General features: G+C 64.6%; 130 protein-coding genes and 1 tRNA gene (2 of these 131 only partly in view). 37 read left to right on the forward strand and 94 right to left on the reverse strand.

Annotated features, from left to right (window positions below; all coding sequences use genetic code 11):
- Together Q0743_RS08210 and Q0743_RS08215 are read right to left on the reverse strand one after the other, a co-directional pair.
- Positions 1-353: the start of an MBL fold metallo-hydrolase gene (locus Q0743_RS08210; protein ID WP_298241059.1), read on the reverse strand. The gene continues 619 nt to the left of window position 1, outside the view; 353 of the gene's 972 nt are visible here — the first part of the coding sequence; its start codon is at positions 351-353; the stop codon falls past the left edge of the window.
- Between the two features lie 44 nt (positions 354-397).
- Positions 398-1381, reverse strand: coding sequence for a VOC family protein (locus Q0743_RS08215; RefSeq protein WP_298241060.1), 984 nt, complete (start codon positions 1379-1381; stop codon positions 398-400).
- A gap of 144 nt (positions 1382-1525) precedes the next feature.
- Here Q0743_RS08215 and Q0743_RS08220 point away from each other — a divergent pair, with 144 nt between their 5' ends.
- The 7 genes from Q0743_RS08220 to Q0743_RS08250 all read left to right on the forward strand — a co-directional run bounded on the left by Q0743_RS08220 (position 1526) and on the right by Q0743_RS08250 (position 8790).
- Positions 1526-2317 (forward strand): DNA-binding transcriptional regulator, encoded by a 792-nt coding sequence (locus Q0743_RS08220; RefSeq protein WP_298241061.1) that lies wholly within the window; start codon positions 1526-1528, stop codon positions 2315-2317.
- 73 nt (positions 2318-2390) lie between these two features.
- Positions 2391-3899, forward strand: a complete 1509-nt coding sequence (locus tag Q0743_RS08225; protein WP_298241062.1) for a bifunctional 3-(3-hydroxy-phenyl)propionate/3-hydroxycinnamic acid hydroxylase — start codon at positions 2391-2393, stop codon at positions 3897-3899.
- Positions 3900-3923: 24 nt separating this feature from the next.
- Positions 3924-4775 carry a fumarylacetoacetate hydrolase family protein gene (locus Q0743_RS08230; RefSeq protein ID WP_298241063.1) on the forward strand — a complete coding sequence of 284 codons (852 nt, stop codon included), beginning with the start codon at positions 3924-3926 and terminating at the stop codon, positions 4773-4775.
- 41 nt (positions 4776-4816) lie between these two features.
- Positions 4817-6028 (forward strand): ABC transporter substrate-binding protein, encoded by a 1212-nt coding sequence (locus Q0743_RS08235; RefSeq protein WP_298241064.1) that lies wholly within the window; start codon positions 4817-4819, stop codon positions 6026-6028.
- A gap of 757 nt (positions 6029-6785) precedes the next feature.
- Positions 6786-7331 carry an MBL fold metallo-hydrolase gene (locus Q0743_RS08240; RefSeq protein ID WP_298241065.1) on the forward strand — a complete coding sequence of 182 codons (546 nt, stop codon included), beginning with the start codon at positions 6786-6788 and terminating at the stop codon, positions 7329-7331.
- Entirely contained in the window at positions 7321-7752 is a 432-nt protein-coding gene (locus Q0743_RS08245; RefSeq protein ID WP_298241066.1) for a hypothetical protein, read from the forward strand. Before Q0743_RS08240 ends, Q0743_RS08245 begins: the two co-directional genes overlap by 11 nt.
- Before the next feature lie 54 nt (positions 7753-7806).
- Positions 7807-8790, forward strand: coding sequence for a DUF1254 domain-containing protein (locus Q0743_RS08250; RefSeq protein ID WP_298241067.1), 984 nt, complete (start codon positions 7807-7809; stop codon positions 8788-8790).
- A gap of 114 nt (positions 8791-8904) precedes the next feature.
- Here Q0743_RS08250 and Q0743_RS08255 read toward each other — a convergent pair whose 3' ends face one another.
- Positions 8905-9120 (reverse strand): hypothetical protein, encoded by a 216-nt coding sequence (locus Q0743_RS08255; protein ID WP_298241068.1) that lies wholly within the window; start codon positions 9118-9120, stop codon positions 8905-8907.
- 101 nt (positions 9121-9221) lie between these two features.
- Positions 9222-10064 carry a hypothetical protein gene (locus tag Q0743_RS08260; RefSeq protein WP_298241069.1) on the reverse strand — a complete coding sequence of 281 codons (843 nt, stop codon included), beginning with the start codon at positions 10062-10064 and terminating at the stop codon, positions 9222-9224.
- 211 nt (positions 10065-10275) lie between these two features.
- Between Q0743_RS08260 and Q0743_RS08265 the strand changes: the two genes are divergently transcribed.
- The 4 genes from Q0743_RS08265 to Q0743_RS08280 are packed head-to-tail and all read left to right on the forward strand — an operon-like array spanning position 10276 to position 14622.
- Positions 10276-11154: an IclR family transcriptional regulator gene (locus tag Q0743_RS08265; RefSeq protein ID WP_298241070.1), complete on the forward strand. Its 879-nt coding sequence runs from the start codon at positions 10276-10278 to the stop codon at positions 11152-11154.
- 1 nt (position 11155) lies between these two features.
- Positions 11156-12352, forward strand: coding sequence for a CoA transferase (locus Q0743_RS08270; RefSeq protein ID WP_298241071.1), 1197 nt, complete (start codon positions 11156-11158; stop codon positions 12350-12352).
- A 42-nt stretch (positions 12353-12394) separates the two neighbouring features.
- Positions 12395-13381 carry a tripartite tricarboxylate transporter substrate binding protein gene (locus tag Q0743_RS08275; protein ID WP_298241072.1) on the forward strand — a complete coding sequence of 329 codons (987 nt, stop codon included), beginning with the start codon at positions 12395-12397 and terminating at the stop codon, positions 13379-13381.
- 23 nt (positions 13382-13404) lie between these two features.
- Positions 13405-14622, forward strand: coding sequence for an ABC transporter substrate-binding protein (locus Q0743_RS08280; RefSeq protein WP_298241073.1), 1218 nt, complete (start codon positions 13405-13407; stop codon positions 14620-14622).
- Positions 14623-14714: 92 nt separating this feature from the next.
- Here Q0743_RS08280 and Q0743_RS08285 read toward each other — a convergent pair whose 3' ends face one another.
- The 4 genes from Q0743_RS08285 to Q0743_RS08300 form a co-directional block, all read right to left on the reverse strand.
- Positions 14715-15206 (reverse strand): SRPBCC family protein, encoded by a 492-nt coding sequence (locus tag Q0743_RS08285; RefSeq protein WP_298241074.1) that lies wholly within the window; start codon positions 15204-15206, stop codon positions 14715-14717.
- A 2-nt stretch (positions 15207-15208) separates the two neighbouring features.
- Positions 15209-15595: a metalloregulator ArsR/SmtB family transcription factor gene (locus Q0743_RS08290; RefSeq protein WP_298241164.1), complete on the reverse strand. Its 387-nt coding sequence runs from the start codon at positions 15593-15595 to the stop codon at positions 15209-15211.
- Positions 15596-15872: 277 nt separating this feature from the next.
- Positions 15873-16706 carry an outer membrane protein gene (locus Q0743_RS08295; protein ID WP_298241075.1) on the reverse strand — a complete coding sequence of 278 codons (834 nt, stop codon included), beginning with the start codon at positions 16704-16706 and terminating at the stop codon, positions 15873-15875.
- Between the two features lie 268 nt (positions 16707-16974).
- On the reverse strand, positions 16975-17679 hold the full coding sequence (locus tag Q0743_RS08300) for an SDR family oxidoreductase (protein WP_298241076.1): 705 nt from the start codon (positions 17677-17679) through the stop codon (positions 16975-16977).
- A 101-nt stretch (positions 17680-17780) separates the two neighbouring features.
- Here Q0743_RS08300 and Q0743_RS08305 point away from each other — a divergent pair, with 101 nt between their 5' ends.
- Positions 17781-18623 carry a GNAT family N-acetyltransferase gene (locus Q0743_RS08305; protein WP_298241077.1) on the forward strand — a complete coding sequence of 281 codons (843 nt, stop codon included), beginning with the start codon at positions 17781-17783 and terminating at the stop codon, positions 18621-18623.
- Here Q0743_RS08305 and Q0743_RS08310 read toward each other — a convergent pair.
- Positions 18620-19066 (reverse strand): hypothetical protein, encoded by a 447-nt coding sequence (locus tag Q0743_RS08310; protein WP_298241078.1) that lies wholly within the window; start codon positions 19064-19066, stop codon positions 18620-18622. The genes Q0743_RS08305 and Q0743_RS08310 overlap by 4 nt on opposite strands.
- 283 nt (positions 19067-19349) lie before the next feature.
- On the opposite strand from Q0743_RS08310, the gene Q0743_RS08315 reads away from it, so the two are divergent.
- Entirely contained in the window at positions 19350-19631 is a 282-nt protein-coding gene (locus Q0743_RS08315) for a hypothetical protein (RefSeq protein WP_298241079.1), read from the forward strand.
- Between the two features lie 50 nt (positions 19632-19681).
- Here Q0743_RS08315 and Q0743_RS08320 read toward each other — a convergent pair whose 3' ends face one another.
- The 7 genes from Q0743_RS08320 to Q0743_RS08350 form a co-directional block, all read right to left on the reverse strand.
- Positions 19682-19963 (reverse strand): hypothetical protein, encoded by a 282-nt coding sequence (locus Q0743_RS08320; protein ID WP_298241080.1) that lies wholly within the window; start codon positions 19961-19963, stop codon positions 19682-19684.
- Positions 19964-19975: 12 nt separating this feature from the next.
- Complete coding sequence (locus Q0743_RS08325; protein ID WP_298241081.1) at positions 19976-20416, reverse strand: curlin; 441 nt, start codon at positions 20414-20416, stop codon at positions 19976-19978.
- 66 nt (positions 20417-20482) lie between these two features.
- Positions 20483-20743 (reverse strand): curlin, encoded by a 261-nt coding sequence (locus Q0743_RS08330; RefSeq protein ID WP_298241082.1) that lies wholly within the window; start codon positions 20741-20743, stop codon positions 20483-20485.
- A gap of 20 nt (positions 20744-20763) precedes the next feature.
- A complete protein-coding gene (locus Q0743_RS08335) occupies positions 20764-20886 on the reverse strand; it encodes a hypothetical protein (RefSeq protein ID WP_298241083.1) in 123 nt (40 codons plus the stop codon).
- Between the two features lie 26 nt (positions 20887-20912).
- The gene (locus Q0743_RS08340; protein ID WP_298241084.1) at positions 20913-21305 is read right to left on the reverse strand and encodes a curlin; all 393 of its coding nucleotides are present in this window, start codon (positions 21303-21305) and stop codon (positions 20913-20915) included.
- 120 nt (positions 21306-21425) lie between these two features.
- The gene (locus Q0743_RS08345; protein WP_298241085.1) at positions 21426-21827 is read right to left on the reverse strand and encodes a curlin subunit CsgB; all 402 of its coding nucleotides are present in this window, start codon (positions 21825-21827) and stop codon (positions 21426-21428) included.
- Between the two features lie 178 nt (positions 21828-22005).
- Complete coding sequence (locus Q0743_RS08350) at positions 22006-22650, reverse strand: response regulator (protein WP_298241086.1); 645 nt, start codon at positions 22648-22650, stop codon at positions 22006-22008.
- Between the two features lie 591 nt (positions 22651-23241).
- On the opposite strand from Q0743_RS08350, the gene Q0743_RS08355 reads away from it, so the two are divergent.
- From Q0743_RS08355 to Q0743_RS08375, 5 genes are all read left to right on the forward strand, one after another.
- The gene (locus Q0743_RS08355) at positions 23242-24669 is read left to right on the forward strand and encodes an efflux RND transporter periplasmic adaptor subunit (protein ID WP_298241087.1); all 1428 of its coding nucleotides are present in this window, start codon (positions 23242-23244) and stop codon (positions 24667-24669) included.
- Positions 24666-25391, forward strand: a complete 726-nt coding sequence (locus Q0743_RS08360; protein WP_298241088.1) for an ABC transporter ATP-binding protein — start codon at positions 24666-24668, stop codon at positions 25389-25391. Before Q0743_RS08355 ends, Q0743_RS08360 begins: the two co-directional genes overlap by 4 nt.
- 2 nt (positions 25392-25393) lie before the next feature.
- Positions 25394-26611: an ABC transporter permease gene (locus Q0743_RS08365; RefSeq protein ID WP_298241165.1), complete on the forward strand. Its 1218-nt coding sequence runs from the start codon at positions 25394-25396 to the stop codon at positions 26609-26611.
- A gap of 51 nt (positions 26612-26662) precedes the next feature.
- On the forward strand, positions 26663-26995 hold the full coding sequence (locus Q0743_RS08370) for a LuxR C-terminal-related transcriptional regulator (RefSeq protein ID WP_298241089.1): 333 nt from the start codon (positions 26663-26665) through the stop codon (positions 26993-26995).
- A 480-nt stretch (positions 26996-27475) separates the two neighbouring features.
- Positions 27476-29329, forward strand: coding sequence for a nucleotide pyrophosphatase/phosphodiesterase family protein (locus tag Q0743_RS08375; protein WP_298241090.1), 1854 nt, complete (start codon positions 27476-27478; stop codon positions 29327-29329).
- Positions 29330-29369: 40 nt separating this feature from the next.
- Here the strand turns inward: Q0743_RS08375 and Q0743_RS08380 are convergent, their stop codons facing one another.
- A complete protein-coding gene (locus Q0743_RS08380) occupies positions 29370-29942 on the reverse strand; it encodes a hypothetical protein (protein WP_298241091.1) in 573 nt (190 codons plus the stop codon).
- Between the two features lie 393 nt (positions 29943-30335).
- Here Q0743_RS08380 and Q0743_RS08385 point away from each other — a divergent pair, with 393 nt between their 5' ends.
- On the forward strand, positions 30336-30995 hold the full coding sequence (locus Q0743_RS08385; protein WP_298241092.1) for a peroxiredoxin: 660 nt from the start codon (positions 30336-30338) through the stop codon (positions 30993-30995).
- A 69-nt stretch (positions 30996-31064) separates the two neighbouring features.
- Here the strand turns inward: Q0743_RS08385 and Q0743_RS08390 are convergent, their stop codons facing one another.
- A complete protein-coding gene (locus Q0743_RS08390) occupies positions 31065-32795 on the reverse strand; it encodes a Cache 3/Cache 2 fusion domain-containing protein (protein ID WP_298241093.1) in 1731 nt (576 codons plus the stop codon).
- Between the two features lie 169 nt (positions 32796-32964).
- On the opposite strand from Q0743_RS08390, the gene Q0743_RS08395 reads away from it, so the two are divergent.
- Both Q0743_RS08395 and Q0743_RS08400 read left to right on the forward strand, forming a co-directional pair.
- Positions 32965-34356 (forward strand): deoxyribodipyrimidine photo-lyase, encoded by a 1392-nt coding sequence (locus Q0743_RS08395; RefSeq protein ID WP_298241166.1) that lies wholly within the window; start codon positions 32965-32967, stop codon positions 34354-34356.
- 65 nt (positions 34357-34421) lie between these two features.
- Entirely contained in the window at positions 34422-34733 is a 312-nt protein-coding gene (locus Q0743_RS08400) for a histone (protein WP_298241094.1), read from the forward strand.
- Between the two features lie 82 nt (positions 34734-34815).
- On the opposite strand, the gene Q0743_RS08405 is transcribed toward Q0743_RS08400, so the two are convergent.
- Positions 34816-35688, reverse strand: coding sequence for a DMT family transporter (locus Q0743_RS08405; protein ID WP_298241095.1), 873 nt, complete (start codon positions 35686-35688; stop codon positions 34816-34818).
- Between the two features lie 98 nt (positions 35689-35786).
- The gene (locus tag Q0743_RS08410) at positions 35787-36233 is read right to left on the reverse strand and encodes a hypothetical protein (protein ID WP_298241096.1); all 447 of its coding nucleotides are present in this window, start codon (positions 36231-36233) and stop codon (positions 35787-35789) included.
- A gap of 294 nt (positions 36234-36527) precedes the next feature.
- Here Q0743_RS08410 and Q0743_RS08415 point away from each other — a divergent pair, with 294 nt between their 5' ends.
- Positions 36528-36791: a hypothetical protein gene (locus Q0743_RS08415; RefSeq protein WP_298241097.1), complete on the forward strand. Its 264-nt coding sequence runs from the start codon at positions 36528-36530 to the stop codon at positions 36789-36791.
- A gap of 30 nt (positions 36792-36821) precedes the next feature.
- On the opposite strand, the gene Q0743_RS08420 is transcribed toward Q0743_RS08415, so the two are convergent.
- Together Q0743_RS08420 and Q0743_RS08425 are read right to left on the reverse strand one after the other, a co-directional pair.
- Complete coding sequence (locus Q0743_RS08420; protein ID WP_298241098.1) at positions 36822-37283, reverse strand: host attachment protein; 462 nt, start codon at positions 37281-37283, stop codon at positions 36822-36824.
- Between the two features lie 39 nt (positions 37284-37322).
- Positions 37323-37733, reverse strand: coding sequence for a DUF3775 domain-containing protein (locus Q0743_RS08425; protein ID WP_097658981.1), 411 nt, complete (start codon positions 37731-37733; stop codon positions 37323-37325).
- Between the two features lie 239 nt (positions 37734-37972).
- On the opposite strand from Q0743_RS08425, the gene Q0743_RS08430 reads away from it, so the two are divergent.
- A complete protein-coding gene (locus Q0743_RS08430) occupies positions 37973-38260 on the forward strand; it encodes a hypothetical protein (protein WP_298241099.1) in 288 nt (95 codons plus the stop codon).
- A gap of 458 nt (positions 38261-38718) precedes the next feature.
- Entirely contained in the window at positions 38719-39684 is a 966-nt protein-coding gene (locus Q0743_RS08435; protein WP_298241100.1) for a helix-turn-helix domain-containing protein, read from the forward strand.
- A 70-nt stretch (positions 39685-39754) separates the two neighbouring features.
- On the opposite strand, the gene Q0743_RS08440 is transcribed toward Q0743_RS08435, so the two are convergent.
- From Q0743_RS08440 to Q0743_RS08450, 3 genes are all read right to left on the reverse strand, one after another.
- A tRNA-Arg gene (locus tag Q0743_RS08440) sits at positions 39755-39831 on the reverse strand.
- A 153-nt stretch (positions 39832-39984) separates the two neighbouring features.
- On the reverse strand, positions 39985-40527 hold the full coding sequence (locus Q0743_RS08445; RefSeq protein ID WP_298241101.1) for a hypothetical protein: 543 nt from the start codon (positions 40525-40527) through the stop codon (positions 39985-39987).
- Positions 40528-40686: 159 nt separating this feature from the next.
- Positions 40687-41256: a hypothetical protein gene (locus tag Q0743_RS08450; protein ID WP_298241102.1), complete on the reverse strand. Its 570-nt coding sequence runs from the start codon at positions 41254-41256 to the stop codon at positions 40687-40689.
- Between the two features lie 176 nt (positions 41257-41432).
- On the opposite strand from Q0743_RS08450, the gene Q0743_RS08455 reads away from it, so the two are divergent.
- Positions 41433-41819 carry a VOC family protein gene (locus tag Q0743_RS08455; protein ID WP_298241103.1) on the forward strand — a complete coding sequence of 129 codons (387 nt, stop codon included), beginning with the start codon at positions 41433-41435 and terminating at the stop codon, positions 41817-41819.
- Positions 41820-41857: 38 nt separating this feature from the next.
- On the opposite strand, the gene Q0743_RS08460 is transcribed toward Q0743_RS08455, so the two are convergent.
- Positions 41858-42355 carry a hypothetical protein gene (locus tag Q0743_RS08460; RefSeq protein ID WP_298241104.1) on the reverse strand — a complete coding sequence of 166 codons (498 nt, stop codon included), beginning with the start codon at positions 42353-42355 and terminating at the stop codon, positions 41858-41860.
- 257 nt (positions 42356-42612) lie between these two features.
- Between Q0743_RS08460 and Q0743_RS08465 the strand changes: the two genes are divergently transcribed.
- On the forward strand, positions 42613-42966 hold the full coding sequence (locus Q0743_RS08465; RefSeq protein ID WP_298241105.1) for a GrlR family regulatory protein: 354 nt from the start codon (positions 42613-42615) through the stop codon (positions 42964-42966).
- On the opposite strand, the gene Q0743_RS08470 is transcribed toward Q0743_RS08465, so the two are convergent.
- The 11 genes from Q0743_RS08470 to Q0743_RS08520 all read right to left on the reverse strand — a co-directional run bounded on the left by Q0743_RS08470 (position 42967) and on the right by Q0743_RS08520 (position 57912).
- Positions 42967-45654 carry a PAS domain S-box protein gene (locus tag Q0743_RS08470; protein ID WP_298241106.1) on the reverse strand — a complete coding sequence of 896 codons (2688 nt, stop codon included), beginning with the start codon at positions 45652-45654 and terminating at the stop codon, positions 42967-42969.
- A 120-nt stretch (positions 45655-45774) separates the two neighbouring features.
- On the reverse strand, positions 45775-46689 hold the full coding sequence (locus Q0743_RS08475) for a DMT family transporter (RefSeq protein WP_298241107.1): 915 nt from the start codon (positions 46687-46689) through the stop codon (positions 45775-45777).
- A gap of 77 nt (positions 46690-46766) precedes the next feature.
- A complete protein-coding gene (locus tag Q0743_RS08480; protein ID WP_298241108.1) occupies positions 46767-47582 on the reverse strand; it encodes an NUDIX hydrolase in 816 nt (271 codons plus the stop codon).
- 4 nt (positions 47583-47586) lie between these two features.
- Complete coding sequence (locus Q0743_RS08485; protein WP_298241109.1) at positions 47587-48540, reverse strand: dihydrodipicolinate synthase family protein; 954 nt, start codon at positions 48538-48540, stop codon at positions 47587-47589.
- Between the two features lie 131 nt (positions 48541-48671).
- On the reverse strand, positions 48672-49550 hold the full coding sequence (locus Q0743_RS08490; protein WP_298241110.1) for an SDR family oxidoreductase: 879 nt from the start codon (positions 49548-49550) through the stop codon (positions 48672-48674).
- A gap of 168 nt (positions 49551-49718) precedes the next feature.
- On the reverse strand, positions 49719-50579 hold the full coding sequence (locus Q0743_RS08495) for a MaoC family dehydratase (protein ID WP_298241111.1): 861 nt from the start codon (positions 50577-50579) through the stop codon (positions 49719-49721).
- Positions 50580-50820: 241 nt separating this feature from the next.
- Positions 50821-51210 (reverse strand): OB-fold domain-containing protein, encoded by a 390-nt coding sequence (locus tag Q0743_RS08500; RefSeq protein ID WP_298241112.1) that lies wholly within the window; start codon positions 51208-51210, stop codon positions 50821-50823.
- Positions 51210-52367, reverse strand: a complete 1158-nt coding sequence (locus tag Q0743_RS08505; protein WP_166815487.1) for a thiolase domain-containing protein — start codon at positions 52365-52367, stop codon at positions 51210-51212. The genes Q0743_RS08500 and Q0743_RS08505 overlap by 1 nt, the downstream gene beginning before the upstream one ends.
- A gap of 858 nt (positions 52368-53225) precedes the next feature.
- On the reverse strand, positions 53226-53696 hold the full coding sequence (locus Q0743_RS08510; protein WP_298241113.1) for an immunity 26/phosphotriesterase HocA family protein: 471 nt from the start codon (positions 53694-53696) through the stop codon (positions 53226-53228).
- Between the two features lie 24 nt (positions 53697-53720).
- Positions 53721-54350 carry a DUF4262 domain-containing protein gene (locus tag Q0743_RS08515; protein ID WP_298241114.1) on the reverse strand — a complete coding sequence of 210 codons (630 nt, stop codon included), beginning with the start codon at positions 54348-54350 and terminating at the stop codon, positions 53721-53723.
- Between the two features lie 70 nt (positions 54351-54420).
- Positions 54421-57912, reverse strand: a complete 3492-nt coding sequence (locus Q0743_RS08520) for an indolepyruvate ferredoxin oxidoreductase family protein (RefSeq protein ID WP_298241115.1) — start codon at positions 57910-57912, stop codon at positions 54421-54423.
- A 283-nt stretch (positions 57913-58195) separates the two neighbouring features.
- Here Q0743_RS08520 and Q0743_RS08525 point away from each other — a divergent pair, with 283 nt between their 5' ends.
- A complete protein-coding gene (locus tag Q0743_RS08525; RefSeq protein ID WP_298241116.1) occupies positions 58196-59410 on the forward strand; it encodes a c-type cytochrome in 1215 nt (404 codons plus the stop codon).
- Positions 59411-59516: 106 nt separating this feature from the next.
- Here the strand turns inward: Q0743_RS08525 and Q0743_RS08530 are convergent, their stop codons facing one another.
- Positions 59517-60164 carry a trimeric intracellular cation channel family protein gene (locus tag Q0743_RS08530; RefSeq protein WP_298241117.1) on the reverse strand — a complete coding sequence of 216 codons (648 nt, stop codon included), beginning with the start codon at positions 60162-60164 and terminating at the stop codon, positions 59517-59519.
- A gap of 178 nt (positions 60165-60342) precedes the next feature.
- Here Q0743_RS08530 and Q0743_RS08535 point away from each other — a divergent pair, with 178 nt between their 5' ends.
- The gene (locus Q0743_RS08535) at positions 60343-60765 is read left to right on the forward strand and encodes a hypothetical protein (RefSeq protein ID WP_298241118.1); all 423 of its coding nucleotides are present in this window, start codon (positions 60343-60345) and stop codon (positions 60763-60765) included.
- Positions 60766-60838: 73 nt separating this feature from the next.
- On the opposite strand, the gene Q0743_RS08540 is transcribed toward Q0743_RS08535, so the two are convergent.
- The 3 genes from Q0743_RS08540 to Q0743_RS08550 are packed head-to-tail and all read right to left on the reverse strand — an operon-like array spanning position 60839 to position 62404.
- Positions 60839-61648 carry an oxaloacetate decarboxylase gene (locus tag Q0743_RS08540; RefSeq protein ID WP_298241119.1) on the reverse strand — a complete coding sequence of 270 codons (810 nt, stop codon included), beginning with the start codon at positions 61646-61648 and terminating at the stop codon, positions 60839-60841.
- A 60-nt stretch (positions 61649-61708) separates the two neighbouring features.
- Positions 61709-62059 carry an antibiotic biosynthesis monooxygenase gene (locus Q0743_RS08545; RefSeq protein ID WP_298241120.1) on the reverse strand — a complete coding sequence of 117 codons (351 nt, stop codon included), beginning with the start codon at positions 62057-62059 and terminating at the stop codon, positions 61709-61711.
- Between the two features lie 36 nt (positions 62060-62095).
- Positions 62096-62404 (reverse strand): NIPSNAP family protein, encoded by a 309-nt coding sequence (locus Q0743_RS08550; protein WP_298241121.1) that lies wholly within the window; start codon positions 62402-62404, stop codon positions 62096-62098.
- A gap of 146 nt (positions 62405-62550) precedes the next feature.
- Between Q0743_RS08550 and Q0743_RS08555 the strand changes: the two genes are divergently transcribed.
- A complete protein-coding gene (locus Q0743_RS08555) occupies positions 62551-63249 on the forward strand; it encodes a winged helix-turn-helix domain-containing protein (protein WP_298241122.1) in 699 nt (232 codons plus the stop codon).
- Positions 63250-63600: 351 nt separating this feature from the next.
- Positions 63601-63849, forward strand: a complete 249-nt coding sequence (locus tag Q0743_RS08560) for a hypothetical protein (protein WP_097658768.1) — start codon at positions 63601-63603, stop codon at positions 63847-63849.
- A gap of 160 nt (positions 63850-64009) precedes the next feature.
- Here the strand turns inward: Q0743_RS08560 and Q0743_RS08565 are convergent, their stop codons facing one another.
- Together Q0743_RS08565 and Q0743_RS08570 are read right to left on the reverse strand one after the other, a co-directional pair.
- Entirely contained in the window at positions 64010-64294 is a 285-nt protein-coding gene (locus Q0743_RS08565; protein ID WP_298241123.1) for a twin-arginine translocation signal domain-containing protein, read from the reverse strand.
- Positions 64295-64409: 115 nt separating this feature from the next.
- Positions 64410-64724: a hypothetical protein gene (locus tag Q0743_RS08570; protein WP_298241124.1), complete on the reverse strand. Its 315-nt coding sequence runs from the start codon at positions 64722-64724 to the stop codon at positions 64410-64412.
- Between the two features lie 132 nt (positions 64725-64856).
- Here Q0743_RS08570 and Q0743_RS08575 point away from each other — a divergent pair, with 132 nt between their 5' ends.
- Together Q0743_RS08575 and Q0743_RS08580 are read left to right on the forward strand one after the other, a co-directional pair.
- The gene (locus Q0743_RS08575) at positions 64857-65510 is read left to right on the forward strand and encodes a glutathione S-transferase family protein (RefSeq protein ID WP_298241125.1); all 654 of its coding nucleotides are present in this window, start codon (positions 64857-64859) and stop codon (positions 65508-65510) included.
- 74 nt (positions 65511-65584) lie between these two features.
- Positions 65585-65737, forward strand: a complete 153-nt coding sequence (locus Q0743_RS08580) for a hypothetical protein (protein WP_194402766.1) — start codon at positions 65585-65587, stop codon at positions 65735-65737.
- 117 nt (positions 65738-65854) lie between these two features.
- On the opposite strand, the gene Q0743_RS08585 is transcribed toward Q0743_RS08580, so the two are convergent.
- The 4 genes from Q0743_RS08585 to Q0743_RS08600 form a co-directional block, all read right to left on the reverse strand.
- Positions 65855-66202, reverse strand: a complete 348-nt coding sequence (locus Q0743_RS08585; RefSeq protein ID WP_298241126.1) for a hypothetical protein — start codon at positions 66200-66202, stop codon at positions 65855-65857.
- Between the two features lie 24 nt (positions 66203-66226).
- A complete protein-coding gene (locus Q0743_RS08590; protein ID WP_298241127.1) occupies positions 66227-66898 on the reverse strand; it encodes a Fic family protein in 672 nt (223 codons plus the stop codon).
- Positions 66895-67071 carry a hypothetical protein gene (locus Q0743_RS08595; protein ID WP_298241128.1) on the reverse strand — a complete coding sequence of 59 codons (177 nt, stop codon included), beginning with the start codon at positions 67069-67071 and terminating at the stop codon, positions 66895-66897. Before Q0743_RS08595 ends, Q0743_RS08590 begins: the two co-directional genes overlap by 4 nt.
- Before the next feature lie 68 nt (positions 67072-67139).
- Complete coding sequence (locus tag Q0743_RS08600; protein ID WP_298241129.1) at positions 67140-68672, reverse strand: acyl-CoA carboxylase subunit beta; 1533 nt, start codon at positions 68670-68672, stop codon at positions 67140-67142.
- Positions 68673-69048: 376 nt separating this feature from the next.
- Between Q0743_RS08600 and Q0743_RS08605 the strand changes: the two genes are divergently transcribed.
- Together Q0743_RS08605 and Q0743_RS08610 are read left to right on the forward strand one after the other, a co-directional pair.
- Complete coding sequence (locus Q0743_RS08605; protein WP_298241130.1) at positions 69049-69642, forward strand: hypothetical protein; 594 nt, start codon at positions 69049-69051, stop codon at positions 69640-69642.
- 78 nt (positions 69643-69720) lie between these two features.
- The gene (locus Q0743_RS08610; RefSeq protein WP_298241131.1) at positions 69721-70713 is read left to right on the forward strand and encodes a dienelactone hydrolase family protein; all 993 of its coding nucleotides are present in this window, start codon (positions 69721-69723) and stop codon (positions 70711-70713) included.
- 142 nt (positions 70714-70855) lie between these two features.
- Here Q0743_RS08610 and blaOXA read toward each other — a convergent pair whose 3' ends face one another.
- The 4 genes from blaOXA to Q0743_RS08630 all read right to left on the reverse strand — a co-directional run bounded on the left by blaOXA (position 70856) and on the right by Q0743_RS08630 (position 74469).
- Positions 70856-71674, reverse strand: a complete 819-nt coding sequence (blaOXA, locus tag Q0743_RS08615; protein WP_298241132.1) for a class D beta-lactamase — start codon at positions 71672-71674, stop codon at positions 70856-70858.
- 76 nt (positions 71675-71750) lie between these two features.
- Positions 71751-72014, reverse strand: a complete 264-nt coding sequence (locus Q0743_RS08620; RefSeq protein ID WP_298241133.1) for an EscU/YscU/HrcU family type III secretion system export apparatus switch protein — start codon at positions 72012-72014, stop codon at positions 71751-71753.
- Positions 72011-73621: a flagellar hook-length control protein FliK gene (locus Q0743_RS08625; RefSeq protein ID WP_298241134.1), complete on the reverse strand. Its 1611-nt coding sequence runs from the start codon at positions 73619-73621 to the stop codon at positions 72011-72013. Before Q0743_RS08625 ends, Q0743_RS08620 begins: the two co-directional genes overlap by 4 nt.
- Before the next feature lie 53 nt (positions 73622-73674).
- Positions 73675-74469 carry an ATP12 family chaperone protein gene (locus Q0743_RS08630; RefSeq protein WP_298241135.1) on the reverse strand — a complete coding sequence of 265 codons (795 nt, stop codon included), beginning with the start codon at positions 74467-74469 and terminating at the stop codon, positions 73675-73677.
- Positions 74470-74544: 75 nt separating this feature from the next.
- Between Q0743_RS08630 and Q0743_RS08635 the strand changes: the two genes are divergently transcribed.
- Entirely contained in the window at positions 74545-74991 is a 447-nt protein-coding gene (locus Q0743_RS08635; RefSeq protein WP_298241136.1) for a hypothetical protein, read from the forward strand.
- 1 nt (position 74992) lies between these two features.
- On the opposite strand, the gene Q0743_RS08640 is transcribed toward Q0743_RS08635, so the two are convergent.
- The 10 genes from Q0743_RS08640 to Q0743_RS08685 form a co-directional block, all read right to left on the reverse strand.
- Positions 74993-76411, reverse strand: a complete 1419-nt coding sequence (locus tag Q0743_RS08640; RefSeq protein ID WP_298241137.1) for a hypothetical protein — start codon at positions 76409-76411, stop codon at positions 74993-74995.
- A gap of 9 nt (positions 76412-76420) precedes the next feature.
- Positions 76421-77677 carry a CHAT domain-containing protein gene (locus Q0743_RS08645; protein WP_298241138.1) on the reverse strand — a complete coding sequence of 419 codons (1257 nt, stop codon included), beginning with the start codon at positions 77675-77677 and terminating at the stop codon, positions 76421-76423.
- Entirely contained in the window at positions 77674-79194 is a 1521-nt protein-coding gene (locus Q0743_RS08650) for a hypothetical protein (protein ID WP_298241139.1), read from the reverse strand. Before Q0743_RS08650 ends, Q0743_RS08645 begins: the two co-directional genes overlap by 4 nt.
- Positions 79195-79277: 83 nt before the next feature.
- A complete protein-coding gene (locus Q0743_RS08655) occupies positions 79278-80324 on the reverse strand; it encodes a C1 family peptidase (RefSeq protein ID WP_298241140.1) in 1047 nt (348 codons plus the stop codon).
- Positions 80325-80370: 46 nt separating this feature from the next.
- Positions 80371-80682, reverse strand: coding sequence for a hypothetical protein (locus Q0743_RS08660; RefSeq protein WP_298241141.1), 312 nt, complete (start codon positions 80680-80682; stop codon positions 80371-80373).
- Between the two features lie 199 nt (positions 80683-80881).
- Positions 80882-82144, reverse strand: a complete 1263-nt coding sequence (locus Q0743_RS08665; RefSeq protein ID WP_298241142.1) for an RluA family pseudouridine synthase — start codon at positions 82142-82144, stop codon at positions 80882-80884.
- A gap of 25 nt (positions 82145-82169) precedes the next feature.
- The gene (locus Q0743_RS08670; protein WP_298241143.1) at positions 82170-82460 is read right to left on the reverse strand and encodes a helix-turn-helix domain-containing protein; all 291 of its coding nucleotides are present in this window, start codon (positions 82458-82460) and stop codon (positions 82170-82172) included.
- Positions 82460-82807: a type II toxin-antitoxin system RelE/ParE family toxin gene (locus tag Q0743_RS08675; protein ID WP_298241144.1), complete on the reverse strand. Its 348-nt coding sequence runs from the start codon at positions 82805-82807 to the stop codon at positions 82460-82462. The genes Q0743_RS08670 and Q0743_RS08675 overlap by 1 nt, the downstream gene beginning before the upstream one ends.
- 63 nt (positions 82808-82870) lie before the next feature.
- Entirely contained in the window at positions 82871-84205 is a 1335-nt protein-coding gene (locus tag Q0743_RS08680) for a replication-associated recombination protein A (RefSeq protein ID WP_298241145.1), read from the reverse strand.
- On the reverse strand, positions 84202-85608 hold the full coding sequence (locus Q0743_RS08685) for a DegQ family serine endoprotease (RefSeq protein WP_298241146.1): 1407 nt from the start codon (positions 85606-85608) through the stop codon (positions 84202-84204). Before Q0743_RS08685 ends, Q0743_RS08680 begins: the two co-directional genes overlap by 4 nt.
- A gap of 314 nt (positions 85609-85922) precedes the next feature.
- On the opposite strand from Q0743_RS08685, the gene Q0743_RS08690 reads away from it, so the two are divergent.
- A complete protein-coding gene (locus Q0743_RS08690) occupies positions 85923-87536 on the forward strand; it encodes an OprO/OprP family phosphate-selective porin (protein ID WP_298241147.1) in 1614 nt (537 codons plus the stop codon).
- Between the two features lie 40 nt (positions 87537-87576).
- Here the strand turns inward: Q0743_RS08690 and Q0743_RS08695 are convergent, their stop codons facing one another.
- Entirely contained in the window at positions 87577-87951 is a 375-nt protein-coding gene (locus Q0743_RS08695; protein ID WP_298241148.1) for a helix-turn-helix domain-containing protein, read from the reverse strand.
- Positions 87952-88072: 121 nt separating this feature from the next.
- Here Q0743_RS08695 and Q0743_RS08700 point away from each other — a divergent pair, with 121 nt between their 5' ends.
- Entirely contained in the window at positions 88073-89086 is a 1014-nt protein-coding gene (locus Q0743_RS08700) for a zinc-binding alcohol dehydrogenase family protein (RefSeq protein ID WP_298241149.1), read from the forward strand.
- A 3-nt stretch (positions 89087-89089) separates the two neighbouring features.
- On the opposite strand, the gene Q0743_RS08705 is transcribed toward Q0743_RS08700, so the two are convergent.
- The 32 genes from Q0743_RS08705 to tuf form a co-directional block, all read right to left on the reverse strand.
- A complete protein-coding gene (locus Q0743_RS08705; protein WP_298241150.1) occupies positions 89090-90412 on the reverse strand; it encodes a chloride channel protein in 1323 nt (440 codons plus the stop codon).
- A gap of 55 nt (positions 90413-90467) precedes the next feature.
- The gene (locus Q0743_RS08710) at positions 90468-90764 is read right to left on the reverse strand and encodes a DUF1330 domain-containing protein (RefSeq protein WP_298241151.1); all 297 of its coding nucleotides are present in this window, start codon (positions 90762-90764) and stop codon (positions 90468-90470) included.
- A gap of 10 nt (positions 90765-90774) precedes the next feature.
- Positions 90775-91563, reverse strand: coding sequence for an SDR family NAD(P)-dependent oxidoreductase (locus Q0743_RS08715; RefSeq protein ID WP_298241152.1), 789 nt, complete (start codon positions 91561-91563; stop codon positions 90775-90777).
- Between the two features lie 80 nt (positions 91564-91643).
- Entirely contained in the window at positions 91644-92483 is an 840-nt protein-coding gene (locus Q0743_RS08720; protein ID WP_298241153.1) for a cytochrome c, read from the reverse strand.
- A gap of 118 nt (positions 92484-92601) precedes the next feature.
- Positions 92602-93018, reverse strand: a complete 417-nt coding sequence (gene rplQ / locus Q0743_RS08725) for a 50S ribosomal protein L17 (protein WP_014494513.1) — start codon at positions 93016-93018, stop codon at positions 92602-92604.
- A gap of 145 nt (positions 93019-93163) precedes the next feature.
- Positions 93164-94195: a DNA-directed RNA polymerase subunit alpha gene (locus Q0743_RS08730; RefSeq protein ID WP_063682762.1), complete on the reverse strand. Its 1032-nt coding sequence runs from the start codon at positions 94193-94195 to the stop codon at positions 93164-93166.
- 112 nt (positions 94196-94307) lie between these two features.
- Positions 94308-94697, reverse strand: coding sequence for a 30S ribosomal protein S11 (gene rpsK / locus Q0743_RS08735; RefSeq protein WP_007603045.1), 390 nt, complete (start codon positions 94695-94697; stop codon positions 94308-94310).
- A 131-nt stretch (positions 94698-94828) separates the two neighbouring features.
- Entirely contained in the window at positions 94829-95197 is a 369-nt protein-coding gene (gene rpsM / locus Q0743_RS08740) for a 30S ribosomal protein S13 (protein WP_008549231.1), read from the reverse strand.
- Positions 95198-95382: 185 nt separating this feature from the next.
- A complete protein-coding gene (locus Q0743_RS08745) occupies positions 95383-96273 on the reverse strand; it encodes an adenylate kinase (protein WP_298241154.1) in 891 nt (296 codons plus the stop codon).
- A 295-nt stretch (positions 96274-96568) separates the two neighbouring features.
- Positions 96569-97900: a preprotein translocase subunit SecY gene (gene secY, locus Q0743_RS08750; protein ID WP_100176995.1), complete on the reverse strand. Its 1332-nt coding sequence runs from the start codon at positions 97898-97900 to the stop codon at positions 96569-96571.
- A gap of 150 nt (positions 97901-98050) precedes the next feature.
- The gene (rplO, locus tag Q0743_RS08755; RefSeq protein ID WP_014494508.1) at positions 98051-98536 is read right to left on the reverse strand and encodes a 50S ribosomal protein L15; all 486 of its coding nucleotides are present in this window, start codon (positions 98534-98536) and stop codon (positions 98051-98053) included.
- A 75-nt stretch (positions 98537-98611) separates the two neighbouring features.
- Positions 98612-98806: a 50S ribosomal protein L30 gene (gene rpmD / locus Q0743_RS08760; protein ID WP_097658745.1), complete on the reverse strand. Its 195-nt coding sequence runs from the start codon at positions 98804-98806 to the stop codon at positions 98612-98614.
- 24 nt (positions 98807-98830) lie between these two features.
- On the reverse strand, positions 98831-99427 hold the full coding sequence (gene rpsE / locus Q0743_RS08765; RefSeq protein WP_018322271.1) for a 30S ribosomal protein S5: 597 nt from the start codon (positions 99425-99427) through the stop codon (positions 98831-98833).
- Between the two features lie 44 nt (positions 99428-99471).
- Positions 99472-99834 carry a 50S ribosomal protein L18 gene (gene rplR / locus Q0743_RS08770; RefSeq protein WP_007603036.1) on the reverse strand — a complete coding sequence of 121 codons (363 nt, stop codon included), beginning with the start codon at positions 99832-99834 and terminating at the stop codon, positions 99472-99474.
- Positions 99835-99845: 11 nt separating this feature from the next.
- Entirely contained in the window at positions 99846-100379 is a 534-nt protein-coding gene (gene rplF / locus Q0743_RS08775) for a 50S ribosomal protein L6 (protein WP_298241155.1), read from the reverse strand.
- 16 nt (positions 100380-100395) lie between these two features.
- On the reverse strand, positions 100396-100794 hold the full coding sequence (gene rpsH / locus Q0743_RS08780) for a 30S ribosomal protein S8 (protein WP_027554158.1): 399 nt from the start codon (positions 100792-100794) through the stop codon (positions 100396-100398).
- 14 nt (positions 100795-100808) lie between these two features.
- Positions 100809-101114: a 30S ribosomal protein S14 gene (gene rpsN, locus Q0743_RS08785; RefSeq protein ID WP_018322268.1), complete on the reverse strand. Its 306-nt coding sequence runs from the start codon at positions 101112-101114 to the stop codon at positions 100809-100811.
- A gap of 46 nt (positions 101115-101160) precedes the next feature.
- Positions 101161-101718 (reverse strand): 50S ribosomal protein L5, encoded by a 558-nt coding sequence (gene rplE / locus Q0743_RS08790; RefSeq protein ID WP_298241156.1) that lies wholly within the window; start codon positions 101716-101718, stop codon positions 101161-101163.
- Entirely contained in the window at positions 101711-102025 is a 315-nt protein-coding gene (gene rplX / locus Q0743_RS08795) for a 50S ribosomal protein L24 (RefSeq protein WP_007603031.1), read from the reverse strand. The genes rplE and rplX overlap by 8 nt, the downstream gene beginning before the upstream one ends.
- A complete protein-coding gene (rplN, locus tag Q0743_RS08800; protein WP_007603030.1) occupies positions 102025-102393 on the reverse strand; it encodes a 50S ribosomal protein L14 in 369 nt (122 codons plus the stop codon). Before rplN ends, rplX begins: the two co-directional genes overlap by 1 nt.
- Positions 102394-102477: 84 nt before the next feature.
- Positions 102478-102726 carry a 30S ribosomal protein S17 gene (gene rpsQ / locus Q0743_RS08805; RefSeq protein ID WP_097658742.1) on the reverse strand — a complete coding sequence of 83 codons (249 nt, stop codon included), beginning with the start codon at positions 102724-102726 and terminating at the stop codon, positions 102478-102480.
- A 13-nt stretch (positions 102727-102739) separates the two neighbouring features.
- Complete coding sequence (rpmC, locus tag Q0743_RS08810) at positions 102740-102946, reverse strand: 50S ribosomal protein L29 (protein WP_011088144.1); 207 nt, start codon at positions 102944-102946, stop codon at positions 102740-102742.
- 5 nt (positions 102947-102951) lie between these two features.
- On the reverse strand, positions 102952-103365 hold the full coding sequence (gene rplP, locus Q0743_RS08815) for a 50S ribosomal protein L16 (RefSeq protein WP_008136349.1): 414 nt from the start codon (positions 103363-103365) through the stop codon (positions 102952-102954).
- 30 nt (positions 103366-103395) lie between these two features.
- Positions 103396-104121, reverse strand: coding sequence for a 30S ribosomal protein S3 (gene rpsC / locus Q0743_RS08820; protein ID WP_129268065.1), 726 nt, complete (start codon positions 104119-104121; stop codon positions 103396-103398).
- 17 nt (positions 104122-104138) lie between these two features.
- Positions 104139-104525 carry a 50S ribosomal protein L22 gene (gene rplV / locus Q0743_RS08825; protein ID WP_008136353.1) on the reverse strand — a complete coding sequence of 129 codons (387 nt, stop codon included), beginning with the start codon at positions 104523-104525 and terminating at the stop codon, positions 104139-104141.
- Between the two features lie 10 nt (positions 104526-104535).
- Positions 104536-104814, reverse strand: a complete 279-nt coding sequence (gene rpsS / locus Q0743_RS08830; protein ID WP_008136357.1) for a 30S ribosomal protein S19 — start codon at positions 104812-104814, stop codon at positions 104536-104538.
- Between the two features lie 12 nt (positions 104815-104826).
- Entirely contained in the window at positions 104827-105660 is an 834-nt protein-coding gene (gene rplB / locus Q0743_RS08835; RefSeq protein WP_024342450.1) for a 50S ribosomal protein L2, read from the reverse strand.
- A 12-nt stretch (positions 105661-105672) separates the two neighbouring features.
- Entirely contained in the window at positions 105673-105975 is a 303-nt protein-coding gene (locus Q0743_RS08840; RefSeq protein ID WP_027564406.1) for a 50S ribosomal protein L23, read from the reverse strand.
- A complete protein-coding gene (gene rplD, locus Q0743_RS08845) occupies positions 105972-106592 on the reverse strand; it encodes a 50S ribosomal protein L4 (protein WP_011088150.1) in 621 nt (206 codons plus the stop codon). Before rplD ends, Q0743_RS08840 begins: the two co-directional genes overlap by 4 nt.
- Before the next feature lies 1 nt (position 106593).
- Positions 106594-107304: a 50S ribosomal protein L3 gene (gene rplC / locus Q0743_RS08850; RefSeq protein ID WP_298241157.1), complete on the reverse strand. Its 711-nt coding sequence runs from the start codon at positions 107302-107304 to the stop codon at positions 106594-106596.
- A gap of 51 nt (positions 107305-107355) precedes the next feature.
- Positions 107356-107664: a 30S ribosomal protein S10 gene (rpsJ, locus tag Q0743_RS08855; protein ID WP_002712302.1), complete on the reverse strand. Its 309-nt coding sequence runs from the start codon at positions 107662-107664 to the stop codon at positions 107356-107358.
- 81 nt (positions 107665-107745) lie between these two features.
- Positions 107746-107809 carry the final stretch of an elongation factor Tu gene (gene tuf, locus Q0743_RS08860; protein ID WP_128926343.1) on the reverse strand. It continues 1127 nt past the right edge of the window, so only the last 64 of its 1191 coding nucleotides appear in the window; its start codon lies beyond the right edge, outside the window; it ends in the stop codon at positions 107746-107748.

Consider the following 107809-nt stretch of genomic DNA (forward strand, 5'->3'; position numbering starts at 1 on the left):
CTGGGTCCGTAGAGCTTCATCGGTCCTTTGCGGGATGCCCACGGCGTGGCGAGCCAGCCGGTCAACCACATGTCGGGGAGACCGACGAGGTGGTCGGAATGCATGTGGGTGATGAAATTCGCGGTGATCGCGCCGAGCGGGATCTTCAGTCTGTAGAGCTGCATGGTCGAGCCGCGGCCGAGGTCGAACAGCAGCTTCTCGTTCCCCGCCTCCACCAGCGTCGAGGCGCTGAAGCTGGTCGGCCGCGGGGTCGGCACGCCGGTGCCGAGCAGCGTTACCTTGATCGGTTCGGCCGAGGCAGCCGTCGTCAGCGCGAGCAGCGCGAAGCCTGCCCGCAAAATAGTCTTGAGCATAGTATCCTTCCCTGATCGTCAGATTTTTGTCGCGTGGCCGCGGATCATTCGCGCGCGATCACCTGGTCGAGCCACGCGCAGTTCAGCGGCGGCACGCGCGGATCGGCGACGCGGACGCCGCGGGCGGCTGCATCCATCCGCATCTCGCGCAAGCGCTTGCGCTGTTCCTCCGGCATATGAAGCCGCTCGTGTCCCCAGAGCGACGGACCGTCGAAGGTCTCGTGCGGCTGCCAGGTCTGGGGATCGATGATGCGTCCGCCCCAGCCATACTCGATGAAGAAGCCGGACGGCGTGTTCACGTAGAACGACGTCATGTGGTCGTTGGTGTGCCGGCCGAGCGTATAGACGACGCGGCCCTCTTCGAGCTGCGCGAGGTCATAGCCCTGACCGACATCGTCGAGGCTGCCGAGCTCCACCATGAAATGATGCATCGCCTTCCGCCCCGAGCCGACCATCGCAAAGGAATGGTGGCGGCCGTTGACGTGGAAGAAATAGAGCCCGTAAGGCTTGAGCCCGAAGTCCGAGACGTGGAACCCGAGCACGTCGCGGTAGAACGGCAACAGCGGTTCGACGTCCTCGACGTTGAGCACGACGTGCCCCATGCCGAGCGCACCGGTGCGGAAACCCGAGATCGGCCGCCCCGGCTTGAACGGCTCGCTCGCGAGCTCCGGCTTGCAGAACGCCTCAAGCCGGCTGCCGGCGGGGTCGGCGAACGCGATCAGCTCGGCCACATGTCGTTCATCGGCCAGCGCGCGCGAGCCGCGCGTGACCTTGACGCCGTGGCTTTCCAGCCGGCCCGCCAATTGATCCAGCTCTGCCATGGACGGAACTTCCCAGCCCATCACCGCCAGCCCGGCATCGCTGCTGCCGTCGACGATCAGCCGCTGCTTGCGATCGTCCATGCGGAAGGCGCGCATCTTGCCGCCGCGATCGACCTGTTGCATGCCGAGCAACCCGGTCGCCATCTGCCCCCACTGGTCGAGCTGCGATGAATTGATTCCGATATAGCCGAGCGCAGTGATTTCCATCGACGATCTCCCGAAGGCATCGCATGTGCCGCACTACGGCAAACTTGATACCGGCCGCGCGCGATCTTAACGTAGCCTTCCGCAATCGCTTCGCGTTCGCAACGATAATCGCGGGACCGTGCGCCACAAGGGAGGAAATGCGAAGTGTCCAAGGAGCGGACGGGCAAGGCTGCCCCCCGGCAGTCGGAGGGCGTCCGCGCCTTCAAGCGCGGGCTCGACGTGCTGCGCGAGGTCAACCGTTCCGGCGGCATCCGCGCCGGCGACGTGGCCCGCGCCCTCGACCTGCCCCGGCCCACCGTCTACCGCCTGCTCGAAACACTCGAGGAACTCGGCTATATCGCCCGCAGCGCCAGCGACGACCGTTTTCGCGTCACCCGGCGCGCGCTGAGCCTCGGCGACGGCTACGATCCCGGCGTGGTGATCTGCCAGGCGGCGGCGCCCTATCTCGCCGAGCTCAGCAAGACCCTGGTCTGGCCGGTCGATCTCTCCACTTACGAGAACGCCGCGATGGTGGTGCAGGAGACCACCCACGCGCGCAGCCCGCTCTCGATCGACCGCGGCATGATCGGCAAGCGCCTGCCGATGCTGCGAACGTCGGCCGGCCGCGCCTATCTGACCGCCTGCCCGGCGCGTGAGCGCGATTTGATCATCAGCCATCTGCGCCGCATCGACGAGGCCGAAGATCGCCCTTTCCTCGACGCAGCCCACCTCGATCGCATGATCGCCGAGACGCAAGCGCGCGGCTACGCGATCCGCAGCGAGGGCGAGTACAATCCGAAGACGGCTTCGATCGCCGTCCCCATTGTGCGGGACGGGGCCGTCTTCGGCTGCATCTCCATCATCTGGATTCGCTCGGCGCTTGGAATCGAGGAGGCGGTGACGCAATTTGCGGCGCAGCTTCAGGAGACGGCGCTGGCCATCCCGGTCGAGGTCTAGGCTCCGTCCGGCTGGCGGACACTTCGGCCAGCGGCGTTGATGCTGCGGCGCGGCCTGGGGAAGAGATGGCCCCATGCAAGATAAATCCGCCCCCGAAGAATTTGATGTCGTGATCGTCGGCCGCGGCCCGGTCGGCGCCACGCTCGCCAACCTGCTCGGCCTGTGCGGCGTGCGGACCCTGGTGCTGGAACGCGAGGCGCGGAGCTATCATCTGCCGCGCGCGGTGCATTTCGACGACGAATGCATGCGGGTGTTCCAGACCATCGGCCTCACTGACGCGATCCTGCCGCACGTGATCCTCAGCCCCGGCATGCTGTTTCTCGATGCCGACGGCAAGATGCTGCTGGACTGGTCGCGTCCGCAGACATTGACCCCGATGGGCTGGCATCTCAGCTACCGCTTCCATCAGCCCGATCTGGAGGATGTCCTGATCGGCGGTCTCAGCCGCTTTCCAGGCGTCGTCTTGCGCAACCGCTGCGATGTGTTCGCGCTCGACCAGGACGAGCATGGCGTGCGCGTGCGCTACGAAGACCTTTCGAACGGACAGCTCACTGAAGTCCGCGCTGCTTACGTGATCGGCTGTGACGGCGCCCGCTCGCTGATCCGCCGCTTCATCGGCTCCGGCATGGACGACCTCGGCTTCCACGAGCGGTGGCTGGTGATCGACGTGCTGCTGAAGCGCGCGCGCGACGATCTCGGCGACTACAGCCTGCAGCATTGCGATCCGAAGCGACCTGCGACCTATGTGCGCGGCACCGGCACGCGGCGGCGCTGGGAAATCACTGTGCTGCCGGACGAGGATTCTCACGACGTCACGCAGCCCGCGAAAGTCTGGGCCCTGCTGTCGCGCTGGATCACGCCTGAGGATGCCGAGATCGAGCGTGCGGCGGTCTACACTTTTCATTCCGTCATCGCACAGCAATGGCGGAATGGACGCTTGCTGCTCGCGGGCGATTCCGCGCACCAGACCCCACCTTTCCTCGGCCAGGGCATGTGCGCCGGCATCCGCGACGCCGCGAACCTCGCCTGGAAGCTCGACGCCATCCTCCGGGGCAATGCCACGACGGAGCTGCTCGACACCTATCAGAGCGAGCGCCTGCCGCATGTACGCGAATTCATCGCGCTCGCCATTCGCCTCGGCGGCGTGATCAACACCAAGGCGATCGAAGCGGGTCTCACTGCGGGCGAAGCGCGCGAGAACGCGCCGGTGAAGCTCGAGGTGAAAAAGCCCCTGCTCGGCCCCGGGCTGACGATCGGCAACCAGCTTCCCGCCGGAGATCTCGCGCCGCAGTTCGCGCTTCGGGACGGCAGCCGCAGCGACGACCGAGTCGGCTACAGCCATGTGCTGCTCGTCGCAAATGCGGCCGCCCTGTCCTCGCGCCCGGCTGTTGCGCAGGCGGGCATCGAGATCCTCACGGGCGATGACGCCGAAGCCATCGGCGACTGGCTGCGCAAGCACGGCATCACGGCCGCGCTCGTGCGCCCCGACCGCTATGTGCAAGGCACCGCCCGTAACGACGCCGAGCTCGACCAGCTCGTCGCCGCCGTCACGCCTCCCACCCATGTGCCCTCCGCGGCTTGACACGAACATACGCAAGGACATCTCATGAAGCTGCTCTCATTCGTCGCCGGCGGACGTGCCTCCTTCGGGGCCCTCAAGGACAATGGCGTCGTCGATCTCGGCACGCGCATGGCGCCCTGCACCACGCTGCGGCAGTTGCTCGAAGCCGGTCGCGTTGCCGAGGCGGCACAGATCGTCGCGTCCGCTGCGCCCGATCATCCGCTCGACAAGATCACCTTCGCTCCCGTCATCCCCGATCCCGGCAAGATCATCTGCGTCGGCCTCAACTACCGCGACCACGTCGCCGAGACCGGCCGCACCGTCACCGAGAAGCCGGCGCTGTTCGTTCGCTTCCCGTGCAGTCAGGTCGGCCATCTCCAGCCGATCGTGAAGCCGAAAGTGAGCGACGATTTCGACTATGAGGGCGAGCTTGCGCTGGTCATCGGCAAGGGCGGCCGGCACATCGCAGCACACCGTGCGCTCGACCACATCGCCGGCTATGCCTGCTACAACGAGGGCAGCATCCGCGACTGGCAGCGCCACACCAGCCAGTTCCTCTCCGGCAAGACTTTTGCGGCGAGCGGCAGCTTCGGCCCATGGCTGGTGACGGCGGAGGAAATTCCGGATCCGTCGAAGCTCACCTTGCAGACGCGGCTCAACGGCGCCGTGGTGCAGGACACCACCACGGACCTGCTCATCACCGGCATCCCCGAGCTGATCGCCTACATCTCGACGATCTGCCCGCTCGTTCCCGGCGACGTCATCGTCACCGGCACGCCCGGCGGCGTCGGCGCCAAGCGCACGCCGCCGCTGTGGATGCGCCCGGGCGACACCGTCGAGGTCGAGATCTCCGGCATCGGCACCTTGCGTAACACGGTCATCGCCGAGCCGGCCTGACCACGCCTTCGAACAATCAAAACGACAAACCGGGAAACACCATGGGCAACCTCCGCACGACTTCCGCCGCCATCCTGCTGGTCACGCTGGCGCTCGCAGTCCCGACAGCGCGCGCCCAGATCAAGGGCGATGCCATCCGCATCGGCGTGCTCACCGACATGAACGGCGTCTTCGCCACCGCCATGGGCCCGGGCTCGGTCGAGGCAGCGCGGATGGCCGCGGAGGAGTTCGGCGGCAAGATCAACGGCAAGCCGATCGAGATCCTGCAGGCCGACCACCAGAACAAGCCGGACCTTGCAGCATCGCTCGCCCGCAAATGGTTCAGCGAAGGGGTCCAGGCGATCGCCGACGGGGGCAGCTCCGGCGCCGCCCTCGCCGTGCAGGAGCTCGTCCGCGGCAACGGAAAGATATTCCTGGTCTCCGGCGCCGGTGCAAACCAGCTCACCGATGAAGCCTGCGCGCCCACCAGCGTGCAGTGGACCCAGGACGCCTATTCCACCGCGACCGCCGTGGTCTCGGGCATCATGCAAACCAGCAAGGAGCCGTGGTTCTTCATCACCGGCGACTATGCCTTCGGCCATTCGATCGAGGCGACGGCGCGCGAGCGTATTGCCGCGCTCGGCGGCAAGGTCGCCGGCAGCGTCAAGGCGCAGCTCGGCACGCCCGACTACTCGTCTTTCCTGCTGCAGGCGCAGTCCTCGGGCGCGAAGATTCTCGCCATCAACGTCGCCGGCGACAACACCACCGCCATCAAGCAGGCCGAGGAATTCGGACTCGCCGCCCAGGGCATGAAGATCGTGCCGATGTCGTTCCAGAATGTCGACATCGAGGCGGTCGGCCTGAAAGCCACGCGCGGCGATCTCATCGTCACCTCGTTCTTCGAGGATGTCTCGCCGGCGGCCCGGAAGTTCTCCGACGCCTTCTATGCGCGCCGCAAGGCCATGCCCTCGCAGATCCAGGCCGGCGTCTACTCCGCCGTCCGTCATTATCTGCAGGCGATCAAGGACACGGACTCCGACGACGGCGCAGCCGTGATGGCGAAGATGAAGGCAACGCCGGTGTCGGATGCCTATACACCCAACGGACGCATCCGCGAGGACCAGCGCATGGTGCACGATCTCTATCTCGTGCAGGTCAAGACGCCCGAGGAATCCAAAGGACCGTGGGATTTCGTCAAGCTGATCGCAACGATCCCGCCCGATCAGGCTTTCCGTCCGCTCGACCGCAGCAAGTGCGGTCTGGTGGGGAAATGACACCCAGGCGTGGACTCATATGTCTAGATCACACGCGTTCGAGGTCCACCATACTGCCGACCGCGCCGCGAATGCGGGTTCGGCAACTGCGATAGGGCCAATAGCGACTGACGATCGACTGCTCCCAGCTGGATCCGCGAACAACGCGACCGACCTGCACAGTCCGCTACTAACGGACGTCAATTCGCTCCAGTCAGGTCAGCGCATCTACCCCATGGATCGCTCGATCGCCTCGATCTCTGCACGGAGAAATGGTGCTTAACCAGTGATTGGATGGATTCCGTCTTCATTAGATCCGCAAATGTATGTGACGTCACAGATCTATCGATCACCGACCGTCCCTCCATACGCAGCGATTCCAGACCTCCGGCCTGCTGAGAGAGTTCTTCATAGCTAACGCCAGTCTTCATAACATATCCCGCCATGTGCTTGATGATGGGTCTCACCACCGACTCGACAAGCGCGAAACGTCGGCGGCGCCTTTGAGCTTGCGTCGGCCCGCTCTCTGGAATGATGGCATCGAACGATTCGTTGATGCGACGTACCTGGCGCTCGATATCCGCTTGGTCGGAACGCGGACTCATAAAGGCGCAGCCATAGCCTGATTGACGCGAGTTGAACGAATGCGAGATAGTTGGCAGCGAGCCAAAGCCGTCGAAACATGCCCCTAGCGGACAAGACAATCGCGGTGTTTTAGCTATGTCTTCCCCACCGCACCTTCCATTGGCCACTTTTCAGCTTATGCTTGAAGAACTGGATGGCTCGTTCCGTGGGGTTGAAAATGGCTTTCCGCATAGGATTGGGTGCAATTCTGAGCGCTACTGCTGTTCTCGCGACATCGCCTGCAATGGCGCAAACACTCCCTCCAAATCTGCCAACGAAAGAGCAATTGGCCAAAGACAACAGCCTTTTTCTCGCGTTGGCCAAGAAGGCGCTGAAATGGGAAGAGCCCGCCGAACCGGTCAGGATCGTCGGGCCAATTTACTTCGTAGGCACGAAGGGACTTGGGGTTTTCTTGTTCACAACGTCCGAGGGCCACATCCTGATGAACACGGGCATGCCGTCGTCGGGGCCGATGATCGTGGACTCGATCCGGAAGCTCGGATTCAAGCCCGAAGATGTCAAGTTGATGATCAACGGCCACGCGCACATCGATCACGCGGGCGCCTTCGCCTTCATGAAGAAGCTGACGGGGGCGCAGCTGGCCGTCATGAAGGACGATGTCGCGGCGATGGAGAGCGGCGACCGGGACGATTTCAAGTACGCTAACGACTTCGCCTACGAGGGCCCGGGTGCTGCGTGACGGCGACCAGATCAGGATGGGCGACGTCCTGCTCACCGCCTACCACACGCCGGGTCACACTCGGGGAGCGACCACATGGATTGCAAACCTGGTTGTCGACGGCAAAGCCTACGTGGTGGCCTTCCCGGACGGCGCCGGGTTCAACCCCGGCTACCGCGTGGCAAAGGACCCTTCGTACCCCGGCATCGAGGATGACTACCGCAACACCCACCACGCGCTCGAGATGATCAAGCCGGACATCTGGCTCGCTCAGCACAACGAGTATTACGACCTCGAAGGCAAACGGAAGCGGGCGGAGACCAAGGGCGTGAATGCCTGGATTGATCCGGAGGGCTACCGCCGCTTCATCGCCGGCAAGAAGCGCGCGTTCGAGGATGAGGTCGACGAGGAACTCGGCGCTCCTAAGCCAGCCGCGAAGTAGGGAGTTATTGCGATGAAATCTGCGTCCCGTCTGGTATTTGCCCTTGTGCTTCCGATGTCCGCACCTGCAGCATTCGCTCAGGATGCCAAACCCACCGCGGTCAACGCCCACAACTTCGTCCGCGCCGAGACTGACCTCTACTTCCGGAAGGCCGCGGTAGACGACGGCGCCTTCGGCAAGCTCCAGCACCGGCGCGATATGGCGTCGATCGACAAGCAGGACGTGGTCCGCATGAACCGCGACACGCTGTATTCGCACGGGGTGTTCGACTTGGAAGCGGGAGCGCTCACGATCAAGCTGCCGGACGCCGGCAAGCGCTTCATGTCGATGCAGGTGATCTCGCAGGACCACTACACGACCGAGGTGGTCTACGGTCCCGGCACGTTCAACTACGACAGGGGGAAGGTCGGCACCCGCTACGTCTACGTCATCGTCCGCACTCTGGCCAATCCGGAGGACCCGCACGACGTGAACGCCGCCAACGCGATGCAGGACGCCATCGAGGTGCAGCAGGTGGGCATCGGCAAGTTCGAGGTGCCGGCCTGGGACCAGGCGTCGCAGACCAAGGCCAGGGCTGCGCTCGAAAGCCTCGGGTCGCTCGGCGGGACGGTCGACCGATTCGGCAAGAAGGAGGAGGTCGATCCGATCGACCATCTTATCGGGACCGCGATCGGCTGGGGCGGCAACCCGCGCCACGCGGCCGACTACCAGAGCGTCTTCCCGCCCAAGAACGACGGCAAGACCGTCTATCGCCTGACGCTCAAGGACGTGCCGGTCGATGGCTTCTGGTCGATCAGCGTCTACAACGGGAAGGGCTTCTTCGAGAAGAACGAGCTCGGCGCCTATTCCCTCAACAACCTGACCGCCAAGCCGGACGCGAGCGGCGCCTACGTGATCCAATTCGGCGGTTGCGATAAGGCAACGCCGAATTGTCTGCCCATCGTGGATGGCTGGAACTTCACGATGCGGCTGTACAGGCCCCGCAAGGTGATCCTCGACGGAAGCTGGAAGCTGCCGGAGCCGCAACCAGCATCTTAGTCAATGCCCTGTTGGCCCATCGCGAGCTGTTGCGCTACTTCACGGAGTTGGTCGCTATAGGGCAAGCAGACATCTCTTTAGTTGTATCAAGCCTCCGGTTTATGGGTACACGGCCTAGATCACGCCAAAACCCCCGCGAGCAGTAGTAAGATGCCCCAATTCTTCAAGCGCATCTATGGCCAGCTCGAGTTCATTGTGCTCGATAGATTCGTGATATCGTGCCAAAAGGGCCGCGTACTCGGGTCCCTGTTGCACGGGCAAGGCGTGTCGCGCACGCTCAAGTAGCGCTTCAGTAATCTTCCAGCTTTTGAGCAACTTCGCGTCCGGCATTTTAACTCGCAAACAAGTTGCTTCTCACATCGTCCGCTCGCGATACAGCTTGCCCGCGGTCGTCGCCTAGCCCTGGACGCCGACATCTGCGCGTTCCTGCCCTACGCCAGATACAGCGCCAGATAGCCTTCCATCGCATAAAGCGCACAGAGCGCCAGGCTCGACCACACCGCCGCGCTGAAATATAGGAACATCCAGGTCAGCTCGCCCTTCCAATGCACGATGTCGTGGGTCACCACCCAGCGCGTCGAGACGTCATGCAGCCCCTCGAGGAAGCCCAGGAACGTGTTGCCCTCGGCGTGACCTGCCCGCCAGCGGCTGAGATACATGGGAACGTCGACGGTGACGAGGAAGGCGAGGAAGCAGGCGATGCCGACGATGCCTGACATCAGCGCCCAGCGCACCACGCCCTGGAATTCAGGCATCAGGCGGCACAGCGCGATGCCGGCCAGGAAAAACGTCACCGCCCACAGCGAGTTCTCGATCGCGTTGAAGAGGAAGTTGGTCGTCACCACCGCGTACCAGGAGAAACACTCCGCGATGATGATGATCGGCACGATCACCAGCGCGATGTTCACCGCGGTCTCGGCGCCCGTCATCTTGCCGAGCTGATGCAGGATGATGGCCCATTGCGCGACGAAGCAGAGCTCGGCCACGGTCGCGACGGTGCGGCCGACGACGACGCTCGACAGCCAGGTGTCGAACAGGCAGATGCGCTGCACGTCGGCGCGCGGCAGCACCGAGCGGAACGCGCAGCCGAACACGTAGCCGGCGCAGAGCAGGAACATCAGCCCGATATCCGAGCCGCCGCCGTGGCTGCCTGAAGGCGTCGGATAAAACTCGCGGTACAAGGTGAACCAGACGAGGATGTTGGCCGCGCTGACAAGCGTCAGGGAGCCCCACCACCACGCGAGGGGATTTGACCGCGCCTGCCACTGCAACATGAACCGCTCCGCTGTAATCGATCTGACATTTCGCCGTAACAATCCTGTCACAACACGCCAGGGAATCACGACAAAAATCCGTGCGGTCGGTCGTTCCGGTGCGCGGCCCACGGCAAAACGCCATCTCCGGATGTGTCCACATGTTGGATAAATATACATCGCTTTATAAATCTATTGGACAACCATCGCGCCTTGGTCCGATATGGGCGTCATGGCTCGCCCTTCATCCAAATCGCCTCACCCCAGCTCGGCCGCCGCGGTCCTCGCCGAAAGTGCCGATGACGCCGCCTTCGCAACGACGCTGGCGAAGGGTCTCGTCGTGCTCGAAGCCTTCAGGGCGGGCAGCACCTTGCTCGGCAACATGGAGCTGTCGACGCTGACCGGCATCCCGCGGCCGACGGTGGCGCGGCTGACGCACACGCTCGCGGAGCTCGGATACCTCCGCTACGACCCCGCCCGGGCGAAGTATCACGTCGGTGCGCGCGCCTTGCGGCTGGCGCATCCGCTGCTTGCCGACCTGCAATTCCGCCAGTTCGCGCGACCCATGATGCAGGAGCTGGCGCAGAGCGTCCGCGGCACCGTCTCGATCGGACTGCTCGATGCGACGTCGATGATCTATGTCGAGACGGCGCGATCCGGTGATGTCGGCCCGCACGCCCCCGACATCGGCATGCCCATTCCGGTCGTGATGACCGCGATGGGCCGCGCCGCCGCCTCGACCTTGCCGCAGCCCGACGCGGCGCGGCTGGAACGACGCATCGCTGCGGAAGATTCCGAGCTGTGGGCCGCCTTCCAGGACAAGTACCGCGCCGGCCTCGCCCAATGCGTCGGCCGCGGCTTCTGCACCTGCTGGGGCGAATACATGGCCTCGATCCACGCCGTGGCCGCACCGCTGTTTCACGCCGCCGAGACCAGACAGTCGTTCTCGATCAATTGCGGCATTCCCGCTTTCCGGCTGCAGCCGGGGCAGCTGGAGAACGAGATCGGTCCGCGCCTTGCGGCGCTGGCCGACAGCATCCGCGCCATCGTCGGACAAGCCGCACCCGTGCTGCCGGCGCGCAAGACCAAGAAGATCAACACCGGGACGTGAGATGGCTGGGCCGCTGGAAGGATTGAGAGTTCTCGACATCGCGACGATCATCGCCGCGCCCTTTGCCGCGACGCTGCTGGCCGACTACGGCGCCGAGGTGCTCAAGATCGAGATGCCCGGCCAGGGCGACGGGGTGCGGTCGTTCCCGCCGTTCAAGGACGGCAAGCCGCTGTGGTGGAAGGCCGCCAACCGCAACAAGAAATTCGCCACGCTCGATCTACGCACTGAGGAAGGGCTTGCGCTGTTCAAGCAGCTGCTTCCCCGCTTCGACGTGCTGATCGAGAACTTCCGCCCGGGAACGCTCGACCGCTGGGGCCTGTCGAAGGAAGTGCTGTGGTCGATCCAGCCGCGCCTCGTGATCCTGCGCGCCACCGCTTTCGGGCAGGATGGGCCCTATCGCGAGCGGCCCGGCTTTGCCCGCATCTTCGAGGCCATGGGCGGGCTTACCTACATCACCGGCGAGAGCGATGGCGAGCCGACCCATCCGGGATACCCGATCGGGGATTCGATCGGCGGCCTGTTCGGCGCCGTCGGTGTGCTCGCGGCGCTGTGGAAACGGGCACGCGATCCCGGCGCGCCCGGCGAGGAGATCGATCTGTCGCTCACCGAGGCGACCTTCCGACTGCTCGACGTTCTCGCCATCGAGCACGATCAGCTCGGCGTCGTTCGCAGCCGGATCGGCAATTCCAACGGCTATTCGGCCCCGGCCGCCGTGTTCCGCACCAGCGACGATCATTGGGTGACGCTCGCAGGTTCGACCAACGCCCTCTTTGCGGCGAACTGCCGGGCGATCGAGCGGCCCGATCTGATCACCGATCCGCGCTTTGCCAGCAACGACCGGCGCGTCGCGCACGCCGCCGAGCTCAACGACATCTTCGCCGGCTGGTGCGCGGCGCATCCCCTCGACGAGGTTCTCGCCAGATTCAATGCCGCGCAAGGCACGCTCGCCCCGATCTATTCGATCGACCAGATCGCCGATGACCCGCAAATGAAGGCGCGCGAGGTGATCACCCGCGTGGCCGACCGGGATTTCGGCACGGTTGCCATGACCAATGTCGTGCCGCGCTTCACCAATGATTCCGCACGAATGCGACACGCCGCCGGCGATGTCGGCCAGGACAACAACGAGGTCTTTCGAAATTGGCTCGGCCTTTCGGATCAGGAGATCGCAGGGCTCGCCGAGCGAAAGGTGATCTGAACGTAACAAGAAGACCAACAACGAAAAGGGAGGAAGAAGATCGTGGCATCGTTCGAAGTCACGCGACGAACCCTGCTGGGCACCGTTGCAGGCGGCTTGGCCGCCATCTCCAGCCTGTCGGCACGAGCCGAGGATGCATGGCCCTCGCGTATGGTGCGGCTGATCTCGCCCTACGGGCCCGGCGGCTCCAACGACATCTCGCTGCGCCTGCTCGCCGAAGAGTTCGGCCGCAGCCTGCACCAGCAATTCATCGTGGAGAACAAGCCGGGTGCCGGCACCCGCATTGCCAACGACATGGTCGCCCATGCGCCGGGCGACGGCTACACCCTTCTCTACGTCGCGGCTCCCTATGCGACCGCCGAGGCGCTGTTCGGCAAGCTGACCTATGAGCGCAAGGATCTGCAACCGGTCGCGATGGTCGTGGTCGCGCCGCTGTTTCTCATCATCAGCGCCGACGCGCCGTTCAAGACGCTGCCCGAGCTGATCGCCTATGGCAAGTCGAAGCCGGACGGGCTGACCTTCGCTTCACCCGGCGCCGGTTCGCAGCCGCACCTCGCCGGCGAGCTCCTGTTCCGGGATGCCGGCGTCAAAGGCCTCAACATCCCGTTCCGCGGCGATGCCGCGTCCTATACCGAGCTGCTCGCCGGCCGCGTCGACGCCACGCTGACGGCGCTGCCGACCGCGCTACCTTACATCCAGAGCGGCAAGTTCATCGTGCTCGGCGTCGCCTCGCCCGAGCGCAGCGCGCTCTATCCGCAGGCACTCACGCTGCGCGAACAGGGTTTTCCCAACGTGGCCGCCGCGGGTTGGTACGGCTTCATGGCGCCCGCCACGACGCCGCGCGCGATCGTCGACAAATTCCAGGCCGAGATCCTGCGCGCGCTCGCCGAGCCCGCGATCAAGGACAAGCTGACCGCACAGGGCCTCGAGGTGCGTGCCGGCAGTGCCGCCGAGTTCGGCCAGTTCATCGGCGCCGAGACGCAGAAATGGACCAAGCTGATCCGCGATGCCGGGCTCAAGGGCGAATGAGCATGAGCCAACGGGGAATGAACATGAAGAACCTTCTTGAACTCGTTGCAGCATCCGCACTCGCTCTGATGCTGTCGCTTCCACCGGCCCATGCGCAGAAGAAATACGATCCCGGCGCCTCCGATACCGCGATCAAGGTCGGACAGACCGTGCCGCTCAGCGGTCCTGCTTCGGCCTATGCCGTGATCGGCAAGACCCAGGCTGCCTACATGAAGATGATCAACGACCAGGGCGGCGTGAACGGCCGCAAGGTCGAACTGATCCAGTATGACGATGCCTACTCGCCGCCGAAGACGGTGGAGCAGACCCGCAAGCTGGTCGAAAGCGACGAGGTGCTGCTGACGTTCCAGATCATCGGCACCGCGCCGAACGTCGCCGTGCAAAAATATCTCAATGCCAGGAAGATCCCGCAGCTCTTCGCCGCGACCGGCGCGGCGCGCTTCACCGACCCGAAGAACTTTCCCTGGACCATGGGCTTCAACCCCTCCTACCTCGTCGAGGGACGGATCTACGCGCAGTATCTCTTGAAAAACCACCCGAATGCGAAGATCGGCGTGCTCTACCAGAATGACGACCTCGGCAAGGACTATCTCGCCGGGCTCAAAGCAGGCCTCGGTGACAAGGCGAAGATGATCGTGGCCGAGACCTCCTATGAGATCACCGAACCGACCATCGATTCGCAGATCCTGCGGTTGAAGGACGCCGGCGCCGACGTGCTGTTCAGCGCCACGACGCCGAAACAGGCGGCCCAGGCGATCAAGAAGGTCGCCGAGATCGGCTGGAAGGCGCTGCACATCATCGACATCAACGCCTCCTCCCTCAGCGCCGTGCTGAAGCCGGCGGGCCTGGACAATTCCAAGGGCATCATCAGCGTCGGTTACGTCAAGGACGCCGCCGATCCCGAATGGAAGGACGATCCCGGCATGAAGCGCTATCTCGCCTTCATGGCGAAATACTATCCCGACGGCGACAAGGATTCGAACCTGAACGTCTATGGCTACATCACGGCCCAGCTTCTGGTGCAGGTGCTGAAGCAATGCGGCGACGATCTGACCCGCGAGAACGTGATGCGGCAGGCAACGAGCCTCAAGGACGTCGTGCTCGATCTCACCCTTCCCGGCATCTCGGTCACGACCACGCCGACCGACTATCGCGTCAACAAGCAATTCCAGATGGTGCAATTCGACGGTCAGCGCTGGCAGAAGCTCGGGGACATCGTGACGGACGAGGCGAAAGAGTGAGGCCGTTCCATCAGGCGGCCCCACTCCCCGACCCTATCATGCCCGCGCACGACCATTGAGAGCGTGACGGGCGTCGAGCGGCGCCCGTGCGTTCATCTCTTCATGCCCGCCACATAGGCCGCGAGCTTGTCCAACGTCTGGTAGCCGTATTCGACGGCGCCGAATCCGATCATGCCGTCGCGCTGCTCGGTGCTCGAGGCCAGCTGGCGCATCATCAGCACCGTCTTGCCGTTGCTCTGCTCGGCAAAGGTGACGGTGAAGCGGAACATGCCGGGGTCTTCGTCCTGGTCGACGCCGTGGTCCATCTCCAACAAGGAGGGCCGCTCGATACGGCGGAAGCGCATGCGGTTCGGATAGACCGTGCCGTCCGGGCCGATCATGTTGAAACGCCAGACGCCGCCGACGCGGACGTCGATCTCGAAGGTCTCGACCTTGAACCCCTTCGGCCCGAACCATTGCGGCAGATGCTTCGGGTCGGACCACGCCTCGAACACGAGATCGCGGGGCGCGTCGATCACGCGCGACATCACGATCTCGCGGTCGAGCGACCATTGCGACAAGGCGGGATTGGCAGAACTCGTCATCGTCAGGAACCTTTCTTTCGGGTTGCGCGGGACGGCCGTTTGGCGGCCGCCTGCTCATTCTCTTTCTTGAGCTTCATCACATAGGCTTCGAACCGGTCGAGCCGTGCCTCCCAGATCGCGCGCTGCTGCTGGAACCAGTCCTCCGCGCCGAGCAGCGCATCGGGGCTGAGCCGGCAGGTGCGCACGCGGCCGCTCTTCTCGGATTGAACGAGCCCGCTCGTCTCCAGCACGTGGATGTGTTTCATGAAGCTCGGCAGCGCCATGTCGAAGGGATCGGCGAGCTCGCCGACGGAAGCCTCGCCAGCACACAGCCGCATCACGATCGCCCGTCGCGTGGGATCGGCAAGGGCCGCGAAAACCTGATCAAGAGGGGTCAATTGGTTAGCCATGTAGCTAACTATACACGTCGAATGACGAACGTCAAGGATTGTTAGCCGATCGGCTAATTTTTGTCGCTCGATGGAGCGACGCGAAACCGACAGTTCGCAATTGTGAATTGCGGCCACGTCGCCTCCCCACCGGGGCCGCAGCGAATATCCGCACGAGATCGCGCGCTACAGGATCCTGCCGCACTTGGTCAAGCTGGTGGCTTTGAACCCTTCCCCCAAACACAAAAGCCCCGGCGAGGCCGGGGCTTTCCACGCCAGATCGAGACCGGGATGACGCTCAGTACCTGGCGACGACAGGTCCGCCGAACTTGTAGTTCACGCCGACGCGCACGATGTTCGATTTGATGTCGGCGGAGTGGGTGTAGACGTTGCTGGGATAACTCACCGCACCGGCAAAGCCGGTCAGGTTGGTGCTGGTGACCGTGCTGCGGCCGAGATCGACGTAGAGATATTCGGCCTTGAGCGACCAGCCGCCGCCGAAGGCGTATTCCGTGCCGACGCCTGCGGTCCAGCCCAAGCGCGTGTCGCGGATCGCGGCCGACTCGGCCGCCGCCGAGAACGTGTCGGTGAAACTGAAATTGCCCCTCACCTCCGCGATCGCCGCGCCGCCCGTGGCATAAAGCAGCCAGGTCGGAGCGGCGAGGAAGCCGATGCGGCCGCGGATGGTGGCGAGCCAGTCGGCCGAGACCTGCGACGACACCGTAAAGCCGGTCGGAGCGCAGCAGGGATACAGCGCCGAGCCGGTCGCGCTGCCCTTGAAGCCGAAATAGTTGATGTCGCCTTCGAGACCGAGCACGGCGTGATTGACCTGCCAATTGTAGCCTGCGGTGAGGCCGCCGGTGACGCTGGAGCTGTTCAGGCTCTGGGCGCCGACCGTGTTGATGGCGGGAACGCTGCTGACGGCGAAATAGCCGATCGGCGAGTAGACCGTCGAGGTGGTCGGATCGGCGCTGCCCCACTGTCCGCCGAGATTGCCGCCGACATAGAAGCCGGTCCAGTTGTAGGCCGATGCCATCACCGGAGCCTTGGTGTAATGCGCAGCGAGGTCCGCCGCCTGCACGGTTGCGGTGCCCAGAACAACCGACGCGATCGCCAGCAGAAGCTTCTTCATTCCGATCTCCATTCCCCCACGCGATTGAACTCGCGTTGTCGATGCGCGCAGATGGAAGACATCCGGCGCAGATGGGAGATAGGCGGACACTGGCCATCCGTCTCGGTCTGCGGCGCAGTTCGTAGGGACTGTGACGTAATCGGTGACTTATCACGCAAGACGCGCGAGGAGTGTGACCCCAGCGCCACGCATCGACGCTGGTCCAGTGACGCGCAAGGCAAGCCGGCGTCGCGTCACGACGGAGAGGGCGCGAATCCGCGCGCCTGCCTCAGACCGAGCGCGTCAGGCCGCCGTCAACGCGGATGTTCTGGCCGGTGATGTAGGCCGCACCGTCCGAGGCGAGGAACGAAATCGTCGCGGCGATCTCCTCGACCTTGCCGTAGCGCTTCATCGGCACGCTGTCGCGGCGCGCGTCCTGCTGCGGCAGGCTGTCGATCCAGCCCGGCAGCACGTTGTTCATGCGGATGTTGTCGGCCGCATGGGCATCGGTGAAGATCTTGGTGAAGGCGGCAAGGCCTGCGCGGAACACCGCCGAGGTCGGGAACATCGCGCTGGGCTCGAACGCCCAGGCGGTCGAGATGTTGATGATGGCGCCGCCCTTCTGCACCTGCATCAGCGGCGTCACCAGCCGCGTCGGGCGGATCACGTTGAGCAAATAGGTGTCGAGGCCGGTGTGCCATTGCTCGTCGGTGATCTCGGTGATCGGCGCGCGCGGCCCGTGGCCGGCGCTGTTGACGAGCACGTCGATCCGTCCCCACCTCGTCATGGCGCCGTCGACCAGGCGCTTCAGGTCGTCATTCGACTTGTTCGAGCCTGTCACGCCGAAGCCGCCAAGTTCGGCCGCCAGCGCCTCGCCCTTGCCGGAGGACGACAGGATGGCAACGCGAAAGCCGTCCGCCGCCAGCCGCCGCGCAGCCCCTGCCCCCATGCCGCTGCCGCCCGCCGTGACGAGCGCAACCTTCTCTGCTGCCATGACCGATCATCCCCTAGGTTGAGGCGAGCCACCGGCCCGGCCTATCATGAGGCCTTCTACCGCCAGACCTGTCAGCAGGTCCATGGTCGAAGGGACCTGTCATGAGCGATTTGCTGATCCGCAACCTGCGCCTGGAGGAGATCTCCCTCGCCATCGACTGGGCCGCGGCCGAGGGCTGGAATCCGGGCCTCTGCGATGCCGCCTGCTTCGCTGTACCAGACCCGCAAGGCTTCTTCGTCGGCGAGATCGACGGCGAGCCGATCGCGACCGTCTCCTGCGTCAATTACGACTCTCGCTTCGCATTCCTCGGATTCTACATCGTGCGCGCAAACTGTCGCGGCTCCGGCCACGGCCTGCGCATCTGGAACGCGGCGATCGCGCATGCCGGCGCGCGCGTGATCGGGCTCGACGGCGTGGTCGCGCAGCAGGACAACTACAAGAAGTCCGGCTTTCAGCTGGCCTATGCCAATATCCGCTATGGCGGCATCGCCGCCGCGCCCGTGAAGCCGCCCGCCGATGTCGTCGCGCTCGACACGATCCCGCTTGCGCTCGTGGAGGCCGACGACGGCACCGTTTTCCCGGCCCGGCGCAGCGCTTTCTTAAGCGCATGGATCAACACATCAGGCCATGTCGGCCGCGCGCTTCTGCGTGACGGCAAGCTCAAGGCATGGGGTGTGATCCGGCCCTGCCGCACCGGCCACAAGATCGGTCCGCTCGTCGCCGACGACCACGCGGCGGCGGAGGCCATCGTGCAGGCCCTGCTGCCGAGTGCCGGCGGTGCCGAAGTCTTCCTCGATGTCCCCGCCGTCAATCGCGACGCCGTCGCGCTCGCGGAAGCGCTTGGCCTCAAGCCGGTGTTCGAGACGGCGCGGATGTATACCGGGCCGATCGCGCCGCTGCGGATCGACCGCGTCTTCGGCGTGACCAGTTTTGAACTTGGCTAATAGCAGCGCGTGATGTTGACGGTGTGCTCGACCCCGCCGCGGCCGGGCACCGTCACCTGCTCGGTCGGGCAGCTCGGCACATAGGGCCGGTCGGACGGCACCACGTTCGGCGGGAAGCGATGCGCCCAGTCCCACGGGACGTCGTAAGTGTAGGTGTAACGCACGTCGGTGGAGACCGGCTGCTGCGCATCGATGAAGGGCTGGCTGTAGCCGGCGCCGTCATAATAGAAGCCGCCGCCTCCGGGCCAGTACACGAAGGGGTTATTGCGCCGGTGGAACCGAGCGCCCGGCGCGATGGCCGGACGTCCGACGGTACCGGACGGCGCAGCCGCAAGGCCCTGCGGCGCGGCGCCGCCGGGTCTGGCAAAGCTGTGATCGGGGCTAAGAAGCAGCGCGGCTGCGCTGAACGAGGCGAGCAAGGCCCCATGCATTCGATAGGTCATGATACGCACCAACTCGTTTGGCTCAAGCGATCGCGGCTCCCCGCAGCTACGCTAGGCCGGGCTGTCGCCCACCCGCAAACCTATAATTAATTATTGGTTAAGGCACGGGATTAAGGCGGGAACCGGTGCGGCAAGAACGCCCGCGACCGACGACTCATACCGCCTCGTTCCGCAGCCCGCGCTTCATAACCAGTTGATCGGAGTTGATCGCCTCGCCGCCCAGGTTCCGGAACGCTGCCGCAGTGCAACCGTTGGCTCCCGACACAAGCAAGGAGCATCTCGCATGCAGAACAAGTCAAAACTCCTCTGCCTGATCACGGCATCACTCGTCGCCGGCACGGCGACAGCCTCGGCGCAGGGCTATGATTGGAATGGCCCACGCGCCGGCTGGGACCGCACCGCGCCCGCCTATGAACCGGTTCAACCGCGCGCGTACTATCCTGACGTCGCGGGGCCCTATGGCGCGCTCAATGGCACCAACCATCCGACCCCGAGCTCGACGCAGGGCGATGTCGGCCCTGAGGGCAACAACAACGGCACGCTGACCGGCGGCTATCGCTGGTAAGGCCGCGTCATGCAGGGCCCACCGTCCCACTCGGGCGGTGGGCCTTCACGTCAGCGGCCCTGCTGCTTGCGCAGCCAGTCGAGCATGTCCTGCGCGTTGCCACTGCCCTGAGTCACGATGGCGGTGTTGCCGCCGCTGCGGCGATAGACCGTCGTGCGCCCGGGTTCCTTCTCGATCTTGACCTCGGCCTGCGCGGGATCGCCGCTTTGCGTGATCACCGACGTGCCGTTCTCGTCCTGGACCACGGTGGTGTGACCGTCGGCAGCGCCTGCCGGCGCCGCTGCGATCACTCCCATGAGTCCTATTCCGGATGCGAGCAGGAGCAATCTCATGTCACACCTCCATCATCGGCCGAACTGAAAGATCGCCAGCCAGTTGAAACGCCCGAATTGTCGCACCGCGCCACTGTTCATGTCGCCGATCTGAAGCAGGAGCGCGTTGGTGGAATTGCCGATCTGGGTGATGTCGGCGGTATTACTTGCACCGGACTGGCCGATGATCGCGTTGGTGGTGCCGCCCATCTGGATCACATTGGCGTAGTTGCGCGTACCGTTCTGGATGATGGTCGCATCCACCGTTCCGGTGCCGCCGATCTGGATAACCCGCGCGATATTGATGCGGCTGCTCTCCTCGATCGTCACGGGCTGAACATCGTTGCCGAACTGAACGATCGTCTCGATGCTGACGTTCCGGTTGGTCACGGTACGCTGGACCGATCCGGCCGACGCCTGCGTCGCCGTGCCGATGGCGGCCAGCAACGCCGCCACGGCGAGAACCCGCTTCAAGATCGCTCTGCCGCACCGCATCGCGCTTCTCCGTTGTTTGCCGACGCCGAAGAGTTTGCGAGCGATTTACGGCCCGGTCTGGAGAATCGTGGAATTGTTGACCGTGCCGAATTGCGCCACCGTGCCCGCATTGATCGCGCCGAGCTGGGATATCGCGCTGCTCGCCGACTGCCCGGTCTGACCGACGAAGGCAAGATTGATCGCCCCGCTCTGCCCGACGGATGCGGAATTCGTGCCGCCGAATTGCAGGACGCCCGTGGCATTGTTGGTGCCGTTCTGCGTGACGGTCGCGCTGGTGCTGCCGCCGATCATGAACACGCCCGCCATGTTGAGCTGGCTGTTCTGGTTCAGAACGACCCGCCGACCGAGACGATGGTCTTGATGTCGGCGGTCTGGGCGCCGGCCGATCCGGCGCCGACCGAGGCCAGAGCAAGCAGGACGGCGCCCGCACATTTCAAATGATGTTTCATCACATGCCTCACCACTTCATGCCTGCTCACGGCGCCTGCTGGAGAATGGTCGAGCCGTTCAGGATCCCGAGCTGGCCGACACCGGCCGCATTGTTCGCTCCGATCTGACCGATCAGGCTCGTATTGGAGCCGCCGACCTGGCCGGCGATCGCGGTATTGGATGCGGTTGCGGTCGTGCCGCCCTGCCCGATCACCGAAGTGTTGACGGTGAGCAGCGATCCGATCTGCAACGTGGTCGCGCTGTTGGTCGCGCCGAACTGCAGGGTCGTGGCGTTGTTGCTGGTGCCGCCGCTCTGCGAAATGAACGAAGTGTTGGTCGTCCCGAATTGCAGCACGCTGGCGCTGTTGCCGGCCTGTGCATCGGCGGCCGTCAGCACACCGAGCGCCGCGACCGTTGCAATGAAATAGGTGATCCGCATGTCAATTCCTCCGCGAGAAGAAGCGGGCCGTCGCAATTGATCGGCCGGCCGGTTGCGGTGCATTCGAGAATGGCGCGGACGCACCGCAACTGGATGCGTCCGGCCAAACCGGTACGTGGTTCAGTGCGAGGTCTGCGTGACGGTGCTGCCGTTGGCGCCGAACACGCTGAGCTGGCCGACGGCGGCGGCGTTGTTCTGCAGCGCGGCAGGCCCGAACGAGTCCTGGGTGATCGAGCTGCCGTTGTTGCCGAACGCCACCTGGCCCGTGGTCGCCGAGTTCTGCACGCCGATCTGGTTCACCGTGCTGCCGTTGTTGAGCGAGGCCGAGCTGGTGCCCTGCATCGTGGTCGCACTGTTCACGAGGCCGAGCTGGCTGGTCGAAGACGTGTCGTTGGTGAGGCCCTGCTGCGAAACGCTGGAGCCGTTGACGACGCCGACCTGCACCGTGGTCGAGGTGTTGGCGGCCTGCGCGGCGGAGGACAGGGCGAACAATGCAACCGAAGCAAAAAACAATTTGCGCATGGAGAATCCCTTTCTAACAAAGTTGTCTGACTGAGTTCGGATGCCGTCTTGGAAGAGCCGACATCGTAGGGACAACTTTGAACCGATCCTTGCCTGCGCGACAGACTGCAGTTCATGCTAATCGGTACGGACTAGACGCCTGCGCGACATGCGGGCACGTGAAAGCCCGCGAGCGGCGCTATCCCGCACCGGCCCGCAGCTCCGCTTCGCGCCCCATGCTGTCGATCAGCCGCACCACCTCGATCGGCGTACGCAGCTCCAGCTTCCGCATCATCCTTGCGCGATGCACCTTCGCCGTCACTTCGCTCACGCCAAGTCGCGCCGCGATCTGCTTGGCGACGAGCCCTTCGGCCATCAGCAGCATGATCTCGCGCTCCCGTGCCGTCAGCGTCTCGACGCGCTGGCGGGCTTCCCGCACGGCGTCTTCACGTTCCATCCGCCTGCGATCGCGCTCGATGCCGTGCCTGATCGCATCGAGGATCTCCTGCTCACGAAAGGGCTTCGGCAGAAACTCGACCGCGCCGCGCTTCATCGCCTCGACCGAGACGCGGACGTCGGAATGGCCGCTGATGAAGACGATCGGAATGGGCACGCCCGTCTCGGCGAGCCGGCGCTGCAGCTCGAGACCGGTCGGCGACGTACCGGGAAAGCGGACGTCGAGCACGAGGCACGACGGCCCGGGTGACATGGTCTCCGTGAGGAAGTCATCGGTCGACGCAAACAACTTCACCTGATGGCCCGTCTCCTCGCAGAGACTTCCGATCGCGGTGCGAATCTGGACTTCGTCGTCAACGACATAGACTGTGGCTTGACCTGAACTCATGGGCAACGGGCTCCCCCGGCTTGGGGCTCGATGAAAAAGCAACGAGCCGTCCATTCTTCTTGCAAACGAGATCAAGGTGCTTGGATGGAATCGCGAAGACCGAACGCGGTGCGTCGTTCCGCCGGTACGACCTCTTAGAGCCAACACGCGCCGGAGACGAGTGAAGGCGTTCACATATCGGGCTTCGTGATTGAAGGGACCAGGCCTCGCGATCGGCGGCATCGCAGCGGGCCGATATCGAGAATGCGGCAGTCCTGCGTCGTGGTTTCGCCGGCTGCGTCATGGCATCGCCACCCATGTGTCCGCTCGAACGCCGGCAAGTGGCCGTTTCGGCCAGACCAGACGGGACGTTCGATCGGCTTATCGAGTTCGATACCGCGCGCCTCACATCGATACGCTCGGTATGCATTGTCTTCAAATCACGAATAGTCGCACAGCGCGCACTTTACTTCTGGATCATCAGGCGCGCCCGACCGTCGGCCCGCCAATGGCGACATACTGACGATCGATATCGCTTTGGGGGATTTGCAACCATAGCGCGATCTTTGTCCGTGCCGCCAACGAACCATTTCAAAGAGGCGGGTATTTGATATGCGATTTGTGCCAATTATTGCCCTGCTTGGAACTGCCTGCAGCCTCGCCGCGGTTACGACCGCAGGGCCGGCGGTGATCGCCGCCGCCGGGGGCGCTGCCAGCAAAGCGTCGCACGCACTGGACTCGACCAGGCGCCTGCTCGCTCCCACCGGGCGCAAAGCCTCGACATTCGAGCCGGGTTCGCCCGTGTTCCGCTACGCCTCGATCCAGCGCGGCAGCATCGAGCAGACCGTCACGGTCACCGGCGCCCTGCAGCCGGTCAAGACGATCGAGGTGGGTTCCCAACTGTCCGGGCAGCTCTCCCGGGTCTATGTCGATTTCAACGACACCGTCGCCAAGGATCAGCCGCTCGCCTTGATCGATCCGCGCAGCTTTGCCGCCAAGGTCGACGAAGCCCGCGCTTCGCTGGCCGTCGCCAATTCCCTGGTCGACATCGCCAGGGCCAAGCTCGATCGCGCCAGGATCGACCTGCAGAACGCCAGGGGCAGCCGCGACGTGCTCGCCGCCAAGCTCGAAAGCGCCCAGGCGGTCAAGAGCTCGGCACAGAAGACCCTGCAGCGCAAGCTCGCGCTGCATTCGCAGAACGTGGTGGCGACGACGACGGTCGATGATGCACAGACCGAGTTCACCGCGCGTCTCGCCCAGGAGCGCGAGGCCGAGGTGCTGATGTCGCTCAACTCCTATTCGGTGGAAGGTGCGCAGGCCGACGTCCGCCGGATCGAGGCGGAGCTGCAGCAGGCCCGAATGGCCGTGCCCGAGAAGGCGGCCGTTCTCGCCGCAGCCCAGGCCGATCTCGACCGCACCGTGATCCGCTCGCCGATCGACGGCGTCGTCGTCGGCAGGTTCGTCAACGAGGGCCAGACGCTCGCGGTCGGATTGGAATCGCGCACCACCTTCGTGGTGGCGCACCGCCTCGAAGACATGGAGATCCACGCCCAGGTCGACGAGGCCGATATCGGCCGCATCGCCCCCGGCCAGCGCGCCCATTTCACCGTGGACGCCTACCCGGACCGCCGCTTCGAGGCGGTGGTGCGGCAGGTCCGCAAGGCTCCGCAGACCCAGCAGCACGTCGTCACCTACACCGTCGTGCTGGCGACCTCCAATCTCGACGGCGCGCTGCTCCCCGGCATGACGGCCCTGGTCAAGATCGTGATCGAGCGACAGGACGACGTTCTGAAAGTGCCGCTCGCCGCGCTGCGCTTCCAGCCCTCCGGCACGCGGCAGGCCTCGGCCGGCACGCACAGCGGGGTGTGGGTGCGCAGCGCAGGCGGCTCGCTCCAGCGCGTCGCCGTGACGGTCGGCACGGCCGGCACCGAGCAAGTCGCACTCAAGAGCGGAGACCTCGACGAAGGCAGCCAGGTCGCCGTCGGCCAGGCGATCCGGCCGGCGGGCTTTGAGTTTCTCGGAATCAGGTTCGGATCATGACCGCATCCCCGCCTCTCATCAGCCTCCGGTCGGTCAGCAGAACCTACCGCACCGACGGGGTTGCAGTGACTGCGGTGCGCAATGTCAGCTTCGACATCGCGCAGGGCGAGATCGCAGCCGTGATGGGACCGTCCGGCTCAGGCAAATCGACATTGATGAACATGATCGGGCTGCTCGACCTGCCGAGCGAGGGCGCAATCTATCTTCAGGGTGCCGACGTTGCCGGCCTCTCCGAAGATCGCCGCTCCTCCTTGCGGGCCCGCAGCATCGGCTTCGTGTTCCAGTCCTACAATCTGCTGGCCCGTCACGACGCGATCGAGAACGTCGCGCTGCCGCTGGTCTATTGCGGCATCAGCCGCAAGGAACGCCTGGCACGCGCGGAGCAAAGCCTTCAGGCCGTCGGCATGCTGCACCGGGCCCATCATTTCCCGCGGCAGCTCTCCGGCGGCGAGCAGCAGCGCGTCGCGATCGCGCGCGCACTGATCGCCTCCCCGCTGATCGTGCTCGCCGACGAGCCGACCGGCGCGCTCGACAGCCGCACCGGCGCCGAGATTCTGGCGCTGTTCGCAGCCCTCAACCAGACCGGCCAGACCATCGTGATGATCACGCATGATCCCGGCATCGCGACGCAATGCCGGCGTACCATCCGCCTGCATGACGGCGAGCTAGTCGCCGACGAGACCCAGACCATGATCCTGCCGAAACGGAGCGTTGCGCCGTGACGATGCTCCAGGGTTTTCAGATCGCCTTGCACGCCTTGCGCCTCAATCCGCTGCGCAGCTTCCTCACCATGCTCGGCATCGTGATCGGCGTGGCCTCCATCGTGACGGTGTTTGCGATCGGCGCCGGCGCGCAGCTGCGGCTGCAGGAGCAGATCCGCTCGATCGGCGCCAACGTGCTGATGATCACCCCCGGCGCGGCCTATCAGGGCGGCGTCCGTCTCAAGGACGGCAGCAAGCTGACGATGGCCGAGAGCGACGTGCAGGCCATCCTCGAGCAGATCCCGGAGATCCAGGCCGCGGCCGGCTCGATCGCAGGGACGGCGCAGGTCATCCACGAGGGCAAGAACTGGAACACGACGATCAACGGCACGACGACGGCCCATTTCATGGTGCGCGACTGGCAGCTCGCCGCAGGCCGCTATTTTTCGGCCGCCGAAGAGGCCGGTGCCGGCAAGGTCGTGATCCTCGGAAACAGGGTCGCACGTGAGCTGTTTCCGGCCGGCGACGACCCGATCGGTGCGCAGATCCGCATCATGAAAGTCCCGCTCGAGGTGGTCGGCGTTCTCGACCGCAAGGATCCCGCGCAGGACGACGTCGCCTTCGTGCCGCTCGCCACCGCCAAGCTGCGCTTTCTCGGCAGTGCCAGCAACATCAACCGGGATTCGGTCGCCTACATCATCGCCAAGGTCGCCGGCGACGGACAGATGGCGGGCGCACGCGCGGAGATCGAGAACCTGCTGCGCCAGCGCCACCGTGTTCCCGCCGGCCAGGAGGACGACTTCAAGGTCCAGGATCCGGCCGCCGCGATGGAAGCGCAGCAAGGCGCGATCCGCACCGTCGCGCTGCTGCTCGTCGCCATCGCCTCGGTCTCGCTGCTGGTCGGCGGCATCAGCATCATGAATGTCATGATCGTGTCGGTCACCGAACGCACGCGGGAGATCGGCATCCGCCGCGCGCTCGGCGGACGGATGCGCGACATCCGTCTGCAATTTCTCTGCGAAGCGCTGGTGCTCTGCCTGCTCGGCGGCGCCATCGGCGTTGCCGGCGGCGTCACGCTCTCGATGACGGTCGCCCGGATGGCGGGATGGGTCACCTCGATCGACGGTCAGGCGATCGGCCTTGCCCTCGGCTTCTCGATCGCCACCGGCCTCATCTTCGGTTTCTATCCCGCCCACAAGGCATCCAAGCTCAGCCCGATCGAGGCGCTCAAGACGGAGTGAGAAGATGCCGGCGGCGGCCAATTCAGCCCGAAGACCAGGGAGGAGCCCATCATGAGCCCGGATCCGAAGGATTCGATTACACCGACACCGCGCGAGCGCGAGCTGATGATGTTGATCGCACGGGGGCTGCAGAACAAGAACATCGCCTACGAGCTCAAGATCTCGGAGAACACGGTGCGGGCGCATATCGGCAACATCATGCGCAAGTACCGGCTCCAGAACAGAACTCAGATCGCAATCGCATTTACCCTGCACGCCACGCCCTCGTCGCTGCGGCGCGATCTCGCCAAGTCGGACCGCGCGAAATCCGATCGCCGTCCGCCGGCGCCGAAACCGGCGCAGGCCCCTGCCCAAGGCCCGGGGGTGCAGACCGCGCCGGATTGAACGTCTCCACCAGCAATGTAGATGCAAGTTTGGTGAGCGATGCGATCAACCCGTCATTGCGAGGAGCTCGCGACAAAATTGCGGAGCAATTTTGCGCTGATGCGACGAAGCAATCCAGGCCGCCTCCACGGAGACAGCCTGGATTGCTTCGCTCCGCTCGCAATGACGGCGTGGAAACAGATGCCCGCGAAATCACGCTCTCGTGCCCCGGACGCGGCGCAGCGCTTACAAGCGGTGCGCTGCTGAGCCGGGGCCCATGTATCGGTGGAATGCGCCGCCTGCTGGGTCCCGGCTCTGCGCTGCGCAGCAGCGCAAGAACGCTGCCGCGCGGCCTGGACACGAGAGAGCCGCCCCCAACCCTCTTGCATCGTTTATCGACCTTGTAACAAAACCGTCATGCAGCGAAACTAAACGAAGCGGAGGCCGCGGTCGCGGCCAAGCCGTCTCACGACCATGCCGCCTCACCGCCAGGAGACCTCCATGCGCCGTTCACTGCTGTTGCTGTCCGCCGGACTGACCGTGCTGTCCACCGGACTTGCTTCCGCTGAGAATAACACACCCCGCAACCTGATCCTGTTCATCCCGGACGGCCTGCGCGCGCTGAAGGTGAACGCCGACACGGCGCCCGCGATGGCCGAGGTCCGTGACAAAGGCGTCAATTTCAAGAACCCGCACTCGCTGTTCCCGACCTTCACCATGGCCAACGGCTCGGCGATGTCGACCGGCCATTATCTCGGCGACACCGGCGTGTTCTCGAACACGATCTGGACCAACTACACCTCCGCTCCCGCCGGCGACACCGTGGTCCCCTTCATCGAGAACGATGCCGTGCTCGGCGACATCGACGAGCATTTTGGGGGCAACTACCTCAACGAGGAGACCATCCTGAAGATGGCCCGCGACAAGGGCCTCAGCACCGCGGCGATCGGCAAGGTTGGCCCGACCTACCAGTTCGACCACACCGACAAGCCCGAAAAGGCCGGCCTGCATTCGATCGTGTTCGACGACTCCACCGGCGGCAAGAACGGCGTCGCCCTGTCGGACGAGGTGAAGGACGCGCTGACCAAGGCCGGCCTGCCGACCGCTACCCCGCCCCGCGGCGACAACGCCAAGGCGGGCGATGCCAAGACGCCGGGCACGATTGTGGCCAACGTCGCGCAGCAGGCCTATTTCGCCGACGTCGCCGCCAAGGTGGTGCTGCCGATGTTCAAGGCGCGCAACAAGCCGTTCGTGCTGGTGTTCTGGTCGCGCGACCCCGACGGCAGCCAGCACAACACCGGCGACAGCCTCAACCAGATCATGCCTGGCATCAACGGGCCGACCTCGATGGCCGGCATCAAGAACGCCGACAACAACCTCGCCCAGCTCCGCAAGGCGCTCGACGAGCTCGGGCTCGCCGCCTCGACCAACATCATCATCTCGGCCGACCACGGCTTCTCGACCATCTCCAAGGAAAGCAAGACCAGCCCCTCGGCCAAGGTCAGCTATGGCGACACGCCCAAGGACTTCCTGCCGATGGGCTTCCTGGCGCTCGACCTTGCCAAGGCACTGGACCTGCCGCTGTTCGACCCCAACGACAAGAATGCGAAGGTCGAAGGCAACAAGCATCCCAAGGCCGGCAACGGCGTGCTCGGCAAAGACCCCACCAAGCCCGATCTCGTCGTCGCCACCAATGGCGGCTCCGACCTCGTCTATCTCCCCAACAAGGACAAGAAGCTCGCCGCGAAGACCATCAAGGCGCTGCTCGCGCAGGACTACGTCTCCGGCCTGTTCGTCGAGGACTCGCTCGGCCGCTTCCCCGGTACGCTGCCGCTGTCGAGCATCAATCTGCGTGGCAGCGCGGCGACGCCGACCCCGTCGATCGTCGTCAACTTCCGCTCCTATGCCAGCGATTGCGGCGAGGCGCCGACCAATTGCTCGGTGCAGGTCGCCGATACCGTGCTGCGCCAGGGCCAGGGCATGCATGGCAGCTTCAGCCGCGGCGACACCATGAACTTCATGGCCGCCATCGGTCCGGACTTCAAAGCCGGTTATGTCAGCGAGATCCCGGTCAGCAATGCCGATGTCGGCATGACGGCCGCCCGGCTGATGGGCCTGCGCGCCGCGCAGAACGGTGGCCTGGTCGGCCGGGTGATGTCGGAGGCTCTGCCCAACGGCGTCGCGCCGAAGGCTTACGCCGGCACGATGAAGTCCAAGCCCGCCGAGGGCGGCCTGACCACCGTACTGAATTTCCAGCGCGTCGGCAGCCAGCGCTATTTCGATGCCGCCGGCTTCCCCGGCCGCACGTTGGGCCTCGAGCCGGACGCGGGCAAACAAAAAACGGCGGGGAAGTAACCCCGCCGTTTAAACGCGTCCTCAAGCGAGGCGCAGAATCTTACATGCCGATGTCGAAGACAGCAGGCAATTGGCCCGCCAGGGGCAGCGCGGTGGCGCCGAGGAAGGTCGCCACCATCGCCATCAGGCGACGGTTGTTGTGGCGCTTGCCGCGCATCTGGCCGGCGATCCACTCCAGCATCTCGCTGTTGACCTTGGAGGCATAGGACGGCGCCCAGCTCTCGATGTCGGTCTCGGCTGACAGCGCGACGCTGCGCGGCGGCACCTTCAGGCCCGAGGCGCTGGCGGCATAATGGGCAACCGCCTTGGCGAGCAAATCGTCGAAGCGGCCGCCATCGGTGCGCTCGGTTGCAGCCTCGTTGATCTCGAACAGGGCTTCGGCCTCGGCGCGGCTGACCGGCTGATCGTTGACGGCGGTGGCCGTCAGGATGCGCGTGCACCAGGCGGTGTCATCGGCGTCGAGCGAACGGGAGAAGTGCACCCTTCCCTTGGTGGTCGGGCCTTCACCGGTGATGACGCCGTCGCGCACGATGGAGAGCGCATGGGCCGCGGTATCGCGGCAGGACGGTTCGAGGGACGAGGACTCGACAGATTTAGGCGCAGCGGCAGACATAGTTCACTTCCAGATTTCTTCTGACCGGTCAGCATTTTCATGCCGACGTAAAGGGGTGGTTAACGATTCGATATGGGGATCGCGACTTTTCCAGATGGTTGCCAATTGGTCGCTGTCAGAACCGTTTTGGTTCTGGGACGCACCGGGCGAGCGTGATGGAAGTCATAAAAGGCATAATCGGGGCGAGCGAGACCGTATGACCCCGGAGGGAGCTGTTTCGCCGCAGCTGTCGCCGTAACAATAAGTTGCTAGAAATTCGTCCCTTCAAGGAAGGAATTCACATTTTACTTCAACCAGTTCAGTTGCCGTTCACTTAGCCTCGCAAGACCCCTATATTGAGGCGGACGACAAGACACGAATTTCCCAGCAGATTCAATGCGATGAGGTAACATCATGACACTTCCGATCGGCGCCACCGCACCCGACTTCGAAGCCGAGACCACCGAAGGGAAGATCAAGTTCCACGATTGGATCGGCAACAGCTGGGCGCTCTTGTTTTCGCACCCCAAGGACTTCACGCCGGTTTGCACCACCGAGCTCGGCGCGCTCGCGAGGCTGAAGCCGGAGTTCGACAAGCGCGGCGTCAAGCTGATGGGCCTCTCGGTCGATCCGGTCGACAACCACGCCCGCTGGTCGGAGGACATCAAGGAGACGCAGGGCGCAGCGCCGAACTATCCGATGATCGGCGACACCGATTACAACGTCTCGAAGCTCTACGGCATGCTACCGGCCGCGATCTCGGGCGATCCCCTCAAGCGCACCGCCGCCGACAACCAGACCGTCCGCAACGTCTTCGTCATCGGGCCGGACAAGAAGATCAAGCTGGTGCTGGTCTATCCGATGACCACGGGGCGGAACTTCCAGGAGATCCTGCGCGTCATCGACTCGCTGCAACTGACCGCCAAGCACCGCGTCGCGACCCCCGCCGACTGGACGCAGGGACAGGACGTCATCATCGCGGGCTCGGTCTCCAACGACGAGGCCAAGACGATCTACCCGCAAGGCTGGAAGGAGCCGAAGCCCTACATCCGCATCGTGCCGCAGCCGAAATAACAACACACTGTCATTCCGGGGCGGTCCTTCGGACCATCCCGGGATGACGAGGCTAGATCACGCCCTACCTTACGCCGCCCGCACGCGGTCGAGGAAACCGTCGACCTCGGCCTTCAGATGCACGCTCTCGCCCGACAGGGCCTGGGCCGAGGCGAACATCCGGCTCGAGGTCTCGCCGGTCTCGTTGGCGCCTTGCGCGGCCTGGCGGACGTTGACGGCGACATCGGCAGTGCCGGAAACCGCCGCGCGGACGCTCGCCACGATATTGTGGGTCGCGCTTTTCTGCTGCTCGACCGCGGCCGAGATCGAGCCGGCGATGCCGCTGATGCGCTCGATGGTCTGGCTGATCGCCTTGATGGCGACGACCGATTCCTCGGTCGCAAGCTGCATGCTGGCGATGTGGTTCGAGATTTCATCGGTCGCTTTTGCGGTCTGGCCCGCCAGCGTCTTGACCTCCTGGGCCACCACCGCAAAACCGCGACCGGCATCGCCCGCGCGCGCAGCCTCGATGGTGGCGTTCAGCGCCAGCAAATTGGTCTGCTCGGCGATCGAGGTGATCAGCTTGACGACGTCGCCGATCCGCGCGCCGGCTTCGGACAGCTGTGCGATGCGCTGGTCGGTCGCCTCCGCCTGCTGCACCGCTTCGGCCGAAATCTGGTTCGATTCCTCCACGCGCCGGGTGATCTCGGAGATCGATTGAGACAGCTCGTCGGAGGCCGAGGCCGCCGAACGCACGTGCTCGGAGGCATTTTCGGAGGCGCCGGCGGACTGCGCCGACAGGTCTGCGGTGGAGCGTGCGACGTCGGTCAGTTGCCGTGCCGCGCGCTCGAACTCGCCAGAGGAGGTCAGCACCTTGTCGAGGATGCCGCCGACGCTGCCACGGAACTCCTCGACGAAGTTGCGCAGGTCGGATTTGCGCTGCTCGGCGGCTGCAGCCGAGGCCGCCGCCTGCTCGCTGCGCAGGCGCGCCCGCTCCAGCGAATTGCTCTTGAACACCGCGACGGTGCGGGCGATCTCGCCGATCTCGTCGGCGCGATCCTCGCATTCGATCGCGACGTCGCTCTGGCCGTCGGCAAGCGCGGTGAGCGAGCGCGTGACCGAGGTGAGCGGCCGGGTGACGCGGCGGACGATCAGCAGCGTCAGGACCAGCACCAGAAGCGCGGCAAGGCCCGCAGCCACGGCCATGCTCTGGATCGCATGCGACAGCATGTTCTCGTACTGGATCATGGGAATGCCGACATAGAGAATGCCGACGACCTTGCCGCTCGCATCCGCAACCGGGAAATAGGCGGTCATGAACGTCTTGCCGAACAGCACGGCCGGTCCCTTGTAGGCCTCGCCACGGCGCAGCGACGCCTGCCCGGGATGATCGGCGGCGAGCTGGGTGCCGACGGCGCGGTCGCCATTTTCCTTTTTGACGTTGGTGGAGCGGCGGACGAACTGGCCGCTGGCATCGTCGAACACGAACAGGGTCGCATTGCCGCCGACATAGGACACCGCGCGATCGACGATGGCGTGGTCCGTGAACTCGGGCATCTTGGGGATCTCGGCGCGCACCACCGCGCCGTCCCGCATCGTGATCTTGGCAGCCGGAACGATCTCGCTGAAGGCGAGCGCCAGGGTGCGCAGATTGACCTCGATGTCGCGCAGCGCGCGATCATTGAAGGCCGAGGTGAGCGACCAATAGCCGGCGCCGACCACAAGCGCCGTATTCACGGCGATCAGCAGCACGGCGCACAGTACGGCCTTGGTGCCGAGTTTGAACTGCGGCAGGATCTTTGCCGTTGAAAAGCTGGACATGAATGGGAATCTCTCCGTAATTCCTGCAAAATAATGCAGGCGGCTTACGGTCGCATTAACGAGGGTTCACGCCGCCGGCCGCGGCATGCTTTCCAAATTGTAAACGAGGCCTCGCCTGACCAAGCCAAGTGCCCCACCCGTCATCGTCTGGTTCCGCGACGATCTTCGCCTGTCCGACCACCCCGCCCTGCACGCTGCCGGCAAGAGCGGCGCGCCAGTGGTCTGCCTTTACGTCCTCGACGACAGCGTCGCCCGCCCGCCCGGCGGCGCGGCGCGCTGGTGGCTGGCGCAGTCGCTGCGCGCGCTCGGGGCCGAGATCGCCGCGCGCGGCGGGTCGCTGGTCCTGCGCAGGGGACTGGCGGCCAAAATCATCCCTGAGCTGGCGCGCGAGAGCGGCGCCCGCGCCGTCCACTGGAACACGATCGCGCAAGTGCCGCATCAGGCGGTTGAGAGACAGCTCGAAGCGGCACTGGCAAGGCTCGGCGTCGACCCGCAAGGCTTCCCCGGCGACCTCCTCGTCCAACCCTCGGCGATCCGCACCAAGGAAGGTCGGGGCTTGCGCGTGTTCACCCCGTTCTGGCGGCGGGTGCTCTCGCTCGGCGATCCGCCAAAGCCGCTGCCTGCACCGAAGGAGCTGCGCCCGGGTCCGAAGGTCGCCAGCGACGAGTTGGAGAGCTGGACACTCGAGCCGGCCAAGCCGGATTGGGCGGGCGGCCTGCGCGAGACATGGACCCCGGGCGAAGCCTCCGCCCGTGCGCGCCTGCGCGACTTCCTCAAGCACACCTCGCGCGCCTATGTCGGTGACCGCGACCGCCCGGACCGGGAGGGCACCTCAAGCCTGTCGCCGCATTTGCGGTTCGGCGAGCTCAGCCCGCGCCAGGTCTGGCACGCCGCGCGGTTCGCCGCGGACGAAGATCCGGCACTCGGGCCGGGTGTCGAAAAATTCCTCAGCGAGCTCGGCTGGCGCGAGTTCTGTCGCCACCTCCTGCACGATCATCCCGACCTCGCCACCGAAAACCTGCAATCGAACTTCGATGGCTTCCCCTGGAAGCGCGATCCCAAGGCGCTCGCCGCCTGGCAGTGCGGGCGCACCGGCTATCCGATCGTCGATGCCGGACTGCGCGAACTCTGGCACACCGGTGTGATGCACAACCGCGTGCGGATGGTGGTGGCGTCCTTCCTGGTCAAGCACCTCCTGATCGACTGGCGCGATGGCGAAGCCTGGTTCTGGGACACGCTGGTCGACGCGGACGCCGGCAGCAATCCCGCCAATTGGCAATGGGTCGCCGGCTGCGGCGCCGACGCGGCGCCCTATTTCCGCGTGTTCAATCCGATTCTCCAGGGCGAGAAGTTCGATCCGGATGGAACCTACGTCCGGCGCTGGGTGCCGGAGCTGAAGGACCTACCGGCCAAGCTGATCCATCGGCCGTGGCAGGCAACGCCGATCGAGCTTGCGAGCGCAGGCGTCACGCTCGGCAAAACCTATCCGCAGCCGATCGTCGATCATGCCAGGGGACGCGAGCGCGCGCTCGCCGCCTACGCCAAGATCCGCAGAAGTTGAGCGCTGCTTTGACACGATTTCGAAACTCGCTATCGTCATCGCTCCAATCAACCACGGGGGACGATATGGACGACGATAAGCCGATCACCGAACAGGCGATGGAGACGATCACCAGCGCCGTCGAAGCGACCAAGGACGCGGCGGTCACCGCCGTCAAGAAGGTCAGGAAAGCCGCCAAGAAGGTCGCGAAGAAAGTAGCGCCAAAGAAGGCCGCCAAGAAGAAGGCCGCGAAGAAGTCTTCGAAGAAGGCCGCCAAGAAATCCTCGAAGAAGGCGGCCAAGAAGACCGCGAAGAAGACCGCCAAAAAGGCTACCAAGAAAACTGCCAAGAAAACTGCAAAGGCAAAAAAGAAGAAGGCCAAGAAGGCGAAGCGCTGATCGGGCGCGCGAGACCGGGTCTCCGGATGCGAGCGCGTCCGGAGATCAGCGCGGCGACGCCCACCCTCGCCGCCCCGTCCGCCTAGGCGCGCCGGTTGACGACGAACACCGCGCCCGCGCACATCGCCATGCCGGCGATCGCCAGCGCGTCGAGCGTCTCGCCGAACAGCATGTAGGCCATCAGCGCGGTCACGGCCGGCACGAGATAGAACAGGCTCGCCACCGAGGTCGCCGCGGCGTGGCGGATCAGCCAGTAGAGCAGCCCGATCGATCCGATCGAGAGCGCCACCGCGAGCCAGGCGAGCGCGAGCACGAACTCCTGCGTCCAGTGCACCACGCGGTCTTCGAACAGGAAGGCGCCGGTCGCGAAGAAGATGGTCACGGCGACATATTGCACGAGATTGCCGGCGCGCCAGTCGATCTGGTTGCAGTAGCGGCGCTGATAGAGCGTGCCGAGCGTGATGCTGATCAGCGACACCACCGAGGCGAGCCAGCCGAGCCCGGCCTCCCCGGTCATGGGCCGGTTGTGCAGGATCATCACCACGCCGCCGAGGCCCAGCAGGAGGCCGGCCCATTGCACCGGCGTCACCCGCTCGCCGAGCCAGCGGTTGGCGATGGTCGAGGTCAGGATCGGCTGCAGGCCCGGGATCAGCGCGGAGAGCCCGGCCGGAATCGAATGGGCGATCGCGATCGCGGTGCCGCCGAGATAGAAGCCGTGGACGAGGATGCCGGCGACCGCGCTGTGCGCGATGCCGGTGCCATCGGGCCATTTCGGCCGCGCGACGCCGGCGATGATCGCCATCAGGACGACGACGATGGCCATGCGGATGGCCAGATAGGTCAAGGGATCGGCGTTGTTGACGACGTATTTGGTCCCGATGAATCCCGTGCTCCAGAGCAGCACGAACAGGATCGGCGCGGCGCGGGCAGTCAGGGCTTCTTGATTTTGATTCATTGCCGCCCTCATTGCCCCAGCGACGGCGATGCGGCAATGCGAATTTCGTCCGGGGCGATGCTGCGCTGCGACGGCGGATTGCGGCTCAGCTCAGCCGCTCACCATTCTTCCGGACAGGGGTCGATGATCTTCCAGAGCTCGACACCGTTCTTGATCTTCTTCATGTCGGTGGTGAGCCCGCCGTTGCGGCGGATCCAGTCCTTCACCTTATCGGGGTAGTAGGACATCAGGTCGGATGTCCCCTCGGAGCTGGTGACCTTGATGCCGAAGGTGAAGGCCTTGTCGTAATAGGCCTGGTGGAAGCCCAGGCTTGCGCGCGGCGTCACGCAGATCTTGTTCATCGGCACGATGCCGAGCACCAGCGTGCAGGCCGAATTGCAGATGCCGTCAATGATGACGCGCTCGCCCTTCTCGCGGACGCGCTTGTACTTGGCCTTGTACTCCTCGACATAGCCGCCGTGGTCGCGGGTAATATGCAGCTCGGCCCGCGCCGGCGTGACGGCGGCGAGGCAGAGCAACAGCAGGCTCAAAAGCGTGATGCGCATGGCGAGGTGACGGCGAAAGCCTTCAGGAATGCACCGGCCTCGAAGGAGCCCCCCAAAAGGCCGGCGACAGGATTCTTAACCGAATACTCTTTGGTCATACTTGTGTGGGGAATTCGTTAAGCATCCCGAAAAGGCCAAAAATGGGCAGACCTGGAGGGCCCCTCCGGCAATTCTGTCACACCCACCCGGGAATCTGCGGGATCGACCCGGATTTCCGGGGGCCGGACGGGTGCCCCGGGGGATCGAAATGGCTATAGATGGCGAACCAATTCGCGCGGGTTCCGGAGAATCGAGATGAGCAAGTTGACGCTTGTAGCCGCGGTTGCTGCCCTGTCGGCCGCAATCCTAGCCCCTGGCCTGGCGGAGGCGCGGGGCCATCACCGGTATCACCGCGCTTACGCCAATCCGCTGCCCTACCCGATCAGCTATGTCCACAATTACGGGCCCGGCCTCACCCCCGGCACCTTCGCCTTTTACGACGGCCCGTCGACCAACCATTGCTACCAGAGCGCGGCCGGCTATGTCGGCCAGGACCGCCGCCGGCACCCCTGCTACTGAGGGCCGGCAGCGCGTCCTCTGCGGGCGTCCCTATTTGGCGGCGCCCGACATCAGCAATTGCTTCTCGATCTCGTAGACCGGCAGCTTGACGAGGTCCTTGCCGACCTCGTTCTGGATCGCCTTGCGCACGACGTCCGAATAATCGGCGCGGATCATGCCGAGCGCGCGCGGCGAGGCCACCATGGTCAGGGCCGTGGTTTCGCCCGAGCTGACGGCGGCATCGAGCCGGCCGGCAAGGCTCCGCAGGAAGGCACGCTCGGCCTCATCGTGCCAATCGGTCTGCTCGACCGAGCTCCGGGCGCCGCCGGCAGCGGCATGCAGGCGGCCCGGCGCGTCGGTCCCTTGCGCCGCGGTCGAGGGATTGGGCTGCTCGTGCACCTCCCTGGTGTGAAGGTTCGGAAACATCTCGTCACCGAGATTTTCCAGAATCAGCGCCTTGCGCCCGTCGCACACGACCAGCCAGTCACCCTTGTCGATTCTCATCTTATCCATTGCAACTCTCCTTGAAACTTGTGCGCGCCGCGGCCGGCATTACAGATGTTCTTCGAATTCCTCGAAGGACTTGCCGAACTGCGCCATCGCCTCCTCCAGATAGTCGGCGAGCATTGGCGTGCCGATCAGGTAGGACGCGGTGCGCTGGTTGTGGGCCTGCGCGGCCTGGGCGTGCAATTCGCGCCAATTGGAGAGATCGCCATCGCCGCGACCGAGCCAGGTCAGCGTCACGAGGTCGATCTGCTCGTCGACATTGAGATCGCGGATGAAGCCCGCGAGCTCCGCACGATCGGTGGTCTCGCCGCGCCCACCGCGGCCATAGCTGATGTCGTCGTCGCCGAAGTCCAGGATGACGCCACCTCCGGCCGCCTCGCTGTCGGAACGGCGCGATTTCGAAATGACGAAGAAGACTTTCTCCGGCGAGATCGACAGATTTGGAATGACTCGCATCCAGTTCACCTTGTCCGGCAGCAGGCCCCGCGCCGCTGCCACGCCAACAACACTAAGAGCCGAGGCACGCTTGCGAATTGCGCAGGATCAAGGTCCAGAGCACGGCATTGGCATGCAGCCAAAGCCGCTACCCGTCCGTATTTGCTGAAGATTTGTTCATCAGCATTACATTTCGGTTCCGCCACAATTTGATCAGAACAAGTCCGATATCGTGGATCGCGTCAGCGGAGGAAGACATCATGACTCGCAAGATCGGCCTCGTCGCCGCAGGCCTGTTCGGCGCCGTGTTCGGTGCCCTGGCGGCATCGTCGGCGGCGTCCGCCATGCCTATCGCGCCCGCGCCCGCAACACCTGACGTCGCCGGCGTCGAGCAGGTGCGGATGGTCTGCGACGCCTGGGGGCGCTGCTGGTGGCGCCCGAACTATTATGGGTATTACGGGCCGCGGCCGTATTACGGCCCCCGATATTATGGGCCGCGGCGCTATTACGGCCCGCGCTATTATGGCTACGGCTATCGCCGATGGTGACATCTGAAGGGGCCCTCCGGGCCCCTTCGCTTTTGCGAAATGAAGTCTCGCGCGATCGTTGCCGATTTGGCGCGATGCCAAGAACTGCCCTCCATCGGACTGATCTGGATCAAGGATGAGATCCGGTTACACCGTCATTCTACGGTGATGGTCGCGTTGTTCGTTTTCGATGCTCGCAGGCGGACCTGAACGTGCGGACGCATTTGGTTGAGCAGCGCCGCATGGCGCCTTGCGTCCGTTGCTTGTTCTCTCGGCGCGCGGCCGCGCTTCATCGACCTTGCCTCCGGCCAGCCGGTGAGCCGAGCTCGTTGACGATGGCATCGATCTGACGGACGTCATGGCATGATGTCCGCAATACTACGGCCTGAAATTCGATTTACTGCAAGGCGATGTTTCGCCATTGATGGCGGTACATCGACGTTCATTTGATTGTCACATTTCGGCAGCCGGCCAGATCCATGTTGTTCGACGCCCTCGCTCCATCCTCCGCGCTTCAACTGACCGGCTTTGCCGACGTCGATGCGTTTCGACCGATCGAGTCGATGGAGGACGCGAGAAGCATCCCGCTCGACGTCCCGAGCTTCGCCGCGGCCCGCGCGGTCGTCTCCCTGCCGGCGTGCCGTATCGTCGTGATGCGATCGTTCGCGCGCATCCTGGACACCGCTTACCGGATGCCGGGCGGCATGGTGCTCCTGTCCATGACCGACGATCTGCAGGTCAACTTCAAGGGCCTGGATCTCGACGCGCGTTTCTTCGTGACGCTTCGCGGCACCGAGGAATGCCATTTCGTCGAGCCCCAGACCAATCATCATGCGATGATCATCCTGTCCCCCGACCTGAAGGACCGGGGCTGGTTCGATCGCGCCGACGATTTGCGGGCCCATGTCGCCAACCGTCCCGCCCTGCTTCACATCAGGCAGCTCCTGCTCGACATCCTGCGAACCGCGTCGGTGCAACCGCTCCTGTTCCAGACCACCGAGGTGGCCGCCCATTTGCAGGAAGGTCTGCTGCTGGCGCTCGACGATTTGTTTCGGATCGATGCGACGTCCGATCGCACCGCCTCGATGCAGGGCGAGCGGTCCATCAAGCTGGTGCAGCGGATCGACGATTACGTTTCAGCCCATCCGACCGCGCCGATCTATACCGCCGATCTCGCCGGCGAGTTCGGCGTCTCGATCCGGACGCTCGGCGGCGCTGTCAGCAAGGTGCGGGGCATGAGCCTGCATCAGTATATTCGCCTCAAGAGGCTGTGGGCGACCCGCGCCCGCCTGCTCAGAGGTGGCGGCGCCACCGTTGCCACATGCGCGCGCGCCCAGGGCTTCCATCACATGGGCGAGTTTGCCGCGGCCTACCGTGCGACCTTCCACGAGGCGCCCTCGGACACGCTGGCACGCGGGCGGCAAAGCGGTCTTCGGGCCGGCTGACGGACGCGCAAGCCGGCGCGAGGGTGCCCCACATCAGCGAGAATTCGGAACATATCTCGAACAAGGTGGCTGGCGCGCTCGGAAGGATTCGAACCTCCGACCCTCGGAATCGAAATCCGATGCTCTATCCAGCTGAGCTACGAGCGCCCTGGCCCGGACACCGGGCCATCAACCGAGACGTACCCGACACTCCTGCTGGCGAGCCAGCAGGCCTGACGGTCCTCGGATGGGTTCGATTAGCAGAGCGGCCGACCAATAAAAAGCCCTCCCCGCCGTGTTCGAGGCGGATCGAAGGCGCTGTCACCAGGTCGTGTTGAAGAGCCCGAAATGCGGCTGCTGGGCGACCAGCATCATCGGCCGGCCCGGCTGCGGGGCCGGATGCGCCCTCACGACCTTGCGCCTGGGCTGAGCCTGCGGCGGCGAAGCCGCGGGCGTCTGCGCTTGAGCCTGATTCTGGGTCGGCTGGGCCTGGGCCTGCAGCTTGCCGTCGCTCTTCCTGGCGGCCTCGGCCTTCGGGTCCGGCGTGAACTGGGCGAATGTCTCGCGCACCCGCGCCTTCGCCGACATCTCGGCGAGCGCGGCCGACGCGCTGTCCTGAACCGGCGGCTGCGGTGCGACCACGGCGGCGGTCTTCACCACAGGCGGGACAATCGTGGGCTGGGTGGTATCGATCACGACACGCTCGGGCAGATGGCGGTCGGAGCGGATCCGGATCAGCGGCTGATCGTTGCTTGCGGTGGTGACCGCCTGCGCAACCGGCTGCGATGGCAGACTATAGTCGGCTGCGAATAGCAGTGCGAGCAAAGCTCCACCGACAAAGAGGAAATACCGAAAGATGGGCATGGGCCGCGCTCCGCCCCCCGCATCCCCGCGTGGGCTCTCCGCCCTCAACAGGCGATCTGCTAATTTGTTCCTGGCCCAGCCGTTCGGTTCAAATGGCGATGCGAGGTTTTTTGGCCAAGAACCGGAAAGGGTAACTTTTCCGCTACCGGTAAGCCGCCTTTACGCGCGGCGTGCAGCAACCAGCGAACATTTCGCCTGGTCGGCGTTCACGTTGACGAAGCCGACGGGGATGCGGGCAAAGGTCTTGCGGCTCTTCAAGGCGACTGAATCCGCCAGCACGCGACTGCGATCGGTGAGATGACTGCCGTCGCGCCGCGCAAAGGCGCAGACGATCTCGATATCCTTTACGGCATAGTCATTGTCGTTTCGCAGCGTGAACGTCACCAGCGCCTTCGAGCCAAGGCCACCGCGGCGCCAGGTCTGTGATGAAATCCGCAAGCGGCCGAGCTCCGCCATGGCTGGCACCTGAGCTTCCGAAGCCGCCGACGGCGCCGCCGGATCGGCGGAAGGTGCCGTCTCGACGGCCGCCAGCTCGGCCTTCACTGACTCGGCACTATTGCCCTTGGAGAGAGGAAGCAGCATCCAGACGCCGCAGCCGAGGATGATGGCGGCGAGCAGCCACAGAAGGCTGCGGCCAAATGAGACGCTGGCGATGGTCACGGCCCGCGCAAGTCGTTCGCCTGTTCCGGCGAAACGCCGCACCCCGATCCGGTCAAGCCTCGCGTTCATGACATCACCGATAGCGGCCGAAGCAGCGTCCGACGACGGACTGGGCCGCAGCTTACTTCAATCCACAAGACGACCTAAGGTTCCCGCGCAGTTGCGAATCGGCGCGAGCGGTAGCGGTCACCGGGTGGGGCCGCTAACATGCGCTGCAACATCAAGCCTCGTTGGGAGACCATGAAATGCCAATCGCCGTCACTTGGGATCACGTCCATCTGCGCAGCCCCGATCCGGAGGCCACCGCGGCCTGGCTGCGGGACATCCTCGGTGGCGAGGTCGTCCGCGCGCCGGGGCGGATCGACGTGAACCTCGGCGGCGCCAGGATCTTCATCGCGCCGCTCGAGGGCGACAGCGCCGTCAACCCGCCGCCTCCGCACCCGCATCAGGGCCTCGACCATTTTGGCCTGACGGTGAAGGACATCGATGCCGTCGCGGCCGAGATCAAGGCCAAGGGCGTCACCTTCACGCGCGAGCCGACCACGATCCGGCCCGGCGTGCGCATCTGCTTCATCCGCGGCCCCGAAGGCATCTCCATCGAGCTGCTCGAGCGCGACAAAAAATATACCTGAGGCGGCGTGAGCCTCGCCGGCTCTGCCGGCGAGCACGGCTACGTCATGCTACCGGGCATAAAGCAGCGGATGGTGACGCCCATGTAGCCGTAGATCGGCCACACCATGGTGCGCCCCACCCGGTTCGGCTCGGAGATCACGGCCTCGTCGGGGACCTCGACCCAAACGATCTCCTGGGGCTGGCCTTCGAGGCCGGTAGCATAGCGCGGCAGGCGGACACGATAGTGCCCGTCCTTGCTGTCCCAGTCCGCGTCCGAGAGCGCCGAACCGTCCGCATCGGAGCAGCACGGCCCCTTGCCGCTGCGCAGGCCGTCAAACCAGGCCTTCAGATCCGCATTGGTGTTGGCGAACTGGCCACGGTCGCGCGCGTGGCCGAAGGACGCTGCGAGCGCAACCAAGACCAGCGCGCCTGCCAGGCTGGTCGCACCTCGCCAGCGCATTGCGCTGCCGGAGCACCGTCGTTCGCTCTTGCAATTGGTGGGACGCGCACTGTTTAGACACGGCTCATCGCCGCCGGAATCGATCCAGTCGCTCATCGTCTTGCTCCAGCACCCCGCGGCCAGTGCATCAGTTGTTATGCATGTCTCGGGCCGATCCCGATTCGCAGGCGATCGGCCTCGCCGCATCATCAGGCCGTCACAAGAGCCCATGCACAAGTCGGGACAACTACGGCTCGCCCGGCGACGCCCTGCGGCCGCCCGGCAAACTGCCGCGTTGCGCCGGCGGTTGGGCTTTGGCATAAAAGCCGGACCGGTTACGCCATTGGGCGATGGCGGCCGGCCTACGGGACGTTATGAAGAACGGCCTCTATTCGATTCATGTGACCCTGCTCGATGGTCGAGTCGGCAAGGGCAGCGGCGTGATCCTTTTTCGCGACGGCAAGATTCTTGGCGGCGACGCCTACCTCTATTACACCGGCAGCTACGTGGTGAAGGACAGCACCACCTTCAAAGGCGAAGTGCTGGTGCAGCGGCACACCTCACCGCGGGGCGACGACAATCCGCTGTTCGGCGGCCCTGCTCCGGTCGGTATCGGTGTCAGCGGGACCTACACGGATACGCGCGCGGAGATGACCGGCACGGCGCTGGTCGGCAAGGCCAGCCTGATCTTCGGCGCCACCCTGCACAAGCTCGCCGAGGCCGACTAGCTATTCCGCAGCTTGCTCGAGCGGCGCCGTGCGCGGCAGGATGATCTGGATGCGCGTGCCGCCGCCCGGTTCGGAATCGAGATCGAGCCGCCCGCCGAGCCGGTTGGTGACGATGCTGTAGACGATGTGCAGGCCGAGGCCTGTACCGCCCTGATCGCGCCGCGTCGTGAAAAACGGATCGAAGGCACGCCGGCGGACGTCGAGCGACATGCCGCAGCCATTGTCGGAGAACAGGATCTCGACATTGTCCTTGCCGGACTCGCGCACCTGGATGTCGATCGTCCCCGGCCGGCCGTCCGGGAAGGCGTGCGCCACCGAATTGAGAAACAGATTGGTCAGCACCTGGCCGTACGGGCCGGGATAGCTGTTCATGGTCAGATCCGGCTGGCACTCGACGTTGAGCGTCAGATTGTGCTTGCGCAAGCCCGGCCGCAGACTCATCACCACCTGCTCGGTGAGGTCGCCGAGATCGAAGGTGCGCTGGTCAGAGTAGTTGCGGTCGGCCGCGACCTGCTTGAAGGACTGGATCAACTCGGCGGCGCGGTTGAGGTTGGAGACGAGCTGCGAGGACGCGTCGCGGCTGGTGTTGAGGAAATCGTTGAGCGTGGAGCGACGGAGCTCGCCACGCTCGACCTCCGAGGTAAACATCGCGGTCTTGCGCTCAAGCGCGGAGGCGACCGTGAGGCTGATGCCGACGGGATTGTTGACCTCGTGCGCGACGCCGGCAACCAGCCGTCCGAGCGCGGCGAGCTTCTCGGCCTCGATCAGCGAGGCCTGGGTCTCGCGCAGATTGCGCAGCGCGGTCTCGGCGGACTCCTTCGCCTTGCGCATCTCCTGCTCGCCGCGCTTGCGCTCGCCGATGTCGAGCGCGACGGTGACGATCCGCTCGATCTCGCCCTCGGCATCGAGCAGCGGCAGCTTGTTGACCAGCCATTGCCGCATGTTGCCGGAGGCGTCCTTGTACTCCTCCTCGTAGAAGCCGAGCCCCTTGCGGAGCTTGAGCACGCGCTTGTCGTTCTCGTCGGTCTTGGCCGCGCCATAGCGCGACATCAGGTCCGCGGTGGTGCGGCCGAGCGCGTCACCGGGCTCGATGCCGAAGATACCGGCCATGTAGCGGTTCATCAGCACATAGCGCAGGTCGCGGTCCTTGACGTTGATCACCGCGGGCACGGTGTCGATGACCTGCTGGAGCAGGCGCCGGCCCTCGGCGATGGCGTCTTCCGCCCGCTTCTGGTCGGTGATATCGCGCAGCGTGCCTTCGTAACGAACGATGTTGCCGGCTTCGTCCCGCACGCCGGTGGCGCTGTCGGACAGCCACAGGATGTCGCCGCTGCGCTGGCGCACCTGATACTCGAACTCGCGCACCATGCCGTCACGCGCCATCAGCCGCTGGTATTCGGCGCGCGCCTCGGGATGGACGTAGATGGTGTGGGCGATGTCGTTGATGCTGTCGATCAGCTGCTGCGGGCTGTCATAGCCCATCATCCGCGCCAGCGCCGGATTGGCGTTGAGGAGATCGCCGGCCGGCGTCGTCACATAGATGCCGTCGATCGAGCCTTCGAACAGCTTGCGATAGCTCTCCTCAGCCAGGCGCTGCTCGGTGAGCGCGCGCACCGCCGCCTCGCGCGCCGTGTCGGCTTCCTCCAGCGCGCGGCGGAACACTTCGGCGGCCCGCGCGATGTCGCCGATCTCGTTGTCGAGGTCGGCCGATGGGATCGAGGTGTCCTTCCGGCCCGCCGCGAGTGCGCGGATGGAGCGTGCGATCTGGGCGAGCGGACGGACCGTCCTGCGCACCACGAACAAGGCCGCGCCGATACCGATCAGGACGCCGATGCTGCCGAGCACGATGCTCTGCCATCGCGCTTCCGTCAGCGTCCGGGCAAAGTCGCGCGACAGCACGTGGCCGCGCCGGTCGCTGACTTCGCGCAGCAATTCGGTGACGCGGCCGATCAGCCGGCCTTCGGTCCCCAGCACCTCGCGGTCGATGTCGGCGATCTGCCGCTCGCGGACGGCCACGGCCATGATGGCTTCGGCGTAATCGTTCACCGCCGACCTCAAGGAGGCATCGCCGATGTTCAGTGCCCGCATGCTCTGGGCGGCCTGCTCGGCCGCGGACGGATTGCGCGCGAGCAACCCCAGCGCGATGCGGCTCTGCGCCTCCGACAGGCGCGAGGCCAGCTCGCGGTCGGCGGCGCCGGCGACGGCCCTGTCGAACTGGTCGCGCAGCGGCGGCAGGCCGGCGAGCAGCTGGGCGCGGCGGTCGATCAGGGTGGAGATCCGTTCCAGGCCCGTGCGGTAGGTCGCAAGCCGCTCGGTGACCCCGTCGATCATATCTTGCTGCTCGGGCGCGAGCTCGATGCGGGTCTTCTTCAGGATGTCGCTGAGCGTCGAGGCCGCTTCCCCGACCTGCTTGAACTGGATGCCGGCACCGGGATCGGTGACGAAATCGCGCGCGGCGAGGCGCAATTCGTTCATGCGGCGGTCGATGTCCTCGGCGAGGTCACCGACGCTCTGGAGCCGCTGCAGCTCGGCGAACGTCGTGTCGATGTGCCGGATCGCGATCACGCTCGCGGTGGAGGTGACGATGATCACGGCCAGCACCAACAGGAAGCTGCCGAAGGTGAGCTGGCCGATGGAGAGCGAGAAGATTCGCTTTTTCTCAGGGATCGGCGTCAATTCGGCGGACATTGGTGCGTTTACGGACCCGGGCTACTGGGGGCCCAATATACGACGTATTGGCGCCCGGGGGGAACATGCCCGGGGCGCGGAATATCCTTAATATGGCGGTCCTGGAGCCCCTTCAGCCGCCTATGACGGTTTGACGCTCGGCTGCGGCCGGGCCGGGATCGTCATGGCGGCGACGCCAAGGACGACGCAGGCAAGCCCGATCCAGGCGGTCCGGCTCAGGGTCTCGCCGAGGAAGGCGACGCTGATGGCAACCCCGATGGGGACGCGCAAATAGGCCTGCGCGGTGGTACCGACCGAGCCCAGGGTCTGGATCAGGCGGAAATAGATCGCGAATGCCGTGGCCGTCGAGAACACCGCGAGTGCGAGCAGCGCCAGCACGGAACTGAGCGAGGGCGACAGTGTCCAGGGCTGCTCGACCACGAGCGAGGCCGGGATCAGGACGGCCGCGCCGGCCAGCAGCGAGCCGGCGGCCGGCGCCATGGGATCGAGGCCTTTGAAGCTGCGGCCGAAGATCGCGGCACAGGCGTAGCAGACGGTGGCGGCGACGATGGCGGCTTCCGCAACGAGGCCGCTGCCGATGTCATGGAAGGCATCGGTGCCGACGATCAGCAGGATGCCGGCCATGCCGGCGACGACGCCGAACAGCTTTCGCGGGGTCGTCGCCTCGTGGCGGGTGACGATCGCGGTGAGCAGGAAAGTGAAGATCGGCCCGGCCGAGTTGAGGATGGTGGCGAGCGCGGCGTCGACATGGCGCTCGCCCCAAGCGATCAGCGTCCAGGGGATTACGCTGTTGAGCACGGCCTGGAATGCGAAGCGCTGCCAGGTCGCCGCATCAGTCGGCATCCTGACGCCCCGCGCCCACATGGCCAACAGCAGCAGCAGGCCGGCAATCGTCGTGCGGGCCGCGATCAGGGTGATCGGCGGAATGGTGGCGACACCGAGCTTGATGAAGGCGTAGGAGCCGCCCCAGAGCGTTGCGAGCGCGACCAGCAGCGCCAGCTCGCCAGCGATGTTGGTGTCCTGCCTTGTGTCCATCGCCCGCTCCGTCCTTCACGATGGACGGAACCTAGCGCGACCCCAGGCCTCGATACTTCGCCCAGCGTCGAAGTGTTCTAGCCGACTGCGCCGACCTCGAACACCTCTCCGTCATAACCGGCTTCGCGGGGGATGCGGAGCTGGCGGCCGGTTTCGGTCTTGGTCATGACCGGCATCACCGTGACGATCGACAGGCCCCTGGCGTGCTCCAGCGCGTCTTTGACGCTGCCCTGCTTGGCGAGGCGGATCAGATTGCGCGTGGTCGGGAACGGCAGCTTGAAACGGCCGCTCTCGCCGCCCTCGACCGCCTCGCGCGCCGAGAGCCAGATCGAATCGGTGGACTCGCGGCCGTCATGGGCGCCGAGCTGGTCGGGCGGTGCGGCCGCAAGGAAGAACCAGGTGTCGAAGCGTTTGGGCATCCCCTCCGGCGTGATCCAGTGCGCATACGGCACCAGCGTGTCGAGCGCGAGCTGGAGGCCGTTGTCCTCGAGGATCTTCAGGAAGCTGATTTTGTGCTCGTTGAGCGCAACGCGATGCGCGTCCGCGATCTCGCCGGCACGCCTGGCATCAACAGCCGTGCCCGTCCCCTTCGCGCGCGCCAGCAGGATGCCGCTCTCTTCGAAGGTCTCTCGGATCGCGGCAATGCGAAAGCCGCGATCGGATTCGCTCAAGGCTTCACCGCCCGAATACAAATCGGCACGGGCGACGATCTCCTTGTCGCCGGCATCGACGCTGCCGCCGGGAAACACCAGCGCGCCCGAGTTGAACTCGATCTGATGATGGCGGACCATCATGAAGATCTCGACTTCGCCGCGGTCCCGGCCGTCGGCCTGCGCGCCGTCGCGCAGCAGGAGGATCGTCGAGGCCGGGCGTGATGCTGATGTCTCGGCCATGCGACTAACCCGCGGCGCTGGATTGCGGGCCGAGATTGGCGCGCTTGTCGAAACGGGCGACGCGCGACAGCAGGTACTCGACCTCCGCCTTCGCCGTCGCCGTGATGGTCGCGCCGGGCTTGCGCTGCGCGCTGGAGGCGATGATGCCGCGCTTCTGCAGCACGTATTTGCGGATGGTGAGGCCGACGCCGGGCTGCTGCTCGTAGCGGATCAGCGGCAGATGGGCGTCGAACAGGTCGTGCGCGGCATCGCGCTTGCCGGCCTTGGAGAGGTTGACGACGTCGATCAGGAGCTCGGGGAAGGCATAGCCGGTCATGGCGCCGTCGGCGCCGCGCTCCATCTCGAAGTCCAGGAACGTGCCGCCGTTGCCGCACAGGATCGAGAGCGGACGGAGCGAGCCGTCCTTCTGGAAGCCGCGCAGCGTCGTGATCTTCTCCAGGCCCGGCCAGTCCTCGTGCTTGAGCATCACGCAGTTCGGATTGTCCATGACGATCTTGCGGATCACGGCCGGGGTGAACACCACCGAGAGCGTCAACGGGTAGTCCTGCAGCACCCAGGGAACGTCGGGCCCGATGGCCTCGGCCGCCTGCTTGAAATAGCCGATGATCTGGTCGTCGGTGCGCAAGGATGGCGGCGGCGCGATCATGACGCCGGCCGCCCCCGCATCCATCGAGGCCTTGGCCAGCGAGCGCATGGTGGCAAAGCCCGGCGCGGAGACGCCGACGATCACCTGCATCTTCTTCGCGCGCTTGATGAAGCGCACCGCGACCTGCTCGGCCTCGACCGCATCGAGCTTGGGGGCTTCACCGAGGATGCCGAGCACCGTGACGCCGTCGCAGCCGACCTCCTCGTAGAAATCGGTCAGGCGGTCGATCGAGCGCTCGTCGATCCGGCCGTCGTCATGGAACGGCGTCGGCGCGATTGCGAAGGTGCCCTTGGCGTCGGCGGTGAGTTTCATCGTGGTCTCTGTCCTATCAATTGTCGTCATTCCGGGATGGCCCGAAGGGACAGGCCCGGAATCCATAACCACAAGCCGGGGTTATGGATTCCGGGCTCGCGACTTCGTCGCGCCCCGGAATGACAGTGTGGCTAAAACCTCCGCGCCCCCATCTTGATCTGCTCCTCGGAGAAGAAGATCTCCTTGGCGTGATCGACGACGTCCTGGGCCTTCCAGCCCGAGTGCGGCGGTTTCCAGCCTTCCATTTCCATCATCCGCATTTCGCGCACGCCGCGGGGCCCGGACACGCCCAGCACCTTGCCGGTCTGGTCGCCCGACAAGTCGCTGACCATGTATAGCACGGCCGGTGCGATGCCGTCCGGCCCCAGCGCCGCGCCGGGGTTCTCCTTATAGCGGGGCAGGTCTGCGGTCATGCGGGTCAGGGCGCCCGGGGCCAGGGTCCAGATCCGGATGTTGTACTTGCGGCCCTCGATGGCCAGCACGTTGGACAGGCCCCAGATGCCGCCCTTGGCCGCGCCGTAATTGGTCTGGCCAAAATTGCCGATCAGGCCTGATGTCGAGGAGGTGTTGACGATGACGCCGCCGCCATTTTCCCGCATCCAGCGAAACACCGGCATGGTGCAACAAAAGGTGCCCTTCAGGTGGACCTTGATGACCTTGTCCCAGTCGGACTCGGAGGCCTTGTGAAAGGTCTGGTCGCGCAAGATCCCGGCGTTGTTGACCAGGATGTCGGCTCGGCCGAAATGCTTGATGGCATCGTCGAACACAGACTGGCCGCCCTCCATGGTGGAGATGTCGGCACCGTTGGCGACCGCCCTGCCGCCCTCGGCCTTGATCGCGTCCACGACCTGCTGGGCCATCGATTTGTCGGCGCCGGAACCGTCGCGGGGGCCACCGAGATCGTTGACGACAACCGCGGCCCCTTCCCGCGCAAACAGCCTTGCATAGGCCTCACCGAGTCCCCCGCCCGCCCCGGTGATCAGCGCAACCTTGCCGTCGAGTAATCCCATGGTGGCTTCTCCCTGTTTGTTGTTTTTCTCTCGTGTCCCGGACGCGATGCAGCGTGAAACGCTGCGTCGCAGAGCCGGGACCCAGATCTTTCTTCGCCTGGGTTTTCCGGGCCCCGGCTCAGCGGCGCATCACTGCGTGCTGCGCCGCGTCCGGGGCACGAGGCCTTCCTAACCCAGCACCGTCTTGCCGTTCTTGATCACGGTGACGCCTCGCGACTTCACCTTGGCTTCGAACGAGATCGTGTTGCCGTCCTTCCAAAGGTCCATGGTCACGGTCTCGCCGGGATACACCGGCGAAGAGAACCGCGCGACGTGCTGGCGGAAGGCGCTGGCGTCGTAATCGGCGTAGGTCTGCAGCACGCCGCGGCAGGTGATGCCGTAGGTGCACATGCCGTGCAGGATCGGACGCGGGAAGCCGGCCTTCTTGGCGAACTCGGGATCGGAGTGCAGCGGGTTGCGATCGCCGCAGAGCCGATAGACCAGCGCCTGGTCCGGGCGCGTGACGATGTCGATGGTCTTGTCGGGGCTGCGCGAGGGGATCTTGTGCGGATCGGGCTGGGTCAGGTTCGGCCCGCCGAAGCCGCCGTCGCCGCGGGCGAAGCGCGAGGCGACCAGCGTTGCCAGCTTCTCGCCCTTCTCGTTCTTCAGCACGGTCTGGTGGGCGATCACGACGCCCTTGTCCTTGCCCTTGTCGTAGACCTCGACGACGGAGGAATCGGCGGTGATGTTCGCAGCCACCGGCAGCGGCTGGTGGAAGGTGATGTCGCGCTCTCCGTCCACCACCATGACGCGATTGAGGTTCATCTCGCCCGGCCCCGAGCCCCAAGCGGCGACGGACGCAAAGGTCGGCACCACCTTCAGCGGCCGCGGCGTGAACGTGCCCTCGTTGACGAAGGCGAGCTCGTTCTCGTCCATCGGATCGGCGCCGAGGCCGATGCCGTAGGCATAGAGCATCACCTCGCGATCGGTGTAGGCGTATTTCTGGCCGAGGTTCTTGAGGGCTTTGAGCTCTTCGTATCTGGCGGACATTTTGCTTGTGTTCCTCTCCGGCATTTTCTCAGCGAGCGCCGGCGCTCGTTAATGTGCCCTCTCCCCTTGTGGGAGAGGGCTACTCCGCCGGAGCAACAAACTCGTTTTGGGTGAGGGGTTGCTTCCGCACGGAGAGTCTTTCCGTGGAGAGCAACCCCTCATCCGGCGCTTCGCGCCACCTTCTCCCACATCCGCCTTCGCCAAAGGCTTCGGCGGACATGAGGGGGAAGGAAGAAAGCAATCAGGCCACCGTGAAGAACGGCAGCGGCGCACCATCCGTCGGCTTGAACACCACTTTCACCTTCTGGCCGATCTTGAGCTTTTCCAGATCGCAGTCGACGAAATTGGTCTGCACCGACGGGCCCTCCTTCAGCGTGACGTAGCCGATCGCGTACGGGCCGGTCGGCGACTTCCGCATCAGGCTCCAGGTGTAGATCGTGCCCTCGCCCGAGGCTTCCTCCCACACCGTCTTGTCGGAGTAGCAGAACGGGCAGATCGAGCGCGGGAAGTAGTGCGCTTCGCCGCAGGCGGTGCAGCGCTTGATCACGAACTTGCCCTGCTTGGCCGCGTCCCAGAACGCGGCGGTCTCCGGATTGGTCACCGGGGCCGGATACTTTTTCGCTTCACTCATCACACGCGCTCCAGAATGGCCGTCGAGGCGGCGTGGCGGACACCCAGCAGGCCGCCGGTGCCGTGGGCGATGGCGAGATCGCAATTCTTCACCTGCACCTTCGGATGGGCCTCGCCGCGCAACTGCCTGACGGCCTCGATGATCTTGGTCATGCCGCCGCGGTTGACGGGATGGTTGCTGCAGAGACCGCCGCCGTCGGTGTTGAACGGCAGCTTGCCGACACCCGAGATCAGATTGCCGTCGGCGACGAACTTGCCGCCCTCGCCCTTCTTGCAGAAGCCGAGGTCTTCGAGCTGCATCAGCACCGTGATGGTGAAGCTGTCATAGATCGAGGCGTATTTGATGTCCTTCGGCGTGATGCCGGCTTCCTCGAACGCACGCGGGCCGGACCAGACACCGGCGGAATAAGTGAGATCGAGATCCTTGCCGCCGCGCGGGCCCTTCATGGCTTCGCCGTGGCCGATCAGCTTGACCAGTGGCTTCTTCAGGCTCTTGGCGATCTCGGGCGTCGTCACGATCAGCGCGCCGCCACCATCGGAGACGACGCAGCAATCCATGCGATGCAGGGGATCGGAGATCATCGGCGAGTTCAGAACGTCCTCGACGGTAACGACGTCCTTGAGCATCGCATGCGGATTGTATTGCGCATGGTGCGAGGCCGCGACCTTGATCCAGGCGAGCTGTTCCGAGGTGGTGCCATAGTCGTGCATGTGGCGCATGGCACACATGCCATAGGCATTGTGCGTGGTCGCACCGTAAGCGGATTCGAAATCGACCTCGGCGCCGGCCGCACGCGGCGGCATCACGCCGGTGCGCGGCTTGCCGGCGAGCGTGATCAGCGCGATCGAGCACTTGCCCGCGGCGATCGCCTCGGCGGCATGGCCGAGATGGATGATGTAGGAACAGCCGCCGGTCTCGGTGGAATCGACGTGGCGCAGTTTCTTGGTGTTGAGGCCGAGATAATCGACCATCGGCCAGGCGCCGCCAGGCGCATCGCCCGCGCAGAAATAGCCGTCGACATCGTCCTTGCTGATCCCGGCATCCTCGATCGCGCCCTTGGCGACCTCGGCGTGGAGCTGGGCGGTGGATTTATCCGGCGCATGCCGGGTCGGGTGCTCGTAGATCCCGGCAATGTAGGCCTTGCCCTTGATGGTCAAAACAGAGGTCTCCGCTCGCGTTTCTTATTGGCTCTTTTTTCTGAACCGCGATCGGCGGATTGGCAAGCGCGGAAATATTCCGTCGGACGAGAGGGCAGCGGGTGAGCGCAACTCCCAGCTCCGTCGTCCTTCGAGGCTCGCCGAAGAGGCTCGCACCTCAGGATGACGGGTCAGATTGCGAGATTGCCTCAACGTTGCAAGCGCAACGAAGCCTTCTCGCGGCACGTCCTGCCCGAGTTTTGCGTCCGTCTTGCCTCCCTCGAAAAACGGAGGGCGCAGGGAAGACCGGGTGCCGGCCGGGCACCCACGGTCCACTGTGCGAAGATTGCGCTACAAGAGGCTGCACAGCGGCATACAGGTGAAGCCGAACATCCGGCCTTCCCTGCGCAGTGGCTTTACGGCTTATGTCGCGCTCTCCCCGGGGAGCGATGCACTATTGCCCCCGTCGCCTTGCGAGTGACCGCAAGACTTGACGCCAGCCTGCGGGCGTCAGGACCACACGATTTTGCCGTACGCAAGACCACGCCCGTCGTGCACGAGACAATGCCCCGTGCGACGCAGCCCGCGTCCACCGCCGCTCACCCCGCGTTTCGTGACGATCGCGATACGCCCCTCTGTGAGGGATGAGGTGGCAGGGTGATACGACAATTCCGAATTTCGGTAAAGCGGAATATTTTCGTGGCGGTGGATTGACCCGCCGGTGTTTTGCCCGACGGGCAACGCTAGGGATGGTATGCCGCCTGGTGCCGTAGTGTTGCAGGATGGGAAGGCGCAACGCGCTGTGCTAACCACTTCACCGAGATCGATGCCGACGACGCGGGCACGCTTCGCCTTGCTACCTCACGGACTACGATCCCATTAGTTCTGCTGAAGAGCCAAGAGCTTTGAAATTTTGGCTTCCGCCGCTCCCGCGCCGAACAGACTATCGCTGTCCAACAGCTGCAGGTCATCATAGTTGGAAAGGAGCTCGGACACGCTGCGAAGCGGCTCGTCGTTCACGTATCGTACCAGCCAAGCCTTTTTCGAAATTGGATCGCGCCTAACAAAGTCGGGGATTGGCCAATCCGCCCGATTCCAACCGGGAATCTTACCGATGATCAGCCACCGGCCTTCCATCAACGCGAGGTCTCCGAAGCGGATTCTGGCCACGGCAAGATTGGGATGAAGGTCATCGAACGTGGCCTCCCCCGACGTTTCGAGACGCGGACCGAAAAAGTATCCCAGCAGGACCCTTCCCCGGCGGGGCGAGCGGGCAACGACTCCACGGGCAAATCCACCGCTCCGGAGTGGCAGCACAAATACGGAGCCTTCTTCGTAGGGTAGCTTCATTTATCGATGACGCTTGGTCGCCTCCTACGAGACCTTGCGCAGTCCCTGCCAGTTGCCATCCGTCAGGTCGGGCTGTGCAGCGCGGACTTCGGCGGACGCTTCCGCGGCCCAGGGAAAATGACCGTCGCGATCGGGATAGACGAGCTGGAGGCACTCGAACTCATCATTGCCATAGAACCACCTGCTCCAGCCGAGGTAGTTTGGATATTGTCGCGACGAAACCGGCAGAAAGACCGCGGTGACGTTCTCAAAGATCGCATCTGTCGGCTCGCCGATTGGTGGACGCCGCCCCGCATCGAGCTCGCGATAGATCGTCCAGAACGTGTCATGAGCGGTCTGTCGCCGCATCGAAAACAGGATCACCTCCGGAAAGTTGAACTTCAGCCAGAAGCCGGTGGTGTAGATGAAGCCCGGCCCCTCGTCATCCGGCATGACATGCGTGCCGAACCAACCATGCGCGCGGATTTTCTCGACGAAATTCCGCTCGTGCTGATCGAGCCGATCGGGAGGCGCATCAAGGGCTGTGAACATCGCTCGCGCGTCCGCTACCGGGAGGGAGAGCGTACGAATAGCAAACCACGCGGGGCGGGTAAATTGCCGGCCTGCTGGCCCAGATCGAAATGCCGTAGGGTGGGCAAAGCGAAGCGTGCCCACGTCTTCTTCGCAATCAATGGCAGGTCGTGGGCACGGCGCGTTGCGCCTTTGCCCACCCTACGGGACCTCTCTACTCCGCTGCGATCTGCCGCGGCGCGGGCGGCGGGTTCGCCAGGTCCGCTGCGAGCTGGGCGTAGCGTACCTTGGCGTCCGCGACCGCCTTCTCCTTCACCGGGCCGTAGCCGCGGATGCGATCGGGCAGCGAGAGCAGCTCCACCGCAGTGTCTATCGTGACAGGCGACAACAGGCCGAGCACGGTGGCAACGTCCTTCTCGTAGCCGACGATCAGATCGCGCTCGAGCTTGCGGTCGGCGCTGCGGCCGAAGATGTCGAGCGCCGTGCCACGAAGGAATTTGAGCTTGGCCAGGACACGCAGGACCTTGAGCATGCCGGGGCCGAAGACGCGCTTCTTGGGGCGGCCGAGCGCATCCACGCCACGGGCGAGAATGGGCGGGGCGAAATTGAAGTTGAACTTGAAGTCGCCTTCGAACTGGTCACGGAGCTGCTGCTCGAAGGCGCCGTCGGTGTAGAGGCGCGCGACCTCGTATTCGTCCTTGTAGGCCAGCAGCTTGGCATAGTTCACCGCGACCGCGCGCGGCAGTGCATCGCCAAAGCCGCCCTTCACCGCGGCATCGCAAACCTGGTCGACCAGTTTGCGATAGCGTTCTGCAAGACGTCCGTTCTGATAGGCCGTGAGATGCCTGGCCCGATGCTCAATGACCTCGTCGAGGCTCATCGCATCCAGCGTCTTGGGCGCAACGACTTCATCGGTGCCCTTCAGCATGTCGGCCAGACGCTGGGGATCGGCGACCGCGAGGCGGCCGAGGCGGAAGGCTTCCTTGTTCATCTTGATCGAGACGCCGTTGACCTCGATGGCCTGCTCGATCGACTCCGCGGACAGCGGGAACAGGCCCTTCTGATAGGCATAGCCCATCATCATCATGTTGGTGGCGATGGCATCGCCGAGCAGCTGCTCGGCCGGCTTGGTGAAGTCGAAGAACACGGAGTCCTTGTGCAGCGCCGTCTCCAGCACCGCGTTGAGCTTGCGGGTCTGGAAGTTGAAATCGCGGTTGAGGACGAAATCGGCGGTGGGGATGACGTGGCTGTTGATGACGCCGCGGGTGCGGCTGCTATCGCACAGCGAGATGGTGTCCTTGGCGACCGCGACCACTTCATCGGCCGCGAGCACGAGATCGGCCGTGCCGGTGACGATGCGCGAGCAGGTCACCTCGGCCGGATGATCCGACAGGCGGACGTGGCTGAGCACCGCCCCGCCCTTTTGCGCAAGGCCGGACATGTCCAGGATCATCGAGGCCTTGCCCTCGATATGGGCGGCCATGCCGAGCAGCGCGCCGATGGTCAGCACGCCGGTGCCGCCGACACCGCCGACCGCGATGTTGTAGGGTTTTTCAAGTGTCGGCCGCGAGGCCGGCTCGGGCAGCGCACCGATATCGGCAAGCTCCGCCGGCGCACGGTGGCGCGGCTTGCCGCCGTCAACGGTGACGAAGGACGGGCAGAAGCCTTTCAGGCAGGAATAATCCTTGTTGCAGGACGACTGGTTGATCGCACGCTTGCGGCCGAACTCGGTCTCCAGAGGCTCGACCGAGATACAGTTCGACTGCACCGAGCAGTCGCCGCAGCCTTCGCAGACGGCCGGGTTGATCATGACGCGGCGCGCCGGGTCCTCCATCAGGCCGCGCTTGCGGCGGCGGCGCTTCTCGGCCGCGCAGGTCTGCACGAACACGATCGCGGAAGTGCCCTTGAACTCGCGGCACATCTTCATGACGTTCTGCAGCTCGTCGCGGTGATATTTCTTCACGCCGGGCGGGATGGTGTCGGCCGGATAGGAATCCGGGTTCTCCGAGACGAGGTAGATCTCGCTGATGCCCTCGGCATACAGCTGCGCCATGATCTTCTGCGGCGAGAGATCGCCGTCGTGACGCTGGCCGCCGGTCATGGCGACGGCGTCGTTGTAGAGGATCTTGTAGGTGATGTTGGCCTTGGAGGCGACCGACTGGCGAATCGCAAGACTACCGGAATGGAAATAGGTGCCGTCACCGAGATTGGCGAAGATGTGGTTCTCGTTGGTGAAGGGCGCGATGCCGACCCACGGCACGCCCTCGCCGCCCATATGGGTGAAGGTCTCGGTCGAGCGGTCCATCCACAGCGCCATGAAATGGCAGCCGATGCCGGCGAGCGCGCGGCTGCCTTCGGGGACCTTGGTCGAGGTGTTGTGGGGGCAGCCGGAGCAGAAATACGGAGTGCGGGAGACAGGGGCGACCGCCTGCATCTGGCTCGCCTGGCGGCCGTTGAACCAGTCGGCCTTGGCGCGGAGCATCGAAGCGACCTCGGGGTTGAGATCGAGCTTGAGAAGCCGCTCGGTGAGCGAGGTCGCAAGCGAGGCGACGCTGAGCTCGGCGGCGAAAGTCAGGAAGCGCTTGTCGTGCTCGTCCATCTTGCCGACGATGCGCGGGCGCACGTCGTCACGCCAGTTGAACAGCACCTGCTTGACCTGGTTCTCGACGATCTCGCGGCGCTCCTCGACGATGAAGATCTCCTCCAGGCCGACGGCGAACTCATGCACGCCTTCCGGCTCCAGCGGCCAGGGCATACCGATCTTGTAGAGGCGAAGGCCGATTTTCGCCGCGACCTCCTCGGTGATCCCGAGTTCACGCAGCGCCTGGCGGACGTCCTCGTAGCTCTTGCCGGAGGCCATGATGCCGAAACGGGCGTTCGGCGAATCCATGGTGACGCGGTTGACCCGATTGGCGCGCGCGAAGGCGATCGCGGCAAAGCCCTTGTAGTCCTGCAGGCGGCGGTCCTGCTCGAAGCGGTCGTCGGGCCAGCGCAGATTGAGGCCGCCGGGCGGCAGCTCGAAATCGGCGGGGATGATGAAGGGCTTCATCTCGTCGGTGAGGTCGATCTCGGCGGTGGTCTCCACCGTCTCCGTGATCACCTTCATGCCGACCCAGCAGCCGGAATAGCGCGACATCGCGATGCCGAGCAGGCCCATCTCGATCATCTCATGGATGCTCGAGGGATAGAGGTAAGGCATCAGCGCCGACATGAAGGCATGGTCGGACTGATGCGGGACGGTGGAGGATTTCGCGCCGTGATCGTCACCGGCGAGGCAGAGCACGCCGCCGTTCTTGGCCGAGCCTGCGGCGTTGCCGTGGCGGAACACGTCGCCGCAGCGATCGACGCCGGGGCCCTTGCCGTACCAGATGCCGACCACGCCGTCGTACTTCGCACCGGGCGAGAGGTTGAGCTGCTGCGAGCCCCAGACGGCGGTGGCCGCCAGATCCTCGTTCACGCCGGGCTGGAACTTGATGTTGTACTGCTCCAGATGCTTTCGCGCGGCAAAGAGCTGCTGGTCGTAGCCGCCGAGCGGCGAGCCGCGATAACCGGAGATGAAGCCCGCGGTGTTCAGGCCTGCGGCGCGGTCGCGCCGGATCTGGGCCATGGGCAGACGGACCAGGGCCTGGATGCCCGTGGTGAAGACGTGCCCGGTTTCCTGGGTGTATTTCTGATCGAGACTGATCGGACCCTGGTTGATGCCCATGCTGTCCTCTTTCCACGCCCTGTTCAGGTCTTGCTGACTTAAGCCGTTGCCTTCCCGTTGTTTTTAGCTAGGGCGCGCCGACCAATTCCGCCACTCTATGTCGGATATTTCACGATCCGCATCACAAATCTGGACCAAAGGGAGGCTCGGGTAAAAATCGCAACTTCGTGGCCTGAAACACGCATACCGTTTTCAATTTGTGTCACCATACCCCCACTGTGGCGAAATGAATGACGCGCCCGCCATGCCGGATGCGGGCGATTGGTCGCAGGAGAGGCTTTCGATGCGGACGATTCTAGCTGGCTTGGCTGTTGCGGGCTTGGCGTTGTGCAGTGCGATTGCAAGCGCGGCTGAGCCGTCGCCGGAGCTGATCGCCTATGGCAAGACGCTGGTCGAGGCCGGCGACTGCGCGGGCTGCCACACGGCCGATCCCGCCAAGCCGTTCGCAGGCGGCAAGCGCATCGACACGCCCTTCGGCGCGATCTATGCGCCGAACCTGACGCCGGACCGCGAGACCGGGATCGGCGCCTGGGCGGATGCCGACTTCGTGCGCGCGGTCCGCGCAGGTGTGGCGCCCGACGGCTCGAACTATTACCCGGCCTTCCCCTATCCCTATTTCACGAAGATGACGAAGGATGACACGCTGGCGATCCGCGCCTATCTCGGCACGCTCGCCCCTGTCGCCAACCGCAACAAGCCGCCGGAGCTGCGCTGGCCGTTCGGCTATCGCGGCCTGATGCGGGTCTGGAACGCCATGTATTTCAAGCCCGGCCTGTTCGAGCCGGACCAGAGCAAGAGCGCAGCCTGGAACAGGGGCGGCTATCTCGTCACCGGGCTCGGTCATTGCGGCGCCTGCCATACGCCGAAGAATTATTTCGGAGCGGACAAGAGTGCGCAGGCCCTGTCGGGCAGCGAGCTCGGCAACTGGTACGCGCCGCGGCTCGATGGCGCCGCGCGCACCGGACTGCAGTCGTGGAGCGCGGAAGACATCGCCGAATATCTGCAGAGCGGGCGCAACGCCAGGAGCCATGCCGGCGGGCCGATGGCGGAAGTGATCGTCAATTCGACGTCGAAGATGAGCGATGCCGACGTGCGCGCGATCGCGGTCTATCTGAAGAGCCTGCCGCCGTCGCGGCGCGAGACCATCGTGGCGCCGCCCGACGAGGCCGAGATGAAGGCGGGCCAGGCCGTCTACGCAAGGCTCTGCATCGCCTGCCACGAGGCCGACGGCTCGGGCGCGCCGCGGATCTATCCGCCGCTGCCGGGCAATGCGCTGCTGCAGTCGATCAATCCATCCTCCACCTTGCGCATCATCCTCGACGGCGCCCACACCGTGACCACGCCGCGCGCCCCCAACACCGGCGAGATGCCGGGCTATGCCAAGCAGCTGTCCGACGCCGAGATCGCCGCGGTGACGAACTACATCCGCAACGCCTGGGGCAATGCCGGGCCGCTGGTGACGCCGGCACAGGTGGCGAAGGCGCGTGGGCAGCAATAGCTCTCTCCGCGTCATTGCGAGGAGTTCTTGCGACGAAGCAATCCAGAGTCTTTCCGTCGAGGGATTCTGGATTGCTTCGCTACGCTCGCAATGACGGCGGATGGAGCTACCTCTCCTCCTCCTCCCCCGTGAACACGAATTTCGGCATCTCCCATTTGTAGCGCACCGCCAGCAGGCGGAGGCTGATGCCGAGGGCGAAGGTCAGGAGGGTCCAGAGCTCGGCATGGAGGTTGAGGCCGAACGCGGTGGCGTAGAACAGGCCCGTCACCACCGAGACGCTGGCGTAAAGCTCGGAGCGAAACAGCAGCGGCACGTCGTTGCAGAGCACGTCGCGCAAGACGCCGCCGGCACAGCCGGTCACCATACCCGAGACGATGACGATCGGCAGCGAAGCGTCCATCTGCCAGGCGACGTCGCAGCCGGCCATGGTGAAGACGACGAGCCCGATGGCGTCGAGCACGATGAAGGCGACCTTGAGCCGGTGCACGAGACGCGCGAACAGGATGGTGAGGAAGGCGGCCCCGCCGGCCAGCGCGAGATAGATCGGGCTTTGCACCCAGGCCAGCGGATAATGTCCGAGGAAAAGATCGCGCAACGTGCCGCCACCAAGCGCGGTGATGCAGCCGAGGAAGCAGACACCGAGCCAGTCCATGCTGCGGCGCCCGGCGGCGAGCGCAGCCGTCATGCCCTGCGCGGCGATTGCGACCAGAGACAGGAAATGCAGCACGCTATCGGTCGGCGGCAAAGTCCACATGAGCCTGTCCCCTTGCGCTTCTACCCTATCGCATCGATGGAACTCGCGTCCGGTTCCCCTTGAAACAGGTTCCCGATTCCCGGTGGCAGAGCAACATGCGACGAAAGCATAAGGAGGCGCGGAACGGAATCTCACATCTGAGGGTTGTCCCGGCGTCATAACCGAGGAGACCAAATCGATGGCTGACGACCGTTTTCCCAACGATCCGTACCGCCCGAACCTCGCCGACGACGAGTATCTTCGCGCGGCGCGCCGGGATGGCGACCTGCAGGCCGATCCCGAGCTCGGCGAAGGCCCCGCCTCCAGCGGCAAGGTCGCGCTGTTCGCTGTTGCGATTGCACTGGTGCTGGGCGCCGTGTTCTACGGCCTGAACAACACCACCACCGGCAACCAGGCGAGCACGACGCCGGCGACGCAAACCGCCCAGCAGGCGCCCGCCAATCCGGCCGCACCTCCCGGCATGCGCGACGTGACGCCGCGCGCCAACACCGCGCCGGGCGTGACCACGGGCGCGGCGCCGAGCAAGCCGGCTGCGCCAACGGATATGCCGGCAGCCAAGCCGGCGCCGGATACGCAGACGCCGTCTGACGGCGCGAAGTAACACCGCGAGCGCCATTGCACATGAGAGAGCGGCGGGACCCGCAAGGTCCCGCCGCTCTTCGTTTGTCGACGGATTAACTGAACATCTTGTTGAGCTCGCCGCCGGAATAGCCGCTGCCGAGCTCGGTGAAGGTGCCCTTCTCCGCCATCTCCTTGGCCGCGCGCATGAAGCCGCCCCAGGCGGCGCGGGCGAGCGAGCCGCCGACGCTGATGCGGCGCACGCCGAGGTCCTCGGCTTCCTTGAGCGACAAGCCGGACCCGCCGATCAGGAGATTGAACGGCTTCGGCGCGACAGCCTTCACCACGGCGCTGATGTCCTCGCGGGTCTTCAGGCCCGGCGCATAGAGGCAGTCGGCGCCGGCGTCCGCGTAGGCGGTGAGCCGGTCGATGACCAGCTTGAGATCGGTCACGCCCCACAAATAGGCTTCGCAGCGGCCGACCAGCAGCGTGCCGCTGTCGCCGATCGCCTTGCGCGAGGCCTTGATGCGCTCGACCGCGAGCGCGCGCTCGTAGATCGGCTTGTCCTTGTCACCGGTGGAATCCTCGATCGACAGGCCGGCAACGCCGGTGCGCACGCAGCGCTCGACATTGTCGGCGACCCTGTCCGGCTCGACCGCAAAGCCGCCCTCGAAATCGGCGTTGACGGGAATGTCGACCGCCGAGCTCAATGCTGCCAGATGCTGACAGACGTCCTCGACATTGACGTGGTTGTCGGCCTTGCCGATGGTCCAGGCAAAGCCCGCGCTCGATGACGCAATCGCCTTGAAGCCGAGATGCTGCAGGGCCTTGGCGCTGCCGACGTCGACCGGATTGGGCAGAATGAAACATCCGCTCTCGTGCATCTTCTTGAAGGTCGCGCGCTTGTCGGCGGTTGTCACGTGCATGTTTCTCTCCCTTGTTGGCCGCGCACACATAGGTTTGCTGGCACCGCAGCGCCAGTGCGCCTAGTGCGCATCATGCACCGCCCGGCTGTCCTTCGGGGCCTCGTCGCGATCACTCATGCTGTAGTCCCTGACCACGCTGGCGATGCGCAGATGATAATCGGCGAAGATCTTCGCCCTGCCCTTGGCCTGGGTGCGGCGGTGCTCCATCGTGTTGCGCCAGGCTTGGACCGCCGCCTCGTCCCGCCAGAACGACACCGACAGGATCTTGCCCTTCTCGGTCAGGCTCTCGAAACGCTCGACCGAGATGAAGCCGTCGATGGTTTGCAGCAGCGGCTTCAGATCGGCTGCGAGGTCGAAATAATCCTGGCGGTGTTCGGGCTTGGGCCAGACCTCGAAGATCACGGCGATCATGGGCATCTCCTGCTGCTATCTCGCCTACAATACCATTTATAGGACGACTTGGCGCAGGAAGGTGCGCTCTTCGGCGAGGATGAATTTGTGTTCCTCGGCGAAATGAAAGTTGGCCATGCCTTCCGCATCCTGCCGCAACCGGGCACGGTAGGCTTCATAGGCGGCGAGACTCTCGAAGGTGATCAGCGCGAAGGCGATGTTATTGGTGCCCTCGTGCGGCATGAAATAGCCGATCAGGTCGCCGCCGCATTTCGGGATGATGGTGAGCCAGCGCTTCGAATATTCCTCGAACTGCGCCCGCTTGAACGGATCGAGCTGGTAGCGGATGAAGACGGTGACGGACATGATGGCTCCTGAATTTTCGTTGCGAGAGCGCAAGCGACGCCGTCGCCGCTGAAGCACCTGGATTGCTTCGCTTCGCTCGCAATGACGTGTTTGCGGCAACACGCTACCTCCTTGCCCGACACTAACGCTTCGGCTACCATCGAAGCATGAAATCAGGACCCGACATCGCCATGGTCGCCTCCCTGGTCGGCGACCCCGCCCGTGCCAACATGCTCACGGCGCTGATGAACGGCCGCGCGCTCACCGCGAGCGAGCTGGCGCAGGAGGCCGGCATCACGCCGCAGACGGCGAGCTCGCATCTGGCCAAGCTCGAGGCCGGCGGGCTGGTGGAGCCGGAAAAGCAGGGCCGCCACCGCTACTACCGCCTCACCGACGACGACGTCGCCGGCGTGCTCGAGGGCCTGGCGGGCCTCGCCGCGCGGACCGGCCACATGCGGGTGCGCACCGGGCCGAAGGATCCGGCGTTGCGACGCGCACGGATCTGCTACGACCATCTCGCCGGCGATCTCGGCGTGCAGATGCTGGATTCCCTGCGCGAGCGGAATCTGGTCCGGCAGAAGAAGCAGGACATCGAGCTGACTGCCGAGGGCGAGCGGTTTCTCGCAAAGCATCTGCAGATCTCGTCCGACATGCTCACCCACCCGCGCCGCCCGGTGTGCAAGGCCTGCCTCGACTGGAGCGAGCGGCGGCATCACCTTGCCGGCACGCTGGGGGCTGCAATGATGCAGCGCTTCGCCGAGCTGAAATGGGCGGCGCGTGACACGACGCCCGGCAGCCGCGTGGTGAACTTCACCCGCACCGGCGAGAAGCAGTTTTCAGCCCTGTTCGGCAACCGGAAGGACTGACGTTCGCATGAGCGCGCGCCTCGTCCTGAGGGCCCGCCAACGGCGGGTGTCTCGAAGGATGGCCACAGGAGAACCGCGCCATATGCAATGGTCCTGCGGGGGGCTGGGAGCGAGCCTTCCCGGCCGCCCGCGCCATGTCTGTCGCCCCAAGCCGTGGCTGAAGGGAACGTTCATGCCGCATTCAGGTCATGATTGGCAGGTTTGGATCGCGCCGTGTCGACATGTTGCAAGATTTGATATGTCGAATCGTGTCTTTTGATTCATTGTGCGCCGCAAGCGCCGGACTTCCAAAGACTTGCCTCAAAGACTTGCCTGCAGAGACTTGCCCCCAAGGACGAGAAGGAAGATCAAATGAAATACCTGTTCGCCGCCGCCATGCTCGCCAGCGCGGTCGTCGGTTTCAGCGAAGCGGCCAGCGCCGCCGAGGGCTGCGGCCGTGGCTTCTATCGCGGCCCCTATGGGAATTGCCGCCCGATGCGCGGCGCGGTCGTGGTGCGCCCGGCTCCCGTATATGTGGCCCCGCCGGTCGTCGTCGTGCCGCGCGCGCGCGTGTGCCCCTATGGCTTCCGCTGGTACGCCGGCCGCTGCCGCCCGTTCTGATCTCCTCTTCGTCAAGATGGCCGCGCGGCGAAAGCCTGCGCGGCCATTTTCGTTTCGGCGGCTGCTGGCGACGATTCGCGCGCCCCTGAAAAGTGCGGTCCCCGGAATCGAAACGGGGATCGCCGGCTGCGATCCCCGTCCAATTCACGCCTGACCGGGCTCACCAGCCATGGCGGCGGTGCCAGCGCCGGTAATGCCGGCGCCAATGACGGCGGCGCCAGCCCCAGTGGCGGTGATGGCCATGCCAGTGCACCTGCTCGGGGGTCAGCTTGGCAGCTTCCTCGCTGGTGGTGACGGCAGGATGAGCGTCGGGATTGCCTTGCGGCATGCGCGCGGAATCACCGAGCGGATGCGGCGACAGCGGGGCTGCCTGCGCGGTCGCGGCGAACGCGGCGGCGCCCGCCGTCAGTCCCAATGCAAATTTCAGAAAGTTCCGGCGCTCCATGGCTTCTTCCTCTTGGATCTCAAAGCAAGTGATGCAGAGGAAGTGTCGCGGTCACGACATGAACCAAGGCTGAATCCCATGTTCAGATTGAGCGCGACGCAGACTTCCGATGTTCCTAACGCGAGAACTCCTGCGCCAGCACCAGCGTCTCGCGCGAGCGCTTCACGTCGGGCCAGTCACGCTCGAAATTGGCGACGAGCTTTTGCAGGCTGTCGCCCTTCAGCATCGCCGCGAGCTTGGGCTCGTCGTCGAACTGATACATCGCCTGATGCAGCGAGGGATCATCGAGGCTCCAGAACCGCCACGCCTTGCTGACGCCGAAGGCCTTCACCGCGTCGGGCACATGTTCCGTCTCGTACCATCGGTCGAAGGCGGCGCGCTGTTCGGCGTCGGGAACGATGGCACGAACGACGAAGAAGGCTGCTGGCATCGGGTTTCCTCCTGTTATTGGCCGCGAGCCTAGCCGGTTCGGCCGCCGGCCACAAAAAGAGTTGGTAGCGGTTGTCGGAACGGGCGCTCGTCGTTCGTCCTATGCTCCGAAACCAGGACACGGAGACAGCAGATGGCGGACCTCACCCTGACCACCTTCAATTGGGTTCCCGAAGCGCCACGCGGCTTTGTGCGTGACCTGCGCGTGCGCTGGGCGCTCGAAGAGGCCGGCCTGCCCTATCGCGTCGCCAGCGCCCCGTTCGATAATCGCGGGCCTGCACATCTGGCGCATCAGCCGTTCGGTCAGGTGCCGTGGCTGACCGACGGCGACCTCTCGATCTTCGAGACCGGCGCGATCCTGCTGCATCTCGGCGGCCTCAGCGACAAGCTGATGCCATCCGATCCGCGCGGCCGCACCGAGACCACGGAATGGGTATTCGCGGCGCTGAATTCGGTGGAGATGGCCAGCCTGCCCTGGGGCATGTCGAAGTTCATGGGACATCCCACCGACACGGCGGCGTGGAAATTCGTCGACGACTTTCTCAAGCTGCGGCTGAAGCATCTCGAGCCGGTGCTCGCCAGCCGCGAGTGGCTGGCCGGATCGTTCTCCGTCGCCGACATCCTGATGGCGGACGTGCTGCGCGTCATCGATGGCTTCGGCGCGCTGGCAGACAGTCCCGCCTGCCGCGCCTACGTCGCGCGCGCCATCGGCCGCCCGGCCTTCGTCAAGGCCCATGCCGACCAGATGGCGCATTTCGCCGCGGCGGATAAGGCACGTGGAAAGTGATGTGCCTCACATAATCGATCTCGCGCCCGGCCTAGAGTCGCCAGCACCGGACGGACGCAATCGAAAGGTGACCCATGGTCCGCATCGAATATCTCAAGCGACAGATCGCCCGCGCCGAGCGGCTGGCCAAAGCCATCCTCGACCGCCAGACCGCCGATCGGCTGCAAGCCTTCGCCGCCGAATGCCGCACCGAATTGTCGGAGCTGACGCTCAAGACCGCTGCGTGAGGCGCGGCGGGTCCGGATGCATCGGCTACGTAGGGCGGATTAGCGAAGCGTAATCCGCCACTCCATCCGATCACACAGACCTTGGCGGATTACGCTATCGCTAATCCGCCCTACACTTCACACCAGCTTCAGCGGCGCATCGGCGACGAGGCGCAGGTCAATGTTGCCGATCAACGCCGCCCGCCGCGCCTCCGCAGCACTGATGGCATCGTCCGTCTGCCGCAGCGTCGAGACGTTCGAGCCGAGCGACACGATCCCGCCCAGCACAAGCGCAATCGATCCAAGGGCTGCGGTCTGACCAAAGCCGAATACGCCGAGCATCGTCACCAGCAGCAGCGCCGCCCCGCCTCCGATCGCGATCTTGGACGCGAGGATGTATTTGCGGCAGCGCTCGGCGATCTCGGCGAGCCGCTCGATGCGATCTTCGATGTCGGAGATTTCGTCGGTCGGGTCGTCTTCGGTCATTGGATACAAGAGCTAGGAGCCTTCTTAGCCAGGCAGCTTACCCCCAACCGATTTATAGAATTCCGCAAGCTGGTTCGCCAGGAGTGAAGCTAGCAACTCTTCCATCTTCGAGACATCGATCCGGCCACCGTCGCGAAAGGCCCAATCAGCCGCATCCAAGGCATCGAAATAGGGCTTTCGGTTGTCGACGATTTGATCCGGGATCGTCGGCGTCCCCGGCAAGAGTACTCCGGCCCGAATCGAAAGCACAACGTACGATACGATTCGGGAGGTGCGGCCATTACCATCTGCGAACGGATGAATCCAATTTAGCCGCCACATGACATAAGCCGCGAGGTGGATCGGCGTACTGGCTTCCCAGTGTTCATTGACGTAATCGCACATGTCTTCAATGAGCTCGGGTACCAGATGTGCGCCGACGGGCTCATGCTTGCTTCCCTCGATTGCAACGCCACCGGGTCGGTAGTTTCCTGCATAGGAGCTGATGCCTGCCAAAGCCTCTCGCTGCAAGCCAAGAACGAGTGAGGGACGGAGCTTGAATGAACCCCGCTCTATGGCCGCCTGGATAGCGCCAATAGCTGCATCGTACTGGCGAAACCCATTTCGAGCTTCCGCCGCCGCCTTTTCCTGAGGATCTGTAATCAACTCAGGTTCGAGCGCACGGCTATCGCGCCGTTCGCGCTCTTCGTTTGTCATTTCTCTTCCTTGGCCAACTTCTCGGCCTCACGGTCCACCATTTCGCGCGTAATGAGCACATTCTCGAAATGGGTATTGCCGTACACGAAACTACGCCGCTGCTCCTCCCTGTGTTCCGGGGATGGATTGGCGGTCTTGGCAGCTTCGATGAGCTTCTTGAGAGCTTCTGTCATGATCCCAATATAGTCGAGTCCGTTCGGAGGCACTATGCGGATTTGGTCCAAAAGCGCCTGTGAATCCCTCACAACGGCAAGTTGTCGTGCTTCTTCGCCGGCATTTCCGTCTTCTTGTCCTTCAGCATCGCCAGCGCCCGCGCGATGCGCTTGCGGGTCGAATGCGGCATGATGACGTCGTCGATGTAGCCGCGCTCGGCGGCGATGAAGGGTGACAGGAATCGGTCTTCGTATTCCTTGGTGCGCGCGGCGATCTTGTCGGGGTCGCCGATGTCGCTGCGGAAGATGATCTCCACCGCACCCTTGGCGCCCATCACCGCGATCTGGGCGGTCGGCCAGGCGTAGTTCATGTCGGCGCCAATTTCCTTCGACGCCATGACGTCGAAGGCGCCGCCATAAGCCTTGCGGGTGATGATGGTGACCAGCGGCACGGTGCACTGCGAATAGGCGAACAGCAGCTTCGCGCCGTGCTTGATCAGGCCGCCATATTCCTGCGCGGTGCCCGGCAGGAAGCCCGGGACGTCGACGAAGGTGACGATCGGGATGTTGAAGGCGTCGCAGAAACGCACGAAGCGCGCGGCCTTGCGCGAGGCATCGCTGTCGAGCACGCCCGCCAGCACCATCGGCTGGTTGGCGACGAAGCCGACGGTGCGGCCCGCAATGCGGCCGAAGCCCGTGACGATGTTCTTGGCGAACATGTCGGCGATCTCGAAGAAATCGCCCTCGTCCACGACCTTCAGGATCAGCTCCTTCATGTCGTAGGGCTTGTTCGGATTGTCGGGGATCAGCGTGTCCAGGGACATGTCGACGCGGCCGATGTCGTCGAAGCTCGGCCATTCCGGCACGCCGTCAGTATTGTTGGACGGCAGGAAGTCGATCAGGCGGCGCATCTGCAGCAGCGTCTCGACGTCGTTCTCAAAGGCGCCGTCCGCGATCGAGGAACGCGTGGCGTGCACCGAGGCGCCGCCGAGCTCTTCGGCCGTGACCACCTCGTTGGTGACGGTCTTCACCACGTCGGGTCCGGTGACGAACATGTAGCTGGTGTTCTTCACCATGAAGATGAAGTCGGTCATCGCCGGCGAATAGACGTCGCCGCCGGCGCAGGGGCCCATGATGACGGAGATCTGCGGGATCACGCCGGAGGCGAGCACGTTGCGGCGGAACACGTAGGAATAGCCGGCGAGCGCGGCGACGCCCTCCTGGATGCGGGCGCCGCCCGCGTCATAGAGGCCGATGATGGGCGCCCTCGCCTTCATCGCCATGTCCTGCAACTTGGTGATCTTCAGCGCGTGGGTCTCGGACAGCGAGCCGCCGAACACGGTGAAATCCTTGGCGAAGACAAAGGTCTTGCGGCCGTTGACGGTGCCCCAGCCGGTGACGACGCCGTCGCCGGGGATCTTGTTCTTCTCCATGCCGAACTCGGTGGAGCGGTGCTCGACGAACATGTCGAATTCCTCGAACGATCCCTTGTCGAGCAGCAGCTCGATGCGCTCGCGCGCGGTCAGCTTGCCGCGGGCGTGCTGCGCCTCGATGCGCTTCTCCCCGCCGCCGAGCTTGGCGCCGGCACGACGATCTTCAAGGGCGTCCAGGATGTGCTTCATTTGCTCCCGCCAGTTCTTAAGCCTTAAGCGATGCGGGGGTTCTAACACGGCATTTTGCGGGGCGGGAAGCGGCTTTCGCCGTCGCAGGGCAGCCCTGACGCAGCGGGAAAGCGCAAGGAATTCCAAAGTTTTGCCGGGGAAGCCGATGATCCGCGCCGGGCGGGCCGACGCGGCACGGTTCTGCCTGACCCACCCCCGCAAGGCCGGCTCGCCGACCAGCGCCCGATCCCGCCCGGCGCCTGCAGATTGGTGTCCCCGCCCGGTTGACCGGGCCCGCCGATTCAGGCTTGCTCCAAGGCCTTACGATCAGGCGCCGAATGTTGCGTGAGCCCAGTCGGTACGGCGGCGATCCATCACGTCTGGCAAGCATCACGCAATGTCCGCGACAGTCGTCCCCCTGCCGCCGAACCCGTCGTCCGAAACCGTCGATTTCCTGCGGCGCATGGCCAGCATGGTGTCGGGACGGAACGGCGAGATGCTGCTGCGCGCGGCCAGCCTGATCGAGCAGCTCGGCCAGCGGGCGATGTCCGCCGAGCGGCTCTATCACGAGGCGCAGGAGGAGAGCACGCGCAGCACCGAGCTGCGTGAGGCCGCCGAGCTCGCCTCCGATGCGATGATGAACCAGATCGAGGCACTGCGGGCCCAGCTCGCCGAGGTCACCGCGGCAGCCGCAGCCGAGCGCGCCGCCTTCGATGCCGAGCGCGGCAAGCTGATCGGCCTGATGCAGAATGCCGAGAGCCATATCGGCAAGCTGTCCACCGAGCTGGATACCTTGCGCGCCTCCGTGGACAGCTTCAACGAGACCGCGGTCTCGGTCCCGATCGAGGTGCTGCGGCTGGCGCGGACGCAGTTCGATTTCCTCTCCGCCGGCTTTGCCCGCAAGGGCGACGTGATCTCGCAGGCGATGAGCGAGATCGGCGGCTTTGCGATCGACCAGGCGCTGACGGCGAAGAAGGCCGACAAGGCCTGAGGCCAGCGACTGCCCGTGTCAAATTGACAGCGCGCGGCTGCGTTGTTCTACTCCCGCAAAATCACAAGGGAGGATCCGATGCCGACGGCATTCCGCGTCGCTGCGACGCTCATTGCGCTCTGTGCTTCCACCATGCTCGCCCATGCGCAATCCCTGCCGAAGGAAGTCGCCACCCGCTCCGAGATCTACCCGATCCCCTCGCTCACCCTCTCCGACCAGCAATTCCTCAGCGGCGACGCCGCCGCCGGCAAGCCGGTGACGGTGGCCGGCGAATTCCGCGTCGCGCAAGGCACCGGCAAGCTCCCGGTCGTGGTGCTGATGCACGGCTCGAGCGGTGTCGGCGCCACCACCGAGGCCTGGGTGCACGCCTTCAACGCCATGGGCATCTCGACCTTCGTGATCGACGGTTTCACCGGCCGCGGGCTGACGGTGGTCGGGCCGAACCAGGCCCTGCTCGGCCGGCTCAACCTGATCATCGACATCTACCGCTCGCTGGAGATCCTGGCCAAGCACCCGCGCGTCGATCTTGACCGCATCGTGCTGATGGGCTTTTCGCGCGGCGGACAGGCGACGCTCTATGCGAGCCTGGAGCGGTTCAACAAGCTCTGGAACAAGTCCGGCATCCAGTTCGCGGCCTACATTCCGTTCTATCCGGATTGCTCGACGAGCTATGTCGGAGATAGCGAGGTCGCCGAACGCCCGATCCGCATCTTTCACGGCACGCCCGACGACTACAATCCCGTGAGGAGCTGCAAGGCCTTCGTCGAGCGGCTGAAGACGGCCGGCCGCGACGTGGTGCTGACCGAATACCCCGACAGCGCGCACGGATTCGACAGCGGCCTGCTCGGCGTCAGCACCGTTGCGGTGTCCGCGAACTCGCAGACGGTACGCAATTGCCGGATCAAGGAAGGCGACGGCGGCGTGCTGATGAACGGCGAGACCAATGCGCCCTTCACCTACAAGGATGCCTGCGTCGAGCTGAACCCCCATGTCGGCGGCAATCCGAAGACAGCCGCGGAGTCGCGCAAGGCGGTGGAGGAGTTCTTGCAGGTGTTGTTCAAGCTGGGGTGAGAGGCATCGCGGCGTGCAGCGATGCCGTAGGGTGGGCAAAGCGAAGCGTGCCCACGAATTGTTGCTTATGGCAGAGAGATCGTGGGCACGGCGCTGCGCGCCTTTGCCCACCCTACGGCAGCTTCCGCCTTGAGCGCCGGCGCTAGATCGCGCCGATCTCGGCAAGGCAGGCTTGCGTCAGCGTCATGCGCTCACCGACGAGGCGCGTCTCCCCGCAATCCATGTTGAGTGCAAACACCGTGTGCGCCTCGCCCTTCTCAGCCCAGCCGACCATCCAGCCGAGCGAGGGCTCGCCGCGCTCGGCGCCCAACAGGCCGGACTTGGCGCGGATGACGCTGTCGCCCACCTTGGTCACCGGCAGGATGTCGGCAACGAGATCCTGGCTGCGTTTGGAGGCCGGGAGCGCACGGCGGCGTAGCCGGTCGACGAAATCGATCTGCTCGACGGGATCGATGTGCAAATTCCCGGTGAGCCAGAACTGGTCGATGCCGCCGCCGATGTCGCGATTGCCGTAGTCGAACTCGTCGACATATTTCTGCATGCGCTCTTGCCCGATCCGCCGCGCGATCTCCTGATAGACCGGTACCGCACTCACCGCGATCGCACTGCGCAGCGTGTGGTCCTTGTTCCAGGCTTCGATCGGACGCTTCACGCCGTCCCAAGGGAACACATCCTTGTCGGGATCGGTGACGACGCCCGTCTCCAGCGCGATCAGCGAGTTCGGAATCTTGAAGGTCGAGGCCGGCAGCTTGCCCTCGCCCGAGCGTTCCTTGTCGCTGGCGACGATCAGATAGTCCTCGACCTTGTAGCCGACGAAGGTGCCCGACGTGCCGAGATCGGTGAAGCGCTTTGCCAGACTGTCGCGGATCTCGTTGCGCGGTGGCGCGACATGGGCAAACGCGCGCGACGGCATGGTGGCGGCTGCGGCAAGAAGGCCGAGCGTGGAGCGGCGAGTCAGCAAGAGCAACATCCGTTAAACCGTGGAATTGGCCGCGACCATGCAGCTGCCATCATGGTGAAACGATGACAGTTGAACTCTACCGCCCTCGCCCGGACAGCCGCAGCACGAACACCAGCACTTCGGCGACGGCCTTGTAGAGATCCGGCGGGATCTCCTCGCCGAGCTCGACCTTGGACAACGCGCCGGCCAGGACCTCGTTTTCCTCGATCGGGATGTCGTTGGCTTTCGCAATCTCGACGATCTTCTCGCCGATCGTGCCCTTGCCCTTGGCGACCACGACGGGGGCGCCCGAGCCCTTTTCGTAGTGCAGCGCGATCGCGAGCTTGGACGGATCGCTCATGTGGCGCGATCCAGGAAGTGGCCGGCACGGGCCGGGGCCGGCTGCGGTGGCGTGCCGTCGCGTACCACGATATCGCCGGGCTTGAGCTCGGCCCGCATCAGGGCCTGATTGAGCTCACCGACGCCGGCGCGGAGCTGTTGCGCGGTCGCCGGCCGCTCCGCCCACATCCGCACGAAGGTCTTGTCGCCGTTCAGCGTGATCAGCGCATGCACCGGGCCGGCCGGCTCGACATTGAGCGTGAAGCGCGCGCGCCAGGCTTGCCTGGCGGGATCGGCGGATTCGTTGCCGCCGTCGCGCGAGATCTCGAACTGCGCCATCGCAGTGCCTTGCGGCGTCGCAAAGGGAATCTCGAAATTCCACTGCGGCACCGTGGGATCGACGCGATGACCGCTGGCGTCGGTGCGATCAGGGAGCGATGCGACCTGGAGCAGCGTTTGCCGTGCGATTGCGGCGTCGGTCTCGTCGAGCAGGCGATGCACCGTTGCGGGGAGCGGCGTATCGGGCGCGAGCGATGGCGAGGCGATGGGCTGTGGCGCCGGCAATGCGCCACGGAACGGCGGCGGTGTCGCGCGCGCGGCGGATTCGAAGATGTGGCCGTCGGGCACGGTCTTGTTCGAGCCCGGAACGTTGCCGGTCAGGCGCGGCAGGTTTTGCGTGACCTCCTGCAGCAGGGCTGCGGCAAGGCCCGCGGACATGGTCTTGGGCATCGCGGCCTGCGATGGGCCGTCGGCGAGCGCGGCAGCGCCGGGATTGGCGTTGCGCGGCGTTTGCGGTGGTTGGGGAGCGTCGGGGCCGGATGGCGGCAACGCGGCCGGCGCGGCCTCGCCTGGGGTCTGCGCCGGCGCGGCAGCGACCTGCGGCGTCGCCGTGGCGTTCGTCGGAAGCGCGGCGGCCTGGGTCTGCGGCGCGGCGGTCTCAATCGTGGCCAGCGTCTGCCGCAACACCAGCAGCGCTGCTTTCAAATCCGGCACGGTCCCGGAGGATGGCGTCGTGCCCGCGGCGAGCGAGGCTTCGAGGAACAGACCTGATTTCTGGAAGGCGGATTCGATATCGCCGCCATCGAGGGCGGTGTTGAGCGGCGTCTGCTGCGCCAGCACGTCGAGCACCGCCTGCTTCAGCCCCGCCGGCAGATCGCTGCCGGTGACGACGGAGGCGAGATCGGCGAACAGCGGCGCCTGGCTGCCTTGCCTGGTGACGGCCTCGGCGGAGGCGACGGTGACGGCGACCTGCTCCGCCGGCGTCAACGTGGCGCGGGGCGCGTTTGCCGACGGCGCCAGCGGCGGGCTTTCCACCAGCGCAGCAGCGCGCGGCGTCAGCGTGATCTGGTCGCCGGCCGCCTCGCCCGCCCCGCTCATCACCGCGAGGCGAATGGTGCCGTCGTTCTGCGACACCGCGAGCTGAAGATTCTGCCCCGGCGTCAGCGGCACCTCCGACATCACGTCCATCGAGAGGTTGGCGATCGCGATCCGCACCAGATTGTCGGCCATCACGCTGAGGACCCTCGCGTCCACGACGCTGCCGGCCTGCAGCACGAGGTCGGGCGACGTCGCATCAGCCGCGGGGCTGGCGGCACTGACGGGAAGGATGGAGGTGACCGGCGTCGGCATCTCAGGGGACCCAAGGGAGCCCCCACCCTAACGTCGCCGTCGTAAACCTCTCGTTAAGGACCTTTGGCCGCGGCGGCCTTTGCTGCCGCCAAAACCGCCACGGCAGCCTCGAAATCCCGGAGGCGCGTGGCCCGGCGGGCGGCCGCCTCCTCGTCCACGCCCCATTGCTCGATGTTCCAGTCCTCATCGACGTGGGCGGCGTCCCAGACCTGGCCGGCACCGCGCACGCCATGGGCCAGGGCCAGGGCCAGCAGCGCCGAGCCGGTCAGCGTCGTCACCACATGGAGCGCGGCGACCGACCAGGGATCTCCCGGCAGCGCCGCGCGGGCGGCCCGCAGCGCCTCGTCCGGCTGCTTCACATGCATGACGCCCTCGGACAGGATGAAATGCGCCCCGAGCGTCTCCGCCGCCCAGAACAGCACGGGATCCCAATGCGCGGCCTCGCGGGCGACGAGCCCTTCCGGGTGGCCGGCGCGATAGAACAGCAGGTCGGACTCGAAATATTTTGCAAGATCGTCGCTAACGAGCTCGACGCGGTCGACGACGCCCTCGACCACGCTGTTGGCAATGCGCGTCAGCGGCATGCTCACCGGATCGATGCTCTCGCCCTGAGCCGCCCATTCCGCGGCCACGGCATCGGCAAGCGTTCGCGCCGGGATCACCACCTGGCGGCCCGAGGGCGTGCGGATCGGCTTGCCGTCGAGCGTGATGGCAAAGCCGCCCTCGGCCTCGGTGATGCCGGCGTCCTTGTAGAAGCGCTTGCGCAGCGGCGTGCGCGCGGACGCACGCGCCGATTCCCGTGGATCCGGCGGGGGCTGGCTTGCAGCGTCTTCGAACAATTCGCGCATGTGAGTTTTCGGTCCCGATCACTGAGTGCTAGGCTTTTAAGATAAGACCTGTGGCCGATAAAGCGAGCAGCGGGCATGAGGGAACTTGCGGGCCTCGTGGCCCTGTTGACCGGGCTCTGGCTGGCCGCCGCGGAGGCCGGCTTTCGCACCCCGGAATCGTTGGTCCGGAATGTCTATGCCCATTACGGCGAGGGGGCGCCGGAGCTGTCCAGGGGCCTGCCGCGGGATGCGGCCACCACCCGGCAATTCTTCGATCCGCCCCTGCGCAAGGCCTGGAGCGCGCCGAGGGTCGAGCCCTACGATTTCCTGGTGCAGAGCCGGCGCTGGAAGCTCGGCCCGGTCGCGATCGCGGTCGTCCGCCGGCAATATGACAAGACCTATGTCGCGGCGAATTTCGACAATCACGGTCGCCGGGTGATGCTGAACTTCGTCCTGGTCAACGGACCCGAGGGTTGGCTGATCACGGACGTCGAGAGCCCTCACGACAGCTTGCGGATGTTTCTGGAGCAGTTCCGGAATTGAGCTATTGCTGTGCGCCAAGCGCGGGCAGCGCGACAGCGGGATCGCCGTGGATGACCAGGCTTCGGCGATCGAGCGCCCCCAGGCGCGCGCGCAACGCGGCCTGCTCGGCGCCCGGCACAAAACGCTGAAGGTCGGCTAGCGCCATATCCTGCTCGTTGAAGAGCGAACCGACCTGCCGATAGTAGCTGTCGAATGCGCCGCCGACCGTCATCGGATTCTTTTCAAACAGATTATCGTAGAGCGCGTATTTGATCGACTCGGTAAGTGACTGCGCCATGTCGACGCTGGTCAGCGTCCAGTCAAAGGTCGGCTCGACGTGACCGATGAACGCGCGCAACGGTTTTCTGGCGCCGAGCAGCGCCACCGGCAGCGGAGCGGATTGGGCGCCCAGCTCTCCGATGCGTTCGAGCGTCTTCGACAACGCAGTCGGCTTGAACAGGTCGGCAAAGACCGATCCGGTGTCACAGCCGGCCGAACAGCACGCATGTGCGTACCAGACGGCTCCGTTCGGCTCCCATGCGTCGAGCAGATCGGACGGCGCGCAGATCATGTTGTCCTTGTCGACCGGCAAACCGAGGTCGCGCCGCATCGCGGTCTGATCGCCGAGCGGCCCCGTTCGGCCGTGACTGGTCGTGACCACCAGGCCAGGCCTGTTGGTCGACAGCATCTTCTTGAGCTCGGCGTGCGTCGCATCCTCGCCAAACCTGAACTGCGCCTTCGCACCGATGTCGCTGTCCCCCTGCAGAGCTTCCAACACGGGACTGGCGACGGTCGTCTGCATCAGCGCCGTGATGTCCGTGCCGCCCCGATTGACGCTCCACAAAAGACAGTTGGCGACGTCGAGCGGTGCTCCGGTCCCGGTCCAGTTGCTGACGACGGCGGCGACGTAGTTTTCAAGTCCGGCACCGTCGAGGTCGAGCCGCCCGACCGCCGCACACAAATTCAGCGTATACTGCACCTTCCATGGTATTTTTGCCGGACCGCCCAGGATGAGGAGGTAGTGCGGCAAGGCATCCGGCGTCTTGCCCCGTTTGACGTCGCTGCCGATCTTGACGTTCCTCGTCGTGCCGTCCTCGAGGTAGCGGATCAGATTCTTGGTGCCGCATTCCGGGCTCCATCCCAGCACGACGCCCTGGCGAAATTTGCGGAGTTCCTTGATGGCTTCAGGCATTCCCGCAAGGGCGCAATTATCGGCCACGGAAACATTCTGCCGATGCTCCACGACCAGGCCCCAACCAACCTTGTCATGGGTCCAATCCCGCATGTCGGGGATTTCCGCCGCCAACACCATCAGCGACTTGGGCGCAGGAACCGTGGCCCATGGTTTGGTCACGGCCGCGAGGGTTCCGGTGCTGTCCGCGGCCTCGCCCGTCCAGGCATTGATCTTGACAGACACCGGCGGGTTCTGAACGGCTGACATGATGTGACCTCACCCGTTGGGCTCGCCGAGTATCGCCGCGATCAGCTGGTTCTTGGTGGCCTCGCTGGTATCCGGAGGCAGGGCCGCCAGCAACTCTTTCGCCATCTTCAAGCGGAGTGCCGCCAACTCCGGCGAAATCGCGCCCGCCGCTTGCGGCTGCGGCATGATGAGCTGCAACCGCGTCCGATGCTCGAACAGAACCGGCAGAATCCACTCGGTGCACGTCTCGGGCGTGTCTTGGTTCGCCTTGTTGATCGCCTCTCGCGCGGCATAGAGCGCCTGGCGCCATTCCAGCGTCAGCACATCGTTTGCGCCGGCCGCCTTGATGCTTTCCCCAAACGAAAACAGCAGGCGCTTGTAGAATGCCCGGGTAAACCGATTGGCGTCGCGGACGTCAACATTTTCCGTCGCACCTATCGCAAACGGGACCTTGCCGTCCGACACGATGCGGTAGGCCATGGACGGAGAGCCTTCGAGCGAGGCACCACCGAGGCAGGAATTGAGAACGACCAGCCAGACGTCCTCCAGACCGGTGACCTGGGTCAGCTCCCTGATCGAGAGTTGCAATTCCTCCACATTCCCCTGAATTTCCAGGTACGCATTGCCCGCATCAACCTGACCGTGGCAGAAGAAGTGCAGAACGTGCGGCTTGAATTTCTCGATCTCGAGGCTCAGCGCATCGACCGTATCGGGGACCGCCGCGTATGTCAGCCAGTTGACGGCAGGCGCAGCTTGAAGCGCCGCGTAGAGCGCTGCGTCACCCGTCACGACATGCACCTGAATCGGCAAACCGGTCGGTTGCGCGAACTCGATCGCCTGGCGCAATTCGTCCCACTCGGGCCCGGCCGGGCGGCCCTCCGCAGAGATCACGGCGAGGATGCGAAGCGGTGGCTTGAACCTGGCTGGATTGCGCGCCGTATCCGTTCCTGCGATGCGTGCAACCGATGATGTTTGGCTGAGCGAAACGAAGCGCGCCGGATCGCCTGCCCAGAGCGACTCCCAGCGAATGCCCTGCGCGGGAATTGACCAGGCGTTGATGTAGATCGGCTGCGCCTCTCCATCCAGAGCTCGGTCGATGGCCTTTTTCACCTCCCGGTTCTTGCACAGCTCTTCGTATATCTTCGTGCCTCCCGCCCGCACGCTGAGCTTCGAAGCGGCGGAGATGGCATCCAGATCGAGAGGCACGCCCTTGTCCTGCTTGCCAGACAGCAGGCAATAGAACGCGTCACCGAAATATCCGACGTCGATCAACAATCTCTCAGTCATGATCCCTGATCTTTCACGACCCTTGCGACCGTGGCCTGCAGGCGCGACAGCGTCGAGCGGATCTCATTGAGATCCATGCTGGACGCGCCGGTGCCAACCTTGCTGGAAAGCTCCGCCAACTGCTTCTTGTAGAGATCGACGAAGCGTTCGCTGGCCGCCGCCCATGCCGGCACATTCTCCAGCGTCTGAAACGCCGATCGGACATCGGCGCTACTCTGAAACGTCGCCTCACCTTGCGTATAACGACGGCTCAGGCTCTCGAGCGTCCCGTCGGGTACCCGGTCGTCAAACACCCGGAATGGCTCGCAATAAGCGAAAGTCGCCGATGACTGATGCGGCGTCGTCGGGGACTTCGACAACAGGAACGCGAACGCGTCGCGGAGCTGGCCACAGGACGGATCCGAGGCGACATCATGATAGAGCAGCGGTCCGGGCCGCAATTGCGCCAGGCTGTCTGCGAACTGCCGCAGCCCCATGTCCGAGAACGTGTCAGGCGGCGACGACACGCCGACAGCCCAGGCGCCGACCTGGGCCTGAAACGCCAGGAACTCCTCCGCGGACACCGCGTGTGCGCTGGGGCTCTTCGTGTTGATATCGGACTGATCGAGCAGCAGCACACCGCTTTCGAGTGAAAGCATGGCGTTGGTCAGGATATGCACGACGTCAACGCTTTGTCCGCCGAGCGCCTTCCGGACCGCCCGCAGCCAGGGGCTCTTGACCGGGTCTACCGCGGCCGCGAGCAAATCCTTGCTCGACGGCAATCCCGTTCCGGTGCCCCGACCACCACTACCGAGTCCCGCCAGCCACGCGCGGATCGGGTTGCCGAGGCTCGCGATCGGATTGAAAATGTAGGTCGCGAGAGCGGATTCTCCGGGGTCGATCTCGCGAAACGAAAATGCCGAAAGGCTCTTGGCCGCGTTGGACCGGGACAGCGCCTTGCGGATCTCGGCATCGCCAAACGCGATCACCCTCACCTGCTGCATCTCGCTGCTGTTCGACAGCGCCTTCGCGGTATCGACCAGCAGCTCGACATTGGCCGACAGATTGCCGCCCCCGAACTGACAACATAGCGCAATGTCGATCACCGATGGCGTTTGCAGAGGCGGATCGACCACAAAATCCGGTAGACGGAGGATCGCGCAGGGGAGCACGGGCTCCAGCAATCTTTCCCAGGGAAACATGCCGAGGTAACCGTACGGCTTGATCAAATGCAGCCAAAGAACACAACCAGACTTCGTGATCTCGTCCACACTCTCGTGCAACCATTCGGTCAGATCGGCTGGCAAGCAGAAGGAATAGTCGCCGCGGCCGCGAAGCTTGCTCCATTCGAGACGGCGTGGAATTCCCATCTCGCGTGCGGCGACGGTGCAGGATTTTTGGTCCCCAAGTCCATCGAGGACGAACTTGACCTTCGCCATCGTCTCGGACGGTTCGGAAAGCTGCTCCCTTGTGCCGCCCGGCAGCAAGGTGACCGTGAGAACGGCGAGGTCGGACAAACTCGTCTGCGGCTCAGCCACGGCGTTCCCCCTCGATGGTTCAGTGCACGTTCCGCCAGGGACTAGACGCGCGCGACGTGATCCCCCGCCGCGCACGAGACTGCTCATACCGTCGGAGGCGGCGCAGTCGTCACGGCTTCCCAGTTCTCGTTGGCGATATAAGCGTAGGGTATCGTCCCGTTGCCGGAACCATAGGGACAGTCCGTCCCCCACATTCCGAACCAGCTGTTGCGCAGGATGAAGAACCCCCCGCCCGGCGCATTGGCCTGATCCTGATATCCGATCAGGCACATGGCATGCCCGCCATTCATCGGCTCATCACCGACCCGCATTGTGATCCGTCCGGTTCGCGCGGTCTCACCCGACTGGTACCAGCTGTTGTAGACTGGAATCGAAAAGGCAACGACGCTGCCATTGAAGAGCGCGCTCTTGATTCCGTCGACGCTGCGCGGTGTGAGGATGACCGTCGGCAGCTTGTGGCCGGCGGCATCCGGCTTTGCGGTTGCGGGTTCCTCGCCGTTGTTGTTGCAGGGCGGATCGCCGTTGTAGGGCCATACCTGCTCGCGGCATTGGCCGAGACTGCCGAGGACCTGCGCCGCCTTGACGCTCCAGGTCCCGCAAATATCAGGCCGCCCGTCGATTTTCTTGGTCTCGTGGTAGAGAAACTGCTCTGAATAGTCGTCAACGGTGCGGCCGCTCATCCGCTCGTGGTGTTCGTGCACCGCCGTCATCGCGAACGACACGCAGGTGCCACGCGACCCTTGCTGCTTGCCAGGCGGCATATTCTCGGCGTGATTGACATAGGGCGGCAGTCCGTCGGCAGCTATCTGAGGCGCCGCTTGAGCTGCGATGAATTGATCGATCTCGGCGCTCGGCTGCAATGCGCCAAGCGGCATCGGTCCGGTATCGACGGCCGCCATTCCCGGAAACCGGGATCGAAGTACCCCGACGAATTGCTGAAAATTCGCGTCCGACACGCCGGTCGCGGCCTGCATTTTCTCCATGATGGTGGGCACGGCCAGAGCCGCCATCACCTGCTCTGCGTCTGAAAATCCGAGTTTTTTGACGCTATCGATGGTCGCTTGGGAAAGACCGGACACCGTGTCGAGCGGGGTGCCGCCGAAATTGGGAAGGTCGTTAGATGAAGCCACTTTACACCTCCTCGTCGAGGGCTAATCGATCTGCGTAGAACCAATTCTAGTCTTTGGAATCATCCGGGGGACGGTTCGCGCCGGTCCCAAATTGCGATGTATCGGCTGGCCGCGATAACCTGTCGCGAAGTGAGGACGGCAGCACTTGGCGCGTCCGATCGACAAACTGCTCAACGATATCTCGGGGAAGCTCAGTCTGCACAGCGAGCGCAGAAATGCCTCCCTGCGTGGCAGCGATGGCAACCACCTGCTCCGCCGTCGTAATCCAGCTGCCGCTCAAACGCTCGAGGGCTTCGGGCGGCCAAATATCCAGCCCAGCAAGATCCATATCGCTCACACAAAATACGACGTGCATCATCTGGACTTGCGGCCCTTGCCCGCAATTTGCCAGACCGAGGTCGCCACGGTCCGAAATGTCGCCCGCTTTAAATATACCTCAGCTTACAACTTTCGGAGACAGGGTCAAATCCATTCAACGTCAGGAATAATGGAGCCGCGGCGCGGGACGGCCGTGCCGTACCGCGGAGGCCCGAAAGGGGCCGACCGCGAGCACCGACTTACTCTTCCGGCGCGTTCTCGATCGGGTCGAATCGGCTCGCATCCAGCCCGAGCAGATTCCACGACTGCTGCATGTGCGGCGGCAGCGGCGCGGTGGCGTCGATCACGCCGCCGCGCGGATGCGGGATGACGATGCGGCGAGCCAGGAGATGCAGCCGGTTCTGCAAGCCACCCGGCAGCTGCCAGTTCTCGATGTTGAAATATTTGGGATCGCCCACGATGGGATGGCCGATATGGGCCATGTGGGCACGGAGCTGGTGGGTGCGGCCCGTCACCGGCTTCAGCGACACCCAGGTCAGCTTGTTGCCGGCGGTCTCGACCATCGCGTAATAGGTCACCGCGTGGCTGGCGCCCTCGTCGCCGTGCTGGGCGATGCGCATGATGGTGTCGTCCTCGCTCTCCTCCTTGGCGAGGAAGGTCGAGATGCGACCCTGCTTGGGCTTGGGCAGGCCCGGCACCAGCGCCCAATAGACCTTTCGCGCCGAGCGGGAGCGGAACGCGCCGGTCAGATGCGACGCCGCAAAGCGTGTCTTGGCGATCAAGAGACAGCCCGAGGTCTCGCGGTCGATGCGGTGCACGAGGCGCGGCTTCTGCCCCTTGGAATCGCGCATCACTTCCAGCATCTGGTCGATGTGGCGCGTCATGCCCGAGCCGCCCTGCACGGCAAGGCCGGCCGGCTTGTTGAGGACGAGGACGTCGTCATCCTCGTAGATCGTCATCTCCTTGAGCGCCTTGAGCGTCTTCTGCTCAGCCTCCGACAGCTCGCCGGCGACCTTGGGCGCATCGAGCTTGAGCGGCGGAATGCGGACGCTCTGGCCCTCCTCCAGCCGGTCCTTGCTGTCGACGCGCTTGCCGTCGACGCGCAGCTCGCCTTTGCGGACGACACGCTGGATGTGGGAGAACGACAGGCCGGGAAAGCGCGCCTCGAGGAAACGATCGACGCGCATATTGTTCTCGTCGGCCGTCACCTTGACCGTCTGCACCTTGGTCGGCAGCAGCGGCTCGACCGGCTCTTTGGGCGCGGCCCTTTCGAATTCAGCCTTCCTTCCGAATTCAGCCTTCTTTTCGAAACCAGCCTTTGGCGGACGCCGCTCGGCACGCTCGCCCGAAAAGCGCGGCGGCTTGCTGCCGGGCTTCCCACTGGGTTTGCCGCCCGGGCGCGGCCCGGCCTTGGACTCGCTCCGGGCCTTGAACGGGCGCGACTCCTTGCGCTCGTCACGGTCCCGAGGCTTCGGGTTCATTCTCTTGATGCGGCGGCTCATGCGGTCTTTCCAAGCGTTCGTCTTATTATACCAGCTCAACCCGCAAGGTACGCCCGACAGCGCTTGCGGCGCGCTGTAGCGTATCCAGCGTCACCGAAGGTGTCGCGGGATCGAGGAGGCGATCGAGTTGACGGCGGCTCGTCTTCATACGTTCGGCCATCGCCGTTTTTGTAATTCCCTGCGTCTTCATTGCTTCCGTCAGTTGCTCGGCAATGAGTTCCTTGATGGCCCGTTCTTCACAGGCACCGAGGATGCCTTGCTCAGCGAGAAATTCGTCGAACGTTTCCGCGCTCACATGCGCTTTTCTCTTCGCCATCACGTCACCTCTCGTCTGCGCTTCAGCGCAAGGTCGATATCCTGCTTTGGCGTCTTTTGCGTCTTCTTGAGGAAGCCGTGAAGCAGGATCATCTGGCCGCCTTCCAGACAAAAAATCACTCGCGCAATCCGGTTGCTGTCGAGATCACTCCGGACCTCCCACAGTCCATCTCCCAGCGGAGCACAATGCGGACGTCCTATCGGCCAACCGAATTCGACTTTCTGGATATCCTTCCCGACAGTTCGACGGTCTTCCGCAGGCAATTCCAATATCCACTCGCGAACAGGATTTCGGCCTGCCGGGCTGACGTAAAATCTCGCGGGAAGCTTCTTCGTGCGATCTATCATGCGCCCGCATTCATGTGTCATTTTTGACACGCAAATGCAAGCCCTCGTTTGACGTCGCAGAACCTACTTCCCGCCCCGCTCCTTGCGCAGCTTGGCCCAGTAATCCAGCCGCTTGCGGATCTCGCGCTCGAAGCCGCGCTCGGGCGGGTCGTAGAAGGTCTGGCGGCCGAGGGCTTCCGGGAAGTAGTCCTGGCCCGAGAAGGCGTCGGGGGCGTCATGGTCGTATTCGTAGGCTGCGCCGTAGCCCTCGGACTTCATCAGCTTGGTCGGGGAATTGAGGATGTGCTTCGGCGGCAGCAGCGAGCCGGCCTGCTTGGCCACCTGCATTGCCGTGCCGAAGGCAGTGTAGACGGCATTCGATTTCGGCGCGGTGGCGAGGTAGACGACGGCCTGCGCGATCGCGAGCTCACCCTCGGGATGGCCGAGGAAGTCGAAGGCGTCTTTCGCCGCATTGGCGATGACAAGGGCTTGCGGATCGGCGAGCCCGATGTCCTCGACCGCCATGCGCACGACGCGGCGCGCCAGGAACAGCGGGTCCTCGCCGGCATCCAGCATGCGGCAGAGATAATACAGCGCCGCATCGGGATCGGAGCCGCGCACCGATTTATGCAGCGCCGAAATCAAATTGTAATGGCCGTCGGCCGACTTGTCGTAGATCGGCGCGCGGCGCTGCAGGATGTCCTGCAGCTGCGCGGCGTTGAAGATCTCGTCCGCCCGCGCCGAGCGCCAGACTTCCTCGGCGAGCGTCAACGAGGCGCGACCATCGCCATCGGCCATGCGCACCAGTACCGCCCTCGCCTCCGCATCGAGCGGCAGCTTCCTGCCCTCGACCTCCTCGGCATGCGCGAACAGCTTTTCGATCGCGGCGGCGTCGAGCGAGCGAAACACCAGCACGCGTGCGCGAGACAAGAGCGCCGCATTGAGCTCGAAGGACGGGTTTTCCGTGGTGGCGCCGACCATCACCACCGTGCCGTCTTCCATCACGGGCAGAAAGGAATCCTGCTGGGCGCGGTTGAACCTGTGCACCTCGTCGACGAACAGGAGCGTGCCCTTGCCCATCTCGCGGCGGGCGCGCGCGGCATCGAACGCCTTCTTCAGGTCGGCAACGCCGGAGAACACCGCGGAGATCTGCTCAAAATGCAGATCCGTCGCGTCCGCCAGCAGCCGCGCCACCGTGGTCTTGCCGGTGCCGGGCGGTCCCCAGAACACCAGCGAGCCCAGCGTGCGCGTCTCCAGCATGCGCGTCAGCGCACCATCAGGACCGAGAATGTGATCCTGGCCGACGACCTCCGACAGCGCGCGCGGGCGCAAGCGATCCGGCAGCGGATGCGGCGCCTCGTGGTCGAGCCCCGCCGCCGCGAAGAGGGTTGGCGTCGGCTGTGGTCGCTTCGGACTCATCCGCCCAGCGTGACGTTGATCTGCTGGCCGTTACGAACCAGCGTGATGCGCCAGAGCCTCGGACGCTCGCCGGCGGCTTTCTCGAGGTCGCCGGTCTTGCTGATCTTCTGGTTGTTGACGGCCAGGATGATGTCGCCCTTCTGGAAGCCGACATTGGCGGCCGCGCTGTCGCCGCCGAGATCCGTGATCACGACGCCTTCGGTGTCGGCATCAAGGTGCAGCTCGTCGGCCACCGCCGGCGTGATGGTGGAGACCTTCGCGCCCTGGAACGGCGAGCGCGCAGTGACGACGAGCTCGTTGCGCCCGGTATCGGGCGCGACCTCCAGCGCCACCGACAGCTTCAGCGGCTTGCCGCTGCGCTGCACGTCGATCTGCGCGGTGCCGCCGAGCGGACGGGTGGCGAAGCGATAATCGAAAGCATTGGGATCATCCACGGCCTGGCCGTCGATGCCGGTGATGAGATCGGAGGATTTCAGCCCCGCCTTCGCCGCAGGGCCGTTCGACACCACGCTGGCGACCAGCGCACCGGTCGGCGAGCGCAGGCCGAGGCTCTCGGCGATCTCCGGCGTCACCGCCTGCAACTTCGCCCCGAGCCAGGGACGCTTCACCGCCTTGCCGCCGCTCTTGGCGGAGGCGACGACGACGCGCACCATGTTGGACGGAATCGCAAAGCCGATTCCCTGCGAGCCGCCGGAGCGCGAATAGATCGCGGTGTTGATGCCGGCGAGCCGGCCGTTCATGTCGACCAGCGCGCCGCCGGAATTGCCGGGATTGATCGCCGCATCAGTCTGGATGAAGAACTGGTAGTCGGTGATGCCGACCTGCGTGCGCGCCAGCGCCGAGATGATGCCGTGGGTCACGGTCTGGCCGACGCCGAAGGGATTGCCGATCGCAAGCACGACGTCACCGACCAGCAATTCGTCGGAGTTGGTGAATTCGAGCGCCGGAAACTTCTCTTTCGAATCCTTCAGGCGCAGCACAGCAAGATCGCTACGGGAATCCTTCAGCACGATCTCGGCCTCGAACTCGCGCTTGTCCGACAGCGACACCTTCACTTGGTCCGCGCCTTCGATGACGTGAACGTTGGTGACGACGAGGCCGGACGGATCAACGATGACACCGGAGCCGAGCGAGCGCTGCACCTGCTCCTGCTGCTGGCCGGGCACCCCGAAGAAGCGGCGGAAGATCGGGTCGTCCAGCAGCGGGTTGCGGTTCTGCACCACCTTGGCGGCGTAGACGTTGACGACGGCCGGCTGCACCCGCTGCACGATCGGTGCATAGGACAGCCGCAATTCGGCCGGCGAGGACGGGACCCGACGGTCCTGCGCCGCGGCCGGATTGATCTGAGCGGAAAAGGCTATGCACAAAGCCGTGACGACGGCGGCCGAGATCGATCGAAACATTCCTACCTCTTGGAAAAGACGCCGGAATATAGGCGCGTTCGCCCCCCAATAGAAGGGCGCCGAGCGGCAATATTCGGCCTCCATCCGGCGGCTCCGACATGCAAGCGGAACGTGCAAAACGGCAATTGGCCGGGCCTTCCGCATTGGCATGACGCGCGTCATCTTGCATTCTGTCCCACGGCGGATTCGGTTGCGACGAAATTGCATCAGTGGGAACCGCGCAATCGACACGCGCCGTCGCGGGGCAGTCATCGACCGTTCCTAGGCTCTCCGCTTGCGACTTGGAGAAGTTCGTCCAACGAGGGAGTGATGACGTGAGCAAGACAAGGATTGCAGCCACGGCGATTGGCCTCGCCGGCGCACTGGCGGCCTCGCAGGCCCAGGCCCAATCGGCGAGCAGCAGCGAGCAGGAGATCGCGCTGCTCAAGCAACAGTTGAAGATGCTGGAGCAGAAGCTCGACAAGCTCCAGAGCCAGACCGCCGCGAACACCGCGGCCGCGGCAAAGGTCAGGGCCGAAGCGAAGGCCGAGGCCAAAGCCGAAGCTCGATCGGAGGCGAAGGCGGCGGTGGCCAATGCGAATGCGGCCATCCCCGTCAAGGGACCGGCGCCCGCGTCCGGCGTTGTCGTGACCATGCCGAACAACCGGCCGACCATCTGCACGGCCGACCAGGCCAATTGCGTCGCCATCACCAGTCGCGTGCACTGGGATGTCGGCGGCTACGACTATCGCCCCAATACAGCAGCTACCGTGCCGCAGAAGCTCGACAGCGGCCAGAACGTCCGTCGCGCCCGCATCGGCGTCACCGGCAAATTCTTCAACGACTGGAACTTTGCGCTGGTCTACGACTTCGGCGGCTCGTCCGACGGTTTTGGCGGCGCTGCACCGGGGTCACTGCCGGGCGGCGGCGTCTCGGGCGTCGAGAATGCCTATCTAAGCTACACCGGCCTGAAACCGTTCGGCGGACGGATGGCGGTCGAAGCGGGCATCATGGACCTGCCCTACACCATGGACGAGGCCACCAGTTCCAACGACATCATGTTCATGGAGCGTGCCTCACCCGGCGTAATCGCGACCAACATCGCCGCCGGCGACTTCCGTTCAGCTGTCGGCACACGCTGGTACAACGACCAGCTCTGGATCGGCGGCTATGTCACCGGACCGTCGACTGGCGCGATCCACTCTGCTTCGAGCGCTGCCCCCGCGGGCACGAGCGAGCAATATGGCGCCGTTGCGCGCATTGCCGGCAATCCGGTCAGCGGCAAGAACTACTCGGTGCACGTTGGCGCCGACGCGCAATGGCTGATCCAGCCGCCACGCAACCTCATCGCCAACACGCAGGTGGTGACGCTCAGCGATCGCCCGGAACTCCGGCTTGATCCAACGACCCTGATCTCGACCGGCGCGATCGCCAACGCCTCCGGCGCGCAGGTCTACAGCGTCGAGGCGGCCGCGACCTATGGGCCGTTCATCGTTCAAGGCGAGTATTTCTGGTACAATGTCGACCGCACCGCGAACACGGGCGTCCCGCTGGTCGGCGCACCCAGCCTGAAATTCCAGGGCGGCTACGCCCAGGCCGGCTACGTGCTGACGGGCGAAGGGCGCAGCTACAACGCGGCGAACGCGGCCTATGGCGGCGTCAAGCCGGCCCACCCGTTCTCGCTCGAAGGCGGCGGCTGGGGCGCGTGGGAGATCGCAGGACGCTTCTCGACGATCGACCTCAACAATCAGCTGGGAACGGCGACCGGCATCGCCGGCGGCCGGCAGAATGTCTACACCCTCGCGCTGAACTGGTACGTCAACGGCAATGTCCGCTTCATGCTCGACTATCTGCACGGCACGGTATCGCGACAGGCTTCGCCGATCTCGACTGCCGATGTCGGCTCGAAGTTCGACGCGGTCGCGATGCGCACGCAGTTTGCGTTCTGATACGATCTCGCCGGGAGCGGCCGGGTCCGCTCCCGGATACTTACGCTGCGCGCTTCTTCTTCACCACCACCGGTGCCGGCGCGCAGGACAGAAGCTGCTGGTGGCTCTCGCCCCAGGCCTTCAGGATGTCGATTACCGGCTTGAGGCTCTCGCCGAGTTCGGAGAGGCAATACTCCACGCGCGGTGGCACCTCCGCGTAGACCTTGCGGATGACGAGCTTGTCCTCCTCCAGCGCGCGAAGCTGCTTCGTCAACATGCGCTGGGTGATGCCGGGCATCCGGCGGCGCAATTCGCCGAAGCGCTGGGTGCCGCTCTGCAGATGATAGAGGATCACGCCCTTCCACTTGCCGTCGATCAGGTCCAGCGTCGCCTCGACCGAGCAGCCGGGACGGCGGGCGAAATTGCGGCGCTTCATGCGTGTTTTCCCAATAGTATCCAAACAGGGACTATATCCCCGAATTTACAGTACTTGCCAAATTGGAGCCAGAGCGACAGTTAGGGCCACAGGCGAGCACACCATCAGATGGAGACAAGCCATGAAGGCCGTCGGCTACAAGAAATCGCTTCCGATCGAGGACGCGGATTCACTGTTCGATTTCGAAACCGCGAAGCCCGAACCCAAAGGGCGCGACATCCGCGTCGCCGTGAAAGCGATCTCTGCCAATCCGGTCGATTACAAGGTGCGCAAGCGCGCAGCGCCGCCCGAGGGCGAAACCAAGATCCTGGGCTATGACGCGGCCGGCGTGGTCGATGCCGTCGGGCCCGAGGTCTCACTGTTCAAGCCCGGCGATGAGGTGTTTTACGCAGGCTCGATCCTGCGCCAGGGCACCAACGCCGAATTCCATCTGGTTGACGAGCGCATCGTCGGCAACAAGCCGACGAGCCTGTCGTTCGCGCAAGCCGCCGCCCTTCCCCTCACCTCCATCACCGCCTGGGAGCTGTTGTTCGATCGTCTCGGCGCTGTCCCCGGCAAGAGCGTGGACCCGCGCACGCTGCTGATCACGGGCGGCGCCGGCGGCGTCGGCTCGATCCTGATCCAGCTCGCCCGCCGCCTCACCGGCCTCACCGTTCTGGCCACCGCGACGCGGCCGGAGTCACATAAATGGTGCCTCGACCTCGGCGCGCATGCGGTGATCGATCACGGCAAGCCGATGAAGGAGCACATCGAGAAGCTCAAGTTGCCGCCGGTCGCGCTGGTGGCCAGCCTCACCTTCACCGATCAGCACTACAAGAGCATTGCCGACTTCATGGCGCCGCAGGGCCGGTTCGGGCTGATCGACGATCCGCCGGAGTTCACGATGGCCGCATTCAAGGGCAAGGCGATCTCGGTGCACTGGGAATCGATGTTCACGCGCTCATCGTTCCAGACACCGGACATGATCGCGCAGCATCATCTGCTCAACGACGTCGCCGACCTCATCGACAAGGGCGTGCTGCGCACCACGCTCGACCAGACCTTTGGCACGATCAACGCGGCCAACCTCAACCGCGCGCATGCGCTGCTCGAAAGCGGCAAGTCGCGTGGCAAGATCGTGCTGGAGGGGTGGTAGGCTTCAGCTCGGAGCGTGCGGCGTGTCAGGCGGACGCGCCGCCCGTTCGATAAAGCCCTTTGCCAGTGCATGATAGATGCCTTCCTCGCAAATCATCCGCGAGGTCACGTGCGCAATCAGCGCCGCCGCCATCAGCGGCACGACCATGCCATGGTTGTCTGTCATCTCGGTCACGATCACGAACGCCGTGATCGGCGCCTGCACGACGCCGGCGAAATACGAGACCATGCCGAGCAGCATGATCGCGCCGAGCGGCGCGTCGTGGAAAAACGAGGCGATGTTGCTGCCGATGCCGGCTCCGACGGCCAGCGACGGCGAAAAAATGCCGCCCGGTATGCCGCTGATCGCCGCAAAGGTCGTCGCGAGGAGCTTGAGAACGCCGAAATCCTGCGGCAACGACGAGCCGCGCTCCAGCGCCGCCTTCACCTGGTCATAGCCGGTGCCGTAGATCGTATCGCCGGACACCAGGCCGCAGATCGCGACGGCAAGTCCGCACGCGAACGCAAACCAGAGCGGATGGCCCTTGATCGCGCGGCCGAGCGGATGCTTGAACCCGCGCGCCATCGCGATGACGATGCGGCTGAACAGTCCGCCCGAGAGACCGCCGACCACGCCGCAGAGCGGAACGGCCAGCCAGTCCGTGCCACGCGCCAGCGACATCGCGCTGCTGCCGAAATAAGCATAATTGCCGGCCAGCGCCAGCGAGGTCAGGCCGGCGGCGATCACGGCCGCAATGATGAGGCTGGAGGTGCGGGTCTCGAATGCGCGGCTCATCTCCTCAATGCCGAAGACGATGCCGGCCAAGGGCGTGTTGAACGCTGCCGCAACGCCTGCGGCGGCGCCGGCCAGGATCAACCCCGGCTGGCGGCGCGGCGAGACGCGGCCGAGCGCAAACATGATGGACGCGCCGACCTGTACGGTGGGCCCTTCCCGGCCGACGGAGCCGCCACACAACAGGCCGAACAGGGTGAGGATCACCTTTCCGACCGCGACGCGGAGTGAAACGAGCCTTTCGCGCGCGCTCTGATCGGTCAGATGGCGTGCAGCGATCGCCTGTGGAATGCCACTGCCCTGCGCGTTGGGAAACAGCTGGATGGTCAGATAGGCTGACAGCATGAAGCCGAGCGGGGTCACCGCCAGCACGGCGTAGCGCGACTTCGCCAGCAGCAGCGCGAAAGCATGCTGGGCCAGATCGGCGAGTTGCGCCAGCGCCACCGCCGCAGCGCCGACCCCGATGCCGCCGAGCAGGAAGATCGCCTGCCGCTGCCATCGCGCGGACGTCAGTCTGAAGAGGCGCTTATGGCGCGTTGACAGGGGCCAGAGCATGAGGCCCGTGTAAACGCGTTAGGCCCAGAAATGAAGCGGCAAGTGGAGAGATCAGCTAGGCTGGAACCACACCCTCGACGAAGATGAGCCGCCGCTCCAATGCGGACTCCCGTAGCTTGAGCGCTTCGGCATATTCGGGCGATTCGTACCATTCACGGGCGCGGGCCATCGAGGGAAACTCCACGATGACCATGGTCTTGGGCGGCGGGCCGCCCTCCATCACTTCGGCAGCACCCCCGCGGACGAGATAGCTGCCGCCATATCGCGCGATCGTCTCGGCCGCAAGCGTACGATAGGCCTCCATCGCGGCCGGGTCGCGCGCCTCGACCTCCGAAATGACATAGGCGGGCACGGGCGCCACCTCAGGCTATGGTGTTGACGATGCCGCCTTCCGCGCGCAGCGCCGCGCCGTTGGTGGCGGAGGCCTCCTTCGACGCGACATAGACCACCATGTTCGCGATCTCGTCGACGCTGGCAAAGCGCTGGATCAGCGAGCTCGGGCGATGCTGCTTGACGAAGTTGGCGGCAGCCTCGTCCACGGACTGACCATTCTGCTTGGCGAGATCCTTCACAAAAGTCTCGACGCCCTCCGACATGGTCGGGCCCGGCAGCACGGAATTGACAGTGACGCCGGTGCCGCGGGTGAGCTGCGCGAGACCGCGCGCGACCGCGAGCTGGGCCGTCTTGCTCATGCCGTAGTGGATCATCTCGACGGGGATGTTGAGCCCGGACTCCGACGAGATGAAGACGATGCGGCCCCAATCGCGCGCGAGCATGCCCTTCATGTAGGCCCGCGCCAGCCGCACGCCGCTCATGACGTTGACCTCGAAGAAGCGGCTCCAGTCCTCGTCGGGAATCTCGAAGAAGTCCTTGGGCTCGAAGATGCCGGCATTGTTGATGAGGATGTCGACCTCGGGCAGCGCCGCAACCAGCGCCTTGCAGCCCGCGGCGGTGGAGACGTCGGCGGCGATGCCGCGGACCTTCCCGCCCGCCCCTTCCAGCTTGCGCACGGCCGCATCGACCTTGTCCTGGCCGCGGCCGTTGATCATGACGCTGGCGCCGGAGGCCGCCAGGCCCTTGGCGATGGCATGACCGATGCCGGCGGTCGAGCCGGTCACGAGGGCGGTCTTTCCGGAAAGGTCGATCTTCATGAATCATCTCCATTGAGGCTGACGGAGATATCGTGCACTGCGTATGCAGCTTCAATCGTCCCTCACCGACGCGTGAGGCGTTAGCTCCGCGGCGGCAGCGTTCTGAGAAAGGCGACGATGGCATCGAGATCCTGCGCCGTCATGCCGGCATAGGCAGCATAGGCCATCGGCGGCTTCAGCTTGTGCCCGTCGCGCGCGACGCCTTGCGTAATCGCACGTTTGATTTCGTCGTCGCTCCACCGGCCGAGGCCGGCGGCGGGATCGGAGATGATGTTGGCGGAGACGGATTCGCCCCATGGTCCCTTGAAGGTGCGGCCGCCCTTGCCGCTTGCGCCCGCGAAATCATGCACGGCGGACGCTCCCTCCGGCGTGTGGCACTCCAGGCAATGGGCAATGGTCAGCAGGTAGCGGCCGCGCGCCAGCGTGTCGCCGAGGTCAGCCTCGCGGGCTTGCTTGCCGGCATAGGTCGGCGTCTCCGGCTTCGACGCCATCCTGCACTCCGGCGCCGGCACTTCGTGGCTTACCGCCGGCACCGAGCGCAGGTAAACAGTGAGCGCGTCGAGATCGCGCGCCGTGAGCACATCGTAGAACGCCGTCGGCATGATCGGCGCCACCCTGGTGCCATCGGGCCTCATGCCGCTGACCAGAAACCGCTTCAGCTCGGCATCGCTCCAGCGGCCGATTCCGGTGTCCTTGTCTGGCGTGATGTTGGAGGCGGAGACCTTGAAGCGGGTCTCATCGAAGACCTGGCTGCCGCCCGAGAGCGCCCGCGACAGGTCCGGGCCCTGCGGCCCGCGCGGGGTGTGGCAGTTATGGCAGACCATCACGCTGCCGACGAGATAGGCGCCGCGCTCGATCAGCGTCTCGCCGGAGACCGGCGACATCGCGAGCGCCAGCACGAACCCCAACACAATCCTCATCGAAAGCCCCCGACCGGAATCGCGTTCACCAGACGATGCGCTGCATGAGATACCGCCGCGCCATACAAAAAAGCGGCGCCCGAGGGCGCCGCTTTCGAAAGTCTCAGGACCGGTCGGCTTACGCCGCCTCGGCTTCCTTTTCCTGCACCGGGCCGGAATCCTGGCCCTTGGCATCGACGTCGCGGTCGACGAACTCGATCACGGCCATCGCCGCGTTGTCGCCGTAGCGGAAGCCGGCCTTGATGATGCGGGTATAGCCGCCCTGGCGATCCTTGTAGCGGGGCGCCAGCACGTCGAACAGCTTCTTGACCTGGTCCTTGTCGCGCATCTCGGAGATGGCCTGGCGACGCATGGAGAGGCCGCCCTTCTTGCCGAGGGTGACGAGCTTCTCGACGATCGGACGAAGCTCCTTGGCCTTCGGCAACGTGGTGACGATCTGCTCGTGCTTGATCAGCGCGGCGCACATGTTCGCGAACATCGCGCGACGATGCTCGGCCGTGCGGTTGAGCTTCCGATGAACCTTGCCGTGACGCATGTGAGTAGTCCTTTTTCGATTCTGTCGCGGTGGTTCAGCGACTGGTTTTCAGGTGGGCTTCCTGCGTTCGCCCTAGGTCGCGAGTGGCGATTGGTGAGTAGCGAACGGTTCTTGCCCTATTCGCCACTCCCTACTCGCCATTCGCTCAGTAGTGATCCTCGAAGCGCTTGGCGAGCTCGTCGATGTTCTCCGGCGGCCAGCCCGGCACTTCCATGCCGAGATGCAGACCCATCTGGGCCAGCACTTCCTTGATCTCGTTCAGCGACTTGCGGCCGAAGTTCGGGGTGCGGAGCATCTCCGCTTCGCTCTTCTGCACGAGGTCGCCGATGTAGACGATATTGTCGTTCTTCAGGCAGTTGGCCGAACGCACCGACAGCTCGAGCTCGTCCACCTTCTTGAGGAAGGCCGGGTTGAAGGCGAGGTCCGGGATGATTTCCTGGGCCACTTCCTTGCGCGGCTCTTCGAAGTTGACGAACACGTTGAGCTGGTCCTGCAGGATGCGGGCGGCGTAAGCCACCGAGTCATCCGGCGAGATCGCGCCGTTGGTCTCGATCGTCATGGTCAGCTTGTCGTAGTCGAGGATCTGGCCCTCGCGGGTGTTCTCGACCTTGTAGGAGACCTTGCGGACCGGTGAGTACAGGCTGTCGACCGGGATCAGGCCGATCGGCGCGTCCTCGGGACGGTTGCGCTCGGCGGGCACATAGCCCTTGCCGGTCGAGACCGTGAACTCCATGCGGATCTCGGCGCCCTCGTCGAGGGTGCAGATCTGCAGGTCCGGGTTCAGCACGACGACGTCGCCGACGGTCTGGATGTCACCGGCGGTGACGACGCCGGGGCCCTGCTTCTTCACGACCATGCGCTTGGGGCCTTCGCCCTGCATCTTGATCGAGATGTCCTTGATGTTGAGCACGATGTCGGTGACGTCCTCACGGACGCCCGCGATCGAGGAGAACTCGTGCAGCACGCCGTCGATGTGCACCGACTGCACCGCCGCGCCCTGGAGCGAGGAGAGCAGGATGCGGCGCAGCGCGTTGCCGAGGGTCTGGCCGAAGCCGCGCTCGAGCGGCTCGGCGACGATGGTCGCGAAACGCGAAGAATCGCTGCCGGGCGTGACCTGGAGCTTGTTCGGCCGAATCAGTTCTTGCCAATTTTTCTGGATCGTCACTGTTTCACCCATACAGGCCAGTCGAACTGCCATTGCAGACACTGGCGTTGGAGAAAGGCCGCAGGTCGCACCTGCGGCTTCTTGCAAAAGTCATTGCGGGCGTCGATGCGCCCGCAACTCGGTATCAAACGCGCCGACGCTTGCGGGGACGGCAACCGTTGTGCGGAATCGTGGTCACGTCGCGGATCGAGGTAACGGTGAAGCCGGCGGCCTGAAGTGCGCGGAGCGCCGATTCGCGGCCCGAGCCGGGACCGGCCACTTCGACTTCCAGCGTGCGCATGCCGTGCTCCTGCGCCTTCTTCGACACGTCCTCGGCGGCAACCTGCGCCGCGTACGGGGTCGACTTGCGCGAGCCCTTGAAGCCCATCGTGCCGGCGGAGGACCAGGCAATCGTGTTGCCCTGCGCGTCGGTGATGGTGATGGTCGTGTTGTTGAACGACGAGTTCACGTGCGCAACGCCGGAGGCGATGTTCTTGCGCTCGCGACGGCGAACGCGGGTGGCTTCCTTGCCCATTGAGTCCCTTTCCTGAAGATCTCAAACGCCGCCGTAATGCCAGCGGCTACACCTATGGAAGCGAATAGCGAGTAGCGAATGGCGAATAGGGAGACCCCCTACTCGCCATTCGCCACTCCCGATTCGCCAGTTTACTTCTTCTTGCCGGCGATGGCCTTTGCCGGACCCTTGCGCGTGCGCGCATTGGTGTGGGTACGCTGGCCGCGCACCGGCAGACCGCGACGATGACGCAGGCCGCGATAGCAGCCGAGGTCCATCAGACGCTTGATGTTGATGCCGACCTCGCGACGCAGGTCGCCCTCGACGAGATAGTCGCGGTCGATCACTTCGCGGATCTGCAGCACTTCGGCATCGCTGAGCTGATTGACGCGACGATCCACGGGGATCTTCACCTTTTCCAGGATCTCACCAGCGATCTTCTGACCGATGCCATGGATGTACTGGAGCGCGATCAGCACGCGCTTGTTGGTGGGAATGTTCACGCCGGCAATACGGGCCACGGCCTTCTCTCCTGTTGCCGATCCTCGTCAGGACCGGGCTTTAAGTGCTTGTGTTCTCGGGCAGGTGTTCACAAACGCGAACACGACGCCCACCCCCGGTCTTCCTGGGGCCCGGCATCGTCTGAAACTATCCGACTTGGATGCGGGGCTTATTAGGGGATTCCGGGGGCTTTCGTCAACCGCTGCTAGCGTTTGGCTCGCTTTTTCGTGACCTTTTTTGCAGCCTTTTTGGCACCCTTTTTGACCGCCTTCTTGGCGATCTTTTTGGCAGCCTTCTTCGCCGCTTTCTTGACGGTCTTCTTGGTCCCCCTCTTGGGAGCCTTCACGGCCTTCTTGGCCGCCTTTTTGGCGCTTTTAGCCGATTTGGCGGCCTTTTTGGCGGCTTTCGCGGGCTTTTCGGCCGATTTCTTCGCCGCTTTGGCCTTCTTCGCTGGGGCTTTCTTGGCCGCGCTCTTGGTCGTCCCCTTGGTCTGGATCTTGACCTCGCCCGCCCCCAGCGCCTGGAGCTGGCGGTCGATGGCGCGGGTGACCTCGTCGATGGCCATCATACCGTCGATGGTCGAAAGCTTCCGCCGCTCGGAATAGTAGTGAATCAGCGGTTCCGTCTGGCTGCGGTAGTTGGCTAACCGCTTGGTCAGGACCTCCGGGGTGTCATCGGGACGAATCTCCTCCCCGCGCTCCCGCATCTGGGCGACGCGGGTCTCGACACGGCTCAGGAGCGCACTCTCGTTGACGCGGAGCTCGATCACGGCGTCGAGCTTGAGGCGCTTGTCCTTCAGCAGCTCGTCCAGCGCTTCGGCCTGCGGCACGGTGCGCGGGAAGCCGTCGAGGATGAAACCGTTCTGGGCGTCCGGCTGGTCGATCCGGTCGGAGATGATTCCGACCACCACCTCGTCAGGCACCAGCGCGCCGCTGGCCATGATTTCCTTGGCCTTGAGTCCGACCGGCGTCCCCGCCGCCACGGCCGCGCGCAACATCTCGCCGGTCGAGAGCTGGACGATGCCATGGCGCTGCACCAGGAGCTGCGCCTGCGTCCCCTTGCCCGACCCCGGCGGTCCCAGAAGTATAATTCTCATCGGCGTACGCCCCCCGGATTGGTGAGCGATACGTCGCGCACCTGTGTTTGAAGTCCAAGTTCAAGTCCAAGTCCAAGAACAGTGCAAACCATAATCGGCGTTGCACCGCTACCCATATCATAGGGGAGCAGATGGGTGGACGCCAAGAAGGGCTTTGAAATCAGTGATTGCGCTGCAGTGAAAGCAGCTCTGCCGATGCGATCGAGCGGCTGATTGATCGCCTTCGCGAGGCGCCGCGCGTTGTTCGCGCGACGAATCGGCGGCGTGAAACGCGCCGCCTTATGACGCCGCAGCTCTAGCGGCGGCGGCCGCGCAGCTTCGACTTGCGGATCAGGCCTTCATACTGGTGCGCCAGCAGATAGCCCTGCACCTGAGCCACCGTATCCATGGTGACGCTGACGACGATCAGCAGCGAGGTACCGCCGAAGTAGAACGGCACCGAGGCGTAGGAGATCAGGATCTCCGGGATCAAGCAGACGATGGCGAGATAAATCGCACCCAGCACGGTGATGCGCGAGAGCACGTAGTCGATGTATTCCGCGGTGCGCTCGCCCGGGCGGATGCCCGGAATGAAGCCGCCGTGCTTCTTCAGATTGTCCGCGGTCTCGGTCGGGTTGAACACGATCGCGGTGTAGAAGAAGGCGAAGAACACGATCAGCGCCAGATACATGATCAGGAACAGCGGACGGCCGTGGCCGAGCTGGGTGGTGATCCACTGGAACCACTCCGGTCCACTGCCCGCGTTGAAGTTCGCCACCGTGGTCGGCAGCAGCAGCAGCGAGGACGCGAAGATCGGCGGGATCACGCCGGAGGTGTTGAGCTTGAGCGGCAGATGCGAGGACTGGCCCTCGAACATCTTGTTGCCGACCTGGCGTTTCGGATACTGGATCAGGAGGCGGCGCTGGGCGCGCTCCATGAACACGATGAAGGCGATCACGGCGACCGCCATGACGATCACGACCAGGATCAGTCCGGTCGACATCGCGCCCTGACGGCCGAGCTCGAGCATGTTGGCGAGCGCAGCGGGCAGCTCGGCGACGATGCCGGCGAGGATGATCAGCGAGATACCGTTGCCGATGCCGCGCGAGGTGATCTGCTCGCCCAGCCACATCAGGAACATGGTGCCGCCCGTCAGCGTGATCGCGGTCGACAGGCGGAAGAACATGCCGGGATCGCTGACGACGTTGCCGGCACCCTCGAGGCCCACGGCGATGCCGTAGGACTGGAACGCGGCCAGGATCACCGTGAGATAGCGGGTGTACTGGTTCAGCAGCTTGCGGCCGGACTCGCCTTCCTTCTTCAGCGCCTCGAGTTGCGGCGAGACGGTGGTGAGGAGCTGGATGATGATCGAGGCCGAGATGTACGGCATGATGTTCAGCGCGAAGATCGCCATGCGGTGGATGCCGCCGCCGGCGAACATGTTGAACATGCCGAGGATGCCGCCCGCCTGCGAGCGGAACACCTGCTCCCAGATATTGGGATCGATGCCGGGCAGCGGGATGTAGGTCCCGAGCCGATAAACGAGCAGCGCACCCAGGGTGAACCAGATGCGCTTCTTCAGTTCGTCAGCCTTGGCAAACGCACCGAAATTGAGATTGGCTGCCAGTTGTTCCGCTGCAGAGGCCATCTTGGACTTTCTCCCGCCGCCTATTGCGCCGTCATGCCCGCGGCCGGGCTACTATATAGCGGACGCCGGACATTATCTGGGGCTCGGCTTCGATAAGTCCACGTCCCGCATGCGTAAAGGCCCGCGAGCCGCGGGCCGATGACGCAGTTGTTACGCCGCCTCGCCTTCTTCCTTGGCAGGGGCGAGGATCTTCACCGAACCGCCGGCCTTCTCGACCGCGGCGATTGCGGTCTTGGTGGCGCCGTGCACTTCGATGTTGAGCTTGGACTTGAGCTCGCCGCGGCCGAGCAGCCGCACGCCGGCCTTGGCGCGGCGCAGCACGCCGCCCTTCACCAGGGCCTCGACGTTCACGACGCTGCCGGCGTCGATCTTCTTGGCATCGACCGCTTCCTGGAGCCGGTCGAGATTGATCTCGGCGAACTCGACCCGGAAGATGTTGTTGAAGCCGCGCTTGGGCAGACGGCGATGCATCGGCATCTGACCGCCTTCGAAGCCCTTGATGCGCACGCCCGAACGTGCGGTCTGGCCCTTGCCGCCGCGGCCGGACTGCTTGCCCTTGCCCGAACCGATGCCGCGGCCGACGCGCATACGCTTTTTGCGCGAGCCGGCGTTGTCGGCGATATCGCTGAGCTTCATCGCCCTTCTCCTTGTGTCTTGCGCACGATCTTCACCGAAAACCGATAGCCCGGGTTCGGGATCGCACGCCGCTTCTTACTTCTCGTCGACGATGCGGACGAGATGGTGAACCTTCAGGATCATGCCGCGGACCGCAGGGGTGTCCTGCAGTTCGCTGACGCGACCGATCTTGTTGAGCTTGAGCCCGATCAGCGTCGAGCGCTGCGAATGATGGCGGCGGATTGCGCTGCCGATCTGCTCGAGCTTGATCGTCTTTGCGGCCTTGGCCATGGGAGTCTACTCCGAAAGCTTCCGTTAGTCGGCAGCCGCCTCGGCATCACCGCCGATACGGCGCGACTGCAGAGTGGACACCTTGATGTTGCGGCGGGCTGCGACCGAACGCGGCGAATCCTGATGCTTCAGCGCGTCGAAGGTTGCGCGAACCATGTTGTAGGGGTTCGACGAGCCGATCGACTTGGCGACCACGTCCTGGACGCCGAGCGTCTCGAACACGGCGCGCATCGGGCCGCCGGCGATGATGCCGGTACCGGCGGGAGCTGCACGCAGGTAGACACGGCCCGCGCCGTGACGGCCGGCGATGTCGTGATGGAGCGTGCGGCCCTCGCGCAGCGAGACGCGGGTCAGGTTGCGCTTGGCGGACTCGGTGGCCTTGCGGATCGCCTCGGGGACTTCGCGAGCCTTGCCGTGACCGAAGCCGGCGCGGCCCTTCTGGTCACCGATCACGACCAGCGCTGCGAAACCGAAGCGCTTGCCGCCCTTGACGACCTTGGCCACGCGGTTGATGTGGACGAGCTTGTCGACGAACTCGCTGTCGCGCTCCTCGCGCTCCCTGCGTTCACGTCCGCCGCCGCCGCGTTGATCGCGTCCACCACGTTGTTCGCGTTCTGCCATTTTTCCAATCCTTCAGAGGCTTGCGCCTCAATCCTCAAATTCCGTTAGAAGCTCAGCCCGCTCTCACGCGCTGCGTCGGCGAGAGCCTTGACGCGCCCGTGATAGAGGTAGCTGCCGCGATCGAACACGACTTCCTTGACGCCCTTCTCGGCGGCGCGCTCGGCCAGCAGCTTGCCGACCGCCTTCGCCGCATCGATGTCGGCGCCGGTCTTGCCGCCGTCGCGCATCGACTTCTCGAGCGAGGAGGCAGAGGCCAGCGTCTCGCCCTTCAGGTCGTCGATGACCTGGGCGTAGATGTGCTTGGACGAGCGGAACACCGACAGACGCGGACGACCACCACCGGAGCGGCGCAGCTTCAGCCGCACACTCCGCTTGCGCCGGGCATTCGTAACCTTGGCTTTGGACATGACCGGCTCCGTTACTTCTTCTTGCCTTCCTTGCGGAAGATGAATTCGCCAACATACTTCACGCCCTTGCCCTTGTAGGGCTCCGGCGGGCGATAGCTGCGGATCTCAGCGGCGACCTGGCCGACGCGCTGGATGTCGCTGCCCGCCACCGTGATCTCGGTCGGCTTCGGCACGGTGATCGTGATCCCTTCCGGGATCGCGTAGACCACGTCGTGGCTGTAGCCGAGCGCGAGCTGCAGGTTCTTGCCCTGCATCGCGGCGCGGTAGCCGACGCCGGTGATCTCGAGCTTCTTCTCGAAGCCCTTGGTGACGCCTTCGACCAGATTCGCGACCTGGGCGCGAGCAGTACCATAGAGCGCGCGAGCCCGATTGGTCTCGGCGCGCGGCGCGACCTTGATCTGGCCGCCCTCGAGCTTCACCTCGACGTCGTCATGGACGACGAACTGAAGCTGGCCCTTGGGACCCTTCATCTTGACGGTCTGCCCATCGACGGTCGCGGTCACACCCGACGGAACCGCCACAGGCCTTTTGCCAACACGTGACATGGATCAAAAATCCTTCTCAGAACACCGTGAAGAGGACTTCACCGCCCACATTCGCGTCGCGCGCGCTGTGGTCGGCCATGATCCCCTTCGGCGTCGACAACACCGAAATGCCGAGCCCGTTGTTGACCCGCGGCAGGTTCTTTACCGAGGCGTAGACACGGCGCCCGGGCTTGGAAACACGTTCGATCTCGCGGATGACGGGCTCGCCGTCGAAATATTTCAGCTCGATCTCGATCTCACTGCGGCCCGAGGAATGCTCGAGCGTGGCGTAACCGCGGATGTAGCCTTCGGTCTTGAGGACCTCGAGCACGTTCTCGCGCATCTTCGAGCCAGGCGTGGAGACCTTGGTCTTGGAGCGCATCTGCGCGTTACGGATACGGGTGATCAGATCGCTGATTGGATCGTGCGTAGACATCTAAACGACCCTCCTTACCAGCTCGACTTCACGAGGCCCGGGACCATGCCCTTGGAGCCAAGTTCGCGCAGCGCGATACGGGACAGCTTGTTCTTGCGATAGTTCGAGCGCGGGCGGCCCGACAGCTCGCAACGCAGACGGATGCGGGTCGCCGACGAGTTGCGCGGCATTTCAGCCAGCTTCAACGTTGCCGCGAAACGCTCTTCCATCGGCAGCTTCTTGTCGGCGATGATCGCCTTCAACCGCTCGCGCTTGGCGGCGGCGTTCTTCACCATCCGCTTGCGCCGGTTGTTCTTCTCGACTGAACTCTTCTTTGCCATGCTTGGCTCCTGGGTATCCGCGTTTGAGAGGCTTTAGGTCAGCGTCTCACTGCCGGAACGGGAAATTGAAAGCGGTCAACAAGGCCCTCGCCTCTTCGTCGGTCTTGGCCGTGGTGCAGACGGTGATGTCCATACCGCGGGCTTCCGTGACCTTGTCGAAGTCGATCTCAGGGAAAATGATGTGCTCCTTGATGCCGAGCGAGTAGTTGCCGCGGCCGTCAAAGCTCTTCGGGTTCAGGCCGCGGAAGTCGCGGACGCGCGGCAGCGCGACCGTCACCAGGCGATCGATGAACTCGTACATGCGGGCCTTGCGCAGCGTGACCTTGCAGCCGATCGGCTGGTTCTCACGCAGCTTGAAGGTCGCGATCGCGATACGCGAGTAGGTCACGATCGCCTTCTGGCCGGCGATCTGGGTCAGCTCGGCAGCGGCGTTCTCGGCCTTCTTGCGGTCGTTGACGCTGTCGCCAACGCCCATGTTCAGCACGACCTTGTCCAGGCGAGGAACCTGCATCACGTTCTCATAACCGAACTTCTCGGTCATGGCCGTGCGGATCTTCGCGTCATATTCCGCGCGCAGGCGCGGGGTGTAAGCGGCCTCAGCCATCGATCTCAGCTCCCGAACTCTTGGCGATGCGGACCTTCTTGCCGTCCGCCAGAATCTTGAATCCGACGCGGGTCGGCTTTCCGTCCTTGCCGACATACGCGATGTTGGACAGTTGGATCGGCGACTCCTTCGAGATGATGCCGCCCTCCTGGGCCTGCGTCTGCTTCTGGTGACGCTTGACCATGTTGATGCCGCGCACGAGCGCCGTGCCGGCGTCGGGACGCACTTCGAACACTTCGCCGGTGCGGCCCTTGTCGCGACCGGTCAGCACGACGACCTTGTCGCCCTTGCGGATCTTCGCAGCCATCACAGCACCTCCGGCGCGAGCGAGATGATCTTCATGTGGTTCTTGGCACGCAGCTCGCGCGGCACGGGCCCGAAGATACGGGTGCCGACCGGCTCGGACTGATTGTTGATCAGAACGGCGGCGTTGCGGTCGAAGCGGATGACCGAACCGTCGGCGCGGCGGATGTCCTTGCGGACGCGCACCACGACGGCCTTCATCACGTCGCCCTTCTTCACCTTGCCACGCGGAATTGCTTCCTTGATCGAGACGACGATGATGTCGCCGATCGTGGCGTAGCGGCGCTTGGAGCCCCCGAGCACCTTGATACACATGACACGGCGTGCGCCAGAATTGTCGGCCACGTCGAGGTTGGTCTGCATCTGAATCATTGATGCACCTCGTCCTCTTTCTCTTTGCGCCAGCCCAGCCGGCGCTCAACATTTCCCTGAAGTCAGTCGGCTAAAGCCAACAGATCAGGCGCTTTTCTTGTGTTCGCCCCGGATCACGACCCAGCGCTTCAACTTCGAAATCGGCTTCGATTCCTCGATCCACACCATGTCGCCCGGCTTGAACTGGTTGCTCTCGTCGTGCGCGTGGTAGTTCTTCGAACGGCGGATCGTCTTCTTGTAGATCGGGTGCGTGAAGCGGCGGTCGACGCGCACCACGATGGTCTTGGCCTGCTTGTCGCTGACGACCACGCCCTGCAAAGTACGTTTCGGCATCTTCGTAAGCCTCTTACTTCTTCTTGGCGCGCGTCTGCGCGGCGACGGTCTTGATCCGGGCGATGTCACGGCGGGCCTCGCGCAGGCGCGAGGTGTTCTCGAGCTGCCCGGTGGCGCGCTGGAAGCGCAGGTTGAAGCGCTCCTTCTTCAGGTTCAGGATGGCGTCATCCTGCTGGTCGGGGCTCATCGCGCGGATGTCTTCGATCTTCATCTGGGCCATGGCCATTACTCCGCAATGCGCTCGACGAAGCGCGTCTTGATCGGCAGCTTGGCGGCCGCCAGGGTCAGCGCCTCACGCGCCGTCTGGGTGTTGACGCCGTCGATCTCGAACAGCACCCGGCCCGGCTTGACGCGGGCGACCCACAATTCCGGCGAACCCTTGCCGGAGCCCATGCGGACTTCGGCCGGCTTCTTCGACACCGGAACGTCGGGGAACACGCGGATCCAGACGCGGCCGGCGCGCTTCATGTGGCGGGTCAGCGCGCGGCGAGCGGCTTCGATCTGGCGCGCGGTGACGCGCTCCGGCTCGGTCGCCTTCAGGCCGAACTGGCCGAACGCCAACGTCGCGCCCGACGACGCAACGCCGTGGATACGGCCCTTATGCGCCTTCCGGAACTTCGTTTTCTTAGGTTGCATCATGGCTTTAAGCCCTCAACTTCTCAGTGCGGATCAGGCCGCAGCGTTGTCACGGCGCCCACGGCCACCGCGATCACCACCGCCGCTGGTCTCGCCTTCGGCCATTCTCTTGTCCTGGGCCATCGGATCGTGCTCGAGGATCTCGCCCTTGAAGATCCAGACCTTGACGCCGCAGGTGCCGAAGGTCGTGAACGCGGTCGCAACGCCGTAGTCGATGTCGGCGCGCAGCGTGTGCAGCGGCACGCGACCTTCGCGATACCACTCCATGCGCGCGATTTCCGCGCCGCCCAGACGACCCGAGCAGTTGATGCGGATGCCTTCCGCGCCGAGACGCATCGCCGACTGCACGGCGCGCTTCATGGCACGGCGGAACGCCACGCGGCGCTCGAGCTGCTGCGCGATCGATTCGGCCACCAGCGTCGCATCGAGCTCCGGCTTGCGGATTTCGACGATGTTGATGACGACGTCGGACGAGGTGATGTCCGCGACCTTCTTGCGAAGCTTGTCGATGTCGGCGCCCTTCTTGCCGATCACAACGCCCGGACGAGCCGAGTGGATGGTGACGCGGCACTTCTTGTGCGGACGCTCGATCACGATGCGGGCGACGGCGGCCTGCTTGAGCTCCTTGTGCAGGATCTCGCGGATCTTGACGTCCTCGTGCAGCAGCTTGCCGTATTCCTGCTTGCCGGCGAACCAGCGGGAATCCCAGGTACGGTTGATGCCGAGGCGCAGACCGATCGGATTGATCTTTTGACCCATCGTGTTCTCCTGCGCCCTTAAGCGGCGGCTTCAGCTTCGACCTGACGAACGATGATCGTCAGCTGCGAAAATGGTTTGTAGACACGGCCCGAGCGGCCGCGGCCGCGAGCGGCGAAGCGCTTCATCACGAGGCCGTTGCCGACGAAGGCCTGCGCCACGACGAGATCGTCCACGTCGAGGTCGTGATTGTTCTCGGCGTTGGCGATAGCCGATTCCAGGCACTTCTTCACGTCGACCGCGATCCGCTTGCGCGAAAACTGCAGGTCGGCGAGCGCAGCAGCAGCCTTCCGGCCGCGAATGAGCTGGGCGACCAGGTTGAGCTTCTGCGGGCTCACCCGCAGCATGCGGGCGACCGCCTTGGCCTCGTTCTCGGCGAGGCTCCGTTCGCGCTTGGGTTTGCTCATCGTTTAATCCTCAAGCCTTCTTGGCTTTCTTGTCGCCGGAGTGGCCATGGAAGGTCCGGGTCGGCGAGAACTCACCGAACTTGTGACCCACCATTTCCTCGTTGACGGCCACCGGCACGTGCTTCTGACCGTTGTACACGCCGAAGGTCAGGCCGACGAATTGCGGCAGGATCGTCGAGCGACGGCTCCAGATCTTGATGACGTCGTGACGGCCGGACGCGCGCGCGGCATCTGCCTTCTTGAGCAGAGAACCCTCGACGAACGGGCCTTTCCAGACTGAACGAACCATGTCCGTCGTTCCTTACTTCTTCCGCTTGTGGCGGCTTAGGAGAATGAATTTGTTTGTCGACTTGTTGGTGCGGGTCTTCTTGCCCTTGGTCGGCTTGCCCCACGGGGTGACCGGGTGACGGCCGCCCGAGGTACGACCTTCACCACCGCCGTGCGGATGGTCGATCGGGTTCATCGCGACACCGCGGTTGTGCGGGCGACGGCCCATCCAACGTTTGCGACCGGCCTTGCCGATCGAGGTGTTCATGTGATCCGGGTTCGACACCGCGCCGATCGTGCCACGGCAACGGCCGTGCACCAGGCGCTGCTCGCCCGAGTTCAGGCGGATGATGACGTAGTCCTGGTCGCGGCCGACGAGCTGGGCGTAGGTGCCGGCGGAACGGGCAAGCTGGCCGCCCTTCCCGATCTTGACCTCGATGTTGTGGATGATCGTGCCGACCGGCATGTTGCCGAGCGGCATGACGTTGCCCGGCTTCACGTCGACGTAGTTGCCGGCAATGATGGTGTCACCCACCGCCAGGCGCTGCGGCGCCAGGATGTAGGCCTGCTCACCGTCCTGATACTTGATCAGGGCGATGAAGCCGGTGCGGTTCGGATCATACTCGAGACGCTCGACGGTCGCGGGGACGTCGATCTTCTCGCGCTTGAAGTCCACGGTGCGCAGGGTCTGCTTGTGACCGCCGCCGCGGAAACGCACGGTGATGCGACCGGTGTTGTTGCGGCCGCCCGAGGACTTCTTGCCTTCGGTGAGCGCCTTGACCGGCTTGCCCTTGTACAGGGCCGAACGATCGACCATGACCAGCTGGCGCTGGCCCGGCGTCGTGGGGTTGAATGTCTTCAGTGCCATCGTCGTACGACCTTACAGACCGGTGGTCACGTCGATCCGGTGACCCTCTTCGAGAGTCACGATCGCGCGCTTGGAGTTCGACTGCGAACCGAGATTGCCGCGGAAGACCTTGGTCTTGCCCTTGCGGACCAGCGTGTTGACGCTCTTGACCTTGACGTCGAACAGCTTCTCGATCGCTTCCTTGATCTGCGGCTTGGTCGCCTTCGCGGCCACCTTGAACAGCACCTTGTTGTGCTCCGAGGCGATCGTGGCCTTTTCGGTCACGACCGGCGACAGGATCACGTCGTAGTGGCGAGGCTCGATGTTCTTGCTCATTTGAAGCGCGCCTCCAGCGCATCGATGGCGGCCTTGGTCAGAACGAGCTTCTGACGGCGCAGGATGTCATAGACGTTGATGCCCTGGATCGGCAGCACGTCCATGTTCGGGATGTTGCGGGCCGCGGCGGCAAAGCCGTTGTTGAGCTCGGCGCCGTCGATGATCAGCGCGTTGGTCAAGCCCAGACCCGAGAAATGGCCGAGCAGCGCCTTGGTCTTGGCGGCTTCCAGAGCCGCCTTGTCGATCACGAGCAGATCGCCGTCCTTGGCCTTGGCCGAGAGAGCGTGCTTGAGAGCGAGCGCGCGGACCTTCTTCGGCAGATCGGTGGCATGCGAACGCACCACCGGGCCGAAGGCACGGCCACCGCCACGGAACTGCGGCACGCGGGCCGAGCCGTGACGAGCACCGCCGGTGCCCTTCTGCTTGTACATCTTCTTGCCGGTGCGCCAGATCTCGGCGCGGCCCTTGGCCTTGTGGGTGCCGGCCTGACGCTTGTTGAGCTGCCACTGCACGCAACGTGCAATGATATCCTGGCGCGGCTCGAGACCGAAAATGGCGTCGGAGAGCTGGACGGAGCCGGCTTCCTTACCTTCGAGGGTGGTGACCTTCAATTCCATCTCACGCCTCCTGCGCAGCCGGAGCGGCTTCGTCGCCAGCAACCTTGAACTTGCCGGGCTTCGGAGCTTCCTTCGGCAGCGGCTTCTTGACGGCGTCACGCACGCGGATCCAGCCGCCCTTGGAGCCGGGAACGGCGCCTTCGACGAGGATCAGGCCGCGCTCGACGTCCAGCTGAACGACGCGCAGATTGAGCGTGGTGATGCGATCGACACCCATGTGGCCGGGCATCTTCTTGTTCTTCCAGGTCTTGCCGGGGTCCTGACGACCACCGGTCGAACCGATCGAACGGTGCGAGATCGACACACCGTGCGTGGCGCGCAGACCGCCGAAGTTCCAGCGCTTCATGCCGCCGGCGAAGCCCTTACCGACCGAGGTGCCGGTGACGTCGACGAACTGGCCGACGACGAAGTGGTCGGCCTGGATCTCGGCGCCGACGGGGATCATGGCATCCGCGGTGACGCGGAATTCCTCGACCCGGCGCTTCGGCTCGACCTTGGCGACCGCGAACTGGCCGCGCTCAGCCTTGGGCATGTAAACGGTCTTGCGGGCACCAGAACCGAGCTGGAGCGCGACGTAACCGTTCTTCTCTTCGGTGCGGTGGCCTACGACCTGGCAATTGCCGAGCTTCAGCACGGTCACGGGTATATGTTCGCCGGCCTCCGTGAAGACCCGCGTCATCCCGACCTTTTGTGCGATCACTCCGGAGCGCATCGGCTTGCTTCCTGTTCTTTCTGTCCGCTTACGCGAACGGGATCCAAAATCTTAGAGCTTGATCTCGACGTCGACACCGGCGGCCAGGTCGAGCTTCATCAAAGCATCGACGGTCTGCGGGGTCGGATCGACGATGTCGAGCAGGCGCTTGTGAGTGCGCATCTCGAACTGCTCGCGGCTCTTCTTGTCGACGTGGGGCGAACGGTTGACGGTGAACTTCTCGATGCGGGTAGGCAGCGGAATGGGTCCGCGGACCTGCGCGCCGGTGCGCTTCGCCGTGTTCACGATCTCGCGGGTCGACGTATCGAGGATACGATGGTCGAACGCCTTGAGACGGATACGAATGTTTTGGCCGTTCATTGCCGTGGTCTCTCTTCAGTGGGTGGCGAATAGCGAATAGCGAATGTCACCATTCGCTACTCGCCGTCCCTATTCTCGTAATTACTCGATGATCGAGGCGACGACGCCGGCGCCGACGGTGCGGCCACCTTCGCGGATCGCGAAG

Source organism: uncultured Bradyrhizobium sp. (assembly GCF_936943645.1).
Classification (GTDB): Bacteria; Pseudomonadota; Alphaproteobacteria; order Rhizobiales; family Xanthobacteraceae; genus Bradyrhizobium.

Excerpts from the sequence above, each read along its gene's own strand:
- Q0743_RS08430 (WP_298241099.1), top strand. The coding sequence starts at position 37,973 with ATGACTCGCAAGATCGGCCTCGTCGCCGCAGGCCTGTTCGGCGCCGTG.
- Q0743_RS08590 (WP_298241127.1), bottom strand. The coding sequence starts at position 66,898 with ATGACAAACGAAGAGCGCGAACGGCGCGATAGCCGTGCGCTCGAACCT.
- Q0743_RS08320 (WP_298241080.1), bottom strand. The coding sequence starts at position 19,963 with ATGAGATTGCTCCTGCTCGCATCCGGAATAGGACTCATGGGAGTGATC.
- Q0743_RS08555 (WP_298241122.1), top strand. The coding sequence starts at position 62,551 with ATGAAATCAGGACCCGACATCGCCATGGTCGCCTCCCTGGTCGGCGAC.
- Q0743_RS08370 (WP_298241089.1), top strand. The coding sequence starts at position 26,663 with ATGAGCCCGGATCCGAAGGATTCGATTACACCGACACCGCGCGAGCGC.
- Q0743_RS08260 (WP_298241069.1), bottom strand. The coding sequence starts at position 10,064 with ATGTTGCAGTGGCAGGCGCGGTCAAATCCCCTCGCGTGGTGGTGGGGC.
- Q0743_RS08470 (WP_298241106.1), bottom strand. The coding sequence starts at position 45,654 with ATGTCCGCCGAATTGACGCCGATCCCTGAGAAAAAGCGAATCTTCTCG.
- Q0743_RS08305 (WP_298241077.1), top strand. The coding sequence starts at position 17,781 with ATGAGCGATTTGCTGATCCGCAACCTGCGCCTGGAGGAGATCTCCCTC.
- Q0743_RS08660 (WP_298241141.1), bottom strand. The coding sequence starts at position 80,682 with ATGATGCACGTCGTATTTTGTGTGAGCGATATGGATCTTGCTGGGCTG.
- Q0743_RS08570 (WP_298241124.1), bottom strand. The coding sequence starts at position 64,724 with ATGCCAGCAGCCTTCTTCGTCGTTCGTGCCATCGTTCCCGACGCCGAA.
- Q0743_RS08545 (WP_298241120.1), bottom strand. The coding sequence starts at position 62,059 with ATGATCGCCGTGATCTTCGAGGTCTGGCCCAAGCCCGAACACCGCCAG.
- Q0743_RS08465 (WP_298241105.1), top strand. The coding sequence starts at position 42,613 with ATGAAGAACGGCCTCTATTCGATTCATGTGACCCTGCTCGATGGTCGA.
- Q0743_RS08435 (WP_298241100.1), top strand. The coding sequence starts at position 38,719 with ATGTTGTTCGACGCCCTCGCTCCATCCTCCGCGCTTCAACTGACCGGC.
- Q0743_RS08460 (WP_298241104.1), bottom strand. The coding sequence starts at position 42,355 with ATGAGCGACTGGATCGATTCCGGCGGCGATGAGCCGTGTCTAAACAGT.
- rpsH (WP_027554158.1), bottom strand. The coding sequence starts at position 100,794 with ATGTCTACGCACGATCCAATCAGCGATCTGATCACCCGTATCCGTAAC.
- Q0743_RS08500 (WP_298241112.1), bottom strand. The coding sequence starts at position 51,210 with ATGAGTGAAGCGAAAAAGTATCCGGCCCCGGTGACCAATCCGGAGACC.
- Q0743_RS08490 (WP_298241110.1), bottom strand. The coding sequence starts at position 49,550 with ATGGGATTACTCGACGGCAAGGTTGCGCTGATCACCGGGGCGGGCGGG.
- Q0743_RS08285 (WP_298241074.1), bottom strand. The coding sequence starts at position 15,206 with ATGACGAGTTCTGCCAATCCCGCCTTGTCGCAATGGTCGCTCGACCGC.
- Q0743_RS08530 (WP_298241117.1), bottom strand. The coding sequence starts at position 60,164 with ATGTGGACTTTGCCGCCGACCGATAGCGTGCTGCATTTCCTGTCTCTG.
- rplV (WP_008136353.1), bottom strand. The coding sequence starts at position 104,525 with ATGAGCAAACCCAAGCGCGAACGGAGCCTCGCCGAGAACGAGGCCAAG.
- Q0743_RS08560 (WP_097658768.1), top strand. The coding sequence starts at position 63,601 with ATGAAATACCTGTTCGCCGCCGCCATGCTCGCCAGCGCGGTCGTCGGT.
- Q0743_RS08225 (WP_298241062.1), top strand. The coding sequence starts at position 2,391 with ATGCAAGATAAATCCGCCCCCGAAGAATTTGATGTCGTGATCGTCGGC.
- Q0743_RS08730 (WP_063682762.1), bottom strand. The coding sequence starts at position 94,195 with ATGGGTGAAACAGTGACGATCCAGAAAAATTGGCAAGAACTGATTCGG.
- Q0743_RS08625 (WP_298241134.1), bottom strand. The coding sequence starts at position 73,621 with ATGCCGACGCCGGTCACCTCCATCCTTCCCGTCAGTGCCGCCAGCCCC.
- Q0743_RS08420 (WP_298241098.1), bottom strand. The coding sequence starts at position 37,283 with ATGGATAAGATGAGAATCGACAAGGGTGACTGGCTGGTCGTGTGCGAC.
- Q0743_RS08485 (WP_298241109.1), bottom strand. The coding sequence starts at position 48,540 with ATGAAACTCACCGCCGACGCCAAGGGCACCTTCGCAATCGCGCCGACG.
- Q0743_RS08265 (WP_298241070.1), top strand. The coding sequence starts at position 10,276 with ATGGCTCGCCCTTCATCCAAATCGCCTCACCCCAGCTCGGCCGCCGCG.
- Q0743_RS08680 (WP_298241145.1), bottom strand. The coding sequence starts at position 84,205 with ATGAGTCCGAAGCGACCACAGCCGACGCCAACCCTCTTCGCGGCGGCG.
- Q0743_RS08535 (WP_298241118.1), top strand. The coding sequence starts at position 60,343 with ATGGCTGACGACCGTTTTCCCAACGATCCGTACCGCCCGAACCTCGCC.
- Q0743_RS08475 (WP_298241107.1), bottom strand. The coding sequence starts at position 46,689 with ATGGACACAAGGCAGGACACCAACATCGCTGGCGAGCTGGCGCTGCTG.
- Q0743_RS08745 (WP_298241154.1), bottom strand. The coding sequence starts at position 96,273 with ATGAGAATTATACTTCTGGGACCGCCGGGGTCGGGCAAGGGGACGCAG.
- rplC (WP_298241157.1), bottom strand. The coding sequence starts at position 107,304 with ATGCGCTCCGGAGTGATCGCACAAAAGGTCGGGATGACGCGGGTCTTC.
- Q0743_RS08705 (WP_298241150.1), bottom strand. The coding sequence starts at position 90,412 with ATGCTCTGGCCCCTGTCAACGCGCCATAAGCGCCTCTTCAGACTGACG.
- Q0743_RS08240 (WP_298241065.1), top strand. The coding sequence starts at position 6,786 with ATGGCTCGTTCCGTGGGGTTGAAAATGGCTTTCCGCATAGGATTGGGT.
- Q0743_RS08310 (WP_298241078.1), bottom strand. The coding sequence starts at position 19,066 with ATGACCTATCGAATGCATGGGGCCTTGCTCGCCTCGTTCAGCGCAGCC.
- Q0743_RS08290 (WP_298241164.1), bottom strand. The coding sequence starts at position 15,595 with ATGGCTAACCAATTGACCCCTCTTGATCAGGTTTTCGCGGCCCTTGCC.
- Q0743_RS08340 (WP_298241084.1), bottom strand. The coding sequence starts at position 21,305 with ATGCGGATCACCTATTTCATTGCAACGGTCGCGGCGCTCGGTGTGCTG.
- rplO (WP_014494508.1), bottom strand. The coding sequence starts at position 98,536 with ATGAAGCTCAGCGATATCGCCGACAACGCCGGCTCGCGCAAAAAGCGT.
- Q0743_RS08280 (WP_298241073.1), top strand. The coding sequence starts at position 13,405 with ATGAAGAACCTTCTTGAACTCGTTGCAGCATCCGCACTCGCTCTGATG.
- rpsJ (WP_002712302.1), bottom strand. The coding sequence starts at position 107,664 with ATGAACGGCCAAAACATTCGTATCCGTCTCAAGGCGTTCGACCATCGT.
- rplE (WP_298241156.1), bottom strand. The coding sequence starts at position 101,718 with ATGGCTGAGGCCGCTTACACCCCGCGCCTGCGCGCGGAATATGACGCG.
- Q0743_RS08565 (WP_298241123.1), bottom strand. The coding sequence starts at position 64,294 with ATGGAGCGCCGGAACTTTCTGAAATTTGCATTGGGACTGACGGCGGGC.
- rpsC (WP_129268065.1), bottom strand. The coding sequence starts at position 104,121 with ATGGGTCAAAAGATCAATCCGATCGGTCTGCGCCTCGGCATCAACCGT.
- Q0743_RS08685 (WP_298241146.1), bottom strand. The coding sequence starts at position 85,608 with ATGTTTCGATCGATCTCGGCCGCCGTCGTCACGGCTTTGTGCATAGCC.
- Q0743_RS08510 (WP_298241113.1), bottom strand. The coding sequence starts at position 53,696 with ATGAAGCTACCCTACGAAGAAGGCTCCGTATTTGTGCTGCCACTCCGG.
- Q0743_RS08580 (WP_194402766.1), top strand. The coding sequence starts at position 65,585 with ATGGTCCGCATCGAATATCTCAAGCGACAGATCGCCCGCGCCGAGCGG.
- rpsQ (WP_097658742.1), bottom strand. The coding sequence starts at position 102,726 with ATGCCGAAACGTACTTTGCAGGGCGTGGTCGTCAGCGACAAGCAGGCC.
- rpsK (WP_007603045.1), bottom strand. The coding sequence starts at position 94,697 with ATGGGCAAGGAAGCCACCCGCGTTCGCCGTCGCGAGCGCAAGAACATC.
- Q0743_RS08480 (WP_298241108.1), bottom strand. The coding sequence starts at position 47,582 with ATGGCCGAGACATCAGCATCACGCCCGGCCTCGACGATCCTCCTGCTG.
- Q0743_RS08840 (WP_027564406.1), bottom strand. The coding sequence starts at position 105,975 with ATGAGCAAGAACATCGAGCCTCGCCACTACGACGTGATCCTGTCGCCG.
- Q0743_RS08330 (WP_298241082.1), bottom strand. The coding sequence starts at position 20,743 with ATGGCGGGCGTGTTCATGATCGGCGGCAGCACCAGCGCGACCGTCACG.
- Q0743_RS08230 (WP_298241063.1), top strand. The coding sequence starts at position 3,924 with ATGAAGCTGCTCTCATTCGTCGCCGGCGGACGTGCCTCCTTCGGGGCC.
- Q0743_RS08425 (WP_097658981.1), bottom strand. The coding sequence starts at position 37,733 with ATGCGAGTCATTCCAAATCTGTCGATCTCGCCGGAGAAAGTCTTCTTC.
- Q0743_RS08450 (WP_298241102.1), bottom strand. The coding sequence starts at position 41,256 with ATGAACGCGAGGCTTGACCGGATCGGGGTGCGGCGTTTCGCCGGAACA.
- Q0743_RS08670 (WP_298241143.1), bottom strand. The coding sequence starts at position 82,460 with ATGGCGAAGAGAAAAGCGCATGTGAGCGCGGAAACGTTCGACGAATTT.
- Q0743_RS08350 (WP_298241086.1), bottom strand. The coding sequence starts at position 22,650 with ATGAGTTCAGGTCAAGCCACAGTCTATGTCGTTGACGACGAAGTCCAG.
- Q0743_RS08455 (WP_298241103.1), top strand. The coding sequence starts at position 41,433 with ATGCCAATCGCCGTCACTTGGGATCACGTCCATCTGCGCAGCCCCGAT.
- Q0743_RS08645 (WP_298241138.1), bottom strand. The coding sequence starts at position 77,677 with ATGACTGAGAGATTGTTGATCGACGTCGGATATTTCGGTGACGCGTTC.
- Q0743_RS08300 (WP_298241076.1), bottom strand. The coding sequence starts at position 17,679 with ATGGCAGCAGAGAAGGTTGCGCTCGTCACGGCGGGCGGCAGCGGCATG.
- rpmD (WP_097658745.1), bottom strand. The coding sequence starts at position 98,806 with ATGGCCAAGGCCGCAAAGACGATCAAGCTCGAGCAGATCGGCAGCGCA.
- Q0743_RS08630 (WP_298241135.1), bottom strand. The coding sequence starts at position 74,469 with ATGCGCGAATTGTTCGAAGACGCTGCAAGCCAGCCCCCGCCGGATCCA.
- Q0743_RS08605 (WP_298241130.1), top strand. The coding sequence starts at position 69,049 with ATGTCCGCGACAGTCGTCCCCCTGCCGCCGAACCCGTCGTCCGAAACC.
- Q0743_RS08695 (WP_298241148.1), bottom strand. The coding sequence starts at position 87,951 with ATGAAGCGCCGCAATTTCGCCCGCCGTCCCGGCTGCTCGGTCGAGGCG.
- Q0743_RS08665 (WP_298241142.1), bottom strand. The coding sequence starts at position 82,144 with ATGAGCCGCCGCATCAAGAGAATGAACCCGAAGCCTCGGGACCGTGAC.
- Q0743_RS08575 (WP_298241125.1), top strand. The coding sequence starts at position 64,857 with ATGGCGGACCTCACCCTGACCACCTTCAATTGGGTTCCCGAAGCGCCA.
- Q0743_RS08375 (WP_298241090.1), top strand. The coding sequence starts at position 27,476 with ATGCGCCGTTCACTGCTGTTGCTGTCCGCCGGACTGACCGTGCTGTCC.
- rpsE (WP_018322271.1), bottom strand. The coding sequence starts at position 99,427 with ATGGCAGAACGCGAACAACGTGGTGGACGCGATCAACGCGGCGGCGGC.
- rplB (WP_024342450.1), bottom strand. The coding sequence starts at position 105,660 with ATGGCACTGAAGACATTCAACCCCACGACGCCGGGCCAGCGCCAGCTG.
- rpsN (WP_018322268.1), bottom strand. The coding sequence starts at position 101,114 with ATGGCAAAGAAGAGTTCAGTCGAGAAGAACAACCGGCGCAAGCGGATG.
- rplN (WP_007603030.1), bottom strand. The coding sequence starts at position 102,393 with ATGATTCAGATGCAGACCAACCTCGACGTGGCCGACAATTCTGGCGCA.
- Q0743_RS08520 (WP_298241115.1), bottom strand. The coding sequence starts at position 57,912 with ATGGGCATCAACCAGGGTCCGATCAGTCTCGATCAGAAATACACCCAG.
- secY (WP_100176995.1), bottom strand. The coding sequence starts at position 97,900 with ATGGCCTCTGCAGCGGAACAACTGGCAGCCAATCTCAATTTCGGTGCG.
- Q0743_RS08540 (WP_298241119.1), bottom strand. The coding sequence starts at position 61,648 with ATGCACGTGACAACCGCCGACAAGCGCGCGACCTTCAAGAAGATGCAC.
- rpsS (WP_008136357.1), bottom strand. The coding sequence starts at position 104,814 with ATGGTTCGTTCAGTCTGGAAAGGCCCGTTCGTCGAGGGTTCTCTGCTC.
- Q0743_RS08335 (WP_298241083.1), bottom strand. The coding sequence starts at position 20,886 with ATGAAACATCATTTGAAATGTGCGGGCGCCGTCCTGCTTGCTCTGGCC.
- rplX (WP_007603031.1), bottom strand. The coding sequence starts at position 102,025 with ATGGCTGCGAAGATCCGCAAGGGCGACAAGGTCGTCGTGCTGACCGGT.
- Q0743_RS08360 (WP_298241088.1), top strand. The coding sequence starts at position 24,666 with ATGACCGCATCCCCGCCTCTCATCAGCCTCCGGTCGGTCAGCAGAACC.
- Q0743_RS08255 (WP_298241068.1), bottom strand. The coding sequence starts at position 9,120 with ATGCCGGACGCGAAGTTGCTCAAAAGCTGGAAGATTACTGAAGCGCTA.
- Q0743_RS08345 (WP_298241085.1), bottom strand. The coding sequence starts at position 21,827 with ATGCGCAAATTGTTTTTTGCTTCGGTTGCATTGTTCGCCCTGTCCTCC.
- Q0743_RS08610 (WP_298241131.1), top strand. The coding sequence starts at position 69,721 with ATGCCGACGGCATTCCGCGTCGCTGCGACGCTCATTGCGCTCTGTGCT.
- Q0743_RS08415 (WP_298241097.1), top strand. The coding sequence starts at position 36,528 with ATGAGCAAGTTGACGCTTGTAGCCGCGGTTGCTGCCCTGTCGGCCGCA.
- Q0743_RS08405 (WP_298241095.1), bottom strand. The coding sequence starts at position 35,688 with ATGAATCAAAATCAAGAAGCCCTGACTGCCCGCGCCGCGCCGATCCTG.
- Q0743_RS08700 (WP_298241149.1), top strand. The coding sequence starts at position 88,073 with ATGAAGGCCGTCGGCTACAAGAAATCGCTTCCGATCGAGGACGCGGAT.
- Q0743_RS08315 (WP_298241079.1), top strand. The coding sequence starts at position 19,350 with ATGCAGAACAAGTCAAAACTCCTCTGCCTGATCACGGCATCACTCGTC.
- Q0743_RS08640 (WP_298241137.1), bottom strand. The coding sequence starts at position 76,411 with ATGTCAGCCGTTCAGAACCCGCCGGTGTCTGTCAAGATCAATGCCTGG.
- Q0743_RS08380 (WP_298241091.1), bottom strand. The coding sequence starts at position 29,942 with ATGTCTGCCGCTGCGCCTAAATCTGTCGAGTCCTCGTCCCTCGAACCG.
- Q0743_RS08235 (WP_298241064.1), top strand. The coding sequence starts at position 4,817 with ATGGGCAACCTCCGCACGACTTCCGCCGCCATCCTGCTGGTCACGCTG.
- Q0743_RS08215 (WP_298241060.1), bottom strand. The coding sequence starts at position 1,381 with ATGGAAATCACTGCGCTCGGCTATATCGGAATCAATTCATCGCAGCTC.
- Q0743_RS08400 (WP_298241094.1), top strand. The coding sequence starts at position 34,422 with ATGGACGACGATAAGCCGATCACCGAACAGGCGATGGAGACGATCACC.
- Q0743_RS08365 (WP_298241165.1), top strand. The coding sequence starts at position 25,394 with ATGCTCCAGGGTTTTCAGATCGCCTTGCACGCCTTGCGCCTCAATCCG.
- Q0743_RS08385 (WP_298241092.1), top strand. The coding sequence starts at position 30,336 with ATGACACTTCCGATCGGCGCCACCGCACCCGACTTCGAAGCCGAGACC.
- Q0743_RS08270 (WP_298241071.1), top strand. The coding sequence starts at position 11,156 with ATGGCTGGGCCGCTGGAAGGATTGAGAGTTCTCGACATCGCGACGATC.
- Q0743_RS08445 (WP_298241101.1), bottom strand. The coding sequence starts at position 40,527 with ATGCCCATCTTTCGGTATTTCCTCTTTGTCGGTGGAGCTTTGCTCGCA.
- rplQ (WP_014494513.1), bottom strand. The coding sequence starts at position 93,018 with ATGCGTCACGGCAAGGTTCATCGGAAGCTCAACCGCACGGCCGAGCAT.
- Q0743_RS08410 (WP_298241096.1), bottom strand. The coding sequence starts at position 36,233 with ATGCGCATCACGCTTTTGAGCCTGCTGTTGCTCTGCCTCGCCGCCGTC.
- Q0743_RS08600 (WP_298241129.1), bottom strand. The coding sequence starts at position 68,672 with ATGAAGCACATCCTGGACGCCCTTGAAGATCGTCGTGCCGGCGCCAAG.
- Q0743_RS08355 (WP_298241087.1), top strand. The coding sequence starts at position 23,242 with ATGCGATTTGTGCCAATTATTGCCCTGCTTGGAACTGCCTGCAGCCTC.
- Q0743_RS08250 (WP_298241067.1), top strand. The coding sequence starts at position 7,807 with ATGTCCGCACCTGCAGCATTCGCTCAGGATGCCAAACCCACCGCGGTC.
- Q0743_RS08595 (WP_298241128.1), bottom strand. The coding sequence starts at position 67,071 with ATGACAGAAGCTCTCAAGAAGCTCATCGAAGCTGCCAAGACCGCCAAT.
- Q0743_RS08390 (WP_298241093.1), bottom strand. The coding sequence starts at position 32,795 with ATGTCCAGCTTTTCAACGGCAAAGATCCTGCCGCAGTTCAAACTCGGC.
- Q0743_RS08635 (WP_298241136.1), top strand. The coding sequence starts at position 74,545 with ATGAGGGAACTTGCGGGCCTCGTGGCCCTGTTGACCGGGCTCTGGCTG.
- rpmC (WP_011088144.1), bottom strand. The coding sequence starts at position 102,946 with ATGGCCCAGATGAAGATCGAAGACATCCGCGCGATGAGCCCCGACCAG.
- Q0743_RS08715 (WP_298241152.1), bottom strand. The coding sequence starts at position 91,563 with ATGAAGATCGACCTTTCCGGAAAGACCGCCCTCGTGACCGGCTCGACC.
- Q0743_RS08495 (WP_298241111.1), bottom strand. The coding sequence starts at position 50,579 with ATGTCCGCCAGATACGAAGAGCTCAAAGCCCTCAAGAACCTCGGCCAG.
- Q0743_RS08550 (WP_298241121.1), bottom strand. The coding sequence starts at position 62,404 with ATGTCCGTCACCGTCTTCATCCGCTACCAGCTCGATCCGTTCAAGCGG.
- Q0743_RS08295 (WP_298241075.1), bottom strand. The coding sequence starts at position 16,706 with ATGAAGAAGCTTCTGCTGGCGATCGCGTCGGTTGTTCTGGGCACCGCA.
- Q0743_RS08620 (WP_298241133.1), bottom strand. The coding sequence starts at position 72,014 with ATGAGCGATCCGTCCAAGCTCGCGATCGCGCTGCACTACGAAAAGGGC.
- Q0743_RS08720 (WP_298241153.1), bottom strand. The coding sequence starts at position 92,483 with ATGAGGATTGTGTTGGGGTTCGTGCTGGCGCTCGCGATGTCGCCGGTC.
- Q0743_RS08675 (WP_298241144.1), bottom strand. The coding sequence starts at position 82,807 with ATGATAGATCGCACGAAGAAGCTTCCCGCGAGATTTTACGTCAGCCCG.
- rplD (WP_011088150.1), bottom strand. The coding sequence starts at position 106,592 with ATGGAATTGAAGGTCACCACCCTCGAAGGTAAGGAAGCCGGCTCCGTC.
- rplP (WP_008136349.1), bottom strand. The coding sequence starts at position 103,365 with ATGATGCAACCTAAGAAAACGAAGTTCCGGAAGGCGCATAAGGGCCGT.
- rplR (WP_007603036.1), bottom strand. The coding sequence starts at position 99,834 with ATGTCCAAAGCCAAGGTTACGAATGCCCGGCGCAAGCGGAGTGTGCGG.
- rplF (WP_298241155.1), bottom strand. The coding sequence starts at position 100,379 with ATGTCACGTGTTGGCAAAAGGCCTGTGGCGGTTCCGTCGGGTGTGACC.
- Q0743_RS08585 (WP_298241126.1), bottom strand. The coding sequence starts at position 66,202 with ATGACCGAAGACGACCCGACCGACGAAATCTCCGACATCGAAGATCGC.
- Q0743_RS08525 (WP_298241116.1), top strand. The coding sequence starts at position 58,196 with ATGCGGACGATTCTAGCTGGCTTGGCTGTTGCGGGCTTGGCGTTGTGC.